This is a genomic window from Bacteroides galacturonicus (assembly GCF_003096855.1).
GTDB classification, from domain to species: Bacteria; Bacillota; Clostridia; order Lachnospirales; family Lachnospiraceae; genus Lachnospira; species Lachnospira rogosae.
This window is the reverse complement of the sequence record NZ_QEOA01000005.1, coordinates 173,015-288,357: the sequence shown is the minus strand read 5'-3', so window position 1 is coordinate 288,357 and position 115,343 is coordinate 173,015. Positions and strand designations below refer to the sequence as shown.

Genomic DNA, 115,343 nt, shown 5'->3' with positions numbered 1-115,343 from the left:
CTGTCTACAGAACAGAAAAAAGAATATGGACAGAAGTTAAATGAGCAGGCATTAGCTGCGGCAGGTTATGTTAGAAAGGAGTAATGGCGTGTTATATGCACAGGCACAAGAGCACTTTGAGAAAGAGCAAAGAGACACGAACTGGATAACATCTTTTGTGGCAGTTCCGTATAATAACCTGTATGACAGATTATTCAGGCTGGCAGAAGAGTATGGAAAGATAAAGGCGGAAGTCTATATAGATAAAACAATAACAGACACTATATATGTAAAAGTAAGCAAAGTATAGATGAATAATAGAAAAAGAGCTGGTACAAGGAATACCGGCTCTTTCTCAAAACACATATAGATAAATCTCATATTTATTATATGTGTAAGTTCACTGAAAGTCAAGCGGGCGCAGGCTCGTCTTTGTAACTTTATAAATATATTAAAGTTAGGACATTTAAGGAGACAGGTATGGCTTACAGAAAAGATGTATGGCACTTCCCTGGCTCTAATGAGTATGAGTACAAATTTATTGGTAATTATGGAGCTAAGGGCGAGAAACGCCATAAAAGACAGAAAGCAACACAGGAGCAGATTAGAAAGCAGAACCAGAGAAATAAAGAAAAGAGAGTAAGAAGATTAATAAAAGCAAACTTTAAGGAGGGAGATCTATGGACAACACTAAAGTATCCGAAGGGAACAAGGAAAAGCATCGACGAAGTAAGGAAAGACCTTAACAGCTTCTTAAGAAGTCTCAGGACAAGATATAAGAGTATTGATGAGATTGTGAAGTATATATACAGAATTGAGGTAGGAGCACTCGGAGGTGTGCATATACATATCCTTATAAACAGGGTTACAGGTGCAGATAAGATTATAACAAAGTGCTGGGAAAGGTTTGGACACGTTAACTATCAGAACATATATGAAACTGGCGGATATGCAGATCTGGCTGAATATATCGTTAAACAGCCGGAAGAAAATACGGAAGAATATGAACAGCTTAATATGTTCAGCGTACAGGAACAGAAAGAACTTGTTAAGTATTCCTGTTCAAGGAATTTGGTACGTCCTGAGCCAGAACGCACTGATTACAGCAGAAGGACGATGAGAAAGATTATAGAAAATGGTCCGGAGCCGACACCAGGATATTTTATAGATCCATTGTCGATAGTAATGGGGACAAACCCTTATACAGGAATGAATTATCTGCATTATACAGAGTACAAGCTATTACGATTACAGGATGACCCATAAGGAGGAGCAATGAGACAGGTAAACATATATACAGCAACAACCTTTAAGGGACTAAATGTACAGAATGGCATTATAGGCTACATATTGGAGCTTGTAACAGACACGGAGCCGATAACACTGGACAGCACAGAACTGCTGCACGATATGAAGCCTAATAGGGCAGAACTAATAGCAGTTATTAAAGCACTACAACGGATGAAAGAAAAATGTGAACTGGTTATATATACAGAGTCTCCTTATGTGGCAAATGCTTTTAATGCTGGCTGGCCAGACAAGTGGAAGCAGAATAATTATAAAACAGCAAAAGGCGGTGATGTGGCAAACGCAGATGAATGGATAAAGCTGGATGAACTGCTTGCAGGACATAAGTATGAATTTCGCCTGCAAGAGGAACATTCATACAGAAACTGGTTAAAAGGACATATAGAAAAAGTAAAGGAGTATGAAGATGTTTGATATATTCGGAGAGTTTAACAGTGCAGAAGAAGTAAACGAAGCGGCAGCAGCACAATTACAGGAAGGTGATACTGATGCAGTTATGACAATAGCAAGAGAAAATGGCATAGATGAAGATGATGCGCAGGACTATATAGATGGAATGGTGGATAAATTATGTTCTCCGCTTATGGCCGCATTTGGAAAAATAGAGGTTGAGACAGAGGAGCTACAGCCTAAAGAGATAATAGAAGACTGGGTTACCTACATAAAAAAGAGGTGTACAGAGTGCGAAGATATGGCTGTGGCGGTAAGAACAAAAGGTAAGAGCATTAAAGGCTGTATAGCGGCACTTCTAAAATGGAGTTTCACCAATTCGTATGATGTAGACAAAAATATAGTAAAACAGGCGGGCATAAGAAATAGCAATGTAAAAATGGGTATCCCCGGAATGGCAACAGCGTACAGGCTTATAGATGAATATTATCTTGGAGGCAGCAGATAGTGAAAAAGCAGAAAATATTAGCATATGAAGGCAGAATACCTGTATCAGATAGAGAACTGACAGCAGCTGTTATTGATATTGATAATAAAAAGCATCTGATAATAGACCTTTATATCGCTAGGACAATAAAGTACAGAATGGCAGTGAATGACAAAGAATATGCACATTTTAATTATGAAAATCAAAAATGGGACTGTATATCAACTTGCTGGAACAGGCCATATTCAGGAGAGTTGAGTAAAGCTAGTATAGACAGAGTGGATAAGCAGTTATTAAAAGAATGGTATGCAAAGGAAATACCTGCTGGCTGGGATAACGAAGATTTAATCTATGCAATAGAGCAGAAAGCATTTGATATTAAAACATCAGAAAGAATGTTAAAAGAAGAAAATGAAAAAGAAAAGTTATTTGCTATTATGCCTCAAAAACCAAAGTTCTTAGATGAAACTATTAACAGGTACATAGAAGCTGGAAATATTATTTATTACAAGCGCAATGGTAGTTATGCAGATTATTATTGCTGTCAGTGTGGAGAAAAATTTACAAGGCGAATAAAAGCCACAGAAGCTTATGCAGGTCCTTCGGTGGATATTGTGCCACGAAGATATCAATCAAAAGAGTGTCCAAAATGCAAAAGAAAAGGGACACTGCTTAACTGGGGGCGTGCAAAGATTACAAAACAGGAATTTGAAGTGCTTTTGTATCAGGTGGCAGAAGATGAAACGCTTGTAATAAGAGCCTACGCAGTAAGAGCAGTACGAAGCCCAGGCAGTGTATTAACTAAAAAGATATGGGAGTATGGCAGGGAGTTCTTAAGAAGAGATTATGAGAGGATATATGACAATAGCTGTAATACAGGAAAATGGTGGAAGAGTAAAAAGCTTGACATATACAGGTCAGGCAAGCTGTGTGAAGTTAATTACAGTGAGGCAGTTGAAAAAAGTGATTTAAGATACATCCCAGCAACAGCATATAAGCTTATAAGTGAGGTAGGTGCAAGAGAGGAAAGGCATATACTGGCCAGATATGATACTCTTACTGCTTATGCACACGCACCGCAGATAGAGCAGTTATACAAAATAGGCCTTATGCAGATATGCAGGAGGTTAGTTTTTGCGAATGGACAAACAAGAGATATTAATAAAAAAGCAAAAACAGCCGCAGGAATTTTAAGAATAACAACTGAACAGTTAAGGTATTTAAGAGAGTCCGAACAGGAACTGCTTGCATTAAGCGTAATTAAAATTATGAATTACAGAAAAATACCATTTACACAGCATAATGCAGAGATTGTTACAAGATTGTATATAGCTGCACCTACGGAAGATAAGCTAAAGCACATTTTAAAGTACCAAAGCCCTGAAAAGCTATTGAACTATCTTAATAAGAATATACCAGAACACGCCATTCTGGCAGATGCTATTACAGAATATGATGATTACTTAAGAGCGAGGGAAGCTAATGGAGATGATCTTAGCAATACAGTGTATTTAAGACCGAGAGAACTTCACAAAACATACATAGAGTTAAGAGAGAAGATGGAACGTGCAAAGAGTGCCAAATACATTAAACAGATGAATGAGAAATATGCAAGGATAAAGGTTAATTCAGCGAAAGTTACAACAAAATATACCTGGCAGCAGTCGGGACTGCTTATAAGACCAGCAAGAGATGCAGGAGAAGTTGTTATGGAAGGACGTATTTTACATCATTGTGTGGGTGATGACCATCAGAGGTATTTAAGCAACTATAACCAGAATAAAGCAATAATACTTGTAATAAGGCACGAAAATGAGCCAGATAAACCATATATTACAGTGGAATATGAAAATAACAAGGTACAGCAGTGGTATGGAATAAGGGATACCAAGCCAGACAAAGAGACAATAGACAGCTTCTTAAAGGCTTATGTAGCTCACATTGCAGGAAAGGCAGGGAAAGCAGGATGAATGAATTAGAAGAAATTAGGAATTATGATGAATATAAGACGGCACTTGATAAGCAGATGAAAGAAACTGCTGAGGGGTTCGTAAGAATTGGCTATCTGTTAAAGCTGGCAAGAGATACAGATATTCTAAAATGGTCTGCATATACTAACGTAATCGAATTTGCCAGGGTGGAGTATGGTCTGGACAAGACAATGGTATCACGTTTTATAAGCATTAATGACAGGTTCTCGGAAAATGGCAACAGTCCAGTGCTTAAGACGTCATATAAAGGTTTTGGGTATGCCAAGCTTGTTATTATGCTCCAGCTTCCGGATGAACTTAATGAGGAGCTTACGCCAGAGTATTCCAAGAGGGAAATACAGACACTTAAAGAGGAACTTGATGAGGAAAAGAAAATAAGTGATCTGGAAGTATATGCTGAGGGCACAGATACCGAAAAGACAGAGCTTGAGCAGATTATATACAAAATATGTGAAGAGAATATAGAGGTATATGAGAGCATATATAATGCAGTTACGCACGAGAAATTAAATGCTGACAACATTGTAGATATATTCGCACCTGCGGGAGATATGATTTATTCAGTTCGAATACAGGGAGCAGGAAGAAAAGCAGTTTCTTTCAAGCAGGGAGAAGATATAGCAGTTGTAAGCCTTAGGACATCAGAGAAGGATACATACAATCCACAGGAAGTATACATTGCCACAATGAACATAGCAGGCAGGAACATAATAAATAGTGAGGCTGATGCCAAGACAGTATGGCAGCAGATATATGCTAAAGAATATCCTAAGAAAAAACCCCTAGTTGCACCGGTGCAACACAGTTCCAAAGCTGATATAAAAAGGTCAGAAAAGAAAACAAAGGTTGTAAAGGCAAAGCAGGAGGAGATACACGATATAGAAAAGACAGTTCCAAAAGCATCTCCTATAGAGACACAGGAGCCTGAAAAGCCGATAAAGACAGAAGCTGAGCCTGTAGATGAGCAGGTTGAAGGACAGAAGAATATTGCAGATTATCCTGATGTTATGCCAGTAGAACGTGTTGAGGGGACAGTTGAGTCTCTCACATCAGAAGCTGATATAAAGAACAATATTGTAACTGCGGCATCAAATATTAAATTCACATTGGAAGCTAACAGTTATATTACAGACAACATTATAGACAGGCTTATAGCATTAGCAGAAAACATAAAGACAGAGCTTGAACAGCTAAAAGGAGGCAGCAGATGAAAGTATATATAAGTTTACCAGTAACAGGAACATCCGACTATAAGGAGAGAGCAGAGGCAATCGAAAAAGTTCTTACAGAGCAGGGACATACAGTAATTAACCCAGTAAAGGTGTGTGAGAACCTTCCCAAGGATACAACACACAAAGAAATTATGAATATATGTATTTCTATGCTTGATATGTGTGATGTGGCAGTATTTGCACCAGGGTGGGAACATTCAACAGGCTGTACGCTTGAGATGTGCAGGGCAATGAATAATAGAATTACAATTGGTTTTGTAGGAGAGTTAGAAGAGAAATGGGAAAATCAAAACAGGCAAGAGCACACGAATTTACAGAAAAAGCAAGAAAGGAAATCTATGCAAGAGACTTCGGCCAGTGTATTTTCTGCATTAAGAAATACAATATGCAGGGTTCAACGTGGTATTCACAGCAAATACTAAGCGTTATGCACTATATACCAAGGTCAGCAGGCGGCTTAGGAATACCGCAGAATGGAGCTATAGGATGTCAGTTTCACCATAATATGTTAGACAATGGAAATCAAGGAAAGAGAAAGGAGATGTTGGAGATATTCAGACAGTATTTGCAGGAGCTTTATACGGAATGGAATGAGGATGAGCTTGTATACAGAAAATGGTAAAAGGGGAGGCGATTCATAATGTTAACATTGCCAATCAAGAAAAAATGGTTTGATATGATTGCTTCAGGTGAGAAGAAAGAAGAATATAGAGAAATAAAAGAATATTATGAAACACGTTTTCAGAATCTTTTTGGTGCGATAACAATATACCCATCAAGTATTTTTAGCGAAAGATATGAGTATGAATTGCTACAAGGCAATGACGTTCCAGAGGAAATAAGACAAGATAGAGTACAAGAGATAATTTTTCGTAATGGATATTCTAAGAATTCTCCTCAGCTTAAATGTAAATGCATATTACGACTAGGAAAGGGTAAAGAAGAATGGGGAGCTGAAAAAGGAAAAGTATATTATATAATTGAAATTTTGGAAAAAGAAAAGTTTGATAAAGAGAGTAGTATGAAACAATGATAGGCCAGTTAAAGTTTGAAGAGTGTATGACATTTAAAGAAAAAATGGAAGCACAAGGGTGGCATAATTGCTATGATGCAGAACCAGATAAGCCAGGAATATATCAGATATACAGACGGAACGGAAGTAAAGGAAAGGCATATTACAAAGGCAATCATATATGGCAGCAGTTAACTAATAATGGCTGGGATTTTACTTGGTGGAGAGAGATGAAAGGAAGTGATTATATTGAAAGAAGTTAAACATTACATATGTGAGATATGTGGAACAGAATACAATGATAAAACCAGAGCACAGCATTGTGAAAAGGGACATTGTAAGCCATTGGAAATAATAAAGGAACGTTATTTAAGTGTAGGTAATAACGCTAAGGGATATCCATTGGAAATAATAGTAAAAATGGCTGATGGTACAGAACAGAAATACAAGAGATAAAAGAAAAATAGAACTATTAACAAATATTTATTCAATACAAAATAATATCACACAAAAAAAGAGAAGCTGATAGCCTAATTCCAATTACCACGCTGTCAGCTTCCTTTCTCAAAAACAGAACATATGTATTGTATCATAGAGATATATATTGTGCAAGAAAATTATAAAAATGAGAAGGGAAGTAAAGAGATATGGCAGCAGATATTAGGGAAGCGTTAATACAGTATTGTGACATAAAACAGGAATATGATTACATAAGAACAAGAAGAGATAAGTTAATAAGAGAGATTGAGAAAATGGAAAAGGAGCAAATGAGTGTAATTGATTCTGTTACAGGTGGGGATGGAGGTATACAGCATTATAAGATAGAGGGATATCCATATCCTGAGTATAGCAGGAAGAGGACATTGCTTATAGCAAGAGAGAGTCAGTTACAAAAGTATGAAATAAAATTATTAAAGATAACAAATGAAGTTGAGGAATTTATAGAAAAAATTGAAAATAGCAGAATAAGAAGAATGATTGAGTATAGATTTCTTGATGATTTAACCTGGATTCAGGTGGCACAGAGAATGGGAAAACATCACACAGAAGAAAGTTGCAGAAAAGCTATAGAGAGATTTTTAAAAGAAATTTGAAGTTTGTCCGATTTGTCCGCTTTTTCTGTGTTAATATATAAACTGGAACAAACAAAGAGAAATGTTGAACCACGGACTAGCATATAGTACGAATAAATTTTCTCAGATAGAGTCAGTAAGAACTGACAATATTACTCCGAATATGAGAACTATCCACCTCTAAAAGGTACTGGCATTAAGTTGTCAGTACCTTTTATTGTGCTTAAGTAAGAGAAAATAAAAAATGTTAATAAATGTTAATAGAAAGGGGGTACATAAGAAATGAAACCAAAGCAGATAAAGTGCCTGGAATTAATGGTTCAGGGCGAATTAACAGACAAAGAAATTGCAGAGGCAATTAACATTTCTCCTAAAACGATATGTGACTGGAAGAAAAATAACGAAGAATTCCGCAACGAATACAACAGAATGATGCGCTCAAGCTTGCAATATGCTGCCCCTAAAGCGTTTAGAAAGCAGGAAAAATTACTAAATTCAAAAAATGAGATGGTTGCATATCTTGCGGCAAAGGATCTAATGGATAGAGCAGGACTTAATCCTATTGAGAGAATAGAAGCAAATGTAAATGACACAGCTAAAAATGAACTCGCAGAGCTATTAGCACAGCGTAAAGCAAGGGGTGAGCCAGATGCTTCTAAGTGATAAGTACTGGGATTACATAGACACACCAGCAAGAGCAGAGTTCTTAGAGGGTTCAACTGCATCCGGAAAGACAACAACAGTAGCTGTTAAGTTCATTATGAATGTAGCTGAATCAGATATGAAGCTGCACGTTATAGCAGGTAATACAACAGGTGTTATTGAGAAGAATATAATAAATGCTGATATGGGATTGTTACAGATATTCCCCAATCTGGAATACTGTGGTAATGGTGATAAGGAGAACAAACTTCCACATATTAAATTCAAAACTGGCAGCAGTACTAAGATAATATATGTTCTCGGTTACGATAATGCCAGCAAGTGGAAGAATGCCTTGGGTTCACAGTTTGGATGTGTGTGGGTAGATGAGTGCAATACAGCTAACATAGACTTCATACGAGAGATATTCGGACGTTCTGAATATTTCGTAGGTACACTTAATCCTGATGCACCTACACTTCCTATATATTCAGAATACATCAATCATGCAAGGCCTATAGATAAGTACAGGGCAGATGTGCCGGAAGAAATATGGAAGGACCTTAACGGTTGTGAGCCTATTAAAGACTGGGTGTACTGGTTCTTTAATATGACAGACAATATATCTATGACACCAGAGAAGATAGAACAGAAAAAAATGAGCTATCCTCCTGGCACTAAGATATATAAAAACAAGATATTAGGATTACGAGGCAAGGCTACAGGTCTTGTCTTTTCTAATTTCTGCAATAGGCATATTATTACTAAAGAGCAGGCTAAGGGATATATCAGACGTGAGGCTGATGTAACACAGGACAAATATTTTACAATATTTACCAGTGGTCTTGATACAGCCTATTCAACTAAAAGTCCAGATACTATTGCTATGTCATTTATGGGAATAACTAACAAGGGCAAGCTGATAGTGCTGGATGAAAAGGTGTATAACAATGCAGAACTTGATATTCCAATAGCTCCGTCTGATACAGTAAGGAATTACATTGACTTCCTGGAGCGTAACAGAAAAGAATGGGGTGGAATGTCAAAGAATGTGTTTGTTGATAATGCGGACCAGGCAACAATAACAGAGTTCGCAAAGTATAAAAGAGAACATATTGACTGCCAGTATATATTTAACAATGCGTATAAGAAAGTAACTATAATAGACAGAATTAACTTACAGCTTGGCTGGATGTCCTTTAATGATAAGAAGGGCAGAGAGCCAAGCTTTTATATTGTCGATACCTGTACGAATTACAAGACTGAATTAGAGGTGTATTCGTGGCTGGAGGATAAGGACTGTGAGCCAGAGGACGGTAACGACCATATGGTAAACAGTGTACAGTATGGCTGGATTCCTTATCGCGACAAGATAGGAATAGAGAATAAGACATAGGAGTGTGAGTGAGGTGAATATATTTACAAGTATGGCAGAAAAGGCAAGAGCAGGAATAAGGACGTGGCTGCGTATACAGCCGGCAATGAATGGAACATTTACATTACAGGAAACGCTTGATTATGAAGGAAATGCTATTAAAAACAGAATATGGTACAGAGGTGAAAGTGAGGAACTTGCACAATTGTATAAACAGTTGGCAGGAGATCGTACAAGATTTTGGTCGGCAACAAGTACAGCGGGGTTAGAGATAAGAAAAATACACGTTGGATTGCCAGCTATGCTGTGTGATATGCTGGCGAGTATAGTTGTTGATGATATGAATTTAATAGACACTGGCAGCAGACAGGAAGAATGGGACAAGATTGCAGAAGAAAATGATTTTATAGAGCTGGTAAAACAGGCAGTTACAGAAGCACTCTATATAGGAGATGGGGCGTTTAAAATATCTTTTGATACAACCTTAAGCCAATATCCAATTATAGAATTTTATCCGGGAGATAAGATAGAAATTATAAGAGACCGTGGCAGGGTAAGAGAAATCATTTTTAAGACAGTGTACCATAGTGGAACAAGGGAATATGTTCTTCTTGAGCATTATGGAATAGGATATGTTAGATATAAGCTTGTAAATGGAGACAGGGAATGTCCTCTGGATACAGTGCCTGAACTTGCAGGGCTTTCAGATGTAGTATGGAATGACAATTTTATGATGGCAGTTCCTATGATGTTTTATAAATCAGCCAGATATGAAGGAAGAGGCAAGAGCATATTTGACGCCAAAATAGATAATTTTGACGCACTAGACGAGGCCTGGTCACAGTGGATGGATGCCTTAAGGAAAAACAGAACAAAGGAATACATTCCAGAAAATATGCTCCCAAGAAATCCATACACAGGAAAGGTGCTAAAGCCCAATGCCTTTGATAATGCTTATATAAGTACAGAGGTAAGTATGAAAGAGGGACAAACTAATAAAATAGACCTAGTACAGGGTAATATTCCCCACGAGAGTTACCTTGCAACATATATAACAGCGTTAGACCTCTGTTTACAAGGTATTATGAGCCCATCAACGCTGGGTATAGATGTTAAGAAGCTGGATAATGCGGAAGCACAGAGAGAAAAGGAAAAAGCAACATTATATAGCAGAAATAACATTGTAGGCCAGTTGCAGAAGGTGCTTCCAAAGCTTGTAGATATAGTATTTAAGGCTATGGATACATTTCATAAGACACCAATTAAGGATATAGATATTGATGTGACATTTGGCGAGTATGCGAATCCTAGTTTTGAGAGCCAGGTTGAGACAGTCAGCAAGGCTAAGCAGGGCGGTATTATGAGCATAGAGGCATCTGTTGATGAGCTGTATGGAGATACCAAGGATGATGAATGGAAGCAGGAAGAGATTGCAAGGCTTAAGGCTGAGCAGGGTATATCTGATATGGAAGAGCCGGCACTTAATATGCAGGCAGATGGCTTCTCAGTGGATGGCACTGATAACAGTTTCACAGGTTTTGATAACAAGTGAGGTAGCTTATGGCACTTAACACAGATTATGACATAGAGAAAGCCTTTCGAGCCATAGAAGATGAGCTGATAGCTTCAATGATACGGAATCTTGAACACCATAGGGCAGAGGAGACTAAAGAGGGATTTAACTGGACACAATGGCAGGTGGAACAGATAAAGGCGTTGGAGAGATATAAGGCTGAAAACAAAAAGAAGTTTAAAAAGTCATTCAGTAATATCAATGATTCAATAGAGGCTATGATATTTGCTGCCAGACAGGCAGGCGGTACAGAGCAAGAACAGAAGATATTAAGAGCAATAAAAAAAGGACTTAAAGCATCTAAAGTGTCACAGGGCACTGAGGGTGCTTTTTTCAAATTAAATACCAGGAAGTTAGATGCACTTATAAAAGCCACAAAGGCAGATTTTATTACAGCTGAACATTCTATGCTAAGAATGTCGGAGGATAAATACCGGCAGATAATATTCAATGCTCAGGTGTATGCGAATACGGGTGCAGGAACATATGAGAAAGCAGTTGATATGGCTACAAGAGATTTTCTTAAAGCTGGTATTAACTGTATTGAATATGCGAATGGCAGCAGGCATACAGTAAAGGATTATGCCAGAATGGCTATTCAGACAGCCAGTAAGCGTGCATATCTAACCGGAGAGGGAGAGATGAGACAGTCCTGGGGAATTAGTACAGTTATTATGAATAAGCGTGCTAATGCCTGTCCTAAGTGCCTTCCATTTGTTGGAAAAGTACTTATAGATGATGTATGGAGTGGCGGTAAGGCATCTGATGGTCCTTATCCGCTTATGTCATCTGCAATAGCTGCGGGGTTGTACCATCCAAATTGCAAAGACGTACATACAACATATTTCCCTGAGCTGGATGAAGAGCCAGACAGTAAGTTTACCAAGGAAGAGTTAGAAAAGGTCAAGGAAGATTACAAGCAGGACCAGAAGCGGCAATATGCAGGCAGGATGGTTGAGCAGTTCGACAGGCTTTCAAAGTATTCCTTAGATCCGGATAACAAGAAGATGTATGCGGCTAGAAAGGAACAGTGGGAGCAAAGTATATTATTTAATGGTAGTTCTGAAAAACATATTGAGGAATTACATAAGAATGATATAATGAATTTATCAGATAAAGAATTACAAGCAGTTACACAATATAAGAGCTTTGAAGCATATATTATAAATGATGTTTTAAGAAATGCAAATGATTTATCAAATTTAAAATCAGAACATAAACAACTTGTAAACAATTTAGATGTAGCACTGTCAAAAATATCAAAATTCAATGGAAATTTAATAAGAACTGTTGATTTTTCTGACAGGAAGGATGAGCAAGATAGAATTAAAGAATTTGTAAGTGAATATGTTGAAGGAACAATAATAACAATTAAACAATACTGGAGTACATCAAAGACAGAAGGATATAATGATTTAGCAAAAATAAAAATTTATATACAAAATACCAAAAATGGGCGAGATATAAGTTCTATTGGCTTAAATGAAAATGAAGTCCTTTATGAGCGAAATAGTAAATTTAAAGTTATTTCAAAAATATTAGTCGGGGAGATTTGGCATATTCTTTTAGAGGAGGCGGATTAAATGAAGTTAACAGCAAGAGAATGGCTTTTACTACCAGAAGCAGAGCAAATGCAAAGAGGAAAAGAACTTTCTCCAGAAGAATGTTTTAAACTTAGGATGGAACTTAGTGAAGTTAATTTTACGGAGGAGGAAAAACAAAAATTAACAAAAGAAGAGCGTGAGAGATTTATAAATCCACCCCAAAAAACTGATGAGGAAATAGAAAAAAATAATAGAACAACATTTAAAGTTTTACAGAACTGGAAAATTTTACCTAAAGATATAACATTTGAAGAATGGATAAAAGCAGGTAAACCTCTTAATTATTAATATAGGTGTATTTATATATCAAGTGACGCACTTGGTATAAATAAATATTAATGTAGGCAAGATAAGTGATTATGCAAAGAAAATGTATTTTGCAAATCGCTATGATGAAGTCGAAGCGGAATATATGACATTAATAAAAAGAAATGGAGGTAAATTATGCCAGTAAAATATCCAGAAGAGATACAGAAACTTATTGATATTTTTGAACCATATATGATTGGGTGTCATCTTGAAAATTCCCCTAAAGAAGCAATAGAAGCTGCTGAGAAATTTTAAAAGTGGGCTTGGGAACAGGAACAGTAGATGAGTAGCCACCAGTCGAGAGATTGGTGGTATTTTTATACCTAATTTTAAGAAAGTGAGGACAAGACAGTATGAAAAAATTATTTATTAGCCAGCCTATGGCAGGTAAAACAGACGAGGAAATAAAAGAAACAAGGAAAAAGGCAATAGAATATGCAGAGCTGCTATTAGGTGAGAAAGTAGAAGTTATAGAGTCTTTTTTTGAAGGAGCACCAGCAGAAGCTAAGCCATTGTGGTTTTTAGGAAAATCAATAGAACTTCTATCACAGGCTGATGTTGTATATTTTGTTAAAGGCTGGGATAAGGCTAGAGGTTGTAAAATAGAACATCAGTGTGCAGTAGCATATGATATTAAGAAAATTGAAGATTAGATTGAATAAACAGCTATAGAGCTGTTATTTTTATACCCAAGTTGCACCGGTGCAACAGAAAGGAAACGTATGTTGAAAAGATATTCACCGCCACCAGAGCCAGTGAAAAAAGAAAAATCACAATCTGAAATATTTATGGAAGATGATGATTTTGTAATGACACAGCTTAAAAGGCATGTATTAATATTACAGAATAGATTAACAATGGGAATGTATCAGGATGATGTAGATATTAAACTATATCATCAGGCTATAATAGATACTTTATATGAAATAGAAAAAAGGAAGAAATAAGCACGCATAGCAATACGCTGTGGGTGCTATTTTTATGCCCAAAAGAAAGGAAGATATGAAATATTTAATTGAATATAGGGGAGAAGTCCTGTCAGGGAAGGCTCCTGACCTCCCCAAGAATAAGCTAAGACGTGGCGAAAGGCTGCGTCTTTTTTGATTGCAGAGGTAGGCTGCAATAATAATTATTTAATAAAATTTATAAAATGGCAGTATTTTTATAATGTATTACATTATGCGTATCTTGCTAGATTTTTATTCATAAAAATTATAATAAAAAAGTATAAACTGACGAGAAATATAGAGAAATACAGCGGTTTACAAGCTTTTAATAAAGTGATAAGGTGAGCATACGATATATCGCAAAATAATTTTAAAAACCTCTTGACTTATGGTCGACCAAAAGTTATAATAAGATTGCAGTTGAGGAATACTTAACGAGTAAAGCAGGCAAGTAGCTGGAAAGGAGAAAAGAATGGAAGACGATATGAATATTGGTGAATTGCTTAAGGAAACAGCAGAAGAAAATCAGACAAGAAAAATTCTTGCAATACTCAATGAATGTAAAGACATTGAAGAAGCTAGAGAAAAAGTAAAAGCCCTGCTTAATAAATAAGCAAGGCTGACAACGAAAAATTCGGGCGGTACTTGCCACCGCTCGATACCAAATAGATAATATCATTTATTTGGTTACAAGGCAAGAGTCAAGAGGTGATTAAAGTAGATAAGAAGAAAATGGGTAGACCCACAGACAATCCTAGAACAGAAAAGATAGGCTTCAGAATGTCAAAAGAAGAAATTGAAGATATACAAGAATGTGCTAATGCATTGAATACTCAAAGAGTTAATGCAGTTGTTGAGGGAATAAAACTACTAAAAGAAAAATTGGGAATTAAATAACAAAAAAGAAGTTCGCCCACCTACCAAGCAAAACGAACTTCTTCAACACACCAATACCAAAGTACTGGTATTAATATTATATCTTACTTTTGGAATTGGTCAACATAATTTTAAAAGGAGATTGATTTAAAAATGAATAAGATAGAGCAGACGATAACAAGCATTGAAGTAGCCGAAATGGTTGGAAAAGAACATAGTAAATTATTAAGGGACATAAGAAATTATGTAGAGCAGTTTAACCAATCCAAGATTGGCTTCGTTGATTTCTTTACAGAAAGTACATACAAGGATAATAAAGGAGAAATAAGACCTTGCTACAATGTAACCAAGAAAGGCTGTGAGTTTATAGCACATAAGCTTACAGGCACAAAGGGAACAGAATTTACAGCAAGATACATCAATCGTTTTCACGATATGGAAGAACATATAAACAACAGCAAGCCACGCACAGCACTTGAACAACTTCAGTTGCAGAGTCGGGCAATTCTTGAAGTTAATGATAAGATTGATGAAGTTAAGCAGGAACTTGAAGACTTCAAGCAGGATATGCCACTTATGAATATAGAATGTGACAGAATAACAACAGCAGTACGCAAGGTTGGAACACGCGCTTTAGGCGGTAAAGACAGCAATGCATATCACGATAAGTCTTTAAGCGGTAAGGTATACACAGATATATACAGAGAGCTGAAGAGACAGTTTCAGGTTACTTCCTACAAGTCAATCAAGCGTAGACAGTGTGATACAGCAATATCCATAATAGAAGGTTATAGGTTGCCTGTGGTTCTGAAAGAACAGATACAGAACACTAACGCACAGATGAATATGGAGGTGTAATATGTCTGCTAAAATTGATTTTGAGAATGCTTTGTATGAACTGGAACAGACAACAGCAACATTAGGATTTGTTCAGACAGCATTTGCAGAGGGCGAATCTCTTATAGATAATGACGAATCTGCAGCAACTATATATATGTTATATTCAAGACAAAGGTCTATAGTGAATAAGCTCAAAGAAGTATTGAATACAATAAAATAAATAATATCATATTGATATCTGGGACGTTCAGCAATGGACGTCCTTTTTATATGCCCAAAACTTAATGGCAATAAACTTTAGGAAAATGCCGACGGGCGGTAAACGGAAAGGAGACAGGTATGAGAAAGACATTACCTATTAATTTACAGTTCTTCGCTGAGGGCGGAGATGGTAACGGCGACCAGAACGCTGGAAACAATAATAACGGACAGGCAGGACAGCAGGGTGGTCAGAATAATCAGCAGGCAGCTGGAATTGACTATGACAAAATACAGAGTATGTTAGACACCGCAACTGCCAAGAAAGAAAATGCTGTGCTTAAAAGCTATTTCCAGCAGCAGGGACTATCCGAGGAGGAAGTAAGCCAGGCTATTGCAACATTTAAGCAGAATAAACAGCAGCAGGTAGAACAGCAGCAGAACGCTAATGCTAATCTTCAGAATGAAGTAACAACAGCACAGAAAGATGCTGAACAGGCTCGTATAGAGCTTGCGGCTACACAGGTAGCAATGACACTTGGTATTAATGCCAAGACAGTACAATACGTGCTTAAGATGGCTGATTTCAGTAAGGCAAAGGGTACAGATGGAAAGATATCAGAGGACAATGTTAAAGCTGCAATTGAACAGGTTCTAAAGGATGTACCTGCACTTAAGCCAAGTACGGAGAATAATGCTGGATTCCAGATTGGCGCAGGGCAGCAGACTAATGGACAGCAGTCTTCTGCAGGTAGCAATGTAAATGTTCCTACAAAGAGATGGAATAGATTCAATTAAGAAAGGTTAAAAAGGTAAAATAATATGCCAAATTTAAATTATGCAGAACAGTGGAGTCCTGAATTATTAGCAATTCTTATTCAGGGCACACTTACATCACCATTTATCACAAACAATGTCAGATGGTTAGATGCAAAGACTTTCCATTTTACACAGATGAGTGTAAGTGGTTATAAGAACCATAAGAGATCAGGTGGATGGAACACAGGAGAATATAACCAGAAAGATGTTCCTTACACAGTAACACATGACAGAGATGTACAGTTTATGGTTGATAAGGCAGATGTTGATGAAACAAATCAGACAGCATCTATTCAGAATATTTCACACATATTTGAACAGACACAGGTAGTACCAGAGACAGATGCATTATTTTTCAGTAAGGTAGCACAGGCTGCACAGAAGACAGAATTATATCATACTGAAACAGCTTCCACAGAATATACATCAGAGAATGTATTTGCTAAGCTTAAGCATATTCTGGCAGCAGGCAAGCTTAGAAGATATAAGGCAAATGGAAGTCTCATTATGTATGTATCTTCTGACATTATGGATAAGCTTGAGGTATCAAAGGAATTTACACGTAAGATTGAAATGACACAGATTGCAGAAGGTGGTCTTGGCATTGAAACACGTGTAACTGATATTGATGGTGTGACACTTATGGAAGTTGTGGATGATGAAAGATTCTATGACAGATTCGATTGGGATGTTGCAGAGGGCGGCTTTGCTCCGCTTAAGTCAAAGTATACCATAACAACTGATACAGATGTGGTAGAAGGAAAGACATACTACACTAAGAGCGACAGCGCTTATACAGTTGTGGCAAAGCCTACAAAGACTAATATAGCCACATATTATGAAAAGACTGTTCAGGGTTCACGCAAGATTAATGTACTTGTCGCATGTGGCCAGACATGTAAGACAGTACCTAAGATTTCATCTATTTATTTCTTCGCACCAGGAGCACATACAGAAGGAGACGGATATCTTTATCAGAATCGTCAGTTAAGTGATACATTTGTATTCCCTAATGGCAAAGATGGTAAGGTTGATTCTGTATTCGTTGATGTAGATCCTGCAGAAGAGATTGCAGAGTAAGCCTATGGTATATGCAAGTAAAGAACAGTACCTGAGCGAGCATAATCTTATCCCGGATGAACAGATAGAACGAAGATTAAAGCAGGCGAGCCGTCATATCGACTCGCTTACTTTTAATCGTATAACATCAAGAGGCTTTGATAATTTGACAGAGTTCCAGCAGGCAATAATTATAGATGTATGTTGTGATATGGCTGATTTTGAGTATGAGAATGAAGACATGATTAATTGTGTCTTGCAGAATTATGCTGTAAATGGAGTATCTATGCAGTTTGGCAGCAGCTGGAATGTGCTTGTACAGAATGGCATTGCTGTAAAACGTGATACATATCAGGTACTTTGTCAGACAGGTTTCTGTTGTTTAAGTCTGGGGGTGTGAGTATGAAATATCCTTGTTTAGTATTAAAGCAGTTCTGTAAAACAGAAGTACATATTGAGATAGAGCAGGAAGGTCAAAACGTATATGGGGAGCAGTTAGACCCTGTGGTATGGGACGGATTATGCAACTATCAAGACAGTGGAAAGACGGTGCTCACAGCAGAACAGAAGCTTATACAGCTTGAGGGCTGTGCCTTAATACCTGGTGATATTGCGCCAGAACTGCCTCTTATTACTAAGGGTGAGATAACGGTGTTTGGCGAAACAAGGCATATATACAAGGGTACAAAATGCCGTAATCCTGATGGAACAGTAAATTATGTGAGATTGGATGTGATGTAATGGCAAAGAATGTTAAATCAACAGTAAAGCTTAATATGCCAGTGTTGAAAAGGCTTACGGCAGCAGCACAGGTGTCGCTGGCACAGACAGCGGAAGCAATACATACGAATGTAGTTCAAAGTCAGGTAATGCCTAGGGATACAGGTACACTGCAAAATGAAAGCACATTTGTATATACACAGGATATTGCCAATGGCAAGGTAGAACTTATATCAAGTACGCCATATGTAAGAAGGTTATATTATCATCCTGAATATAACTTCCATCAATCACCTTGGGTAGATGATAAAGGTAAAAGACACGAAGGCAATGCAAATGCCAAGGGCAGGTGGCTAGATGATTATCTTAAAGATGGTAAGAAAAGAAATTTTGCTCCAGATACATTTGCTAAGTTATACAAGAAAAATGCGGGGTTATGATGTTAGGAATAGGTGATGTAAGAGATTATATAGCAGGTCTTGGCATTGCAGACAATAATAATGTATATTGCGGCAAGCTTGATAATAAAAAAGATAAGAGTATAGGAGTATATAATCTTAACAGACAAAGACCACCACAGACGGCTGTAGGAGGTTTAAATAACAGCTCTTATCGTATTAAGTCTGTAAGTATATTAGTACACTGGAATAAGAGTGTAAGAGATACAGAAGAAACCTCGGAACAGCTCTACAATATGCTTAGAGACACCAACAATAAAATAATCAATGATACAAAGCTTCTATTTACTAAAATGCAGGTTGATGGACCTGTGGATGTAGGGACAGATGATAAAGGTATCTTTGAGAGTGTAATAGAATTAGATATTTATTATGAAAGGTAGGTAAAGGTATGGCACAGAATACTAAATTAGCTGGATATAATGCAGGAGCAACACCTCTTACTGGCGTTAATCCGGTGCATACAATTCAGTTCGGTGTATGCATAACAGGAAGAAAGAGCACAGATACACCGGAAACAGTAGAAACAAAGGTTGTAAAAGATGCAGAGAGCTTAAGCATATCCGTAGATGGAACAATTGAAGAATGGAATCCAATGGATCAGGCAGGCTGGACAAGAAGACTTACAACAGGTAAATCATTGGGTATGACTATGGGTGGTAAGCGTAATTATGGTGATGAAGGTAATGATTATATCGCAAGCCTGGCTTTAAAGACAGGACAGAAATGTAATACCTGGGTTTCAATTATTTTCCCAAACCTTGACCAGCTTCTTATCCCAGCAGTTATAAATGTAACTTCCCTTGGAGGAGACTCAACAAGCATTGATGCACTTGAATGGGAAGCACAGTCAGATGGAAAACCAACATATATTCCATATACAGAATAAAAAAGAAAGAGAGAATTTGAATAATGGCAAAGACAGATTTTAAAGTAATAGACATATCAATGAAGATTACAAACCAGTTACCTATGGTTCGTATTACTGATGACTTAGTGGTAACTGTGAATAACAGAAAGAACACAATTCTTAATGTACAGGCTATGGCTGCTGAGGCTGAAAAGAAGAAAGATAGTGACAACGGAATGGGATTTATAACAAAGGCTCTTGAAATGCTTATTGGCAAAGAGGCAGCAGATAAGATTGAGACTATGGACTTACCGCTTCCTGAATATAAGGAAATGTATAATGCAATAATGGGTGTTGCCACAGGCACATATGGAGAGGAGAATACACCCTCATAGTGAAATATATTATGACATATATGATGACTGGGAATTGATAGAGTCAAGCTTCCTGTCACAGTATGGCATACGATTACGGACGGAAGATGATATGTCTTGGGCGGAATTTTGTTCTTTATTATCTGGAATAATGCCTGAAACACCACTTGGAAGAGTAGTAAGTATAAGGGCAGAGAAAGACATTAAAGTTATCAATAGCTTTACTAAGGAACAGAAAAAGATACATGATGACTGGCTTCTGAAGCGTAATAGGAAAATGGTGGGAACACCACAGTATATAGAATATTGGACACGATTACAACGAGATTTTAAGGCTGCTTACTCAAAGAAGTAGGCAGCTTTTTAATTGTGTCAGAAAGGAGGGCGAATGTCAGATACAGTAGGTCAGATAGCTCTGGAACTTGGAATAGATAGTTCACAGATAGTTAATCAGCTTACAGGAGCTTCCAATAAGGCGGCTAAGCAGGCTACAAGCATATTTAGTGGTTTTGGTAAGAAGATAGCTGCAGGACTAAGTATAGCTGCAGTTACTAAGTTTACGAAAGATTGCATAGAAGTAGGTTCTAATGTAACAGAAGTACAGAATGTCGTAGATACAGCATTTAAGGACTTAAGCTGGCAGGCAGACCAGTGGGCTTCCAATGCTATGACTAACTTTGGCTTATCGGAATTATCGGCTAAGAAGTACATGGGTGTGTTTGGCCAGATGAGTAATGCTATGGGTATTACAGGTAAGGCGGCACTTGATATGGCTGAAAATGTCACAGGATTAACCGGTGATGTTGCATCATTTTACAATCTTAGTACGGATGAAGCATATACAAAGCTGAAATCTATCTGGACTGGTGAGACTGAAACGCTCAAGGACTTGGGTGTGATTATGACTCAGACTAACTTAGACCAGTATGCACTTAATAACGGCTTCAGTAAAACTACAGCCAAGATGACAGAGCAGGAAAAAGTAATGCTGCGTTATCAGTACGTTACAAGTGCTTTGTCCAATGCCACAGGAGATTTTGTTAAGACACAGGATTCCTGGGCGAATCAGACAAGAATACTTACATTAAGGTTTCAGCAGTTAAAGGCTAGTCTTGGTAAAGGCTTCATAGCATTGTTTACACCTATTCTGCGTGGATTTAATAGTCTGCTTGCAGGACTGCAGAAAGTGGCAGATGGATTTGCTAGTTTCGTGCAGATGCTTACAGGTGCCGATATATCATCCTCTATGGGAAGTATAAGTGCTGATATAGCAGGCATAGGAGATGATGCTGGAGGTGCTGCAGATAATGTAAGTGGAATAGGAGATGCAGCTAAGAAGACAGCAAAGGATATTGAGAAGTCGCTTGCAGGCTTTGACCAGATAAATAAGCTGACAGAGCAAACAGATGATAGTTCTGATTCAAGCGGTAGTACAGGTGGAATATCTTCAGGAATCGGAAGCGTTGACCTTGTACCAGATGTGAGTAAAAGTACATCTAATGTTTCAAGTACAATATCTGATATGGCAGATAAAGTCAAGAAAGCATTAGAGCCACTTAAAGCAATATCTTTTGATAATCTGATATCATCACTAGATAATCTTAAGAGAGCCGCACAACCATTAACAGAGAAGTTATTCGCAGGATTGGAATGGGCTTATTACAATATATTTGTTCCTTTGGCTAAGTGGACCATAGAAGATTTGCTTCCGGCATTTCTTGATGTATTAGCAGGTTGTTTAGATGTACTGAATAGTGCATTAGATGCATTAAAGCCTTTGTGGATGTGGGCTTGGGATAATTTCCTTGAGCCTGTGGCAAAGTGGACTGGTGGAGTGATTGTTGATGTTCTGAAAGGATTAGCCTCTGCTTTAGAGGGTATATCTGATTGGATAAAGGATAATCAAGGTCCATTTGATGCAATAGTGATAACAATAGGAGCATTTGCAGCAGTTTGGAAAGCTGTAGATTTAGCAGAATTTCTTATGAATGCTGGCGGTGTTGTTGGAATTATAAATAAAATGAAAGCGGCAATACATGCTTGTACATTAGCAAAAATAGCTGATAAGTTTGAAACAGTTCAGCTTTGTGCTATGTATGCAAAAGATTTTGTTAAAAGCATTATACAATCCATATCAAAGCTTGAAATATATTATACTACTTGGTTTAAGGTAAATATCCTGCAATCGGATACAGTAAAAGGTATTAAGGACTTAGTAACTAATATTAAAGCATCAACTATAGCATTGAAAGATGATATTGTTGAATGGGTAAGGAATACTGCTGAGAAGACTAAGAATAAAGCTGTTGATATAGGCGGAAATATTAAGAACCTGGCTATTGATATGGCAAAGGCAACTAAGGAGTTGGCACTTCAATCAATAGAGTGGGTAAAGAATACTGCAGAGAAAGCAAAAAATAAAGCTGTAGATGTTACCACAGGAATAAAAGATTTTATTGTAAATATGGCATTGGCGACAAAGGAATTAGTTTCTCAGGCCATACAATGGGGAATATCAACGGCATCTAAAGTAGCAGATACAGCAGCCACAGCAGCACATACAGCGGCTACTTGGTTAGCCACAGCAGCTACAACAGCATTTGGTGTTTCTATGTCAGTATTAACAAGTCCTATAACATTAGTTATAGTGGCTTTAGCAGCATTAGGTGTGGCTATATACGAGTTAGTAAAACATTGGGATGTAGTTAAGGATGCAGCAGGAAAATGCTGGGACTGGATTACTGATAAATGGTGTAAAGCAGGTGATTGGTTTAAAGGCATATGGCAGAATATTAAGTCAGCATTTTCTTCATTTGATAACTGGTTACAGAATATTTTTAACATAGATTTTTCAGATAGCTTCGGCTTTATAGGCGATATAATGAATGCTTATTTGCAAAATGTTTCTAATATATTTGGTGACGTAAAGCAGATATTTGGTGGATTGATTGACTTTATTACTGGGGTATTTTCAGGCGATTGGTCTGAAGCTTGGAATGGTATTGTGGATGCCTTTGGTGGAATATTCTCTTTAATTGCAGACATAGCCAAAGGACCTATTAATATGGTAATCGGACTTATAAATGGTATGCTTGACGGATTAGAAAGTGGTATTAACTGGATGGTTCGTAAGGTAAATGGCTTAAGCTTTGATGTGCCTGACTGGGTACCGGTTATAGGTGGTGACCATTTCGGGTTTGATTTGCCGGAAGTTGGGTTTGGCAGTATTCCATATCTTGCAGAAGGTGGATATGTAAAACCAAATACTCCACAGCTTGCAATGATAGGTGATAACAGACACCAGGGCGAAGTTGTAGCTCCAGAGGATAAGCTTATTGATATGGCACAGAAGGCAGCAGCTATGGCATCAAGTGCTGAATTGTTGTCTGAGGCTATAAGCATTCTTAAGCAGATACTTAAAGTGTTGGAAACATTAGATCTTGATATACAGCTTGATGGAAAGAGTCTTAAGAAATATGTAGTTGATAAGATAAATGAACATACAAAACAGACAGGAAAATGTGAGATTATAACTTAACAAGGATGTGATGAATTGATATTACAGTGTGATGGACAGGAGCTACCGGCTCCTGTGTCCATCAAAGTGGATGATGAGATAATATGGTCTTCTTCAACCGGACGTGCACTTGACGGAACAATGTTAGGTGATGTAGTTGCAAAGAAGAAGACATTATCTATTAGTTGGGGAGTGCTGCAGGAAGATGAAATGATACTTATTAAGAGTAAGCTTGTTGCAGGGTTCTTTCCTATAACATTCCACGATGATGGACAGGATATAACAATAACAAGTTACAGAGGCACACTAAGCAAAGACGTAATAGGAGAGTTAGATGATGGCATTTTCTATTATAGAAGTGCAAGTGTGTCAATTATTCAACAATAAGGAGAACTAGAAGATGAAAAAGACATTTACAATTAAACAGATTGACAGAATTTCAGCAGAATTACAGAAGTTACAGAATTCAAAGAAACATTGGCCGGTTAAGGTTAATTATGCAGTTGCTAAAAACCTTAAGGCATTATTGGCAGAATTAGAGGTATATAATGCTGAAAGAACAAGAATATTAAAGGAAAATGCCTTAAAAGATGAAAGTGGAAACGAAGTTATAAAAGATGGTTCATATCAATTTGCAGAAGATAAGGAACAGGAGGTAATTAAAGAAATTAATGATATGTATAACATTGAAACAGAACTTGATGTGCATATGATTAAGCTGGAAGATGTTAATGAGTGCGATTCAGAAGGATATGACGGAACTACATTAGAAGATATTACTGCAATAGAGTTTATGATACAGGAGTAAGTGTATGTATAACAATGTAACGGAAGTTTTTAAAGAAACAATAAGAAGTCCATCGAGGACTTTTGAAGCCAGATTAAGAATTAATGGAAAATGGTATAATTCCCGATTTAAAAAATTGGGCTATGAGACGTCCAGCACAGCAGATGAAGCATTACAGCTAGGGTCGGCGGTATCTGCTAAGATAGAGATTACTCTTAAGAAGATAGATGAATTATTTGAAAACACAGAGATACCAGTAGAGATAGGTTTAAAGCTGCCAAGTGGAAAGTATGAATATATTCCACTTGGCTTTTTTACAGCAGAGCACCCACAAAGCGACCAGACGACAACGACATTTACAGCATATGACAGAATGATGAAGACTACAGGACTATATATATCCAATCTTATATATCCAGCAAGTGCTGCTTCGGTTTTAAGTGAGATAAGTACAAGCTGTGGTGTTCCAGCAGAAGTAAGTGGTCTGGATGGCATAACGATACAGACTAAACCAGTTGGATATACATACAGAGAGGTGATAGGCTATATAGCTTCATTAGCTGGTGGATTTGCATGTGTGGACAGAGCCGGAACTATTGTTATTAAGTGGTATAAAGAATGTGAGTATTCTATAGATAAAACAAGAATTATGTTGTTTGAGCATAATGAAAGCAACTTTCATCTGGACTATGTTAACTGTAATGTGGATAGCCAGACTGAATTAACGCAGGGCGGTGGACAACTGGGAATAACCTTTTCCAACCCATTTATGACGTCAGACAGATTAAGTTATATATATCAGAGCATTAAAGGATTTACTTATAGAGGAGCTTCGTTAAAGACACTTGGAGATATACGCCTGGATCCGTGGGATATCATAACTGTCAAGGATGGTACTGGTGAATATAAAATGCCGGTTATGAATTTGGTACAGGAATATGATGGCGGTATGGCTATGACTGTTACATCTTATGGGAAGACGGAAACTGAGACTGAAACAGATTTTAAAGGTCCGACAACACAGCAGAACGAAAGAATATATTCTGATTTGATATTAGCAAAGGAATTAATAGCAAAGAAGGTTGATGCCGACTGGGTTAAGGCTAATACAGTTACGGCAGAAAAAATCACCGCTGTAAATGCAGAGATAATTGATATAAAGACTAATTATCTAAAAGCCGAGGATGCAGATTTGAAGTATGCTAACATAAAGCTTAGTAATATCGAGGCCGGCTCTATAAAGACAGCAATGATAGACAAAGGCGCGGTTGGTACAGCTCAGATTGCAGACGGAAGCATAACAGATGCAAAGATAGTAGATTTAACTGCTAATAAAATAACAAGTGGAACTATAGATGCCGCTAACATCGAGGTAATCAATCTTAAGGCTGCCAATATCACGGTAGGAACAATTAACGGTAAGCAGATAGCTGAAGGAGCAATAGATACATCCAAGTTTGGAACAGATGTCACAGACTGGATGAATACAACAGACAAAGATATAGAAAATGCAGCACAAAAGGCAGATACAGCTAATACAAATGCGGCTGGTGCATTAAGCACGGCGGAAGCGGCTAAACTTTTATCAGCTGCGGCTTCTAAGACTGCGGAAGGAGCACAGCTTACAGCAGATGGCAAGAATACAATATTTTATCAGACAACAACACCTTCAACGGAGAATAGAAAAACTAATGATATATGGTTTAATACAGCAGATTCTAATAAAATGTATTACTTCGATGGCAAAGGCTGGGTATTACGTCAGTTCGGAACTAATGCCATTGCAAATGCCTCTATCACCAATGCCTTAATAGCAGATGCAACAATACAGAATGCCAAGATTGCCAATATAGATGCAGGAAAGATTACCAGTGGATATATATCTGCTGACAGATTGGCAGCGGGCTCAGTTACAATAGGGAAATTAGATTCCACTACGCAGAATGATATTGCAGGAGCAGTAAAAAGATTTCAAACCACAGTAAATCTGACGGATTCAAAGTATGATACGAATACATATTATCCAGTATTAATAAATTCATCTATACCATATAACGGTTTACATAACTATGAATGTAATGTTCAGCTTAATAGCGGTTCTAAACCTGTATGGTCTACGCATAATCAAGGTTTTACTTGCAATCTTATTTTAAGAGTATTAGCAGGTGGCTGGGGAACAACAGATGCCGCTGGTTATTTGGAGGAGAATAATTATCGTTTTTGTAATAAAATGCCAGCATATGTGGGGCAGGTTCTTCAGCACAGTCAGATTTATTTTATGCTCCGTGGTGGGGCAAAGTATAATCTGTTCACACCTAACAGGAGTAATGGAGTAACAATATATACAACTAAAACAAACATAGCTCATAATACTGGTTATACAGTATATCTTGAACCTACCAAATCGCCAAAGAATGATTATGCAGAAGCTAAAGGTTCTACAATTGCAAGCTGGTGTGACACAAATAATAAAACCCTGATTAACGGCGAAAAGATATATACAGGCAGTGTTACGGCAACACAGATAGCGGCAAATGCAATAACAACAGAAAAGATAGCGGCAAATGCAGTTAATGCATATAAAATAGCAGCAAGTGCTATAACTTCGGCAAAAATAGCAGCAAATGCAATAACAACAGAAAAGATAGTGGCAAGTGCAGTTACAGCCGCGAAGATAGCTTCTAAGACAATAACAGCCAATCAGATAGCTGCCAATTCAATCACAGCGGCTGAGTTAAGTGTATCTACATTATCTGCAATATCAGCAAACTTAGGAACGGTTACAGCTGGAGTGCTTAAAAGTACCAATTATGTTGCTAATAGTACAGGAAGTACATTTAATCTGAATAATGGTTATTTGGAAATAAATAATGGAAGTGTAAATTTAAAAAATTCGGTTGCATCAACAAAAATAAATGCATCTGGTTTTATAACTTCTCAATTTTTAGGGCATACGTTAGACTGCACAGGAACCATTTTTAATGGAGTTACAATATATAAAACAAATAATAAAAGTGACTATAAAATAATGCTTGGTAATGAGGCAGTTTCGATATTTAAAGAAGAATCTGAAATTATTTCAGGAAAAAATGGTGCCAAATATTATAAAGATGGATTTGATTATTATAGAAATAGTAAATTAGTTACAAGAGCAGGATTTGAGGACAATGGCGGCGCTTTCTGGTTAGCTAATAGCCAAGGTGCTAATACAATTGGTTTGATAGGAAGTCAAGGTTTAATCTATGGTAGAAAAATAAGTGCTGATTATGGGATTCCGTTTGTTCAATGGGGAACTAACTGGAATTTTGGTAGTGGATCCTGGAAAGAATATATTATTATATTTCAAAAATCATATGCTGCACCACCATTAATTTCAGTTATGCCTACGACATTATTCTCTAATGAAAATATTTGTTTGACTGAAGTTACAGAAACTTATTTTAAGTATTCGGTGTATGAACCAACAACATCATTTGCATATGGAACCAGATGGATGGCAATAGGTGTTAATAATGGATAAAATCCACAGAAGTGGTAGAAAGAGGTAAAAATGTTAAATGTAAACAAATCTATAACATTAAATGGAACAAGCAGTGTAGAGGAGAATGGTGCAGTTACAGATATTATGTATATGAATGCTACAATCTCCGCCAATGGAGGGTTGTCTATAAATCGTAACATAGCTAATGCCCAGGCATATATAGCAAATAAGGCAACATATACGAAAGATGTAACGGAATTTGAAAATAAATTAAATGAGCTGGTAACAGAATTTAGTAAATAAAGGAGAGTAATAGAGATGATTAGAGCACCCAATAAGTAAAATTAAAGTAAATATATATAAATCAGGAGGAAACAAATGGAAAGAGCGAAAACAATTATAGTGGCAATATGGAGCATAATAATGAGTGCGTTAGGTATACTGGCAATACCAGTTATGTTATTGATAACCTGCAATGTAATAGATTATATAACAGGTCTTATAGCATCTAAATTTAGAAATCAGGAAATAGACAGCTATAAAGGAATAAGAGGCATAGCAAAGAAAATATGTATGTGGCTTTTAGTAGGAGTTGGTGTAATAGTTGACCAGCTCCTTTCTTATTCAGCGGATGTTGTTGGAATAACATTGCCATTTACATTTTTAGTTGCTTGCATAGTGGCAATATGGCTGATTTGCAATGAAATTATATCTATATTAGAAAACATCAATGATATAGGTGTTACACTTCCACCATTTTTACAGCCTATTGTAAGCAATCTTAAGAGTCAGGTGGAAAAGAAAGCAGAATTAGAAAATATTAAAGATAAAAATGAAAGCGAGGAATAGTTATGAAAAGAGGAATAGACATAAGCAGACATCAGGGAAATCTTGATTTTGATTACATTAAGGAGAATTTTGATTTTGTTATAATCCGTTGTGCCTATGGCAGTGACTTAAGCGAGGATGACAGCGAGTGCAGACAGTGTGATTCTATGGCACAGACATATATAGATGAATGCAAGAAGAGAGGTATTCCGTATGGACTTTATCTATATCAGTATGCTGGCAACAATGATGAATCGTTAAGCGAAGCTGCACATATCAGGGAATGGTATAATAAATGTAATCCAACAATGGGATTGTATCTTGATATCGAGGATGCAGACCGATACAAGGCTGAAAATGGCATTGATTATCATTATACACAGGAGCTTGCACTTGTATGGCTTGATGCATTATCAGACATAACTGCAAAGGGTATCTATGCAAGCCATAGTTGGTTAAATGATTATATGAACGTAGATGAACTTATAGAACACGGTGCTCTTATCTGGGAAGCTCATTGGGATGATAATGGTGAGATCTGTGAAGATAAATTTGCTATGTCCCAGGAGACTAGTGACTATTATTTAAACGATGGTACAAGAGTAGATTATGACATTATGCGTGACGAGTTATTTGACAGACTTATACAGGCTAATGAGTATGATCACAGGAATGATAATTTTGATTCAGATGATAATATCAGTGCTGATGAGACAGATACAGAGCATTTACAGTATCAGATAGGAGATTATGTTGAGTATAATGCAATATATGCTTCATCAACATCAGAATCAGGACTTACACCATCACAGGGATTTAATAGTGGAACAATCAAAAGGGTTATTCCTTGGGCGGCCAATCCTTACTTAATCAATGATGGAACAGGTTGGGTCAACGATGGTTGTATTATATCAAGCGACAATTCGAATGTTGAAGGCTGTGATAATACAGATATAAAAGTTGGCGATAAAGTAAGAGTTATTCTTAATGTCGATTATGACACTGACCGAGCATTTAACCTTTACTATGATGAATATGATGTTATTCAGATTAATGGTGATCGAGCAGTAATTGGTATTGGCAATACAGTAACAAGTGCAATAGATGTACATAATATCGAAAGAATATAATGCTATTGTATATTTAAAAACACTATGATAATATACCTATATAAATAAGAAGGGAAACTGTATACCTTATTGAAGTATGGTCCACCATATTGACTGATTATCATAGCCGCCAGAGTAGGGTTCGTCTGTTTTATTTTAATAGGGTATTCAAGTCGTTTTTCATAATTCCACATATCAGCAGCCCTCCATTTCCCAAGGCATTGGAGTTGCTACCCACATCCAGTAATTGTCGTTGGAAATGTGTAATTTATCGAGAGGTCCATAATAATCTGCGTACTGTGTCATATAATCGCAGTATTTATCTTTAATCTGTGCATAATATTCAATTGCTTCAAGGTCATCGGGGTGAGTATCAAGGTAGAGATTGACTTCTGTTAGTACAAATCCCAGTTCATAAATATTCTGCATAAGCCCACGTTTGTCGGCTGTTAAAGCACAGCTGGACTGTCTGGTTGGAGTGAGGGCACTGTTGGAATTGCCGCTGTTGCACAGATTGTTATTGTAATTGCGGTTGTTATTACAGCTATTATTAGAATAGCCATTATTGCAATTCTGCTGGCAATTGCAGGAAGACCTCTGGTTCATAGATGGCTGGTTAGTCATATTATTCATACTCTGCCTCCTGCAAAAGGTTTGGATAATACAGGAAATAAAGTTCCACATTTAAGGGCTTTGCAAGGGTCATACAAATCTCCCCATTTCTGCCACGGTACATAACACATAGCAATCGCCCACGTATTCTGCATTCTCATAATCGAAAAAACTCCATATATTAAACTTATTAGTATTATATGTGGAAAATGACTTGATGCTACTATATGTAATTATATTGAATTTGACATATAATATGAGATTAAATATAATATTTGCATAACCTAACGGTAACAAAAGTGATAATAGAGCTGGATATAATAGAATTCGGCTAATTGTAGATTGATAGAGATACATTAATTGTATGCGGCTATGCTATAGGAGTAATTTCTACTGATTGTAGATTAAAGAGGTTAGGTTGTTAAATAACACGAAAGTGTTATTTTTTTAATTTACAAATAAAATAATTTAACACCTCTTTACAAAAAATACGAAAGGTGTTATTGTAAAAATATAAATGGCACTATTGTAATAATCAGAAATAATATATTTTTAAGCAATTATATATTCATTAATATTTATTAAGAAATCAGAGGAGGTACATCAATGAACAAAGCGGCAGACAATTATACAGGTGGTAATTACGATGAATTTATAGCGTTATCCAAAGTACAGAAGACTTTAAGAAATGAACTAAAGCCAACTCCATTTACAGCAGAACATATCAAGCAGAGGGGAATTATCTCAGAGGATGAATATAGAGCACAACAGAGTCTGGAGTTAAAGAAGATAGCTGATGAATATTATAGGAATTATATTACACACAAGTTAAATGGCATCAATAATCTGGATTTTTATAATTTATTTGATGCAATAGAAGAAAAATATAAGAAGAATGATAAAGACAACAGAGATAAGCTGGATTTGGTGGAAAAATCAAAGCGAGGAGAGATAGCTAAACTGTTATCAGCAGATGATAATTTTAAATCAATGTTTGAAGCCAAATTGATAACAAAGCTTCTTCCTGATTATGTGGAACAGAATTATATCGATGAAGATAAGGAGAAAGCACTTGAAACAATTGCGCTTTTTAAAGGCTTTACTACATATTTTACCGATTATTTTAATATAAGAAAAAATATGTTTAAAGAAAATGGAGGAGCATCATCTATATGCTATAGGATTGTTAATGTTAATGCTTCGATATTTTACGATAATTTGAAGACATTTATGTGTATAAAGGAAAAAGCCGAAACCGAAATTGCGCTAATTGAAGAAGAATTAACAGAGTTGCTTGATAGCTGGAGATTAGAGCATATTTTTTCTGAGGATTATTATAATGAGCTGCTTGCGCAGAAGGGCATAGATTATTACAATCAGATATGTGGGGATGTCAACAAACATATGAATTTGTACTGCCAGCAGAATAAGCTTAAAGCTAATGTATTTAAGATGACGAAGCTTCAAAAACAGATAATGGGTATATCAGAAAAGGCATTTGAAATTCCTCCAATGTATCAGAATGATGAAGAAGTGTATGCTTCATTTAATGAATTTATTAGCAGGCTCGAAGAAGTTAAGCTGACAGACAGGCTTAGAAATATTTTGCAGAACATTAATATATATAATACAGCAAAGATTTATATTAATGCCAGATATTATACAAATGTGTCAACTTATGTATATGGCGGTTGGGGCGTGATAGAGTCAGCTATAGAACGATATTTATGTAATACAATAGCAGGAAAAGGTCAAAGCAAAGTTAAGAAAATAGAAAATGCTAAGAAAGATAATAAATTTATGAGCGTTAAAGAACTGGATAGTATCGTGGCAGAGTATGAGCCAGATTATTTTAATGCTCCATATATTGATGATGACGATAATGCAGTTAAGGCTTTCGGTGGACAGGGTGTGCTTGGCTATTTTAATAAAATGTCGGAGCTGTTAGCAGATGTCAGCCTGTATACAATAGATTATAATTCTGATGACAGTCTTATAGAGAATAAGGAAAGTGCGCTTAGAATAAAAAAACAGCTGGATGATATAATGTCGTTATATCACTGGTTACAGACATTTATTATAGATGAAGTCGTAGAAAAAGATAACGCATTTTATGCTGAGCTGGAAGATATATGCTGTGAATTGGAAAATGTGGTAACACTGTATGACAGAATTCGCAATTATGTTACTAAGAAGCCTTACAGCACACAGAAGTTCAAGCTTAATTTTGCTTCACCAACACTTGCTGCTGGCTGGTCAAGGAGTAAGGAATTTGATAATAATGCAATAATATTGCTTAGGAACAACAAATATTATATAGCGATATTTAATGTGAATAATAAGCCTGATAAACAGATAATAAAAGGTAGTGAAGAGCAGCGATTATCGACAGATTATAAAAAAATGGTATATAATCTCCTGCCTGGTCCTAATAAGATGCTTCCTAAGGTATTTATTAAATCTGATACAGGAAAAAGAGATTATAACCCATCATCATATATATTAGAAGGATATGAGAAGAACAGGCATATCAAATCAAGTGGTAATTTTGATATTAATTACTGCCATGATTTAATAGATTATTATAAAGCGTGTATAAATAAACATCCTGAATGGAAGAATTATGGATTCAAATTCGAGGAAACTACTCAATATAATGATATAGGCCAGTTCTATAAAGATGTTGAGAAGCAAGGATACTCAATTTCGTGGGTATATATAAGTGAAGCAGATATTAACAGGCTTGATGAGGAAGGGAAAATATATCTATTTGAGATATATAATAAAGATTTATCATCGCATAGTACAGGAAAAGACAATCTTCATACAATGTATCTAAAGAACATATTTAGTGAGGATAACCTTAAGAATATCTGCATTGAATTAAATGGTAATGCTGAGCTTTTCTATCGTAAATCGAGTATGAAAAGAAATATAACTCATAAGAAAGATACAGTTCTTGTTAATAAGACGTATATTAATGAAGCTGGAGTAAGGGTATCTTTAACTGATGAGGATTATATAAAAGTTTATAATTATTATAATAATGATTATGTTATTGATGTAGAAAAAGATAAAAAACTTGTTGAAATACTTGAAAGAATCGGACATCGTAAGAACCCAATAGATATTATTAAAGATAAGAGATATACAGAAGATAAATATTTCCTTCATCTTCCAATAACAATTAATTATGGAGTAGATGACGAAAATATTAATGCTAAGATGATTGAATACATAGCTAAGCATAATAATATGAATGTTATTGGAATAGATCGTGGCGAGAGAAATCTTATATACATTTCTGTCATTAATAATAAAGGAAATATTATAGAACAGAAATCATTTAATCTTGTCAATAGTTATGACTATAAGAATAAACTTAAAAATATGGAAAAGACAAGAGATAATGCAAGAAAGAACTGGCAGGAAATAGGTAAGATTAAAGATGTTAAAAGTGGTTATCTGTCAGGCGTTATATCTAAGATAGCAAGAATGGTAATTGATTATAATGCAATAATTGTAATGGAAGATTTAAACAAAGGCTTTAAGAGAGGAAGATTTAAGGTTGAACGTCAGGTGTATCAGAAATTTGAGAATATGCTGATTAGTAAACTTAATTATCTTGTATTTAAAGAGAGAAAAGCTGATGAGAACGGAGGAATATTAAGGGGATATCAGCTTACATATATTCCTAAAAGCATAAAAAATGTTGGAAAGCAGTGCGGCTGTATATTCTATGTGCCAGCGGCTTATACATCAAAGATAGATCCATCCACAGGATTTATTAATATATTTGATTTTAAGAAATATTCAGGCAGTGGCATTAATGCTAAAGTTAAGGATAAAAAAGAATTTCTTATGAGTATGAATTCAATCAGATATATTAATGAAGGTTCAGAAGAATATGAAAAAATCGGACATAGAGAACTGTTTGCGTTTTCTTTTGATTATAATAACTTTAAAACATATAACGTAAGCAGTCCGGTAAATGAATGGACAGCCTACACATATGGGGAAAGAATTAAGAAGTTATATAAAGATGGCAGATGGTTACGTTCAGAAGTATTAAATCTTACAGAGAATTTAATTAAGCTTATGGAACAATACAATATTGAATATAAAGACGGACACGATATAAGGGAAGATATATCGCATATGGATGAAACACGAAATGCTGATTTTATATGCAGTCTGTTTGAAGAATTAAAGTATACAGTTCAGCTAAGAAATAGCAAGAGTGAAGCAGAAGATGAGAATTATGACAGACTTGTATCGCCAATTTTAAATTCGTCTAATGGATTTTACGACTCATCTGATTATATGGAAAATGAGAATAATACCACACATACAATGCCTAAAGACGCAGATGCCAATGGCGCATATTGCATAGCATTAAAAGGTTTGTATGAGATTAACAAGATTAAACAGAACTGGAGTGATGATAAGAAGTTAAAAGAAAGCGAATTGTATATAGGTGTTACTGAATGGCTTGATTATATTCAGAATAGAAGGTTTGAGTAGATGGAAGATTTGATATTAATTTCGAATCTCAATGATTTTATATTTTGTCCGGTTTCCATATATTTTCATAAATTATATGGAAATCAGGACAATTTGACATATCAATCACAGTATCAGATTAATGGTACGAAGGCACACGAGAAAGTAGATAATAAAAAATATTCTACGAGAAAAAGCGTAAAAATGGCATTAGATGTGTATTCAGATGAATATAAGATTGTTGGGAAAATAGATTTGTATGATGAAATTAGTAAGACACTTATAGAACGGAAAAAGTTTGTTAAGAAAATATATGACGGATATATTTTTCAATTATATGCCCAATATTATGCAATGACAGAGATGGGGTATGAGATTAATCATTTAGAAGTAAGAAGTCTTGATGATAATAAAAAATATAAAATTGCACTTCCAGATGATGATGTGGCAATGAAAAATAAATTTAAACAATTAATTAACCAGATGAGGTTATTTGATATGGATAAATTTGAGCAGACTAATAAAGAAAAATGCAGTAAATGCATATATGAACAGGCGTGTGATAAGTCATTAATAAAAGAGGGGATTTATGTTAAGTGCTAATGATTTTAAAAAGAAACAAGTCATTTTTTTAATGACAAACATAGGGGATAAATTATCATTTTCTAACGATAATGTTATAGTAAAAGATAAAGAAGGAAAGATTAAGTTTCAATCAACCTGTTATAGATTGTTTATGTTGTGTGTTGTTGGAAATATATCTATAACGAGTGGCTTGATACAAAGAAGTAAAAAATTTGGATTTTCTATATGTTTAATGAGTACAACGTTTAAAGTATATGATGTTATAGGTGCAAGAATGGAAGGTAACACACTTCTAAGGAAACACCAATATCAATATGATAGTAACGATATAGGCAGGCTTATTGAACAAAACAAAATTAAAAATCAAGCACAGGTATTAAAAAATATAAGAAAAAAGACAGAATACCAAAAAGAAGCAATTGAATTGTTAAATACGATGGTGGTAGAACTTGATAATTCCAAGGAGTATTTGGAAATTATGGGTATTGAAGGAAATGCTGCGAGAGTTTATTTCCCAAGAATATTTGATAATGTACAGTGGAATGGAAGAAAGCCAAGAATTAAAAGCGATTATGTAAATGTTGTGTTAGATATAGGTTATACAATGCTGTTTAATATCGTTGATGCAATGTTGCAGGTGTATGGATTTGATACATATTATGGAGTATTTCATAAGTGTTTCTATATGAGGAAGTCATTAGTGTGCGACATAATGGAGCCGATAAGACCAATTATAGACTATGAAGTGCGAAAAGCTATTAATCTGGGACAGTGTAAAATTGATGATTTTGAAAAGTATAACGAACGCTGGTGTTTAAAATATAAGAATAATCCGCAATATATACAATTTTTAATGCAGGCAATTATGGAATACAAAGATGAAATATTTATGTATATACAGAACTATTATAGATATTTTATGAAAATGAAAAGTGTATCAGAATTTCCACAGTTTAATATATAATCAGATTGGAGGTATTATGGTAATTGTAAGTTATGATATATCAAATGATAAATTAAGGACTAAATTTGCTAAATATCTGTCAAGATTTGGTCATAGACTTCAATATTCTGTATTTGAGATTGACAACAGCGAGAGAATTGTCGATAATATAGTTAATGACTTGAAGAATAAATATGAGAAGTCATTTTCACAAGAAGACAGTGTGATTATATTTAAACTTTCATCAAGCTGTGAAGTGTTAAGGTTCGGGTATGCGAAGAATGATGAAAAAGACTTTATTATAATAAGTTGAAGTATTATTACAAACCTAGGTCTTAATATTAAAAAATAATAAGTTACTTAACAAGATATGTAAATATTGCATAAAAAATAATAAAAATTAGGTTGCTTATAAAAGAATAATTGGTTAATATGACGATAAAAGAGTTTAAGTAACCTAAATAATTTCTACTATTGTAGATTCTATTGGAACAATATCCATTGAAATGTTTAAGTAACCTAAATAATTTCTACTATTGTAGATTTAATAATCCTTTAATAGGTCGTAATTGTTTAAGTAACCTAAATAATTTCTACTATTGTAGATTGTAATATTATATCCCTTAATATAAAAGTTTAAGTAACCTAAATAATTTCTACTATTGTAGATTTTCTCCGTCTAAACCTCTAGTGATTGTTTAAGTAACCTAAATAATTTCTACTATTGTAGATTTGGTATAAGTCAGATAACGTAATTTGTTTAAGTAACCTAAATAATTTCTACTATTGTAGATTTTTGTTATTTTCTCCAAACTCTTTTATGTTTAAGTAACCTAAATAATTTCTACTATTGTAGATACAGGCATTAACAGAACTTGACTTATAGTTTAAGTAACCTAAATAATTTCTACTATTGTAGATACTATGATACGTGACGAAATCCTTCACGTTTAAGTAACCTAAATAATTTCTACTATTGTAGATCCATTTAATTCTATAGATGTAAAACGGTTTAAGTAACCTAAATAATTTCTACTATTGTAGATTCACAATATTCAGACTTGCAAGAAGAGTTTAAGTAACCTAAATAATTTCTACTATTGTAGATGATAAGTGATTTGATATTGTCTGGCATAGTTTAAGTAACCTAAATAATTCCGCATACCCTTAAACACATAAAGACTTTAAATAATCACACCAAAGTATTATCTCCCCAACAATATTGAATATTCTCCCCATTCTTGCTAAAATACCACTACAAGATTAATAGAAAAGGATATCCAATTATGAAAGAAAAGATATATACAGTTCCAGTTAATGATGCGTTTGCGTTTGATAGTGAATGTCCGATTTGTTCAATGTTTGAAAAGCTGGAGAATGATGCGGTTGAGTATGCAATGGGTCCAAGCTATATGGAAGATGACATAAGAGAAAAGACTGATAAAATTGGATTTTGCAGCCGCCACATTAAGAAGATATATGAGCAGAATAACAGACTTGGTTATGCGCTTGTTATGAAGACACATATGGATTATGTCATTAAGCAGATAGAAAGCTATAGTGATGATAAGGGCGTAGGAAAGACATTACTTAAAAAGGGCAAAGAGGCACAGGTGTGCAGTTATATTGATGAGCTTGAAGGAAAATGCTTTGTGTGCGATAAGGTAGAAGATACCATTGAAAGATACATAGATACAGTGTTTTATATGTATAAACACGACAAAGATTTTGTAGAGAAACTTAAAAACTGCAAAGGCTTTTGTACCAGCCACTATGGACTTTTGATGAAAAGGGCGAGCGGCAAGCTTTCGGGAGCACAGTATACAGAATTCACAGAGCTTATCACTAAGCTTTATATAGATAATATGAAGAGAGTAAGAGATGATGTAGCCTGGTTTATTAATAAATTTGACCACAAATATGCCAATGAGCCCTGGAAAAATGCTAAAGACTCACTTGTAAGAGCAACATTAAAAGATACTGGAGTTAATATCCAATAACATAATAATGTGTTATTTTCGGAAGAAGATAAGTTCATTATGGTATAATGAGCACAAAAGTGCTCATCTTAAAAGTTCCTTATGGAACTTTATATGTGCAGAAAAGCTGCACAAGATTTATGGTATGATATATACATTATATTAAGAAATTAATTGATATTAATAAAAGCTGATTACCCTCATTAATAAAAATGGAGATAATCAGCTTTTTGTTGATATATAAATGTAATAATTATTACATTTATATATCAATTAATATGTAAATGTAACAGAATATAACGTGTAATTAACACGATCAATATTCTTATAAGAATAGGATAACTGCTGTCCGGTTCTTGATATTGCCTCTTTAAGATCTGCATTATAAGTTGTAGTGAATTCAATATGTGCAGTTTTATTTTTAACTGTTGAATATATGAGTTTATTTAGCTGGTTGACATTGCTTATTAAAGGTAGTTTTTTGTATCTGCAGTAGGAATATTTTGCACCACATTTTTCATAAGCGGAGTAACGGCTTCTGTCCCAAGTATGGTCGAGTGCCATATCGTCAGCACTGATATTAAAATATGAGTGGTCGATATAATCAGATGATGAGCCAACAGGGTCATCCCACGTTACATCAACGTGATACCAGTGATTATCAAGGTTGACAACATTCCATATGTGCTGCTGTCCGCCAGCCTCTCCTGAAATTGTCGCATTTTCTATTCCAAGCATATCTAACAATGTCTTAAAACATTCAGTATAGCCGCTACATACGGCAATTCCGTTGATTAATGCACTGTAGGCGTTGTAGGAAGAGTCGCCGGTATCAACATAATTGATGTTATCAACGAGATAATCGTGTATGGCAATCTCTTTTTCTATATCAGATTGATTTGGCGAAATAATCTCTTCAAGTATTTTGGTATATTTGTCATAAAGCACAAGCTGGCGTTCATTAAGATTATATGTTGACTCACTTCTGTAAGCTTTAATAATAGCAGAATTGTCCCAACATTCATAAGTTATCCGCACATTGAAACCATTTTTAATGCGCCTGTATTCACATCTTAACTGTTCTATGCCGTTAATTAATGAAAGCCATTTGTTGGCATCAATTAACTCCTCATCAGTAATGAATAATTCGCAGACATTATTATCACTATCCATACTTGCAATTATAGCCTGAACAATCTCCTCAGTTGTATCTGCGGACTGGGAAAATGCAGTCTTAGGTATTGTTATAGCTGAATTGGAAGACATATTAAACGATATTGGAATTGTACAGCCCGTCAATGCGACAGATAAAAGCACAAGTGTGAGTATAACGCAGACACGCTTATGGATAGGCTTATATAAATTTTTCATATATGTTAATAAATCTTTCTATAATAATTTAGGTTTATTACTTTGTTAAATTAAATGTAATTTGGTATTATTACATCATATATTATAATTATATTACATTATAAAATAATACACAACTGCTAGATATATGGATATTTATGGCAGTCTGATGATAAATATACCGTGCATTTTATTTTGTACAGGGAGGAGAATTAATATGAGCGATTATATTATTAACAAACCTGATGATTTTGAATTGAATGAAACACTTGAATGTGGACAGTGCTTCCATTTTAATAAGCTTGATGAAAATGATTATGTCCTTACAGCATTTGGACATATGTTACATATAATACAGACTGAAAAAGAAATTGTATTTTATGATACTGACGAGAAGCTGTATATGGATTTGTGGAGAAATTATTTCGACATAGACAGGAATTATGGTCTTATAAAGGAAAGGCTTTTAAAGAAAGATGATAAGCTTAAGGAAGCAATTGAGGCAATGTCAGGTGTCAGAATTCTTAATCAGGAATTTTTTGAGACACTTATTTCATTTATTATATCGCAGAACAAACAGATACCACATATAAAGAAGATTGTTGCAGATATTTCTGCAAAGTATGGCGATTATGCGGGTGAGGTGAAAGGTGTACCTATGTATACATTTCCTGATGTAAGGAAGTTAGCCAAAGCAGAAGTAGAGGATTTGAAGGAATTAAAGACAGGCTTTAGAGCACCTTACATATATGATGCCGTAAAATGTGTCGGCGAGGGAAAAATTAGCTATGATGAGCTTATTGCACTGGATAGTGAGCAGGGCATTGAGAAAATGTGTCAGATAAAAGGGGTTGGCAACAAGGTCGCAAGCTGTGTAAGCCTTTTTGCATTGGGTAAAAGGGACAGCTTTCCTATTGATGTGTGGATAAAAAGAATAATGGAATATCTGTATTTTGACGGAAATGATACTTCCAAAGATGTTATAGCTGCATTTGCTAAGGAAAGATTTGGCGAGCTTGGCGGATATGCACAGCAGTATCTTTTCTATTATGGAAAGACTGTCAAGATGGGTGTCGCTAATAAGAATAAAAAATAAAAAAAGTATAATCAAAATGTTAAATCATTAATATATTTAGAAATAGCTGTTGACAAATTATTAGCCGGGTGCTATCTTAATTTTATTGAAATTAGCACTCGGTTGAAATGAGTGCTAACAAGCAAAAAACAAATTGCTGCCATATACATTTCAGACAGCGGAATGGAGGATATATATGAAATTAGTACCATTAGGAGACAGAGTTGTAATTAAAGCATTAGTTGCAGAAGAAACTACAAAGTCAGGTATCGTATTACCAGGACAGGCAAAGGAGAAACCATCTCAGGCAGAGGTAGTTGCAGTTGGACCTGGCGGGGTTGTTGATGGCAAGGAAGTTACAATGCAGGTTAAGCCTGGTGATAAGGTAATATATTCTAAGTATGCTGGAACAGAAGTTAAGCTTGATGATGAAGAATACATCGTTGTAAAGCAGAATGATATTCTTGCGGTAATCGAGGACTAATCAGATACAGCCAGTTTACTGGCGTATAGATGAAAAGTGATAGTTAGTTGATATCAGATATATTTTTATTACAGATAATAATGGAGGTAATAGCAATGGCAAAGGAAATTAAATACGGAATTGAAGCAAGAAAAGCTCTTGAAGAGGGTGTTAATAAATTAGCTAATACTGTAAGGGTTACAATCGGACCAAAGGGACGTAACGTAGTTCTTGATAAATCATATGGTGCACCACTTATCACTAACGATGGTGTTACAATCGCTAAGGATATCGAACTTGAAGATGCATTTGAGAATATGGGTGCCCAGCTTGTAAAGGAAGTTGCTACTAAGACTAATGATGTAGCAGGTGATGGTACAACAACAGCTACAGTTCTTGCACAGGCTATGGTTAATGCAGGTATGAAGAACTTAGCAGCAGGTGCTAACCCAATCATCTTAAGAAAAGGTATGAAGAAGGCTACTGATTGTGCAGTTGAAGCTATTGCACATATGAGCGAGAAGGTTACAGGAAAAGACCAGATTGCAAAGGTTGCATCTATCTCAGCTGGTGATGAAGAAGTAGGTCAGATGGTAGCTGATGCTATGGAAAAGGTTTCTAATGATGGTGTTATCACAATCGAAGAATCTAAGACAATGAAGACAGAACTTGATCTTGTAGAAGGTATGCAGTTCGATAGAGGATATATTTCAGCATATATGGCAACGGATATGGATAAGATGGAAGCTAACCTTGATAACCCATATATCCTTATCACAGATAAGAAGATTTCTAATATTCAGGAAATCTTACCAGTTCTTGAACAGATAGTCCAGAGCGGTGCTAAGCTTCTTATCATTGCAGAAGATGTTGAAGGTGAAGCTCTTACGACACTTATCGTTAATAAGTTAAGAGGTACATTCAATGTTGTAGCTGTCAAAGCACCTGGATATGGTGACAGACGTAAGGAAATGCTTAAGGATATCGCTATTCTTACAGGTGGTCAGGTTATTTCAGAAGAACTTGGCCTTGAACTTAAGGATACAACAATGGATATGCTTGGTAGAGCTAAGTCAGTTAAGGTTCAGAAAGAAAATACAGTTATCGTTGACGGCGAAGGTGCTAAGGAAGATATCGAAGCAAGAGTTGCACAGATTCGTGCACAGCTTGAAGAAACAACATCTGACTTTGATAAGGAAAAGTTACAGGAAAGACTTGCTAAGCTTGCAGGCGGCGTAGCTGTTATCAGAGTTGGTGCTGCAACAGAAACAGAGATGAAGGAAGCTAAGCTTCGTATGGAAGATGCCCTTAATGCAACAAGAGCTGCTGTAGAAGAAGGCGTTATCTCAGGTGGTGGTTCTGCTTATATCCACGCTTCTAAGAAGGTTGCTGAACTTGCTGCTACACTCAGTGGTGATGAGAAGACAGGTGCAGAGATTATTCTTAAGGCACTTGAAGCTCCTTTATACCACATTGCTCACAATGCAGGTCTTGAAGGTGCAGTTATCATCAACAAAGTAAGAGAGTCAGAAGTAGGAACAGGTTACGATGCTCTTAATGATGAATATGTTAATATGATTGACGCTGGTATTCTTGACCCAGCTAAGGTTACAAGAAGCGCATTACAGAATGCAACAAGTGTAGCTTCAACACTCCTTACAACAGAGTCAGTTGTAGCTGATATCAAAGAAGATACACCAGCAATGCCAGCAGGAGCTGCCGGTATGGGCGGAATGATGTAATAAGTAATAATTTGCTATACATCAGTAAGTTGATAAAACAAATTTAAGACTTACATTATATTAAAAAAGTCCCTTTGTTTATGTTTTATATTCATAAACAAGGGGACTTTTTGTTGTGTAATGTATAAGCAATATGTTATGCTATCAAGGTTATTAAGTGGATTACAGCAGATTGAGCTGATTCATATATTTCAGGAGAGCTTGGTTTATGTTTTTTAATAGAAGAAAGAATGATGATTTGTCAGAAAAGCTGGTTAAACTGGTTGTTCCGATAGCTATACAGCAGTTTATGTTGGCACTTGTGAGTGCCACAGATGCGGTTATGCTGGGCTTTGTAGACCAGACCTCGTTGTCTGCAGCTTCACTTGCCGGACAGATACAGTTTGTGCTTAATCTGTTTATAGCAGGGATAACAGCAGGCTCAGGAATAATGATTTCACAGTACTGGGGAAAGAAGGACATAAAAGCTATTGAAAAGGTCATGCCGGTGGCTTTATATGCTAATCTGTTGTCAGGTGGCATATTCACTATTCTTGCGTTTCTCATACCTGAGGGACTTATAAGGATATTCACTAACGAACCGGAGCTTATTGCAAGCGGTACACTATATATCAGGGCGGTAGCCTTATCCTATGTGCTGTGTGCAGTATCACAGGTATATCTGATTCTTCTTAAGAATACAGGAAGGGCAGCTCAAAGCTCTGTTATCAGCTCATCAGCAGTTGCAGTTAATATAGTCTGCAATGCTGTCCTTATATTTGGACTACTTGGTATGCCACGTCTTGGCATACGTGGAGCGGCTTATGCAACTGTAATATCAAGAGTGATAGAGCTTGTATGGGCATATATTGCAGTTAACAAAGACAGGATTGCCACTCTGGAGTGGAAAGGAATTATTCATACAGATAAAGCACTTACAAGAGATTTCTGGTATTACACAATGCCTGTGCTATGTGCCTCCTTAGTGTGGGGCATTGCATTTGTATTATACTCAGTTATACTTGGACATATGGGAAGTGATGCTGTTGCAGCGAATTCCATAGCCAGTATAGTAAAGAGTATGGTACAGTGCGTTATAAGGGGCGTTAGTGCCGGGGCAGGAATTATTATAGGTAATCTACTAGGAGCAGGTAAGCTTTATAAAGCCAGGGAATATGGTGGAAGAATTACAAGACTGTCAATAGCGATTGGGATAATAACAGGTCTGCTTCTTATAGTTATAGCTCCGGTTGTATCGCGTGCAGCCCCTATGTCAGATACAGCGAAGGGGTATCTTGGCTTTATGCTGATAGTCCTCGGCATTAATCTGATGGGGCAGTCGGTGAATACAACTGTTCTGGATGGAATATTCTGCGCTGGTGGTGATGCAAAGTTTGATATGAAGGGAAATATTGGTGCAATGTGGTGCTTTGCAGTTCCACTTGGCTTTGTTGCAGCATTTGTATTCAATGCACCAGTCTGGCTTGTATATATCATAATAAGCCTTGATGAGCTTGTAAAGCTCCCGGCAGTATATATACATTATAAGAAGTATATCTGGGTAAGAAATATTACAAGATAAAACATTAGTGAAAAATACCAGGGATAGTTGTTTCTATTTAAAAAAGTCAGGGGGTATGTTATAATACTTCCATATTGGATTTTAATTGTCACGCAGGAGGAATGGTGATGGCTGATATTGATGAGCTTAAAAAGAAACTTGAAGATGGATGGATAAAGGGTGAACCTTATGTATTTGTAAGTTATGCAAGTAAGGATAAAGAGAAGGTTTATGAATTTGTATATGAACTTAGAAAACGTGGAATTAATGTATATATAGATATAGAGCTTCAGGAGAATATTTCTAAGAACTGGTTACAGAATATTAAGGAGCGTTTATATGATGTTGATTGTGTTGCTATGATTTCATTTCTTAGTCTTAACTATTTCCGTAGTTATGCCTGCCTTATAGAACAGCTTGTAACACGTTCAGAGGATTTAAAGATGGAAAAAGGCAGGTATCTTGAGAATTTTTATATTGCATTGGATGATAATATGTCTACAATACAAAAAATGGAAGATGCAGTGTATGATAATACAGTTGCAAAAGAAAGTCAGAGTATGGCAATAAAGATGGTTCCAGAGGAAGTAAATGTCCTTAAAGATGTCATGGAAGATAATATTGCAGTAAAGAGCAAGTTAAAGAAAGATGTCAGGTCAACTATAGATAGTCTGAATACAGCACATAGAGTTGCGATAAGTATGCTTAGTTATATTTTTAAAGAATCAAGCTATAGTATTCAGAAATATGGAACAGCTGGTGATTGTGCACAGTTAATGTATAACAATTTTACTAATGACAAGAATGACAAAATTAATATTGATGTATTAGAAGAACTCAAAAAAAAGTACAACAATGCCTCATCATCTGCCACAACTACATCATCTACAGCAAGTCAGAGCAGTGCTTCTGCACCAGCCGTTAAGAATAATACTACAGAAGTTGACATTGAGAATAATAGAACTTCTGATAATATTCAGAGTACAGAGTATAGCAATGTGGCAAATAATAATGATACAAATAGCGATGAAATAAACAGCAATGATATTATTGGCGATGAAAACAACACAGCAATAGACAGCGTTGCTACAGATGACCTTGCCACATCAACAGACAACATCAACACAACTGATAACAGCAGGACAAGACAGGCTACAAGTACAGGTGATATCAGATTTACGCTTTATGGCAAGGAGTATGAGCTTAATCAGTCAGATATGATGCTTACATTTTTTGCACACGTTCTTAATAAACATCAGGATATTGTGGACGAACTTCCTTCGTATAATGGGATGAACTGCGTATCTGATGTTGATTACAGTCTTCCAGAGAATCGTAAGGCAGATATGCCTACATATTTCAGAAGTTGTGAATTCTTTGAATTCGCTAATGGAAGCCATATATGCGTTGGAACATCATATTCAGTAGTAGACAAGTTAAAGAAAATGGCACTTCTGCTTAATATATGTGGTGAAAGCCCAGAGATATTCAGCTCAGAACAGGTTGAACTTCCAGCGGTAAAGGTCAGAGGTGGTTCTTCTGCTGGCGGCAAGGGAAGTGGAGCACTTGTGAAATTCAGCGTATATGGTAATGAATACGCGCAGAACCAGACAGATATGCTTGGAACAATATGCAGTTCTGTTATAGCTAAGCACCCAGACAAGTTAGAGGAAGCAGCAGATGCTTTATTATGTATTGATGTTAAAGATTATACAGATGTTGCTAAAGAAGACAGACCAGTATATTTCTCATTAATGAACAGATATGAAGTAAATGGTACAGCTTATAGTGTTGGTGGAAGCTTCGGAATGAAAGAAAAGCTTAAAATGATTGCTAAATTACTTATAATGTGCGACGAAAGCAAGGATATAATTGATATAGAAGACTATGAGATACCAGATGTAAAGGTTAAGGCGGCTGCAGGCACTAAGAAGAAAATTAATTACTTTGATTAATTGGAAGTATTACAAGATAGGAGTAGTTTTATGTTTGATGTAGCAGTAGAACAGATAGTAAAGGTAAAACCGCCTAAGACAGCAGTTGTTTATAAGGCATTGCTTATAATAGGTTGTATTGTGGCGGCTACAACCATACCACAGACAAGAACATTTGGAATAATTGTGCTTGCATTATTTGCGGTGATGACATTTTTGGTATTCCAGTATTATAATGCAGAGCTTGAGTATTCGATAGTGGATGATACGCTTACGATTGATAGGATTATGGCAAAATCAGCAAGAAAAAGATGTGGTGTGTATACACTTTCAAGAGCAAAGCTTGTGGCAAGAGCTGATTCGCAGGATGCACTCCGTATGAACCATATGGACGTTAAGACTTATGATTATTCAGTTGGTGCAAGCAACCACGATTCGGTTGTCATATATGCTTATAATGAACATAACGAACTGGTCAGGGTATTTGTATATCCTGATGAACGTATTCTTCACAGCATACAAAATGTTGTTGAAAAAGATGTGTTTAAAGTTATTGACTTTTAAAAAATGCTCTGATACAATTCTAATATTATAAACAAAAGGAATATGATAGAACGTTTATCAGATTTCTCCACACAGAAATGTCCGAATTAAGTATTCGGATTTTTTTGTACCAAGAATTGCGTTATTATGCGCATATAACTTAATTATTTTATTCACAGGAAAGCGAGGACAAAGGAAAATGGGTACAATTATTGGTGAGGGCATTACATTTGACGATGTGTTATTAGTTCCACAGTATTCAGAAGTAACACCTAATATGATCGATTTAACAACTAATCTTACAAAGAATATTAAGCTTAATATTCCTTTGATGAGTGCAGGTATGGACACAGTTACTGAACATAGAATGGCAATCGCTATGGCAAGACAGGGTGGTATAGGTATTATCCACAAGAATATGTCAGTTGAGCAGCAGGCAGAGGAAGTTGATAAGGTAAAAAGATCAGAGAATGGAGTAATTACAGATCCATTTTTCTTACATCCAGATAATACATTACAGGAAGCTAACGAACTTATGGGTAAGTTCAGAATTTCTGGTGTTCCTATCACAGATGATGATAGAAAGCTTGTTGGTATTATTACTAACAGAGATCTTAAATTTGAAGAAGATTTCTCAAGACCAATTAAGGAATGTATGACAAGCGAGAATCTTGTAACAGCTCCAGTTGGAATTACTCTTGAAGAAGCTAAGAAGATCCTTGGCAAGGCAAGAAAAGAAAAGCTTCCAATCGTTGATGATGAATTCAAGTTAAGAGGGCTTATTACAATAAAGGATATTGAGAAGTCTATTAAGTATCCTGCATCTGCACATGATTCACAGGGAAGACTTCTTGCAGGTGCTGCAGTTGGTATTACAGCCAATGTTATGGATAGAGTTCAGGCTCTTGTTGATGCAAGTGTTGACTGTATTGTAATTGATTCAGCACATGGTCACTCTAAGAATATTATTACAACATTAAAGAATATCAAGTCAGCATTCCCTGATTTACAGGTAATCGCTGGTAACATTGCTACAGGTGCAGCTGCTAAGGCACTTTGCGAAGCTGGTGTAGATGCAGTTAAGGTTGGTATAGGACCTGGTTCTATCTGTACAACAAGAGTTGTTGCTGGTATTGGTGTACCTCAGGTAACAGCAGTTATGGATGCTTATGCAGAAGCTAAGAAGTTCGGTATTCCAGTTATCGCTGATGGTGGTATCAAGTTCTCAGGTGATATTGTTAAGGCTATTGCTGCCGGTGGTAGTGTATGTATGCTCGGAAGTCTTCTTGCAGGCTGTGATGAAGCTCCTGGTTCATTTGAGTTATTCCAGGGCAGAAAGTATAAGGTTTATAGAGGTATGGGTTCTATTGCAGCTATGGAGAATGGAAGCAAGGACAGATACTTCCAGACAGGTGCTAAGAAGCTTGTTCCAGAAGGTGTTGAAGGACGTGTTGCATATAAGGGACTTGTTGAAGATACAATATTCCAGCTTATGGGAGGTCTTCGTTCAGGTATGGGTTATTGTGGAGCACCTACAATTCCATTGCTTCAGGAGACAGGTAAGTTTATTAAGATGTCATCTGCTGCATTAAGAGAGAGTCATCCACACGATATTCATATCACTAAGGAAGCCCCTAACTACTCAGTAGAGAACGCTTAATATAAAGCTGTTATTATAAACAGATTAGAATAATAGATATTTAATCAACCCCGGCATTAATTAATTTTAATGCCGGGGTTGTTTGTGCGTCAATTTTAGTGTATTATCTTTGGGATATTAAATGTGAAATATGCACAAGTTGTATATGATAAATGTGGCAAATTGAATAAACTGTCTAAACAATTAAACTGATAAGCATTTATAAGTGAAAATAAAATCCGATAATAAGTGTTTATAAGTGAAAATTGATGTTGCTAATATATGTTTTCTTGATGTATAATAATCTTACAGTAAAATTGTATGAATAATGTATTTATAGAAGGTTATGCACAAGGAGAAGAGGTATGCAGGATAAGATGATTAACAAGTATATTGCTAAGAATCATTCTGGATCTGTATTTACTGACAATGAATTGCAGGTTATCAAGGATGGTAATATAGATGATATGGTTACAACATTTCTTGATATGAATACAGAATATTATAATAAGCAGATGCAGAGTGTTTTGAAGGTATTTACACAGTTTATGAGCACTGAGATTGAACTTGAGAGAATAATATATCAGAAGGAATTTGATGGTAAATTTGTCGGCTGTCAGATTATGGATGGAGATATAGATGTATTCTTAGGGATAGCGGGTGAAGATGCTGACCTTCTTTGTGTTGCATCTACATTTTCCAAGGAAGATATGAATAAGTTTGATGCAGATGCTTATGATGCAATATGCGAACTTATTAATATTATTAATGGTGCATATGCGACTAAGCTCAGTTATGAAGAGATAGAGGTGTCTTTACACCCACCGGTATTTTATCAGGATACACAGATTAAAGCTGATAATGGAATGTATGTAGTTACATTTAATATGAAAGGACATAGATTTAATCTGCTTATGGTTGCGGATGATAAAGTTAAGCTTAATGTATAAAAATATATGTACATAATTAAGGCGTATTACAGAAGCTGAAGTTATTAATAATCATCAGTCAATTATTTGTTAGTTGATGAATTGTTATAGATATATTGCATTTGCAGTTGATTACAGATACTAAATGCTTCTGCACAAGCCGGGTGGTTAATTATAGACATATGGAACGGAGGAATATTATGGCGAAGATTTTGATAGTAGATGATTCTAAGACTTCAAGAAAGTTCTTAAGAAATATGCTTGAACAGGCTGGACACGAGATTGTTGCAGAGGCTGTTAACGGAGCAGAAGGCGTTGAAAAGTTCAGAATATACAGACCGGATATAACAACTATGGACATTACAATGCCGGTTCTTGGCGGAATAGATGCAGTTAAGGATATTATAGAGATAGACCCTGATGCCAAGATTATTATGGTAACAGCGGCAGGACAGAAGGCTAATATGATAGAGGCTCTTAAGAAAGGAGCGGCTGATTTTATACAGAAGCCTTTTGATATGGACGTGATTGTTAATACAATTGAAAAGGTTATGGAAGAATAGATGTACAATTATAGATTACAACTTCAATATGATGGTGGGAGATATGACGGCTGGGTCAGAATGGGCAAGGACTCCAATTCTAACACTATAGAATGTAAGATTAAAGAGATAATTCAGAAGATGACAGGTGAAGATATTGATATATATGTTGGATGCAGGACAGAAAAAGGTGTTCATGCACTTAATCAGACAGCTAATTTCAAGCTTAATGATAAGTACCAGCCTGTAGAGGTTAAGAATTACCTTAACAGATATCTTCCAAGGGATATAGCTGTTAATCGCGTGGAATTAGTAGATGAAAGATTTCATAGCCAGCTTAATGCGAGGGAGAAGACATATGTATACAAGATAGATATGGCTAATGTAGCGAATGTATTTACAAGAAAGTATGCTTATCATACATTTGATATTCCGGATATTAAGGCTATGAAGCAGGCAGCTTTTTATATGATTGGAAAGCATGATTTTAAAGCATTTACTACTGCGAAGAAGAGCAAGTCTACAGTAAGGGATATCAAAGATGTAGAGATAACTACAGATGGAGACAGTTGTGAGATAAGAATAACAGCAGATGATTTCCTTCATAATATGGCAAGATATATGATTGGTATGCTTCTTGATGTAGGAAGCGGACTTAAGAAGGTGGAAGATGTAGAGAATATTATGGCTGGCAAGGATGTTGTTATGTCACTTCCAGCTGAGAGCTATGGACTTTTCCTTGAAAGTGTTTTATACTAAATAGATGATTTTATTAAAGAATCTCGGATTTCGGGATTCTTTTCTTGTTACTTTATAATAATACATTTTATGAAGCAGAATTTAACAGGAATGGAGAATATAATGAAGACCATAATTGAACTTATGACAGATGAATTTAAGAAAGCATTTGCAGAATGTGGATATTCAGAAGAATACGCAAGAATTACTATATCTAACAGACCTGACTTATGCGAATTCCAGTGCAATGGCGCGATGGCAGCAGCTAAGACTTATAAAAAAGCTCCATTTGTAATTGCGGATGAGATAGTTGCAAAGCTTACATCTAATGGTATGTTTGACACAATTGAAAGTGTTAAGCCAGGATTTATCAATATAAAGGTAAGTGCTGGATATCTTTCAGATTATCTTAATAAGATGTCAGAAGATGATAAGTACGGATATGAGAACAGCGAGGAAGCTAAGACTGTAATAGTGGATTATGGTGGAGCTAATGCAGCTAAGCCATTACATGTAGGACATTTAAGATCTGCTGTAATTGGTGAGAGTGTTAAGAGAATTAACAGATATGCAGGCAACAAGACAATAGGTGATGTACACCTTGGAGACTGGGGACTTCAGATGGGCCTTATCATAGAGGAGTTAAGGGACAGAAAGCCTGAACTTCCATATTTTGATGAGGCGTATACAGGAGAGTATCCAAGTGAACCCCCATTTACGATATCAGAGCTTGAACAGATATATCCGGCGGCAAGTGCTAAGTCTAAGGAAGATGAAGAATTCGCTAAGAGAGCACACGAATCCACACTTAAGCTTCAGAGCGGGGACAGAGCATGCACAGCAATATGGAAGCATATTATGAATGTTTCCAAGAAGGATTTAAAGAAGAATTATGATAATCTTAATGTATCATTTGACTTATGGAAGGGTGAAAGTGATGCACAGCCATATATTAAAGATATGGTTGATAAGATGGTTGAAGATGGAATTGCCTATGAAAGCCAGGGAGCTACAGTAGTAGATATTGCAGAGCCAACAGATACTAAGGAACTTCCTCCTTGCATAGTAAGAAAGTCAGACGGTGCGGCACTTTATGCTACATCAGATCTTGCAACTATTGTTGAGAGAGAGAAGTTATATAAGCCGGATACATACATTTATCTCGCTGATAAAAGACAGGAGCTTCATTTTACTCAGGTATTCAGAACAGCTAAGAAGGCTGGAATTGTAAGACCAGATGCAGATATGAGATTTGTTGGTTTTGGTACTATGAATGGAAAGGATGGCAAGCCATTTAAGACACGTTCAGGTGGTGTTATGCGTCTTGAACATCTTATATCTGATATTAATGAAGTTATTCTTAATAAGATTAAAGAGAACCGTTCAATGACGGATGAAGAAGCTGATAATATATCTAAGATTGTGGGTCTTGCTGCACTTAAGTATGGTGATTTATCTAATCAGGCATCTAAAGATTATGTATTTGATGTAGATAGATTTGCTTCATTTGAAGGTAATACAGGTCCTTATATTTTGTATACAATAGTAAGAATAAAGTCTATTCTTGCAAAGTATAAGGAAACAGGCGTAAGTGTTGGTGATCTTACAATACTGCCTTCAAAAGAACAGTCAGAGAAGGCTTTATCACTTGCACTTATTAAGTTCTCAGATGTTATAGATGGAGCATACAAGGATAATGCACCTCACAAGATATGCCAGTATATATATGAGGTTTCTAACTCATTTAACGGATTTTATCATAACACAAAGATTCTTGCAGAAGAGGATAGGAAACAGCAGGAAAGCTATATTGCATTAATCACACTTACTAAAGAGATACTTGAAACTTGTATTGATTTATTAGGTATACAGTGTCCTGACAGAATGTAGAGATTGGAGATATTATATGAAGTTATTATCATTTGCAATTCCATGTTATAATTCAGCAGCATATATGGAAAAATGTATCAAATCATGCCTTGCAGGTGGTGACGATGTAGAGATAATAATTGTTGATGATGGTTCAACAAAAGATGATACATTAAAGATTGCCAAGGAATATGAAGCAAAATATCCTAACATAGTCAAGGCTGTACATCAGGAGAATGGTGGACATGGGCAGGCTGTTAATACAGGTCTTGCCAATGCCACAGGGATGTTCTTTAAGGTTGTAGACAGCGATGACTGGGTTGATGTTAAAAGCTATAAGAAGATATTAACTAAGCTTAAGAACTTTGTTGAGGAAGATGACCTCCCAGATATGCTTATTGCGAATTATGTATATGAAAAGGTTGGTGCTAAGAGAAAGAAAGTCATTCACTATGAGAATGCACTTCCAGTTGACAGAATGTTTGGATGGGATGAGATGGGACATTTCAAGGTAGACCAGTATATTCTTATGCACTCAGTAATATACAGAACACAGCTTATAAAGGAATTCGGTCTGAAGCTTCCTGAGCATACATTTTATGTAGATAATATATTTGTATTTGAGCCATTGCCGGTTGTTCAGAAAATGTACTATATGAATGTTAATTTCTACAGATATTTTATTGGAAGGGAAGACCAGTCAGTTAATGAAACAGTTATGATTTCAAGAATTGACCAGCAGTTAAGAGTTACAAGACGTCTTATAGATTCATATCTTGGCAATAAGCCTGTCAATGAAAGATGCAGAAAGTATATGGTGACATATCTTAGAATTATGATGGAAGTATCATCAATATTTCTGATTATATCAGGCACAGATGAGAACCTTGTTAAGAAAAAGGAACTTTGGAAATATGTTAAGGATTCAGATTCCAAGCTCTATAAAGAGTTAAGATACAGCATACTTGGCAATACAGTTAATCTTCCGGGCAAAGTCGGCAGAGGAATATCTAAGACTGGTTATAAAGTAATGAATAAACTTATTGGATTTAATTAAAATGGCGTGTGCAGAAATGAGGGAATACTATGATATTAGATTTGTTTAAACTTGACGGAAAAGTAGCAGTTGTCACAGGTGCTAACACAGGTCTAGGACAGGGAATGGCAGTAGCTTTAGCTCAGGCAGGAGCTAAGGTTCTTGGCGTTGCAAGACGTTCCTGCGAAGATACTAAGAATAAGATAGAAGCAGATGGCGGCGTGTTCGCAGAGGTTATAGCTGACCTTTCAGATATGGCTTCAATAGATGTAGTTATGAAAGCAGCGATTGATACATATGGCAGAGTGGATATTCTTGTTAATAATGCGGGAATTATTAAAAGACAGGATGCAATTGAATTCACAGAGGAGAATTGGGATTCGGTAATTCAGGTTAATCAGAAAATGGTATTCTTCTTAAGTCAGGCATTTGCCAAGCAGCTTATGAAGCAGGGAGAAGGCGGAAAGATAATTAATGTATGCTCTATGCTTTCATATCAGGGTGGAATAAGAGTTCCATCATACACAGCAAGCAAGAGTGCAATTATAGGCTTAACAAGAGCGTTAGCCAATGAATGGGCAAAGTATAACATTAATGTAAATGGAATTGCACCAGGATATATGGCAACTAATAACACAGCACAGTTAAGAGATGATGCCGACAGAAGCGAAGCTATTCTTGACAGAATTCCAGCAGGCAGATGGGGCACACCACAAGATATGGAAGGTGCAGTAATATACCTTGCATCTAAAGCCTCAGACTACGTCAACGGCTTTACCCTGGCAGTAGACGGCGGCTGGTTGGCAAGATAAAACAAGAGGTTAGACTTATAGGAAAAAGTGTTGATAGAAAGCACAACTTATAAAAACAGGCAGACTTTAACGAAGTTTAGATGTTAAAGCCTGCCTGTTTTCTCATAATTAAACATATTTAATCTGTGTCTACATTTATAAATTTTGTGTAAGCACATCTTCTTTTATATTATAACATAAACAATACGATAACTATTCAGTGTTCGCACAATTTTCCTGATTACATTTTATATTCTGCAATTCAGCCATACCCCAGTTGTGCAGCTTTACTATATTGCAAGCTGGGTGCTTTTGCAGCCGTCGGCATTTAGCGGCTGTATTTTAGCCGCTTACGTGTCCGCTACGGCTACAAGCAGCGAGAGCGTGCCCAGCGGTAATATAGTAAAACTACACAACGTCCGTATGAGCCTAGTACACTATCCTGCACTTATTTCTATCTACATGCTCCATAATAAATCCGCCCACATTCTTCTTGATATTCTCAGGCATATCATTACTATTAAGCATTACAACCATTTGCTTCCCATTAAACAACATATAATATCCATATTTGAAATATACAGTTGTGAATTGTTCCCATTCGTAAGTATATATTAAATTATGGTCTGGGATATCAGCAAGTATCGCGTTATCCATTAATGTTATTGTGCAGGGAGCATCTTCTGATGCATCTCTGTGCTTCAAGTGGTAATTAACGCTTGATTTGAACTGGAATGCAAATATATATATAGGATAGAACCAGCATATTGCATATATAATTAATAAAAATGTGTTGTATCTGCCAGAGGCAAGCATAATTATTGAGATAACGGCAGGAACCCACGAAAGTATAAGTTCGACAGGGTTTCTTAAAAATCTGTTCCAGAATACAATCTTTTTGTAATCATTGCCTGAAGCTTTCAGGGTAGTATTATATTTGTAAATATTATCCATAAATTCTCCTGTTCTTACATAGTAATGTGCTGCAATATTTTAATTAAGTGTTCTGCATACACCAGTTGGAAAACACTTGCAGAATGAGTTTATAAAATCTGCATAAAAATATAATATTCATAATATCACGCATAGTTTAATAAAACAATTAAAAATTGAATTTCATTTCGTATGTAATTTAAAAAATATATAAAAACAGTTCCCAAACTGGTATAAATATTATATAATTAGTCTATGTAAAACATTCCGGAGGCAGGAGTTTTGGGAGAGACTAATAAGAAGTTTGAAGTGTTGTCAGAGTTGATAGAAAGCCTTGAGTCAAGAGATACATTTCAGCATACAGTAGAACTAATATTACATAAGACTATAGCATACATTAATGCTGATTGTATTGCATTGCTTCAGAAGGGTTCAGATGATGAATGGACAGTAATTGCATCTGAGGGTGAATGTATAGAGGAAGCTAAGAAATGCGATGTTATGGCACTGAATGGTGAGAACAGCATAAGCGTTCCTATTAGGATTAATGACATAGATGCTATGCATTTTGTCATATATGATAAGAACAATATAAAGCTATGGTCCGATAATGAGGACAATATGCATTTTATATATGATGTTACAGGTATTATTCAGAGTATTGCCCAGATGAGAGTAACTAATAATTCACTGCTCTCATCATATGAAGTCTTAAAGGATATTCTTAATAACATAGGTTCAGGTATTATTGTATGTGATACTGCTACAGGCAATATTCTGTTTGAGAATAAGGTGGCGGCTGAGTCGAAGGAGATTAAAGATACAATAAAAGAATGTATGCAGGATATTCTTGTACCGGCAGAAGAAGATGTAGAGAAGACCCTTGAAGAATATATTAATAATGCTGAGGGCAATAATATTGATGGATATTATGATTTTTCTGATTATACAAGAGAATACATAAGACCTGTGGAGAAGTATAATGCTGAGTCAGGTCTGTGGTTTGAAGTAAGATTTACCAAGCTTATATGGATAGATGCAAGTGAGGTGATTGTATGTACAGCTTCTGATATAACACAGAAGAAAAAGAATCAGCAGAAGATTGAATTTCAGGCACATAACGATTTCCTTACCGGTCTTTATAATCGTATGAAGTGTGAGTCAGACTTAAAGACTATAATTAACGAAGCTATAAGAGATGGTGTTAAGGGTGCGGTTTTGTTTATCGACCTTGATGATTTCAAGCACATTAATGATGGTCTTGGACACCAGTATGGAGATATTCTTTTACAGCAGATTGCGGCAGGACTTCAGACTATAGTAGGTCTTAGAGGCAGATGTTACAGAATGGGTGGTGACGAATTTGTTGCCATAGTAATGCCTGATATGTTCCTTGAATTAGAGAGAATTGCCAATAAGGTTAAAGAGATATTTAACAAACCGTGGTATCTTATGGAGACAGAATATTTCTGTACTATGAGTATGGGTATTGCGGTATTTCCAGATGATAGCAAAGATGTACACGAGATTATCAGAATGGCTGATATAGCAATGTATGAGTCTAAGAAGAATGGTAAGAATGGATATTCTTTTTATGATGTGTGCAACAAACAGAATTCTGTAAGACGCCTTGATATTGAAAATAATATGCGGCAGGCTGTTGCGACAGGAATTGATGAATTTGTTGTATTCTACCAGCCTGTAGTTGATATTAACACAGAGGAATGTGCATCGTGTGAAGCACTGGTAAGATGGGACAGTAAGTCGCTTGGATTTATGGGTCCGGGTGATTTTATTCCGCTTGCTGAATATCTTGGACTTATAACTTCAATTGGTGATTATGTTCTTGAGGAAGCCTGCAGACAGTGCAGATACTGGAATGAACATGGTATGCCGGATTTCCATATCAATGTTAATCTGTCGGTTGTCCAGCTTCTTCAGAAAGATATAGTAGATACAGTAGCTAAAGTGCTTAAGAAGACAGGAGTTAATCCTAGGAATATCGTGCTGGAGATTACAGAGAGCTTTGCTATTAATGATATGGACAGGGTTCTTAATATAATTAATGGCATAAGGGAATTAGGACCAAAGATAGCTCTTGATGATTTCGGTACAGGATATTCATCACTTAACTACATTAAACAGCTTCCTTTTGATATTATTAAAGTTGACAAGACATTTATTGATGATATAACGGAAGATGAGTATGCACAGGCATTCATTAAGCTTATAGTTGAATTGTCTGCTACTATAGGAACTAAGATAGTTGTAGAAGGTGTTGAGGATAAGAGCCAGTTAGATATATTAAGAGAGCTGGGTGTTGACTTCATACAGGGATACTATTATGGTAAACCTGAACCTGCTTACGAGTTTGAAAGATTAAATTTTAAGGGGAGGATTAATATATGAGAATGTTGATTAAGAACGGAAGAGTTATTGACCCTGCAAGTAACACTGATGACATTAGGGATATTCTTGTTGAAGATGGGGTTATAGCAGAAGTGGCAAAGGATATTGACAAGGCAGCAGATACAGTTATTGATGCTAAGGGCTGTATGGTTATGCCAGGACTTGTGGATTTACATGTACATTTCAGAGAACCAGGCTTTGAACATAAGGAAACAATAAGAACTGGTGCAAGAGCTGCGGCAAGAGGTGGATTTACAACAGTGTGTCCAATGCCTAATACTAAGCCTGCAATTGACAGCGTTGAGATGGTTGAATACATAAAGAATAAGTCAGAAGAAGTAACAGATATTAATATTCTTCCTATAGCAGCTATGACAGCAGGTCAGGACGGAGAGTATATAACTGATTATGAGAGGCTTTATGAGGAAGGAGCTGTAGCAGTAAGCGAGGATGGGAAGTCTGTTATGAATGCTAGAGTAGCAAGACAGGCTATGAGGCTTGCGGCAGAAGTAGGAATACCGGTATTTGCACATTGTGAAGATAAGGATCTTGCAGCAAGGGGAGTTATGAATGCCGGCAATAAAGCAAGAGAACTTGGATTTTACGGAATTATGAATTCTGTAGAAGATATTATGGTGGCAAGAGATTTACTCCTTGCTAAGAATACGGGTGCCAAGCTTCATATATGCCATGTTTCAACAGAGGACAGCGTAAGAATGATAGCGGCAGCCAAGAAAGAAGGTCTTGATGTTACAGCAGAGGTAACGCCACACCATTTAACACTTACAGAAGATGATATTAATGAAGATGATGCTAACTACAAGGTTAATCCGCCATTAAGAACTAATAAGGATAAAGATATGCTTATTAAGGGCCTTAAGGACGGAACAATAGACATAATTGCAACAGACCACGCACCACATCATCTTACAGAGAAAGACAGAGGTTTTGTAGAAGCACCATTTGGAATATCAGGTCTTGAAACAGCTGTTGCTATTATAATGACAGATCTTGTTAAGAAAAATGTTATTACACCTCTTGAGATGGCAGATAAGATGAGTTATACACCTGCTAAGATTATCGGTATAGACAAGGGAACACTTCTTGTTGGCAAGACTGCTGATATTACTATAATTGATCCGGATGCAGAGTATGTTATAGACAGTAAGACATTTGCTTCAAGAGGCAAGAACACTCCATTTAACGGCAAGAAGGTAAGTGGTGAGATTAAGTATACAATAGCTGGTGGTAAGATTGTATATTCTAATATCAACGGAACAGAAGTTATTATTGATAAAGATGTTCCAAAGTTGTAATATAAGATAGATTAATTGATATGTAAGGAGAATATAGATGATTAACAAATTAGTTGACAAAATCGTTAAGACAAATGCACCTGTAGTTGTAGGCTTAGATCCTATGATGAAGTATATTCCAGAGCATGTTCAAAAGGAAGCTTTTGAGCAGTATGGAGAAACTCTTGAAGGTGCGGCAGAAGCTATCTGGCAGTATAATAAGGCAATCATTGATAATATATATGATATTGTACCAGCAGTTAAGCCACAGATTGCTATGTATGAGCAGTTCGGTATTGAAGGACTTAAGGTGTTTAAGAAGACTGTTGATTATTGTCACGAGAAGGATATGGTTGTAATCGGTGATGTTAAGAGAGGCGATATAGGTTCAACATCTGAGGCTTATGCAGTAGCACATCTTGGAAAGGTTAAAGTTGGTTCTAAGCTTTTAACACCATTTGATGAAGATTTTGCAACAGTTAATCCATATCTTGGTTCTGACGGAATTAATCCATTTATTAAGGTATGCAATGAGGAAGACAAAGGTATATTTATCCTTGTAAAGACTTCTAATCCTTCAAGTGGAGAATTTCAGGATCAGCTTATAGACGGCAAGCCATTATATGAGCATGTAGGTGCTAAGGTTAATGAATGGGGAAGCCAGTGTATGGGCGATACTTATAGTAATGTAGGTGCGGTAGTTGGTGCTACATATCCAGAGATGGGTAAGGTATTAAGAAAGGTTATGCCAAAGGCTTATATCCTTGTTCCTGGTTACGGGGCACAGGGTGGCAAGGCTGAAGACCTTACAGCATTCTTTAACCCAGACGGACTTGGCGCGATAGTTAATAGTTCAAGAGGAATTATAGCTGCATATGCTAAAGATGAGTATGCTAAGTTTGGAGCTAAGAATTTCGGTGAAGCTTCAAGACAGGCAGCTCTTGATATGATTGCAGATATTAATGGAGCACTTGGAAAGTAAATAATTATTATAATAAGCGGCAGTACCACTCAGCAACAGACTGGTAATGCCGCTTTTATAAAGAATGGAGATAATATTGAGAACTTTAATTAAGAATGGACATATAATAGATCCGGCAAGACATATGTCATATAAGGCAGATATTCTTGTGGAAAATGGAATAATAAGCGGTATAATACAGGTAAAAGCATTTGATGTGCCTGTATCCGACATAGCTGTAGATGAAGTAATTGATGCAGAAGGTCTTGTGGTAGCACCGGGTCTTATAGATACACACGTTCATTTCAGGGATCCAGGTTTTACTTATAAAGAAGATATTAATACAGGAGCTGCGGCAGCTGCGGCAGGAGGTTTTACAACAGTTCTTTGTATGGCTAATACTAATCCTATAGTAGATAATAAAGAAACGCTGCAGTATGTAATAGATAAGGGAAGAACTACGCCGATAAATGTATATTCAGCTGCGGCAGTATCTAAAGGCTTTAAGGGAGAAGAACTTACTGACTTTACGGAACTTAAGAATGGCGGGGCACTTGTATTTACAGATGATGGTATTCCACTTAAGAGTGAAATGCTTGTAAAGGAAGCTATGCAGAAAGCTAAAGAGCTGGATATGCCGTTAAGTTTTCACGAGGAAAATCCTGCATATATAGAACAACAGGGAATTAATAAAGGCGTTGTATCAGACAAGCTTAATATAGGTGGAGCACCAGCCTGCTCAGAGTATATGATGGTAGCACGGGATTGTATGCTTGCACTTGAAACCAAGGCAACAATATGTATACAGCACATAAGCTCAGCGGTATCAGTAGAGCTTGTAAGGACAGCTAAGAAGTTGGGAGCAGATGTACATGCAGAGTCTACTCCACAGCATTTTTCGCTTACAGAAGACATTGTGCTTGAGAAAGGCACACTTGCAAGAGTTAATCCACCAATAAGAACAGAAGCTGACAGGCTTGCTGTAATTGAAGGCCTTAAGGACGGAACAATAGACATAATTGCAACAGATCACGCACCACATAGCAAGGATGAGAAAGCTAAGGAGTTCAAGGCAGCACCGAGCGGAATGATAGGGCTTGAAACATCACTTGCACTTGGAATTACTAATCTTGTAAAGAAAGGCTATTTAACACTTGAGGAACTGCTCACTAAGATGACAGTTAATCCAGCAAAGCTTTACAAAATGGACAAAGGCTGTATTGAGGCTGGAAAGATAGCTGATTTGGTTATATTTAATCCAGATGAGGAGTGGGAGGTTACAGAGAATTTCGTATCGAAAGCTAGTAATTCACCATTTATCGGACAGAAGCTTTATGGTAAAATAAAATATACTATATGCAATGGAAATGTTGTATACAAGGATTTGAAATAATTAATTAAGAATGGAGAATACATATGTCATACAGAGAAAATGCATTAATAATTAAGACTTCGTGTTTAGCCGAAGGCATATATGAAATGTGGTTAAAGACAGATAAGATGGCAGGAGAGGCTGTACCGGGACAGTTCATATCGGTATATTCTAACGATGGAGCAAGACTTCTTCCAAGACCAATAAGCATATGCAGAATAGATAAAGATAATTTAAGGATTGTATACAGGGTTGCTGGAAAGGGGACAGAGGAGTTCTCTAAGATGAAGGAGGGGGAATATGTTAATATTCAAGGACCTCTTGGCAATGGATATGATATTAAGTCTATTATGGAATATGTAAAGAATGTCACAGGAAATGATTGTGCTGACACAGAGTTAAAGGCAATTCTTTTTGGTGGTGGAATTGGTGTTCCTCCAATGCTTGAGCTTGCTAAGCAGCTCGAATGTAAGAAGCAGGCTGTACTTGGTTACAGAAACTCACAGATGTTTTTAAAAGATGAATTTGAGCAGTTTGCTGATGTATATGTTGCAACAGAGGACGGAAGTGCTGGAACTAAAGGTAATGTATTAGATGCAGTAAGAGAGAATAACTTAACAGCAGATGTAATATTTGCCTGCGGCCCTACACCAATGTTAAGAGCAATAAAGGAATATGCGGTAAGCAATAATATCGCCTGTTTCGTATCCTTAGAGGAAAAAATGGCTTGCGGAATAGGAGCGTGCCTTGCCTGCGTATGTCAGTCAACAGATATTGATGACCATTCAAAGGTTAAGAATAAGAGAGTATGTAAAGAAGGCCCTGTATTCAATGTTAAGGAGGTAGAGTTATAATGGCTAATAGAGTAAATCCAATTAATCCGGCAGACGTTAATATGAAAGTAAATATTGCGGGAGTTGAATTTAATAATCCTGTTACTGTTGCCTCAGGAACATTTGGTTCAGGTATGGAATATTGTGAATATGTAGACCTTAATAAATTAGGTGCGGTCACAACTAAGGGTGTGGCAAATGTACCTTGGCCGGGCAATCCAACACCTAGAATAGCAGAGACTTACGGTGGAATGATTAATGCAATCGGACTTCAAAATCCGGGGCTTGATACATTTGTAAAGAGAGATATTCCATTTCTTAAGCAGTATGATACTAAGATAATAGTAAATGTGTGTGGAAAGACAGAAGAAGATTATGTTGATGCTGTGGAAAAGCTAGGCGAACAGCCAGTTGATATGCTTGAGATTAACATATCCTGCCCTAATGTAAAAGAGGGTGGTATTGCTTTCGGACAGGTTCCAGCTTCAGCAGAGCGTATTACAAAGGCGGTAAAAAAGGTTGCCAGGCAGCCTGTAATTATGAAGTTAAGCCCTAATGTGACAGATATTACAGAGATGGCTAAAGCTGTTGAGGCAGGTGGTGCTGATGCGGTATCCCTTATTAATACATTAACAGGAATGAAGATTGATATTAATAGAAGAACATTTGCTGTTGCCAATAAGACAGGCGGTCTTTCAGGTCCAGCTATAAAGCCTGTTGCAGTAAGAATGGTATATCAGGTTGCCAATGCTGTAGCACTTCCTATTATTGGAATGGGCGGAATTGCCAATGCAGATGATGCACTTGAGTTTATTATGGCAGGTGCAACGATGGTATCAGTTGGTACAGCTAATTTTAATGACCCTCTTACAACAATTAAGGTTGTGGACGGAATAAGAGATTATTGTGCTAAAAATGGAGTAGCAGACATTAACGAGCTTATTGGCTGCGTTAAGTAAAATTATAATTTAACAAAGACTTTACATAGATTTCTCGTAGCAGTGGTATTGCATTTTACATACCACTGCTATTCTTTTATCTGTCGATAAGACATAGACCTTTAAAAGAAAAGTGAGGAAAAAATTTATGAGAAAGATGAATTTTAAGAAAAGCGCAGCTGTAATTCTTAGTACAGTATGTATGGTAACAGCACTTGTTGGCTGTGGAAGCAGCAGTGCAGATAATGGAGCAGATGCAGACTCTAACCTTAGCGGAAGCATAACAGCAGCAGGTTCATCAGCATTAAAGCCACTTGTTGATGATGCGGCAGACCTTTTTAATGAAAAATATCCAGATGTTAACATAACAATCGATGCAGGTGGTTCTGGTGAAGGACTTAAGCAGGTATCAGAGGGAACAGTTAACATTGGTAACTCTGATGTGGAGGCAGCAGAAAAGCTTGATGCAGCTAAGGCAGCAGAACTTGTAGACCATAAGGTATGTGTAGTAACAATGGCACCTATCGTAAACAAGGACGTAACAGCAGGTGGTGTTAAGAACCTTACAAAGGCACAGCTTACAGATATTTTTACAGGAAAGATTACTAACTGGAAAGAAGTTGGTGGTGCTGATGAAGCAATCGTGCTTATCACTCGTCCAGAATCTTCTGGTACAAGAGCAACATTTAAGAAATACGCATTAGATGGTGCAAGCGAAGCTTCTAACAAGTCAATGGAAACAGATGACTCAGGCGTACTTTTACAGAATGTTAAGACAACAAAGGGTGCTATCGGATATGTAGCTTTATCTTACCTTGTAAGCAATCCAGGCGTTGATACAGTATCAATTGATGGTGTTGAACCAACACTTGAGAATACATATGCTGGCAAATACCCAGTATGGACATACGAGCATATGTACACAAAGGGCAACGCAGATGAAGTATCCCAGAAGTTCCTCGACTACATCACATCAGATGAATACGGCAAGAAAATGGAATCATTAGGCTACGGCGTATCATCAAAGATGACAGTAAAAGAACACTAAAAAATAGTTGTTAAAACCCCCTTAATTAAAAAGTAAGATAAAATCTTACAAATCATCAGCAACCAAAATTAACATTAAAAGATTGAAAGAAAATCAATCAAAAACACAAAGAAATAGGTTATCAAATAAGTAACCAGTTTAGGCGAGCAGATTTCCTGCCCGCCTAAACGCATAGAAATTAATAACATATAAAATGAAAATGTAAAAAAGAAATAACAAAGAGCAAATAACGAAGAATAAACAACAAAGAGTAAAGAAGATACATAAAGCTGATAAACAATTCAACGCAGATTAATCGCAACCCAGTTGTGTGGAGTGTTATATTGCAAGCTGGGTACTGTTGAAACCGTCGGCACTTAGCGGCTGTCCTTTAGCCGCTTAGTACCGCTACGGTTTCAAGTAGCGGGAGCGTGCCCAGCGGTAATATAACACTCCGCACAACGTCCGTAGCTATTAATCCCCCCGCCGTTGAATATATAACAGCCACATTTTATATGTTAAGAATGGAGAAAGTATGAATATTAAAAGAGGTATGTTTACCAAAGAGTACCTGTGGCGTACAATCGTCACCCTGTGTGGTCTTTTCGTTATAGTGCTTACTCTTGGAATAGGTGGATTTCTTGTATACAAGGGTTCAGGAACATTCTTAAAATTCAATCATTCAATCGGTGAGTTCCTGTTTTCACCTGACTGGGCACCTATAGACAATATGGAAGGCGGCGGTTCAGTAGGTACACTTATATTTATAGTAGGTTCATTAAGCACCTGTGGTCTTGCACTGTTTATTGCGACACCATTTGCACTTGGTTCAGCTATATTTATGACAGAGATTTCACCTAAATTTGGTGAAAAATTTTACCGCCCTGTAATCCAGATATTTGCAGGAATTCCTTCAGTAGTATATGGCTGGGTCGGACTTACCGTGCTTGTGCCATTTATAAGAGATATGTTTCACAGACAGGTAGGACATTCAATATTAGCGGCAGGTATTGTGCTTGCAATAATGATATTCCCTACAATAACAAGTGTGTCAGCAGATGCAATCAGGTCAGTTCCTAAAGATTACAGAATGGGTGCTTATGGAATGGGCTCAACACGCTGGCAGACAATATATAAAATAGTGCTTCCAGCTTCAGCTTCTGGAATATTCTCAGGCATAATACTTGGTCTTGCGAGAGCGTTTGGTGAGGCATTAGCAGTTGCGATGGTAATAGGACAGACAACAGCACTTCCAGACAGCATATTCTCAACAACCAAATCATTTACAACAGAGATAACAGCCCAGATGGGAAATGCGATGGAAGGCGGAGAAACTAAGACAGCGTTGTGGACACTTGCATTGCTTTTGTTCCTTATATCACTTTTGTTCATATTTTTAATACATTTTCTGTCTGCTAAGCAGTCAGAAGAATCTGGAAATAAAAAGAAGGGTGCAAAGACTAATTAAAATCACCTGTTAAAGTTAATAAAGGGTGAAAATGAATATTTGTGCGCAGAAGCGTGCACAGAAATGGAGATTATATGAATAGGATAAAACGTGCCAAGGCACAGGATAGAGTAATGACAGTTATATTTTACTGTATAGCCGTATTCTTCTTTGTGCTTCTTGCGGCATTTGCCGGATATGTAATTATTAAGGGCTTTGCGGGTGCAAAACTTTCAATGTTCGGCTTTACAAGGCGTGGTGCTATAGGCAACCAGCTTTTTAATACGATATATCTTGTATTCTTGTCATTGCTTATAACAGTACCAATTGGAACATTTGCTGGAATATATCTTGCAAAATATGCCAAGGGAGGACTTATTACAAAGTTCATAAGAATATGTATAGAGACACTTTCGTCACTTCCATCTATTGTTGTTGGTTTATTTGGCTACCTCATCTTTCTTGTAATTATAGGACTGGATAAAAGCCTTATGGCTGGAGCATTGTCCGTATCAATCATAACACTGCCACTTATAACAACAACAACAGAGGATGCCATAAAAGGACTCCCTAAGGGATATTTTGAAGCGGGTATGGGACTTGGTTCAACACGCTGGCAGGCAATATTCCACATATTACTGCCAGCCTGCCTTCCAAGAATTATGACAGGTGTAATACTTGCAGCAGGACGAGGCTTTGGTGAAGCGGCAGTTCTTTTGTATACAACAGGTTCAGGAACTAACATAAGATGGGGCAACTGGAATCTTGCATCATCAACCTGTCCACTTAACCCATTTCGTTCAGCAGAGACATTATCATTGCAGATATGGGATTTACAGGTTAATGGACAAAATCAGGACCTGGCTAACCTTGCATCAGCAGTACTTCTTATACTTGTGCTTGCATTCAGCATAGGAGCTAACGTGTTAAGTAATAAGATAAATAAGAAGAACTCTGGTGAGAAAGCGTAGAAATGAGGATAAGTATGAGTAATATAGATATGAATAAGAATTCTGAAAATGGAAGCAGTAATTATACAGGTGATGATAAATTTGTAATCAAAAATCTTAATCTTCATTATGGGGATTTTCACGCATTAAAAAATATTAATATGAATATTCCTAAAAATCAGATTACAGCATTTATCGGACCATCTGGATGTGGTAAATCTACATTTTTAAAGACACTTAACAGAATGAATGACTTAATTGAGGGTGTTAAGATTGATGGTGAAGTATACCTTGACGGAGCCAATATATTTACAGAGATGGACGACATAACATTAAGACACAGGGTTGGAATGGTATTCCAGCAGCCTAATCCATTTCCTAAAAGCATATATGACAATATAGCTTACGGACCAAGGTTATTTGGAGTGCACAAGAAAGCAGAACTTGATATTATAGTAGAAAAAGCTTTAAAACAGGCTGCTATATGGGACGAGGTGAAGGACAGACTTAAAAAGTCAGCTCTTGGACTTTCAGGTGGACAGCAGCAGAGATTATGTATTGCAAGAACTCTTGCAGTTGAACCTGAGGTTATTCTTATGGATGAGCCGACATCAGCCCTTGACCCAATATCAACTTCAAGAATTGAAGACCTTGCGATTGAGTTAAAGAATGATTATACAATAATAATGGTAACACACAATATGCAGCAGGCGACAAGAATATCAGATAATACAGCCTTCTTCTTGTTAGGAGAGATGATTGAATACGACAAGACAGAGCAGTTATTCTCTATGCCTAAGAACAAGAAGACAGAAGATTATATTACAGGACGTTTTGGCTGATAATTACATATTTTAGTACCTTGTTATTAAAATATTTAAGAAGTATAATAAAGTTAATTAGTTGTAATGTGATTAATTAATATAGATATATAAATGCGAGGTATTTATTATATGGAATACGTTAAATTCGATATGCACTGTCATACAGCCGAGGGTTCAGTAGATGCCAAGGTTGGGATAGATGATTATATCAAGGTACTTAAGAGCAAAGGTTTTAAAGGAATGGTTGTAACAGACCATGACTCATATGGTGGATATGATGCGTATCTTTCATATGGTAAGAAATATGATGATTTCGTGGTATTAAGAGGCATAGAATATGATAGTCTGGAGTTCGGACATTTTATAGTTATTCTTCCACAGGATACACCTAAAGAGGTGTATGAGCTTATGAGATATAAGGGCCTTACTTTAGATAAGCTTATATATATTGTCCATTGTTGTGATGGAATATTAGGACCTGCACATCCTTATGGAGAACCATTTATGAGCTTTGCATCTACTATGTACTGGAATCAGTCAAAGCAGATTGCACATATGGTTCATTTTGATTTCGTAGAAGGTTATAATGCCTGCGAGAGTGATAAAAGCAATAAGTATGCAAGAAAGTTCGCCAAGGGGTGCAGGGTAGCACTTACAGGCGGAAGTGATGCCCATAACAGTAATTGTGTTGGTATGGGATATACACTTATTCCAGATACAATAAAGACAGAGGACGACCTTATAAAATATTATAAAGATGGCAATCATCCTAAGGTTGGTGGAACAAGATATATATATACAACCAAGGACAAGATAGGAAAGCTTAACAAAGTGCTTGTATATTCTTTTTATATGTATAACAAGATTGGAGCGATGTTTAAGTATCCTAAGAGAGCGAAAGCGTTCAGAAGTGCGTTAAGGGCATTAAACAGACGTTTTATAATATATAGAAAAAGATAATCTGTAATGACCAGAGAATTCATCATATTAACTTAATAGAACCTGTCAGCAATATTGAAATAATTGAGTGTTAGACCGTGTGCCAATAGAAGCACAGGAAAAGAGGTTAATATGAGAAATAGATTTGACAGACAGTTAGTACAACTTAATAATGAATTAATCGAAATGGGTGGCATGATTGAGAAGGCTATATCTGATACAGTAAAGGCACTTGTTAATCAGGATATTGAACTTGCTTCAAATGTAATAGAATATGACGAGGAGATTGATCATCAGGAACGTGAGATTGAACAGTTATGTCTTAAGTTATTATTACAGCAGCAGCCGGTTGCAAAGGATTTACGACTTATATCAGCAGCATTAAAGATGATTACAGATATGGAAAGAATAGGGGATCATGCAACTGATATTTCAGAGATTACAATAGAACTTTCTAAAGAATCATATATTAAGAAGCTTGACCATATACAGCAGATGGCTAAAGAAACTATGGTAATGCTAGTCCAGAGTGTTGAAGCATTTGTTAACAAGGATATGGATAAGGCAAGGACGGTTATCGTACACGATGATGTTGTTGATGATTTATTCAACAAGGTAAAGGCTGAGCTTATAGCTATGATTCACGAAGATGTTAATGCAGGTGAGCAGGCATCAGATCTGCTGATGGCTGCTAAATATTTTGAGAGAATAGGGGATCATGCGACTAACATATCAGAATGGGTTATATTCTCTATAACAGGTCAGCACCCAGATGATAAATAATAATCAATAATGGTTATTTAACATTAATTTTACATTTTACATTGAATTTACATAAGGTTCATATAAGTTTCATATAACTGTTTTACACTCCAAAATGTAAACAAAAAGTAAAGTCTATAAGAAATTTTGGAGGAAAAATGGATATATTTGGTGTATTAGCATTACTTGGAGGATTGGCGATATTCCTCTATGGAATGGATTTATTAGGTGAAGGCTTAACGGGAGCATCAGGAGGAAAGTTAGAGAATATACTTGAAAAGCTTACTTCTAACCCGATAAAGGCTGTTCTTTTAGGAGCTGGTGTTACAGCAGTTATACAGTCATCATCAGCGACGACCGTTATGGTTGTAGGTTTTGTTAATTCAGGTATTATGAAGTTAAGACAGGCAATTGGCATTATAATGGGTGCTAACATAGGTACTACCATAACTTCATGGATATTAAGCCTTACTGGTATTGAGAGTGATAATTTCTTTATAAGAATGTTGAAGCCAACATCATTTTCACCAATCCTTGCAGTTATTGGTGTTGTGATGCTTGTATTCCTAAAGAAAGACAAATTTAAAAATCCAGCTAAGATATTTATTGGATTTGCACTTCTTATGTATGGTATGGAAGCTATGAGTTCATCTGTAGAGCCGCTTGCCGAAGTCCCACAGTTTCAGGCTTTATTAACAACATTTAAAAACCCAATACTTGGTATGATTGCAGGACTTGTATTTACAGCAATAATACAGAGTTCATCAGCTTCAGTTGGTATATTACAGGCATTATGTTCTACAGGAATATTAAGCTATTCAACTGTTCTTCCTATAATAATGGGACAGAATATCGGTACTTGTGCAACAGCTATGTTATCAAGTATTGGTGCAAGCAAGAATGGTAAAAGAGCAGCTATAGTTCATCTGTACTTTAATGTTATAGGTACAGTTGTATTTATGACGGTGTTCTATACAGTTAATATGTTTGTACATTTTTCATTTCTGAATGATACAGCTAATGAGATGGGAATTGCGGTAATACATACAACCTTTAATATTATTACAACTGCACTTCTTCTTCCGTTAAGAAATGTGCTTGAGAAGCTCGCATATATGACTATAAGGGTTGATGATGAGGAAAAGGCACTTATGGAAAGACAGAGTGTTAATGAATTTGCACTTTTAGATGACAGATTTCTTGAGTCACCAAGCCTTGCAGTTGAACATTGTAAGACAGTTATAGGCAATATGGCTGATATATCAAGGGAGTCATTATTTACAGCACTTGGACTTATCGGTAATTATGATGAGAATAAGGCATTGTATGTTGGTGAGCTTGAGAGCAGGGTTGATAAATATGAAGATGAGCTTGGTACATATATTATGAAGATAAGTACCAAGATACTTAATAAAGATGACTCAGAGACACTTAATATGATGCTTCACAGCATAGGCGATTTTGAAAGAATATCAGACCACGCCTGTAATCTGTGCGACTCTGCAAGAGAATTGCATAATAAGCAGATGGAATTCTCACCTAAAGCTAAGACGGAGTTAGATATATTATGTTCGGCAGTAAGAGAGGTTGTAGATATATCCTTTGATTCCTTTAAGACTAATAATATTAAAGAAGCAGATAAAGTTGAACCATTAGAAGAACTTATTGATACATTAACAGTTGAGCTTAAAGCTAGACATATAAGAAGATTAAGAGAAGGAAAATGTACTATTGAACTGGGATTTGCACATTCAGATATTCTTAATAATCTTGAGAGAGTGTCAGACCATTGTTCTAATATAGCAGTAGATGTTATCCAGTCAGATAAGGAAAATTTTGATACACACGAATATCTTGATGCAATGAAGAACAGGGATAACCAGCAGTTTGCAAGAGAATATAAAGAATACAAGGAAAAATACAGACTTCCAGAAACTAGAAAATTTGTGTAAAGCGTAGATATCAGCGGATACATTTTGTATAATTTTTTAAAGATAAAATGTATTAATATGCTGAAATCTGTCGCAGAAATCGAGGATATTATGGCATATGTATATGTTGTTGAAGATGATAAAAATATAAGCGAGATTGAAAGCTTTGCTTTAAAGAATGCAGGGCATACAGTTGTTGAGTGTGCAAGCGGCAAAGAATTTCATAAGCTTATGAGAGACAGAATACCAGATATGATACTTCTTGATGTTATGCTTCCAGATGAAGATGGATTAGAGATATTAAGAAAGATAAGACAGACTCCAGAGACAAGAAGAGTTCCTGTTATAATGGTTACAGCTAAGACAACAGAGCTTGATAAAGTTAAAGGACTTGACCTTGGAGCTGATGATTATATAACCAAACCATTTGGAATTATGGAATTAATATCAAGAGTTAAAGCACTTCTTAGAAGGACAGGAAGTTCTGATGAAGAGAAGCTTATAGGAATTGGAAGTCTTTTTATTGATGATGAAAAACGAGTTGCATATGTCGATGATAAACCTGTTGAGCTTACTTATAAAGAGTATGAATTATTAAAATATCTTGCACTTAACCGTGGAATTGTCTTGACAAGGGATAATATAATGGACAGAATATGGAGTACAGATTACGAGGGCGAGTCAAGAACTCTTGATGTTCATATCAAGACATTAAGACATAAGCTTGGTACGGCTGGTAATTATATAAAGACTGTCCGTAATGTAGGATATTTTATGGATGATGAGGCCAAATAATGAAAAAAAGAATTAATCTTTTGTATATGATAATGGCACTTGTTACTATTGTGGCATCTGTATCTATAGCGTGTACTGTGTTCTACAATGTACTAAAGCATGAAGTGCTTGAAGATATGCACAATTACATAGATGTGTTTATTGGTGCAGATGCCTGGGGAATGGTAACAGACCCTGACAATATAGTTGAACAGAAGGTAATTGATAATTACGATGGAAATCTTAGAATAACATTTATTAATTCACAGGGTTATGCGGTAGTCGATACACTTGTTGATATTGATAAAATGGAAAATCATAACGAACGTCCTGAGGTTGTTGCGGCTAGACGGAATGGTTATGGATGTGACATAAGAAGGTCCGTAACACTTAATAAGAATTCTTATTATTATGCAGTTGCACTTGATAATGGATATGTGCTAAGAGTTTCAAGGGAAGTAAGCAGTATGACGAGTATTATGACAAGTATGCTCCCTGTTATAATTGTGTTATGTGTAATTCTCTTTATAATCTGTATGATAAGTTCACATTTTCTGACAAAAAGCATTGTCGAGCCGATTGAGTATCTTGCCAATAATATGGATGCTTCGGAGTCGGTTAAAGTGTATAAGGAGCTTGTTCCATTTGTCACAACTATTAAAAGGCAGCACGAGGATATTATGCGCAATGCCAATATGAGGCAGGAATTCACGGCAAATGTTTCGCACGAATTAAAGACACCGCTGACATCAATATCAGGCTATTCTGAGCTTATTGAAAGTGGTATGGCGGCAGGTGATGATGCCAAGAGATTTGCAGGTGAAATACATAAAAGCTCACAAAGACTTCTCTCGCTTATCAATGATATTATAAGGATATCAGAGCTTGATGCCATATCGACAGAAGAAATATTCGAGACAGTTAATCTGTATGAAACAGCCAGGTCAACGGTGCAGATGCTTGAGATAAGTGCACAGAAGCACAGCATTATTATTGATGTTACAGGAAGTGATGTTAATATTACTGCTGATAAGCAGATGCTTGAGGAGCTTATATATAACCTGTGTGATAATGCGATACGTTACAATAATCCGGGTGGAAAGGTTAAGGTATCTGTGTATACAAGACAGAATAATGGTGTGACTGAAAATGTTCTTGAAGTAGCGGATAACGGTATAGGAATACCTAAGGAACATCAGGACAGGATATTTGAAAGATTTTACAGAGTTGATAAGAGCAGGTCAAAATCTACTGGTGGTACAGGACTTGGGCTTGCGATTGTAAAGCATATAGTAGCCAAACACCATAATGCACATATAGAGCTTGAAAGTGAATTAGGAAAGGGAACTACTATAAGAGTTGTATTTGCTGATAATATGACAGTATAGGCAGTATACTGATTTGATATTAGTAGGTATCAAAGTCGGGGCTTTTGACCCCGGCATCATTATATAATTAAATATACAAATATTGTAGTTAAAGTATGTAAATATTGCAGTTAAATATGTAAATAAAGGTTGACGTTCGCTTATTAATTGATTATCTTATACGAGGTAAGTTAGTTAAGAAATGGAGCGTCAATTTTTATGAGTAAATTATTAGCAGATAAAAAGAAATTATTTGATATTGATAAGGATAATCTGATGTTTCACAATAAAGCACTGTTTGCACTTCTTATACCAATAGTTGTCGAACAGCTGCTTAACTCATTTATGGGTATGGTGGATACTATGATGGTAAGTAACCTTGGAAGCCAGGCAATATCGGGTGTATCGCTTGTTGACTCGGTTAATAACCTTATCGTACAGTTATTTTCTGCTATGGCTACAGGTGCGGCAATTATATGTTCACATTATATAGGAATGAAAGACCGTGAGGGTGCTAATAAGGCGGCAAGACAGGTTGTGCTTACAGTTGCCACAATAGCAGTTGTCATAACAATAGCAGGACTTATATTAAGAAGACCTCTTTTAAGTTTTATATTTGGTAAGGTAGAACCTGAGGTTATGAGCAATGCAGTAACATACTTTCTGTATACAGCGTTAAGTTATCCATTTCTTGCGTTGTTTAGTGCAGGCTCAGCGATATTCAGATCGTGTGGTAATTCAAGATATCCTATGATGGTATCAGTAATCTCTAACGTAATAAATGTATGTGGAAATGCACTTCTTATGTTCGTATTTAATATGGGAGTTGCAGGTGCAGCTATATCAACACTTGTATCAAGAGTGTTCTGTATGGTTGTTATATTTATTGCATTATCCAAGCCAAAGATAGATATAGTAGTATCAGAATATCATAAGATAAGACCTGATTATAAGCTTATAGGCTCGATACTTGCGATAGGTGTTCCGTCAGGAATTGAGAACAGTATGTTCCAGTTCGGTAAGCTTGCAATCCAGTCAACAGTATCAACTATGGGAACAGCGGCTATTGCGGCACAGGCTATGACTAATATATTAGAAAATGTTAATGGTGTCTTTGGAATAGGTGTTGGTATATGCCTTATGACTGTTGTAGGACAGTGTCTTGGAGCAGGAAGAAAAGAAGAAGCCAAGTATTACATAGTCAAATTGTGCGGAATAGCAGAGATAGGAATTATTGTATCTTGTATTATCGTGTATGCACTTGTACGTCCTATAACGATTCTTGGTGGAATGGAGACAGACAGTGCAAGAATGTGTATAGAGATGGTTGGTGCGATAACAATATATAAGCCAATTGCGTGGGTATTCTCATTCGTTCCAGCATACGGAATGAGAGCGGCAGGAGATGTAAAGTTCTCAATGATAACATCAATGACAACTATGTGGTGTTGCAGGGTTGCATTGTGTATTGGTCTTGTTAAGGTATTCAATATGGGACCAATGGCAGTGTGGTATGGTATGTTCGCAGACTGGACAGTAAGAGGAATAGTCTTTGTAAGCAGATACTTTAGCGGTAAGTGGATTAAGAAGGTTATATAGTATATAGCATATGGAATGGGCATTTAATACAATGATAAAATTGTTAAAAGATTAAATGGTAAATTAATAAAGATTAACGGTTAAAATTATATATAATACCGGTTGACAAATGGAAATTCACCTCCTATACTTTAATTAAAGTAACTTATAGACATTAGACCTATTATACGGAGGTGCTGCATATGACTATTCAGGAGATGAAGGATAAGAAGAAAGAGAAAGGGTATACATATGCGCAGATGGCTGAGTTATCGGGAGTACCCTTAGGAACAATACAGAAGATATTTTCTGGTGAAACAGAAAGTCCACGATATGATACGCTTCTGGCACTTGAACAGATTTTTACAGAGCAATCTGTAGTGTGCGAGGCTGCGGCTTCTTATAAGACTGACAGGAATGGAAGTTATACGCTTGATGATTATTATGCCCTTCCAGAGGATCAGAGAGTTGAGTTAATTGATGGATATTTCTATACAATGCTGTCTCCTACATTCGGACATCAGTCAATTGCAGGGGAAATACACCGTCAGATTGCGAATTATATTATGGAGCATAACGGAAGCTGCCGGCCATTTATTGCACCGGTAGATGTACAGCTTGACTGCGATAATAAGACAATGGTTGAGCCAGATGTTGGCATAATATGTGACCCTTCCAAGATTAAGAGATTTGGAATATATGGAGCACCGGATTTTGTTCTTGAAGTAATATCTCCATCTACTAAGAAAAGGGACTATGCCCTTAAGCTGTCAAAGTATATGGAAGCTGGTGTCCGTGAATATTGGATAGTGGATTTCGTGCAGGCGAAGATACTTGTATATTATTTTGAAGGTGACAATTATCCAGTTATATATGGATTTGACAAGCCAGTTCCAGTGAATATCTATGGTGGTGACCTTACTATAGACTTTTCTAATATTGCTAAGTGGCTTGAGGAAGGGATGGAATAAGGAAAGTGCCGATAAAAAGTGCCGATAAAAAGTGCCGATAAAAAGTGCCGATAAAAAAGTGCCGATAAAAAAGTGCCGATAAAAAAGTGCCGATAAAATTCGAGAGAAATAAAAATATAAGCTGTAAGTGCCAAATCATCTTAGCACTTACAGCTTATTGTTATGTATACATTTAATTAATGAACATAATTAATGGACATTAAATGCCTTAATTCCAGGATATACGGCTGAGTCACCGAGTTCTTCTTCAATTCTAAGTAACTGGTTATACTTAGCAACACGTTCTGAATGATAAAGAGGAATATCAAGAGCAATGCTTGCAGCTTTACAGCAGGCGATTGATGCAGCAAGTATTGCATTAGCACCAAGCTTAGATTTATCCTTAGTTCCGTCAGCTTTTATTATAGCAGCATCAACAGCATATATATCAGACGCATCAAGACCTACAAGTGTATCATTGATAATTGTATTAATATTATCAACAGCCTTTGTAACTCCTTTGCCTAAATATCTTGACTTATCACCATCCCTTAACTCAAGAGCCTCAAATTCACCAGTTGAAGCACCAGACGGAGCAGTACCACGACCAACAGTTCATATGGGTGTTTAGATACAGAATTTATTCTGAATAGCACTGATTAAATACCAAATAACACATCTCAATTGAAAGTGTATAGTCATTGTGATACATTTTATTTATAAATAAAGAAATGAGGATTAGTATGAAAACAGTAGAGATAGCAGTATGCGATGATGAACAAGTGCATATAGACAGAATTGTTAAATATATAGAGGTATATTCGGAAGAATCTGAAATAAATATTAATATAACATCATATAATTCAGGAATGGCATTGTTGAAGGATATAGAAAATGATGATTTAAAGTATGATATTATATTTCTTGATGTTGAAATGCCAGAAATTAATGGAGTAGATATAGCAAGGCAGATACGTAAAATTACACAAGATGTAATAATATGTTTTGTGACGAGTTTTGATAAATACGCAATACAAGCTTATGGTGTTGAAGCATTAGCATATGTTGTAAAACCAGTTGCATATGCTGAATTGAAAAGAGTGCTGTCAAGAGCTGTTGTATTGGTGCAATATACATTTGATTATAAGGAAGCAGAGGAACGATACATAGAGGTTCCTGTTTCGAGAAATACCCGAATAGTAGACGTAAGGACTATACAGTATATTGAAAAACGAAGAAATCAATGCGTTTTACATTGTACAGATGCAGAGATAACGTGTTATGAAACATTAAAGAAGATTTGTAGTAAGTTAGATCAAAATATATTTATATATGTGCATCAAGGGTATATAGTCAATTTTGATGCAATAAAAGAAGTTAAAGAAAATGTGGTATGTCTTGGTGATGGCGTTGAAGTGCCACTAAGCAGAAGTCATTATAAAGAAGTTAAGAATAGGCATATGAGTAAAATAAGAAAGCTGCTTGAAGAAAGAAAAATGTAGAGATAACACTATTATTAATTACAGATAATAATTAAATACTATTATCTGTAATTAGGAATAAGTATATCAACAATGAAGGTAGTATCATTGTAGTTAATATCAATTGTGCCACCGTATTTATTAACATTATTCGTAACACTAATAAGACCTAATCCGTGCAAAGGATTAGCCTTAGAGCCAGAAGAAGGTTTGCTGGAGATAAAGCGACCTTCTCTTTTTTTGATTTTTTCGTGGTGATTATTTTCACAATGTATCGCCAGATATGTATCTGCCTGTTTAATAGCAAGATTAATATATCCGTTATCGAGTTTTGAAGCGGCAGTTATAGCATTATCTAATATATTTCCAAGCACTGTTATGAGAGTAAAGTCATTTATATAGATGTTGTTAAAATCTAACTGTGTATCAAAGGCTATTTTATTATCATCACATATGAGCTTTTTAGAGTTAAGAAGTGCTGATATGGTAGATGAAGCGGAAGATATAGTCTGAGTCTGGTTAAGTTCATCAGTTATCTTATGTATGTAATCGTGAATTTGTTTATTTTTACCATCAGCATACAAACTGTCAATAATAAGAAGGTGATTTTTCATATCGTGTCTTAATGTGTGGAGCTGTTGTAATTTATTGTCAATCTGAGAATTATATTCAGATTCCATAGCAGCTTTTTCAATTTGAATTTTATTCATAGCATTTTCTTCAAGAGTAATTGCAATTCTACTATAAGTAGTAAGACAAAATATGATTATTAGTGCGATTAATATAAAAAACATAGGAATAAGCATCTGTGAATTAAGTATTGTTGGTTCAGTGAGAATAGGTGCTATTGATAAAGTGATGATAGTTGCAATTGATATAAAATCATATAGAAATATGTAGGGTTTTGCTGTACTTAATGATTTGATTTTTTTAGTATTAAAATATATACAGGCAATGATATAAGAAATGATAATACCAGAAGTCGAATTATAATGTGTGTAAAGTTGATTTGAAGCAATTTGTAATAAATCTCTAAAAAATAATGCATGCAGTAATATAATTATAAATGTAGAAATATAATCATACATAAAATATTTAATGGCAGTAATGAGGCGTTTGATAAGTGCTCCGTTGCAGCTTACTAAAATATAGGCAAGTATAATAATATTTAATATATATACGAACCAGTTAGGAAAAGTTATTATTGCATAGAATATTCTAAATGTTAAAAAAATAGGTCTGAGTATGTGTTTATAATATGATTTATAACCGTGATTTTTAATAAACAAATCGATAATTAGAAAATCAAAGAAATTCTCAATAATATCAAAGAAAATGTCGTAGTAGTTCATAAATACCCCCAATTTACTCATAAAAACATTATACAAAATGTAAAAAATATGTCAAATTATACCAAATAGCACCGTTTAAATACCAAATAGCACATGTCTATTGCATTGGAAATATAGAAGTGATATGTTTGCTGAGAAAGGAGATGATAAAAATGAACTATATCAGTTTTTTTGTGCCAGTATCAGAAATTGAACAAATGAATATTAGTGGTGGAAGTTCAAAAGGAAAAGAAACCTATTGGAAAAATGTGTATGATGTATTGTTGAATTTATTTGGAATGAAATAAATTCATATATACACAAAGTGCAAAAAAATGAGGAAATATGTGTGAAGAAACAAAGTAAAGTACAAATTCTTATTATAACTATAATGATATTATTGTGCATATTATCAGTAACTTATACATTGATAATATATCATAAAGTTATTATTAGAGATGTGATTTTATTAATCATTTTTTTATTATTAATTATATTCTTATGCAGGAAGAATAATTAATAGAAATATTAATAGTAAGTATCAAATGTAATTTTATTATAAGGAGAAGAATATGTATAAAGGTTTAAATGAAATGAATATGGAAGAATTAATATGTACCGATGGTGGTGGAGTTGGATGGTTAGCTGTAGCAGGTGCTGTAGTGACAATAGGTACCTTGGTTTCGTGGGGATATGAAGTATATGAAGGCTGGAAAGATTATACTAGATAGTAAAAAATAAAAGGGATTAAGATTATGAAGTTTGAAGAGTTAAATGAAAATGAACTTTTTAGGATAAAAGGTGGGGAAGATAATTCGTTGTTTTATCAAATTGGCTGGTGGTTAGCTGAACGATTTAAGTATAGGGATAATATTGGTTCTTCTGGTGGTCACTTTTAGTTGATAGAGTGAATATATTTACAAATTTAATATTAGTTTAAAGAGGTTGTTGTATTAAAAACTTTATATATTGTGTTTGCAGGACCATTTGTTGAAGAAATAATATTTAGAAAGAACATATACACATTTATACAAAATATTGCAGGTGTTAAATGTGCGGTGGTATTCTCGGCATTAATATTTGCCCTTTACCACTGTGATATAGTGATTTTTTTGAATATGGAATTCAGTCAGATATTAGCAGAAATACCTTTATTTTTTATGGGGCTTGGATTGGCATATACGCAGGAAAAGACGGCAGATATAGTGTGTCCTGTGTTAGTTCATATGATAATAAATGTTATTTCGCTGAGCTGAGAATTCATCGAATTAATAGAAATAGATTAGACAGATAAGAAACAGATATAAACTAATATAAAGTTTATATCAGATAAAGGGGAGAAATTTTAATGAAATGTACTAATTGTGGAAGTCAGAAAATGGTTAAAATGGCGCTTATAGCTAACCAGATTTGGAAGGTAAAGGTTGCTGACGAGATTAAGAAAAATAAATATGATAAAAAATCAGAAAAAGGCATAGATGCATATTTATGTGAAGAATGTGGACATATAGACTTATGGTTACAGTCCTATGCACAAAAGAAATAGTTTTTTGAAAATTTAAGCTTGTTGAGAGAGTTCAAATAATTAAAAAGTACATAAAAATACTGAAAGGTGATAGAAAACAGAAAGATTAGGAGGGGAGAATATGAACAAGAAATATTTATTGAATTTTACATTTGTTATCACAATAATAATGCTTATCTACGCAGTGTTGTGCGTTATAGATGGAGTGTCACTATTAAATCCACTTTTGACTTATATTGTGGCATTTATAGTATATGCATTGCCAGTGACTTATATTTCAAGCAGACAGGCAGAATTAATTGGTATGACTTTTAAGAATGAAAGTGGTAAAGAAGAAAGTATTGAACAGATAATATGTGATAAGACCAGAAGAAAATCAGAAATTGAAAACAACGGTGAAAAGATTTATCTTAAAACTAACAGGTATTGCAGGTGGCTCACTAACAGAGTGATAGTGAAGGCAGAGGCTGAAAAAATATATTTGACAATTCCTAGGGAATACGGGAAGTACTTTAAGGAAATAGAGGCTGATAAAACGGAATTAAAAAGTAAAAAGTTCAGCAATATAAATACTATGCTTGTAGTCAGTGTATTAGCAGGTGCTGTATTAGGTGGAATAGCTGGGCTTGCAGGTGCAGCTTTCTATGGAACATTTAATGGATATATTGTGGGAATGAATTTATATCGTGCATATGCAGCATTTGCACTGGTGGGTGCGGCAATAGGACTATACACTCCGGTATAATTGAAATATTCCGAATTCTGTCAAAAAAATCCTATTTATGCAATTTTTTTTCGATAATGCTGCCGAATGAGCAGCATTATTGAGTATGATAAAATTATTTGATTATGCCTTAATCTGAAATTCAAGAATAACTTTATCGTATTTGTATGTTTTTTATATATAAATTTTATTTTAAAAATAAATATATATTAGTTATATATTTATTAGGATCACTATGCTGTGGTGGACCTTCAAGATACACTTCCCTGAAATCTCCAGTATGTGGAATTTTATTTATATCTGCGTATTGAAGCAGATGTGTTCTTGTATGGTCAATATTCTGATAAGAGCCATAATGGCAGGCAGCCAGAGCATTTTTCGAGGTCATAGTAACTATATCATCACCACAGCTGTTGCTATCAACTGTTGCACAGAAAAGTATATCAGATGGATTTTTGTAATTGAATTCTATAAAATACTGTGGCTTTGAAAAGTCAGTTTTATATTTGGTAATGGCTATCATAGCAGTATCTCTTAAAAAGTCAGTTTTTTCCTGAAGATTATCTGATACCTTTCTTCTTGCACAAACAGTTTGTGCTGGAACTGTAATCTGGGATATTTTAATATCAGAAGTAGCTATTCTTTCGTACAGGCTGTTAATATTGTCATTCAGCCGATCTCTAATTGCTTCAAGTCTGTGTACCAGTGAAATAAGGTCTGTTGAGCCTGCAAAATATTCGCGTATTTCAGGAAGTGCTAATCCATAGCTTTGAAACAGACGTATTATGCGTATTTTTGTAATGGTATCAATTGTATAATATCTATTACCATTAATACCATTTTTGACATCAGGAGCAACCAATCCACAGGTTTCATAATTAAGTATTATTTTTCTTGTTATTCCAAGTATTCTACTCACATCGCCTATTGAAAATAAATTATCATTCATATAATTATCTACTCCAATTCGATAAAAATTGACAAAACTATTGCATCGTACATCAGTGTACGGTGTAATATCATTATATAATAAATGTGAGATAAGCTCAAGAGCTGCTGATTGTGAAAATAAGGAGGTAGATGCATATGAGAAAAGTTAACGTGAGTAATAGCTTAAGAAAGTTGTTTAGTATCATTATGGTAAGTATATTTATAATAGCTGCTATGCCGGTAGATTATATTAGAGCCGATGAGCCTGTTCAAGATGGTTCTAAAAACAATCCATATATCGTTACAAGTTTTAAAGAGTTTAAAAATGGTATATTGAAACAAGGATATATAAAACTTGCTAATGATATAGATTTTTCTGAATACATATATATGGAGGTGGATAGTTCATATAGAGGTGGAATAGACCTTAATGGACATATATTGAATTTTGAGAAAAGATATAGCTATAATAGTTATGGAATAGGTTTAAGAAATGAATCCGGCACAGGTGGCGGTTTATTTGAGATAACAGATAGTAATCCATCTGCAGTTCATGAAGGTTATATTAATAGTGAAAATGAATCTTTGACTGGAGGTATTATAACTGGATTCAGGTATGATATGGATAGTTCTGCCGGAGGTGTAACGTGTTGTCTGTCTATTAATAATCTGAATTGTGTTTTGGAGGGAGTAACATTTTATGATAATACCACAGGCGGTGGCGGCTCGTGTATAGATAAGTTTGGAGAAAATGGAACATTAGAAATAAATAAATGTAAATTTTATGATAACAAATCAAATTACTGGGCTTCCTGTGTATGGGTTGGAACATCTCGTTCAGATAATAGAAATGACCAATGTCTGATAACTGATAGTGTATTTAAGGGCAATTATGGAAAATATACTAGTACGGTAGCAACGTCTTCTGAGAATTGTGTAATTAAAAATTGCCTTTTTGAAAATAATGAATGTGATTCAGGTGGAACGGTGAATGTTTCACATTATGGAACGCTTGAAGTGGTAGATACGGATATTACAGGTAATATATGTACAGCAGATGAAGAGGATGATAGTACTACAGCAGGAATTTGTATTGATGCTTGTGGAAAGCTTGTACTTAATGGAAAAGTAAACATTACAGGAAATACATACAATAATAAGGAAAATAATTTGATATTTTATCCTCACGGCATAAAGAGATTTTTGATTGTTCTAGGTGAGCAATTTGATGCGGCTTCAAAGGTAGGGCTCAAAGTAAGGAAGGATGCAATAAATTATGCATATGACGTTATTGAGAACATAGGCGAATTTAAAGAATGCTTTGTGTGTGACCATGAAAATGGTGAATTGTATGTTGAAGATGGTAAGCTGTATTTCAAAAAAAGGCATATCCACAAAAAAAATCTACATAAATCCAGGGTGGAAGCTACCTGTGTTATGCTAGGACATATTGAGTATTATACCTGTACCGGATGTGATAAGCGTTTAGATAAAGATGGACAAGAGATAACAGAAGATATAGAAATACCAGCACTAGGACACGATTTCACAGGTGAATGGACAGTAACTAAGCCAGCAGCCTGTACAGAGAGTGGGGTTAAGGCAAGAAAGTGCAGTCGCTGCAAGGAAACTGAGAAAGAGACAATTCCTGCTACTGGTCACACAGAAGCAGAGGATGCCGCAGTGGCAGCAACCTGTACTACTGCTGGAAAGACAGCAGGAATCCATTGCCTGGTATGTAATACAATAATTAAGGCACAGGAGGAGATTCCAGCCACCGGCCATAGCTTTGGTAAGTGGGAGAAGGTTAAAGCACCAACATGTATGGGTAGAGGAAGCGTAAAGCGTGTATGTGATATCTGCAGATATATAGAGATAAAGGATATAGCTGCAAACGGACACGTATGGAATACTGATTACACAGTAGACAAACAGCCAACCTGCACAGAAACAGGAAGCAAGTCAATCCATTGCAGAAACTGTAGAGAAGTAAAGGATGTTAAGGATATTGAGGCGTTAGGACACAATTTGGGAGACTGGATTATAGACAAGCCTGCAACTGTGGAAGCAGCAGGAAGCAGACATAAGGAATGTGAAACTTGTGGCGCGATTCTTGAAAAAGAAGAAATCAAAAAATTAGAGTTACCAGCATATAAGATTATAGATGGTGCTGAAAGCACATGGACACAGAATACCAATACAGATGGCAGCCTTGTAATCAGAGGAGACGGGGCAATTGCCAAGTTCAAAGAGGTAAGAGTTGATGGTGTAGTTATAGACGTAAAGAACTATACAGTAACAGAAGGTTCAACAATAATTACCTTGAAGACTGAGTATCTTAAAACCTTGCCAGCTGGAAAGCATACATTTGAAATTGCATGGACCGATGGCTCAGCAGCTACTTATTTCACCGTTGCTGGAAGCACAACCGAAGAAGATAATAAGCTGGAAGATAATAAAGTGGAAGATAATACTATCGATGATAAAAAGGCGGAAGATAACAATGTCGAAAACAGTCGGAGTGATGTAGATAGTAATGCATCCTTAAAGACAGGAGATACAACAGACATAAGACTTTGGTTGATACTGCTTATGTCAGCTTTAACAATAATGACAGGATTAACAGTAAAAAGTAAAAGAAACGATTGTGAATAAATCGAAATAGAACTTTATAATAGAACTTTATTATTCTCTTAAGCTAAGATGAATGTAATCCATGCATTTGTAATTATGCAAATGCATGGATTTTTTAGTTTGAAATGATTATAAATATTATAACACAAAACAAACAAATGGTCTGTAATATTTTACAGATTTAAAATAATTTTCACCAAGCAACGCAGAGCCTGTTGATAATGCAAATACACATTGAAACCAATAAAGTTTTATGTTAGAATAGACCCAATATAACAATAACAGTGCGAAGCCGCATATACAGGAGGTTTTAGATACAATGGAAGCATACAAGCAGGAATTTATAGATTTTATGGTTGAGAGTGATGTGTTAAAGTTTGGAGATTTCACATTAAAGAGTGGAAGAAAGTCCCCATTTTTTATGAATGCAGGTGCATATGTAACAGGTACACAGCTTATGCGTCTTGGCGAGTATTATGCTAAGGCAATTCACGAGACATATGGTGATGATTTTGATGTTCTTTTTGGGCCAGCATATAAGGGAATTCCAATCAGCGTAGTTACAGCCGTTGCTTATGCTAAGCTTTATGGTAAGGAAGTGCGTTATTGTTCAGACCGTAAGGAAGAGAAGGACCATGGTGCAGATAAGGGAAGTTTCCTTGGAAGCAAGTTAAAAGATGGCGACAGAGTTATTATGATAGAAGATGTTACAACATCAGGTAAGTCAATGGAAGAGACAGTTCCTAAGGTAAGAGGAGCGGCTGATGTTACAATTATCGGTCTTATGGTATCACTTAACCGTATGGAAGTAGGTCTTGGCGGCAAGGTGAGCGCGTTAGATGAGATTAAGGAAAGATATGGCTTTGAGACAAGTGCAATTGTTTCAATGGCAGACGTTGTAGAACATCTTTATAATAAAGAATGTGAAGGCAGAGTTGTCATTGACGATAAGTTAAAGGCAGCCATAGATACTTATTATGAACAGTATGGGGTGCGTAATTAATTAGTCAGTTTGGTTTATCAAGCCAGCAGGAATGGAGGATTGTTGTGGAAGAAAAATTATATAAAAAAATGAAGTCAGTTGGCGTATCAAATCTTGTGTTTGGAATTGTAACAATCGCTTTTGGTATTGGCGCTGGTGTTATGATGATAGTTAATGGAGCAAGACTTCTTGCACATAAATCAGATATATTATTTTAAATGTATATACTGCCTGATATATTATTGCAATGCTTTAACGGAGTGTTGCAATGGTATGTCAGGCATATTATATTGTGTGGAGAGAGATTATGAATAAGCAGAAGTTTCATAATGTTATGAAATGGATAATTTTTGTTATATATATGTGTCTGCTTATATACGTTGTATTCTTTGCTGAGTCAATGGGAAGGACATCGCAGACAAGACATATATACAATCTGGAACCTTTTAAAGAAATAAAAAGGTTCTGGAAATATATATTAGATAATGATTCACTTGGAAGAATAGCAAGACTTAATATTATAGGAAATGTTGTTGCGTTTATTCCTTTTGGAATATTTCTTCCAGTGCTATCTCACAGAAGAATTAAATTAATAGCAACAACTTTATATTCATTTAGTCTTTCTTTGGCAATAGAGCTTACACAGCTTATAACTATGGTTGGAAGCTGCGATGTAGATGATTTGATATTAAATTGTCTGGGAGGACTGACAGGATACATCATATATGCAGTCTGGTACAAAATTATTAGAAGAGAGGATTAAGCGTGAAATTATTTAATAAATACAAGTTTTCGGATAAAAGGCAGTCGCTTGGTGGAATAATATCTACCATAATGGGTCTGCTTGCATTGGCTTCCTTAATATATGGCGTGTATTTATCCTACAAAGCTGAAGGATATGCAGGTTTAAAGGTAGGAAGTCTTGGACTGTTAAGTCTGTTATTTTCAATAATAGGTTCAGTAATCGGGCTTCTTAGCTTTAAGGAGGATGATAAATTCTATACTTTATCAAAGGTGGGCTCACTGTTATGTGGAATACTCGCAGTATTTATGGCAGCGGTATTCCTTATGGGTATAGTGTAATTGCTAATATATTTTTGTGTAACAATAAAGAATAATATAATAGTTGTGCAGTATTAGAGATTAGTACATTTGTTGTGTGACAATGTAAAATAATAGGATTGTTATATATATAGTAATGGATATTAATATATATATATTTATTATAGAAATGGAGATTAATATGTTTGATGATAATATAGAAGAAAGATATTCGCTTGCAATAGAAAGAATATCAGAGATTAATAAAGATGATGAGCTGTCAGATTATGGTGCTGGCAGTTATGCTGATTATTTTAAAAATGTATCGGCGTTTATACTGCTTATGGATAAGCTCAAGAATGATATAGCTGGCAAAGCATTTGATAACGCTTCATTAGAGGAGCTTGGCGAATATAACAGGGCTTTATATAAAGATGTGACAGGAGAAGCCTATAATACAAGTTATGCTAATCCAAGAGTTAGTGTTAGGTGCTTTGGAGAGCAGTGCGGAAGATTATTCTCAATGGTATATATGGAAATCAGGGGTCTGATTGTATATATGTATGAGCGAAGATTAGCAGATGCAACAGCACTTATTGAGCTGTTTATTGAGCTTTACTGCATAGTTAAGGACTGTGCGGCTGATAATACAGAGGCTGATTATAAGCATCTTAAGGAAGCAGTCTACTGGTATGTAAGTGATTACAGTGATGACCATATTGAATACAGGATAAGGGAACTTATAGACCCATCACTGGATTTTGCTGTAAGAATTATTATGGACAGCGATTTGAATGATTTAAGATATCTGTACAGATATGGGGAATATATTACTGATAATGAAATTAAAATGGCACAGCATTTGAACTCATTATCTGAACAGCAGATAAAAGATATGGCGGCAACATTTACAGAAGGATACCGAAAGGGATTTATTCTTGGCAATAAGCCGTTAGAGAAGAAGCAGACTGTCAATATCAGATACTGCGTAGGCTTTGAAAGACTTGTAAGAGAAGAGATAAAGCAGTTTGAGGCAATGGGGCTTAAGCCTACTATATACAGGGCGGCAGTTAATTCAATTAACAAGCGTATGCATATTAAGATAGGATATTATGGCGCAAGTCCTAATAAACAGATGGAATTTGACCATAGATTTGATAATGCACTATATCTTGACGGAGATTTTGTTGAGAGAAAGCTTGGTGCATTAAAAAATGCGTATGAAAAGCATAAAGAACTTGCCGATGTACACGGCGGTCCTGCTGTTATGGAAGTATTTGGTGAGAAGCCATTTGAGCCAGATGATGCTAAAGAATGTTATCATCTTGATGATAAACAGCAGAAGCTTATAGTCAAATATAATAATGAATCAGGAGCTATAGTTAATTCATATATTAAAGGCGAGGAGAGAAGCTTTACTATAATAGCTTATCCATCACCAGAGGCAGGCGACAAGTTCACTGAGATTTTTGATGAGATTGTCAAGATAAATACTCTTGATTATGACAAGTACAAGGTTGTCCAGCAGAGAATTATAGATGTGCTTGATACAGCAGAGTATGTCAGGGTCAAAGGCTGTAACGGCAATGAAACGGATATGAAAGTATCTATAATGAAGGTTAATGATGGCAGTAAGCAGACAGTATTTGAGAACTGCCTTGCAGATGTTAATATACCGCTTGGTGAAGTATTTACATCGCCAGTCCTTAAGGGAACAGAGGGCGTGCTTAATGTAAGCAAGGTATATCTTAACGACATTAATTTCAAGAACCTTAAGGTGCATTTTAAAGATGGTTTTGTCACGGATTATATGTGTGATAATTATGAGGATGAGAAGCGTTGCAAGGATTTATTTAAAGAAAATGTCCTGTTTAACCACAATACACTTCCAATCGGTGAATTTGCAATAGGAACTAATACTACAGCATATGTGTCAGCGAACAGATATGATATTGTGTATCTACTTCCAATTCTTATTGTTGAGAAAATGGGACCACATTTTGCACTTGGTGATACGTGCTATTCAAGGTCAGAGGATGTTGCAGTGTTCAATCCTGATGGCAAGGAGATAATCTCAAGGGATAATGAGGTGTCTTTATTAAGAAAGAGTGAGCCTGACAAGGCATATTACAATTGTCATACAGATATTACAATTCCATATGATGAAATTGGAAGAATATCAGTTGTAGACTATTCAGGAAAAGAAACAAGCATAATAGAAAATGGAAGATTTGTGCTTTCAGGAACTGATATGCTTAACGAACCATTTGAAGATTAAAACAGACATTTGTTCAATAACACGGTTTATGTTAAATTCCTTGACGATATATCTAAAACAAAGTAAAATATTATAGGTATTGTATTATATTATCTGTTTAATTATCCAGATGGATGATTTATCAGATAATATGAAATGATAAGTGATTTAATATTATTTTAAGATGATAGTTGTATTTCTATCAGAATGGAGGAAGTTAAACATGGCTTTAGTAGGAATAGTTATGGGTAGTGATTCTGATATGCCTGTTATGGCAAAGGCAGCAGACATATTAGACAAGTTAGGTATCTCATATGAGATGACAATTATCTCTGCTCACAGAGAACCAGATGTATTCTTTGAATATGCGAAGACAGCAGAACAGAAAGGATTCAAGGTTATCATTGCAGGAGCAGGAATGGCAGCACATCTGCCAGGAATGTGTGCGGCAATATTCCCTATGCCAGTTATTGGTATTCCAATGCACACAACTTCTTTAGGTGGTAGAGATTCGTTATATTCAATAGTACAGATGCCAACAGGAATTCCTGTTGCAACAGTTGCTATTAATGGTGGTGCTAATGCAGGTATTCTTGCAGCTAAGATTCTTGCGACATCAGATGAACAGCTTCTTGAAAGGCTTAAGAATTATACTAAGGAATTAAAGGAAAGTGTTCAGGCTAAAGATGCAAGACTTCAGGAAGTAGGATACAAGAATTACGCAAAGTAATTAAAATATCAGATTGTCGTTAAATTATAAAATGGTGCTTATAAAGCATACATAGTTATTCGCAGATAAGCTGCGTAAGAATGGAGGATTACAATGGATTACAAGAATGCTGGTGTTGATATCGAAGCAGGTTACAAGTCAGTTGAATTAATGAAAGATGCGGTCAAGTCTACATTCAGACCAGAAGTGTTAGGTGGTATCGGTGGATTTTCAGGTGCATTTTCACTTGAGAAGATTAAGCAGATGGAAGACCCGGTTCTTCTTTCAGGAACAGATGGCTGTGGAACAAAGGTTAAGCTTGCTTTTATTATGGATAAGCACGATACAATCGGTATTGATGCAGTTGCAATGTGTGTTAATGATGTTGTATGTGCAGGTGGAGAACCTCTTTTCTTCCTTGACTATATTGCATGTGGAAAGAACTATCCAGAAAAGATTGCAACAATCGTAGGTGGTGTAGCAGAGGGCTGCCGTCAGTCAGAATGTGCACTTATCGGAGGTGAAACAGCAGAACACCCAGGACTTATGCCAGTAGATGAATATGATGTTGCTGGATTTGCTGTAGGTGTTGTTGATAGAAAAGACCTTATAACAGGTGAGAATATTAAGCCGGGCGATACACTTATCGGTATTGCTTCAAGTGGTGTTCATTCTAATGGATTTTCACTTGTAAGAAGTGTATTCACAATAACAGAAGAGTCACTTAATACATATTACGATTCACTTGGCAAGACACTTGGAGAGGCTTTACTTGCTCCAACTAAGATATATGTTAAGACTATGAAGTCTATTAAGAACGCAGGAGTTCGTGTTAAGGGATGCAGCCATATCACAGGTGGCGGTTTCTATGAGAACATTCCAAGAATGTTACCAGATGGTGTAAGAGCTGTTGTAAAGAAAGACAGCTATGAAGTTCCCCCAATCTTTAAGATGTTACAGACAGATGGCGAGATTGAAGAAGATATGATGTATAACACATTTAATATGGGTATTGGTCTTGTACTTGCAGTAGCCCCTGAGGACGTAGATACAACTATGGAAGCTATTAAAGCTGCTGGTGAGACACCTTATGTTATCGGTAATATTGAAGCAGGTGAGAAGGGAGTAACTTTATGCTAAGAATAGCTGTTATGGTATCTGGAGGTGGAACTAATCTTCAGGCTATAATTGATGGTGTAAAGGACAAGACAATTACTAATACACAGATTGCTGCTGTTATAAGTAATAATGCTAATGCTTATGCTCTTACAAGAGCTAAAGAGAACGGAATACCAGCTTATTGTGTATCACCTAAGGATTATGCTACAAGAGATGAATTTAATAAAGCACTTCTTGAAAAGGTTAATTCGCTTAATGTAGACCTTGTTGTGCTTGCGGGCTTCCTTGTTAAAATTCCAGAAGAAATGGTACACGAATACAGCCATAGAATTATTAATATCCACCCATCACTCATCCCATCTTTTTGCGGTGTAGGCTTTTACGGACTTCACGTTCACGAAGCTGTACTTGCCAAAGGTGTTAAGGTTACAGGTGCAACAGTGCATTATGTAGATGAAGGAATGGATACAGGAGAGATTATATTCCAGAAAGCTGTTGAAGTTAAAGATGGTGACACGCCAGAAATTCTTCAAAAGAGAGTTATGGAACAGGCAGAATGGAAGTTACTGCCTGCCGCTATTAACAAGATAGCTAATGAACATGATAACTAGAAAGACTAGATTATATTGGAGGAAGAACAGATGAAGGTTTTAGTTGTAGGCAGCGGTGGACGTGAGCACGCCATATGCTGGAAGATAAGCCAGAGCCCTAAGGTTGATAAGATATATTGTGCACCTGGTAATGCAGGTATTGCTGAGGTTGCGGAATGTGTTGATATTAAAGCTATGGAATTTGATAAGCTTGTTGCATTTGCTAAGGAAAATGCAATCGACCTTACTGTAATTGGTATGGATGATCCACTTGTTGGCGGTATTGTTGATGCATTTGAGGCAGAAGGTTTAAGGGTATTCGGACCTAGAAAGAATGCAGCTATACTTGAGGGTTCAAAGGCATTTTCTAAGGACCTTATGAAGAAATACAATATACCAACAGCAGCATATGAGACATTTACATCTGCTGATGAAGCTAAGAAGTATCTTGAAACAGCTAAGTATCCTATCGTTCTTAAGGCTGATGGTCTTGCACTTGGAAAGGGCGTTCTTATATGTGAAGACAAGCAGATGGCACTTGACGGTGTAGACGAGCTTATGCTTGACAAGAAGTTCGGTTCAGCAGGTAATACAATTGTAGTAGAAGAATTTATGACAGGACGTGAAGTTTCAGTTCTTTCATTTGTTGACGGTAATACGATAAAGATAATGTCTTCTGCACAGGATCATAAGAGAGCCAAGGACGGAGATCAGGGGCTTAATACAGGTGGTATGGGTAACTTCTCACCATCACCATTTTATACTAAGGAAGTTGATGATTTCTGCAAGGCACACATATATCAGGCAACAGTTGATGCGATGAAGGCAGAGGGAAGACCATTTAAGGGTGTTATATTCTTTGGACTTATGCTTACACCAGAAGGTCCTAAGGTACTTGAATATAATGCAAGATTTGGTGATCCTGAAGCACAGGTTGTTCTTCCAAGAATGGAGAATGATATAATTGATGTATTTGAAGCGTGCATAGACGGAACATTAGATAAGATAGATCTTAAGTTTACTGATAATGCGTGTGTATGCGTAGTTCTTGCATCAGACGGTTACCCACTTGAGTACAAGAAGGGCTTTGAGATAACAGGTATGGAGAATTTCAAGGGTAAAGATTCATACTTTTTATTCCACGCTGGTACTAAGTTCAACGAAGAAGGCAAGGTTGTTACTAATGGTGGACGAGTTCTTGGCGTAACAGCATTAGGTGAGGATTTAAAGAAAGCCCGTGCTAATGCTTATGAAGCGACAGAATGGGTTAATTTTGATAATAAATATATGCGTCACGATATAGGTAAAGCTATAGACGAAGCATAATTGTTAATTGAATGTGTTTAAGTAACTCCCGCCACATATAATGGTGGGAGTTATTGTGTAATAATTGTAATAATGGAGGACAATGGAATGAAGATTACATCTGTAAAAGGTACTAATGATTATCTTCCTAATGAAGTAGAGATAAGAGATTATCTCCAGAATGAAATATTAAAAGTATATGTAGAGAATGGTTTTGAACATATAACAACTCCGGTTATTGAAGATATTGAAAATCTTGATAAGAGTGATGGTGGAGAAAACCTTAATCTTATATTTAAGATTATGAAGAGAGGCGACAAGCTTGACAAGGCACTTGCAAGCGGAGTTACTTCACAGAATGAAAATGTTCTTGCAGATATGGGCTTAAGATATGACCTTACACTTCCTTTAAGCAGATATTTTGCTAATAATAAGGATAAGCTTACACTTCCAATGAAGTGTATACAGATGGACAGAGTGTACAGGGCAGAACGTCCACAGAAGGGCAGATTAAGAGAATTCGTACAGTGTGATATAGATATTATAGGTTCTGACTCAAGAGATTCAGAGGTTGAGCTTATACTTATAACAACTAAGGCACTTAAAGCTATAGGAATGAAGAACTTTAAGGTTAAAGTTAATGACAGACGACTTTTAAGAGCATTTCTTATGGACTGCGGATTTGAAGAAAGCCAGCTTGACAGTGTATGTATAACATTTGATAAGATGGATAAAGTTGGTCTTGAGGGCGTTAAGAAGGAACTTGAGGAGAAGGAATTCGCAGAAGCAGCTATAGCCAAGTTTACAGGATTTCTTGCAAATGTAAGCAATCCACAGGAGATTTCTTTAGAGTCAGTTAAAGATATTCTTGTAGATAAAGCACCAGCAGAAAGCCTCGAATATATTATGAAGTCAGTTAATGAGCTTTGTAATGGTGAGTTCGATGTTGTATTCGACCTTTCATTAGTAAGAGGACAGGGATACTACACAGGAACAGTATTTGAAGTTGAAAGCATTGACTTTAAGGGTGCTATTGCAGGTGGTGGAAGATATGATAACCTTATTGGCAAGTTCTTAGGACAGCAGGTAAGTGCAGTAGGATTTTCTATCGGATTTGAGAGAATATTCTCTATACTTATGGAACACGGAATTGACCTTCCTAATAAGGGCAATAAGATAGCAGTAATGTATGATGAGGGCGAGCTTACAGCAGCTTATAAGCTTGCAGAAAAGTACAGGGCAGAAGGCAAGATATGTTCGCTTTATGTTAAGCCAAAGAAGATGGGCAAGTTCTTAGGAAAGCTTGAAGAAAGAGGTTATGCAGGCTTTATTAATGTGAGTAATGATGACGGGATAAGTTATTTTGAGAACTAATAATTAAAATAGAACTTCGGGTAATCTATGAACAAACTGGATATAGATTACCCGAAGTTTTTACATACGTCTGTATAGAAAGAGTGTTACAGACGGCTGTGTCTGATGTAAAAAGTTTATCTGAAAGACTTAAATGCCTTACGCAGTTAGTTCCTTGCCTTGGCAAGTGCACTGTCTATAGCTGATAACAGCATAGTTGCTGTATATTTACTACCTGCATTGTAGGTGATATTATCTGTTGAGCCGTTGTTGATAACGGCGGTCTTTATCTCATCAAATGAAGAATTAAGCATAGGATACATAGTCTGCACGGACTCTGAAAGATTAACCATTTCGATATTGTTGATATTGTCGGAGTCAACTGTAACCTGAATATCTATAGGAGTACCATTAAGAAGTATTGAGGAAGTGTATACACCTGGTGAATATGTAGGACAAGATGTATTCTTTTTTACTGTGTCAGTGCTGGTGCTTATATTAACACCTGTACTTTTGGCAGCATCTGAACTGCTTCCGCCAAATATAAATATTGCCGCTAATATAATAAGAGCAGCAATTACGCATATCATAATTATCAGTTTCTTAAGTGGAATTACCACAATCCTGGTTGAACCGCTCATATATCCCCCTCATATAACACACATTTATTTTGATAAAATATATGAGCATTCATATATAAATAGAACTTATATATGGTATACTTAAATGAGTTTCATTGAATAAAAATGTGCACGGAAATGAGGATTATTATGTCATTACAACTTATACTTGGAGGATCGGGTGCTGGCAAGTCAACATATTTATATAGTTCAATAATAGAGGAGTCGATTAACAATCCAGACACAGATTATATAATTATCGTGCCAGAGCAGTACACTATGGCAACACAGAAGCGTGTAGTTGAGCTTCACCCACGAAAGGGAATTCTTAATATAGATGTCATAAGCTTTGAAAGGCTTGCTTATAGAGTATTTGAGGAGGTCGGGGCTTCTGACTATCCGGTTCTTGATGATACAGGAAAGAATCTTATAGTAAGAAGAATATTAGAACAGCACAAGAAAGAACTTCGATTCTTTAGTGGTAATATATCCAATACCGGATTTGTGGCTGAGATGAAATCAGTCATATCAGAGATGTTACAGTATGATATAACTGTTGATAAGATAGATGAAATTAATAAAACTGTTGATAATAACAGTCTGCTTGGAATGAAATTAAGTGACATTAATGTTGTTTATAGTGGATTTAGGAATTTTATAAAAGATAATTACATTACATCAGAGGAGATACTTGATCTTCTGTGCAGGAAAGTGCAGGAGTCAGAAAAGCTTAAAGACAGTGTGATAGCACTTGATGGTTTTACTGGCTTTACGCCTGTACAGTACAGGCTTATTGGTCTGCTTCTTGATATATGCACGGATATTAAGGTGGCACTGACTATAGATACAAGTGAGAAGGTTAATGTCAATGAGGGCATTGAGAACCTTTTCTATATGACTAAGGATACAGTGGCACATTTGTATAAGATATGTGATGAACAGCATATTAATATAGAAAATGCTGTGATGATTGATGATGATAATACATCACGTTTTAAGTCGTCAAAGGAGCTTGCATTTCTTGAAAAGAATATATTCAGGGCTGGAAGCAGGCATTATAATGGTGAAGTAAATGATATAGCTTTGTATGCAGGGACAACGCCGAAGGACGAATTGCAGTATATAACAGGAAAGATACTTGAGCTTACACGTCTGTCAGGTTACAGATACAGTGATATAGCGGTTGTTACAGGTGATATTGGTGTGTATGGAAAGCTTGCCGCTAATATATTTTCCCAGAATGAAATACCATTTTTCTTAGACCAGAAACGTCATATAACAGATAACTGCTTAGTGGAAATGATTACCGCAGTACTTGATATTATCGAGAAGAATTATGCCTATGACAGTATGTTCAGATATCTAAGAACAGGATTTACCCAACTTACAAGAGATGAGATAGATATTCTTGATAATTATTGTCTTGCGGTTGGCATAAAGGGCAGGAAGCAGTGGAACAATGAATGGATAAGAAAGTTCAGGACAGGAAGGGAAGATACAGACCTTGGACTTCTTAACAGATTAAGACGCGAAGTCATTACTCCAATAGATGTTCTTCACAAAGATATTAAGGAGGCAGATGGAAATGTAGATGCCATTACCAGGGCTTTATATGAATTCATAGCCGGACTTGATTGTGAAAGGAAGCTGTCATCTATAGATGTGGATAGTGAAGAATATGGACAGATATATAAGAAGATAATAGAACTATTAGATAAGATAGTTGAATTATTAGGCAGTGAGAAGGTTACATTAAAAGAATACAATCATATTATAGCATCTGGATTGGAGGAGATTAAGATAGGACTTATACCTCCGGCTAACGACTGCGTTGTAATAGGTGATATTGAGAGAACAAGACTTGATAATATAAAGGTAATGTTCTTTGCGGGCGTTAATGATGGGTATGTTCCAAAAAAAAGCGACAACAGAAGCGTTCTTTCAGAAACAGACAGGGACAGGCTTAAGGGTATGGACGTATCATTATCAATGTCAGTCAGGGAAAAAGCGTTTATTCAGAGATTTTATTTATACCTTATTATGACAAAGACATCAGAAAAGCTTTATATAACTTATGCACGCAATGGCATGGATATGAAAGCTGTTCTTCCTTCTTACATAATAAGAATGATTAAGAAAATGTTTCCGCTTGTTAAAGAGTACGCAAGAGAGGATACATTTGCAGAACACGCATATATACGAATTCCAAAAGCAGACATTGTATGGAGCGAGGGTAATCTTAATAAAGTGCTTGCAGAGGGAATTGCACTTGAATTATATGGAAGGGAGCTTACAGGAAGCGTAACATCATTTGAACAGTTCGCTTCGTGCCAGTTCGCATATTTCTGCCAGTATGGACTTGGGCTTAAAGAGAGGGAAGAATATCAGTTTGCGGTTAATGACTTTGGTACAATTCTTCACGCTGTAATTGAAGATGTGTCAAAAAATATAAAGCAGAACAATAAATCCTTCGTGCTTTTAAGTGATGAGGAAAGAAGCCAGATGGTATCAGAGAGTATCAATGCAATAGCTGAGAATTATGGCAATACGATACTTAAGGACTCAAGCCGTAATGAGTATCTTATACAGAGAATGAAGAATTACGCTGACAGGACACTGTGGGCAATTGGAAAGCAGCTTGCTGACGGAATATTCAGGCCAGATGCATTTGAGAAGGGATTTCTTACACAGATAGAAGAACTTCCGCACGATGTACTATTTTATATGAAGGGCAAGATAGACCGTATAGATGTGTGCGAGGATGACGAAAATTTATATGTCAAAGTCGTGGATTACAAGACAGGACAGTCAGATTTTAATCTTTTAAAGACATATTATGGCTTGAAAATCCAGCTCCTTACATATATGAGGGAAGCAATGATATATGAAAAGAAGAAATATGGTGACAAGAATATAATTCCAGCAGGGCTTTTATATTATAATATTCAGGACCCGATAGTTGAGGCGAAGAAAGATGATGACGAGGTCGAGGCACTTATAAGAAAAGAATTAAGAATGAAAGGCGTTGTTAATTCTAATAAGAATATTATAAGTATGATGGATTCAACAGAGGGTTCATCTGTTAATATTCCTGTCAGTTATAATAAATCTGGTGAGCTTGATATGCGATACAGCAGGGTTATGACAACTGATGAGTTCGATAAGCTTGGTGAATATGTTGATAAAGAAAATGTCAATAACGCAGGAAAGATACTTAATGGAAGCATTAATATCAATCCGTATATTAAGGGTAATGAGAACAGTTGTACTTATTGTCAGTATAACAGTGTGTGTGGATTTAGCACAGATATGCCGGGTACAAGTTATCGAAGACTTTCCAATTTAAGCAAAGAAGATATATGGAAATTAATAGATGAGAATAACAGCGGTGAAGCGTACAGCAGTAGTAAAGAGCATAATAGTACAGAAAAGTATAACGATAGTGAAGAATATAACAAAGAAACTGACAGTAATTCAGAGGTGTAATGATGGCAAAGAAATGGACTGATGAACAGCTTAAGGCAATAGATACTAAGAACAGGAATATACTTGTGTCAGCCGCCGCAGGTTCAGGAAAGACAGCGGTTCTTGTTGAACGAATTATCAATATGATTACAGGTGAGAACAGCACAGATATAGACAGACTTGTTGTTGTTACATTTACCAAGGCCGCCGCGGCAGAGATGAAAGCAAGAATAAGAAACAGGCTTGATGATATGCTTGACAATAATGAGGCAGATACCAATCTTTTAAAGCAGATTGCACTTATTAACAATGCACATATAACAACAATAGATAGTTTCTGTCTGTGGATAATAAAAAATCATTTTTCAGAGATTGAATTAGACCCCGGTTTCAGGGCGGCAGATAATGGAGAGATTACACTTCTTGAGAATGATGTAATGCAGGAGCTTCTTGAGGACTATTATACAGAGGCAGATGAGGATTTTATTAATCTTGTAGAGGCTTATGGAACAGGACGTAATGACCAGAATATAGAAGAACTTATTAAGAAAATATATAATCTTGCACGAAGCAATCCATGGCCTTCTGAATGGTATAAGGAAACGCTTGATATGTATGAAGCACCAGATAATTCTAACAACAGGGCGATAGCTGACCTGTATGAAAGCATTATCAATTCGCTGAGTGATTACTGCCGCAAATATGAATATATGATTGAACTTTGCCAGCACGTAGACGGTCCGGTGTCATATCTTGATGCAATCAATTCAGATTATATGAATATCAAAAGAATACTTGAAGCACCAGACTTTGATGACCTTTCGGTAAGAATAAGAAAGACGGTATTTGACAGATTAAGCAATAAGAAAATGCCTGATGCGAGGGAAGATTTAAAAGAATATGTCAAGAATGAAAGAAATAATTTCAAGAAATATATTAATTCCCTTATCAGTGGTGTGTTCACAGCAGATATTGATACATTAATTGAAGATGTGAAAGCTAATGCACCAATGATTGCTATGATGGTAAAGCTTTCTAATGATTTTGCACAAAGAATGTCAGAACAGAAAAAAGACCGTGGAATAATAGATTTTAATGATATGGAACATCTTGCACTTGATATTCTTGTAAAGAATAATGCTGGTATTATTGAGTATACCAGGACAGCAGATGAACTTGCAGAGAGCTTTGATGAGATATTAATAGACGAGTATCAGGATTCCAACCAGTTACAGGAAGAAATACTTACTGCTGTATCAAGGCAGAGAATGTCCGATTATTTCAATAATGTATATATGGTTGGAGATGTTAAGCAGAGTATATATAAGTTCAGACTTGCGTGTCCTGAGTTATTTATGAGCAAGTATGATAATTATTCATCGCAGAATGATAACTGCAAAGATACAGCACAGTATAATGACTGCGAAGATACATTATTTGGCGGTGGTGAGCAGAATATAAGTTCTTGTAAGATAGAATTACAGAAGAATTTCCGAAGCAGAAGTAATGTTCTTGATAGTACCAATGATGTGTTCTTCCGTGTTATGAATAAGAATTTCTGCGGCATACAGTATGATGATAGGCAGCAGCTTAACTGTGGGTTAGATTATCCAGCGTGTGAGGATAAAAGAAACTTCGGGCAGGACAGTGAGAAAAGCACAGATATTGTGCTTGTTGATATGTCAGGTGATGAGGACGGTGATGGAATAAGGGCAGAGGCAAGATATGCTGCATTAAGAATAAGAGAACTTATGTCAGAAGATAATGCTTATTACGTGTATGATGCTGACCTTGAAGATTACAGGAGAATAAAATATGGTGATATTGTTATTCTCACAAGAACGCTTACAGGCTGGGCAGATGTGCTTGTCAATGAACTGCTTGACTGCGGAGTGCCGGCTATGGCAGATACTGCACAGCAGTATTTTAAATTAAGGGAGATAAAGGTCCTTATAAGCCTGCTTACCTGCATAGACAATCCATTGCAGGATATACCTATGGCTTCTGTGCTTCTGTCATACTTTGGAGGTTTTACGGAAGATGAATTATGCAAGATAAGAATATCAGGAAAGAAATATTCACAGAAGTTTCTTATCAGGCAGATGGGGAGCATAGCAGAGAATGAGGACGAGGATTGCGATTATAAGAAATGCAGTGCATTTATTGATAAGCTTAATGCCTTAAGAGATAAATCCAGAATAATGACTATCTATGATTTGCTGTGGGAGATTGTATACAACACAGGTTATTATGATTACGCAGGAACTATGCCGGCAGGAGCTAAAAGACAATCTAATATAGATGTGCTTCTTGACAGGGCATCTTCATTTGAGGGAACAAGCTACAGCGGACTTTTTAATTTCTTAAGATATATAGAAAGATTGCAGAAATACGACATAGATATAACCGACTCACAGGGTATGGGAGATAACGGCGACTCTGTAAGGGTAATGAGCATACATAAGAGCAAAGGTCTTGAGTTTCCGGTTGTAATTGTAGCCGGACTTAACAAGCAGATTAATAAAATGGATGCAAGAAGCAGGATTGTTATTGATAAAGAGCTTGGCATAGGTGCTGATTATGTTAATCTTGACCGCAAGACCAAGACATCTACTATTATAAAAGGGGCGATTGCAAGAAAGATTGTAAGAGATGGAATATCCGAGGAAGAAAGAGTTCTGTATGTTGCAATGACACGAGCAAGGGAAAAGCTTATTATGATGGGAAATGTCACTGACACAGACAAGGCAATGACAGGCTGGAATTCAATTGCTGATGAGATTAGAATGTCTGGAATATATTCTTATGCTGACTGCGAGAAGATAGACAAGTTCGCAGATATGGTAATTCCAGTTGTGCTTACTGGAAAGGAATACAATAAAGGCGAATTCAACATAAAGCTTATTGGCGTGGAAGAAATTAATTCTTTATTGAACAAATCGGACATTGACCAGACCGGAAGCCAAGCAACAGATGAAAGTCAGGTAGGCGAAAAAACAGCCTATGGAACTTCGCCTTTAAAGGAGCTTCCGCCATATATTAAAGACCCTGATGCAGACAGAAAAGTAAAAGTAACTGTCAGTGAGTTAAAGAAAATGCAGAATGAAGCAGATTACGAGCAAAATGCTTTTGCGGCAGACAGTATCAAAAAGGCTGCGGGCATTATGGAGGCAGAAAGAATTAAAGAAGCGGCTGGCGGTGTTAAAGAAGCAGACGGCGGGGCAGAATCTGAAGCTGCAGACGAATATATTCCAACAGTTCCTAAGTTTATAAGCAGTGAAGAAAAAGAGCTTGTAAGTAATGAACGTGGAACGGCATACCACAGGGTTATGGAATGTCTGAATTATTCAAAAGCTGGAAGCACTGAGGATATAAAGAATGAAATTGACAGAATGGTAAGAGAAGAAAAGCTGTCATTAAAACAAGCTGAATGCATAAAGCTTAAGGATATAGATACATTTGCAGGATCATCAATAGGTGAAAGAATTAAGCGTGCATATGCTTACGGCGGGGTGAAAAGGGAACAGCCATTTGTATTTGAATATGACAGACAGCTTGTACAGGGGGTCATTGACCTGTATTTTATTGAGGACGGACAGCTTGTTATAGTTGATTATAAGACTGACCGGGTGTTAAGAGGCAGGGCAGGAGAGGACGAGCTTAGAAGAAGATATTCTATCCAGCTTGATTACTATGCTATGGCACTGTCACAGATAACAGGCTTAAAGGTTAAAGAAAAAGTAATATATTCCTTTGCACTGGGAAGAAGCTTAACTGTAGAGTAATTATCTGGAATAGGTAATAGAATAAACTGAGTAGTTTATAAAATAGTCCGGCACTAAGTAGTTGAATTAAATTGATGGATACTATATACTAGATTAGTTAAAGTGTAAAATGATTTAAGAAATGGAGAAATTATGTCAGATATTACAAGTGAAATTAAGAAAAGAAGGACATTTGCAATCATATCCCACCCGGATGCTGGTAAGACAACACTTACTGAGAAGTTCTTGTTATATGGTGGTGCTATTAATCTTGCTGGTTCTGTAAAGGGTAAGAAGACAGCGAAACACGCAGTATCAGACTGGATGGAGATTGAGAAGGAAAGAGGTATCTCTGTAACATCTTCAGTACTTCAGTTTAATTATGATGGATATTGCATTAATATTCTTGATACACCTGGACACGAAGATTTCTCAGAGGATACTTATAGAACTCTTATGGCTGCTGACTCAGCCGTAATGGTTATAGATGCTTCAAAGGGTGTTGAGAAACAGACTATTAAGCTTTTTAAAGTATGTGTTATGAGACATATTCCGATCTTTACATTTATTAATAAAATGGATAGAGAAGCCAACGACCCATTCGAGCTTCTTGATGAGATAGAAAATGTACTTGGAATTGCTACTTGTCCTATCAACTGGCCTATAGGCTGTGGTAAGGCATTTAAGGGTGTATATGACAGAAAGCAGAAAGAGGTATCACTCTTTAAGGCGGCAATGAATGGACAGAAGGAAGTAGATACTAAGAATATATCAATAGATGATGATGAGCTTAAGGCAGAGATTGGTGATGATTACTGGGCTAAGCTTGAAGAAGATGTAGAACTCTTAGATGGTGCAAGTGCAGAATTTGATCTTGCCAAGGTTCAGGCAGGAGATTTAACACCTGTATTCTTTGGTTCAGCACTTACTAACTTTGGTGTAGAGACATTTTTACAGCATTTCCTTGATATGACTACATCACCACTTCCACGTAATTCGTCAGTAGGTCTTATAGACCCATTTAAGGAAGATTTCTCTGCTTTTGTATTTAAGATACAGGCTAATATGAATAAGGCACATAGAGATAGAATTGCATTTATGCGTATATGTTCAGGAAAGTTCACTGCCGGTATGGAAGCTAACCACGTTCAGGGTGGCAAGAAGATAAGGCTTTCACAGCCACAGCAGATGATGGCACAGGAAAGACACATTGTAGAAGAAGCTTATGCAGGAGATATAATAGGTGTATTCGATCCGGGTATATTCTCAATAGGTGATACTATATGTACTTCTAATAAGAAGTTCCAGTTTGATGGAATTCCTACATTCGCACCGGAACATTTTGCAAGAGTAAGGCAGATTGATACAATGAAGCGTAAGCAGTTCATTAAGGGAATAAGCCAGATTGCACAGGAAGGTGCTATTCAGATATTTCAGGAATATAACACTGGAATGGAAGAAATTATTGTCGGCGTTGTCGGTGTACTTCAGTTTGAAGTTCTTGAATACAGACTTAAGAATGAGTACAATGTAGATATAAAGTTAGAGCCGCTTCCATATGAACATATCAGATGGATTGAAAATCCAGAAGAAGTTGATGTGAACAGAATTGTCGGTACTTCTGATATGAAAAAGATTAAAGACCTTAAGGGCAATCCGTTATTGGTATTTGCTAACAGCTGGTCAGTTAATATGGTGCTTGAACGTAATGAGGGACTTAAGTTATCTGAGTTTGGAAAGAACAACTAAATTGCAGATTTAATAAGGAACAAGGTGATTAGATGAACGTAAGCTACAGAGAGATTATAAAAAAAGCAGTAGCCATAGTACTTATGGCAGTCATTCTTGTATGTATGGTGACAGGATTTTCGTATACATTTACCGCTAAAGCAGATGATACAATTATTGCTACAGGTTATGTTAATTATGATGTAACAAGCCTTAGAATAAGGACAGCACCTGTTAATGGAAGTGTAATTACTAAAGTAGATGGTGGATTTAAGTTCGATATATACGAAGAAGTGAATACGAGTGCGACATATAAGTGGTACAGCATAGGTTTTTATCTCAATGGTGAATACACAAGAGGATATATAACATCAGAGTATACTACCAGGGAAGCAAAGTCAGATTATACACCAGATAATAATTTTGAAGATTATCTTGAGGCACAGAATTTCCCGGCTTCCTACAGGGAAAGCTTAAGGCAGCTTCACAGTGCATATCCATTATGGGTATTTGTAGCAGACCATAATGGAAGGGACTGGGATACTATGGTTAATGCCCAGAATGTATTAGGACGAAGCCTTATATACAGTTCGGCAGATGCTTCGTGGAAGTCTACGGCTGATGGCTGTTATGACTGGAATACAGGTGAGTATACAGAGCTTGACAGTGGTGGCTGGGTTCAGGCATCTGAGGGACTTGTGAAATATGCACTTGACCCAAGAAACTTTCTTGATGATACATACATATTTATGTTTGAAAGTCTTTCTTATGACTCATCAGTACATAATATAGACGGTGTGCGCAATATTATAAGCGGAACATTTATGGAGAATTCAAGCCACAATCTTGACGGCTATGACTATGCTTCACTGCTTATGTATGCAGGTGAAGTATCCAAGGTAAGCCCATATCACCTTGCAACAAGAATTATTCAGGAACAGGGTGCAGACGGACGAGGCAACCAGATATCTGGAAATGTAAGCGGATACGAGGGCTATTATAATTATTACAGCCAGAACGCTTATGCAAGCGGCGGTCTGTCAGCAGTCCAGAATGGTTTGAAATATGCCAGACAGACCGACAGCTCTAATATGAGGCCTTGGAATTCGCGTTACAGGGCTGTTGTAGGTGGTGCTGTCAATCTTGGAAAATGGTACATTAACAAGGGTCAGGATACTATATATTATGAGAAGTTTGATGTTAAGAACTTCTCACACCAGTATATGACTAATGTGCTTGCACCAAGGTCAGAAGCGACAAGGGCTAAGAAGGCATATAGTTCATACACGCTTAATAATACAACATTTAAGTTTAACATTCCGGTATATGATAATATGCCATCGTCAAGATGTATAATACCAGATGGCAACCAGAGTGCGAATAACAGGCTTAGTTCATTATCAGTAGATGGTTATACATTAACTCCTACATTTTCATCTGATAATACTGATTACAGTCTTATTGTAGAAAATGATGTTACAAGTGTTAATGTATCGGCAGGCCTTATAGATGGCAATGCAACAGTAAGCGGACGTGGAAGCCACAGCTTAAGCGTTGGCAATAATGTAATCAATATTACTGTAACGGCTGAAAATGGTGACATAAAGACATATGTAATCAATATAACAAGAAAGTCTGCACAATCTGGTGGTAATACAGATGGTTTTAAGACAGATTATAATGTCGATTCATCAAAGAAGATAATGACTAAGATAGGTGTCGGAAGTCAGGCATCAAGTGTTCTTGATAATGTAGCATACAGCAATGGCTGTTATGGAAAAATATTAAAGAATGACGGAAGCGAGAGAGGCGACACAGTAGTTACTGGTGATAAGTTAGTTGTATACAAGGCAGACGGAAGTGTATATGATGAATATTCTATAGTTATATATGGAGATGTTAATGGTGACGGAGTTATAGATTTATATGATTTCGTTGCTATTAAGAGAGCAGTTCTTGGAATTGGACAGCCACAGGGCAGTTATAAAGAGGCTGCGGATATTAACAGGGACGGAGTTATAGATTTGTATGATTTCGTTGCTATTAAAAGACACATATTAAATATAGGATATATCCAGCAGTAGTGACTGCAAGAAGAGAGGACATATATGAATAAGGTTAAAAAGATAATTTCAGCACTGCTTATTATATGTATGTGTGCTGTAATGGCTTTTGTGAATAAGACAGATATATTAGCGGCAGGAACAGCAAGAGTATCAATTGGTTCAGCAAGTGGTACGGTAGGCGATACAGTATCCATAGATGTGTCAATCAGTGCATCGAGCGGAATAGGCGGAGCTACAATATATGTATCCTATGACCCATCAATATTAGCATTAAGCGGAAGCTCAAGTAATTCGGGAACTGCGATGGTCAGCTTTATGGACGAAAGTACAGCAAGCAGCCAGTCAAAGACAATAACATTTAAGATTATCGGAGCTGGTACTTCAAGCCTTAATGTTATAGGTGATTCCAAGGTTATTGATATAGATATGCAGGCGTGCAGTATATCCAAATCGTCAGGTTCAGTTACAGCTTCTGCACCAGCTTCATATTCATCAGATAATACATTAAGTTCATTACAGATAAGTCCTGGTGTGTTATCTCCAGCATTTTCACCAGATGTAACTACTTATACAACATCTGTTGGTGCTGACTGTGCAAGCCTTACAGTAAGTGCAGTTCCTAATGATTCAAAGGCAACTGTAAGCGTATCTGGCAAGAGAATGGATCCAGGATTTAACACAACAACAATTACTGTAACAGCAGAAAATGGCAGTAAAAGAACTTATACAATAAAGACAACCAAGGAAACTAATTCAGCTTCTAATGAAAATAATCAGGCAACAGGTTCGGACTCATCTAATGGATCAACAGACAATAATAATGATATTCCTGATGTGCAGGATCCTAACAGTGAAGCAATACAAGAGCCGAATATTACAGTAGATAATGCTGAATATAAGATTGTATCTGCTAATGATGAACACCCACTTCCAGATGGCTATACTCCAACAGAGTATGATTATAATGGAACAAAGGTATCAGCAGGTGTTGGAATTGATACAGGAGTAACAATTGTCTATCTTGAAAGTACAGATGGCAAAGGTGAGAGCGGTTATTATGTATACGATTCGGTGAGAAAGACATTTTCACAATTCGTAGAAGTAAGCCAGCCACAATTTACATACTGCATACTTGCCATAGATGAAGCTTCTATGGAACTTCCAGAAGGCTATGATGTTGGAAGAACAGTAATCAATGGCAAAGAAGTCGATGCCCTTCTTGACAGAACAGGCAACTACGCATTATTCTACGGCGTAAGCTCTACAGGAGAAACAGGCTGGTTCAGATACAATGTCAATGATGGCACAATACAAGGCTACGCCGGTTACAATATGGCAGATGAACAGGTAATCAACACCAACACAAAGACAGCTGACAGTGATAAGGCATTTAATACAGTCAGCAGTTATATATTCGTTATATTAGCAGTCCTTGCTGTTGTAATAATAGCATTAATAGTTGTAGTTATAGCCTTAAGCATTAAGCTTTCAAAGAGCAAAAAAGCCTTCGTAGGAGCAATGGACGGCTACGAAGACGAAGATATAGACGAGGAAGACTTAGACGATATGGAACTTGAAGATGATGAAGAAGATATCTTATATGATGACTTAGAAGAAGATATAGATGAAGAAGTATCTGATGATGCCGTCCCATATCAGTCATCAACCACAAAAGATCTCCCCGAAGAATACAATGAGTCTGAAGAACTGGAACTAGAAGAAATAGACGATAAATAATAAATATCTATCGTCCACCATAAACAGACAGCAAATAGTTAAATCATAATCAGATAATAAATAGGTGACAATAACCACAACAGTCTGACAATAGAGCCTCAATCCCCAGTCCCCGCTTTACTGGCTTGTCCAGTAACAGGGGACATCCCCTTTTCGTAAATCTATTGTCCGGCTGTTTTTTTACGCAAAAATCCCCCATCTCTATTTCATTCCTAATCCACTGAAATATATTTTAAAGCTATCCAAATATAATATATTGACAAATATATTTTACTATGCTATAAAATCTACTTAATAAATAAAACAAAATATACCAATGGGTGAAAGACAGCCAGCGATGCTAAAGCTGATAGAAGCATAAGAAGACGCTGGGGAGCCGCCGGTCCTTAGCTGGCAGTTCCAACTGGCAGCTTAGTACCGCTGCGAGCGACACGCAGTGCAAACGTGTCTTTGTTGCTTCTATTCGCTTTAACAACGCGTCCGGGGTCCGTCTATCTTCCACCCCCATCAATTTAAAGAAGGAGATGTACAAGAATGATATCTAAATTACACCAACTAAATTTACACGACAAAATAAAATACATTTACGCTACTGTAATTAAATTTATGATTTTATCAGGAATCGTAAGCATAATTGGTTTATCTCTTCTGGATATAAGATTTAATTCTTATGTAAAAGGGGCTCAGAAAGCAAATAATGCTGCTAAAGAAAGTATTATAGATATTAGTTCTGCTGCCCGCAATATAAGAGAGATGGCATTAAATGACGACAGTTCAACTTATGAGAATTATAAGAATAATGTTAAGACAGTTCTTACAGACTCCCAGACACAGCTTGATATTATAAAGAATACCAATATAATAGATGATGATTTGTATAACCAGTATGTTAAAGCACTTAATGAATGGGGCAATATCGGTTACGATATAATTAACCAGATTGAAAAGGGCGACCTTGCAAGTGCCAAGAATAAAATCCACACAGTATGTACACCTGCACTTAACAATCTTATGAGTATTGCGGATAAAATGGAGGATGAAACCAACAAAGAGGCGGATCAGGCAATATTGTTAAGTAATGTTGTGGCAGTCATAGGCGGTGTGGCTATTGTGTTATTTATTGTAATAGCGAGCCTTATATCAAAGAAAATAGGTGCTAAGATTACAGAGATGATAATAGAACCATTAAGGGATATAGACAATGTAGCTAAAGACCTTGCTAATGGTAACCTGCACAGTGAGCTTACATACCATTCAGATGATGAATTAGGAACATTAGCCCACAGTCTGCGTAAGTCAATAAGAACATTAAGTTCATATGTTGATGATATTAAAAGGTCAATGCAGGAATTCTCACATGGTAACTTTGATGTTAAGCCAGAAGTTGAGTGGAAGGGTGATTTTGAGGAAATATTACATGCATTTATGAGCTTTGAAGCAAGTATGGCAGATCTTGTAAAGCATCTTCAAAGAGTAGCTGACCAGGTGGCAGAAGGTTCAGAACAGATAGCATCAAGTTCAACAGAGCTTGCAGAAGGAGCGACTAATCAGGCGGCTTCAGTTGAGGAGCTTACAGCTTCCCTTGCAAGTGTGTCAGAAAGAGTTGCACAGAATTCACAGAATGCAAGAGAAATAAGTGGCAAAGTAAATGAACTAGGAACACAGCTTGATGAAAGTAACGGCAAAATGGGTGAGATGGTCACATCAATGGGTGAAATAGAAAAAGCTTCCAAAGAAATCAGCAAGATAATAGAAACTATCAACCAGATAGCTTCACAGACTAATCTTCTGGCACTCAATGCTTCTATAGAGGCAGCAAGAGCTGGCGATGCAGGAAAAGGTTTTGCGGTAGTTGCAGATCAGGTATCAGCACTTGCGGCACAGAGTGCAGAAGCTGCCAAGGAGTCAGCTTCATTAATAGATACATCTGTTGCGGCAGTTGAGAAAGGTATGGTTATTGCCAATGACACAGCTTCCCAGCTTGGTGTGGTTGTGGATAATTCAAGGCATATAGTTGATGAAGTTAATAACATTGCAGATGTTCTTAATACTCAGACAGAGACAATTAAGCAGGTTGATGACGGCATTGAAGATATCAATGATGTAGTACAGACTAATTCTGCCACATCACAGGAGTGTGCCGCTGCAAGTCAGGATATGAGTACACAGGCAGACACATTAAGGGGACTTATTGCAACACTTAAAATAGCACATTTTAAAAAAAATAATAATAAATAATAAATAAAAGGCAGTAAAAGCATAAGTAACAGAGTAAAATATATTCTCTATACATAGTAGATATGTAATGAGAATATATATTAAAAGCTTTTACTGCTTTTTGTTGTAAGAATATATGTTCTGATTTATAATGAATTAAAAAAAGTATAACATTACTAGACAGGTTATGGACAGAACATTGAACAATATATTATATGAAACATCGGAATATGAAGATTACGAGGCATTTGTTAATGCTAAAGATAAGATAATTGGCAAGGCACATAATAACAAAGGGATAGGGACATTGTCAGAAAAGACACTTCACGCTGTCCTTAAGCTGTATTATGAGCCTGATGAGGACAAGCACGAGGTCGCTATGAGCGGTTATTATGCTGATATATATAATGACAAAGGAATAATAGAGATACAGACACGCCAGCTTAATAAACTGAGGGATAAGCTTTCGGTATTTCTACAAGATTACCACGTTACTGTGGTGTATCCGCTTCCATTTAACAAGTGGTTAAGCTGGGTTAATCCTGATAATGGAGAGGTTCAGGGCAGGAGAAAGTCGCCAAGACATTTTACGGAATATGATGCATTTTACGAGTTATATAAGATAAAAAGCTATCTGAAAAATCCTAATCTTTCAATCAATCTTGTGCTTATGGATATGGAAGAATATAAGCTTCTTAACGGCTGGAGTTATGATAAGAAAAGAGGTTCAACAAGATATGACAGAGTACCGGTTGGGATAAGAAGAATAGTAAAGTTTGACAGGATAGAGGATTATATGCAGTTAGTTCCAGCGGATTTGAAGGAAGATTTTACGGTGAAAGACTTTGCCATGGCGGCTGGGGTCAGTGTTGAAGCGTCAAGATATACGCTTAATATTCTTAATTATCTTGAGATAGTAAAGCGTACTGGCAGAGTAAAGAATGGGTATGTCTATAACGTCACAGAAGAATTTTAATATAATGAGCGCAAAAAATACGCAGAAATATGATATATAAGGAGGCACAGATATGTATGTAATTAAAGATAATACATTTAATATATCAGTAAGAAATCTGGTTGAATTTATGTGCCTTGGTGGGGATATTGATAACAGGGATACAGGTGTTGCTGATGTTAAGGTTATGCAGGAGGGTGCGAGGCTTCACAGGAAAATCCAGCACTCTATGGGTTCTAATTACAGGGCAGAGGTGCTTCTTAGGAATAAAGAGGAGCTGACATCAGAGGGTGGAATTGAATACGAGCTTAGAATAGAGGGCAGGGCAGACGGAATAATAGCTGACATTGAGGAAGATGAGGATGGCAATAAGCTGCCGATAGGTGAGGTTACAATTGATGAGATTAAGACTATGCAGTCAGATGTAGGAAAGCTTAAAGAGCCGGTGTATGTGCATAAGGCACAGGCTATGGTGTACGCTTATATATATTTAACAAGGTATAATCTGGAGAGCATTAATGTACAGCTTACTTACTGTAATACAGAAACTGAGAAAATAGTAAGATTTAAAGAGCAATATGACAGTGAGTCAATTATAAAATGGTACAGAGAACTTGTAGCTGGCTTTAAAAAGTGGATGGATTATGTATTTGATGAAAGGGCAGAAAGGAATGCTTCAATTCAGAAACTGCATTTTCCATTTGAGTACCGTGAGGGGCAGAAGAAGCTGGTTGCGAGTGTATACCACACGGTAAAAGAACAGAAGGTGTTATATATACAGGCACCGACAGGAGTAGGAAAGACTATATCAACAGTATATCCAGCCGTGCAGTCGTGCAGTAATGGCTTAACTGACAAGATATTCTATCTTACCTCCAAGACAATAACGAGAACGGTAGCCGAGGAAACATATGCGATACTAAGAGATGCAGGACTGCATTTTCGCACAGTGACACTGACGGCGAAGGATAAAATATGTCATCTTGATGAGCACAACTGTAATCCAGAGGTGTGCGAGTATGCAAGGGGGCATTTTGACAGGATAAATGAAGCTGTTTACGATATAATCACTAATGAAGCGGTAATTAACAGGGATACGATATTGCAGTATTCAGTGAAGCATAAGGTGTGTCCGTATGAAATGTCGCTTGATGTTTCATACTGGTGTGATGGAATAATATGCGATTACAATTATGCTTTTGATCCAGATTCTTCATTAAAAAGATATTTTGGTGATGGCGGCAAAGGCAATTATGTATTTCTTGTAGATGAGGCACATAATCTTGTTGACAGGGCAAGGGAGATGTATAGTGCAACGCTTGTCAAGGAAGATTTTCTTGCCTGCAAAAGAGTAGTTAAGGATATGGACAAAAGGCTGGCTTCATACCTTGAAAAATGCAACAAATATCTTCTTGAATTAAAGAGAGCCTGTGATAAAGAATATATAATAATAGATGATTACTGTGGCACATTTTTAGCTAATCTGCAATCGTGTTATTCGTATATGCAGAAGTTCTTGGATAAGAATAAAGGAAAGCCGGTGTGCGATGAGATAATAGAATTCTTCTTTAAGATAAGACATTTTATTAATATGTATGACTGCATAGATGAGAAGTATGTTATATATGCTGAGCATATCGATGACGGTGACTTTGCACTTCATCTGTACTGTGTTGACCCGTCAGGACAGTTATCGCAGAGATTAAGTCAGGGAATATCGACAATAATGTTCTCGGCGACACTTCTTCCAGTGAATTATTTTAAGGAAATGCTTTCAGGAAATGCAGATGACTATGCTGTGTATGCACATTCGCCGTTTGATACTGATAATAAGAGAGTGCTTATTGGACGTGATGTTACAAGCAGGTATACGAGGCGTAATTATAATGAGTACACCAAGATTGCAGGTTATATCCACACACTTACGCAGTCGAAGCAAGGCAAATATATGATATTCTTTCCTTCTTACAGCTATATGAGAGAGGTGTATGATATATATATACAAAAATATGCCTGCAATGTTATAGATCTGCACGATGTTGAGGATGGAAGCTACATTTATCATCTCTCTGAGGGAGAAAATGTATTGATACAGGATAATAATATGACGGAAGCCGATAAAGAGAATTTCTTGTCAGTATTTATGGATAATACAAGTGGAAATGTCACGGGCTTTTGTGTGCTTGGCGGTATATTTTCTGAGGGAATTGACCTAAGGGATAAGTCACTTATAGGGGCGTGTATTGTAGGAACAGGCATACCTATGATATGCAGACAGCGTAATATATTAAGAAATTATTTTGACAGTATAGGTAAGAATGGCTATCAGTATGCGTATGTATTTCCGGGAATGAACAAGGTGCTGCAGGCGGCTGGAAGAGTTATAAGAACTGCAGATGACAAGGGTATAATACTTCTGTTAGATGACCGTTTTATGACACAGGAATACCAGATGCAGTATCCAAGGGAATGGGATAAAGTGTATCCTGTAGATATTAATAATACAGGAAAATGTATTGAGGATTTCTGGAGATTATAAGGCATATGGGGAATTATGAGGGAATTTGTCAATTGTGGTGAGATTTGGCAAGTAATATGTTGAGAAATTGTCAGACATATGCTATTATTCTAGTATAAATACGGACTGTGACAATTAATTATATGATTATTTATATTGGAGAGAACTATGGGAGAGAATGAAATCAGGAATTTAGCGGATTCCCATGCGGGAATAGATGAATGGAAGAAAGCTGGATTTAACGAACTTCAGGTGCTTGAGATTACTAAAGGTAATGATAATGGCGTTGATATTTCTATATATGCCAGTCCCGAATATAATTCAAGGCAGATGAAGGTTATAAGAATGGCACTTGAGGAAGGAATTGATGTAAGTGCTATGGCAGATCCGGAGTATAATTATATGCAGATGGAGCAGATTAAAGAAGGTATAAAAGAGGGTATTGATTTATCGCTTATATGCAATCCGAAGTACGATTATTCTGTTATGAGAGAGATTCGTCTTGCATTAAAGTACAGATTTGATCTTACAAGATATGCAAAGCTTGGATATTCTGGTGAGGTGTTAAGACAGATAAGACTGGCTAAGAGAGATGATGTTGATTTAACATTTTTCGTTGATGAGAATTTCGATGCACACCAGCTTAACGAGATTAGAATAGGCTTGTTAAAATGTGTAGATGTATCGAAGTATATGCTTCATGAATATACAGCAGACCAGATGAAACAGTTAAGGTTAGGACTTGAGGCTGGAATAGATATTACCAAGTATAATATGATAGGTTTCTCCTCAGGACAGATGGAACAGATAAGGTTAGGAGAAGAAGAAGGGATAGATGTAAGTCCATATGCAGATCCATTTATCAATGCTGTCCAGATGAAAGAGATGAGAGAACAGATTGAGAATGATGGCAAGGTTCAGGAAGAGCCACAGCTTAATGAACTTCAAAGTCAGGAGATACTGCTTGGACTTCAGAGTGGTGTAGATGTAAGCGTATACGCCGATGCAAGATATACTTGCAGACAGATGGAGCAGATAAGAATAATGCTTGAGAGGGGTCTTGATCCTTCGGAATTATTAGTACATAAAGACCAGTAATTAAGGACATACATATAAGGGGAATTCGATTATAAAGATGACATAAGACAATGTGCTATGGTTGATTGGAGGAGTCAGAATTGAATGATGTACTTAGAGAACAGATACAGTTAAATACCAAAGAAGTAGTTGTCAATGTTGATAATGATCATATGAAAGCAAGTATAGTCCTTAATGGCATAGGCAGTGATGAAGCTTATACATACGAGGAGATTGCAGACAAGCTTTCACAGGCAGGTGTGCGTACAGGAATTAATGAAGCGAGAATACGCGAAGTTATTCTTAATAAGCTGTACGATATTGAAATCGTGGTAGCAGAAGGCAAAAGTGCAGTTAACGGTACTGATGGTTATTACAACTTCTTCTTTGATTCAGAGTATGAAAGAGATAATAAGCCTACATTAAGAGAAGATGGTTCTGTTGATTATTTTAATGTAAAGCTTTTTGAGAAGGTTAATAAAGATGATAAGCTTGCAGAGTATATAGAACCTACCAAGGGTGAATTTGGATATGATATATTTGGAAAGCTTTTAGTTCCAAAGCCAGGAAGACCAGGACCTAAGTTAAGAGGCAAGGGCTTTACAGTGTCAGAGGACGGCAAGTCTTATTATGCCCAGTTAAGCGGTAAAGTAGAATATCGTAACTACGACCTTAATGTAAGTAATGTATATAATGTCAGCGGTGATGTTGATGTTGGAACAGGAAGCATAGATTTTAATGGTGACGTAGAGATTAACGGAAGTGTCAGAGGCAGTGTCAAGATACACGCTATGGGTAATATATACATAGGTGGATATGTTGAAGATGCAGATATATGGTCAGGACAGGATATCATTATACAGGATGGTGTTAATGCAGGTGAGAACGGAAGAATTGAAGCTATGGGCAATATATCAGCAAGGTTTTTCGAGAATGCACATATTATAAGCCATAGTGATATAAAGTGTGATTATATGCTTAATACAACAGCTTTGGCATATGGCGGAATATATCTTGAGGGCAAGAGAGGTTCTGTAATAGGCGGAGATGTCACAGGCGTAAGGGGCATATGTATTAAAGCTTGTGGAAGTGAGTCTTATTCTAAGACTGTATTAAGAGTTGGTGTAACTAAGGAGATAAGCAGTGAATATGCCAAGGTGCTTATGGTGCTTAAGGATATAGATACGCAGATAGACAGATTTAATCAGGCTTTACAGAAGCTTGATATATTAAAGAAGGCAGGTTCTGATAAGTTTGATGAAACACTTAACAGA

The 115,343-nt window shown here is 36.2% G+C and carries 110 protein-coding genes, 2 pseudogenes and 1 CRISPR repeat array (2 of these 113 running past the window's edge); of the genes and pseudogenes, 103 read left to right on the top strand and 9 right to left on the bottom strand.

Going from position 1 to position 115,343, the window contains the following annotated elements; translation table 11 throughout:
* From C7390_RS13695 to C7390_RS07970, 40 genes are all read left to right on the top strand, one after another.
* Positions 1-84, top strand: the 3' portion of a protein-coding gene (locus C7390_RS13695; protein ID WP_318295617.1) for a hypothetical protein. 54 nt of this gene lie to the left of the window's left edge; only the last 84 of its 138 coding nucleotides appear in the window; its start codon lies off the left edge, out of view; its stop codon occupies positions 82-84.
* On the top strand, positions 68-289 hold the full coding sequence (locus C7390_RS08160) for a hypothetical protein (protein WP_116443951.1): 222 nt from the start codon (positions 68-70) through the stop codon (positions 287-289). Before C7390_RS13695 ends, C7390_RS08160 begins: the two co-directional genes overlap by 17 nt.
* 170 nt (positions 290-459) lie before the next feature.
* Positions 460-1,245 carry a rolling circle replication-associated protein gene (locus C7390_RS08155; RefSeq protein WP_116443950.1) on the top strand — a complete coding sequence of 262 codons (786 nt, stop codon included), beginning with the start codon at positions 460-462 and terminating at the stop codon, positions 1,243-1,245.
* A 9-nt stretch (positions 1,246-1,254) separates the two neighbouring features.
* The gene (locus tag C7390_RS08150; protein WP_116443949.1) at positions 1,255-1,701 is read left to right on the top strand and encodes an RNase H family protein; all 447 of its coding nucleotides are present in this window, start codon (positions 1,255-1,257) and stop codon (positions 1,699-1,701) included.
* A complete protein-coding gene (locus tag C7390_RS08145; RefSeq protein ID WP_116443948.1) occupies positions 1,694-2,185 on the top strand; it encodes a hypothetical protein in 492 nt (163 codons plus the stop codon). Before C7390_RS08150 ends, C7390_RS08145 begins: the two co-directional genes overlap by 8 nt.
* Positions 2,185-4,134 carry a PcfJ domain-containing protein gene (locus C7390_RS08140; protein WP_116443947.1) on the top strand — a complete coding sequence of 650 codons (1,950 nt, stop codon included), beginning with the start codon at positions 2,185-2,187 and terminating at the stop codon, positions 4,132-4,134. Before C7390_RS08145 ends, C7390_RS08140 begins: the two co-directional genes overlap by 1 nt.
* Entirely contained in the window at positions 4,131-5,366 is a 1,236-nt protein-coding gene (locus C7390_RS08135; RefSeq protein ID WP_116443946.1) for a hypothetical protein, read from the top strand. Before C7390_RS08140 ends, C7390_RS08135 begins: the two co-directional genes overlap by 4 nt.
* Positions 5,363-5,809 carry a DUF4406 domain-containing protein gene (locus C7390_RS08130; protein WP_116443945.1) on the top strand — a complete coding sequence of 149 codons (447 nt, stop codon included), beginning with the start codon at positions 5,363-5,365 and terminating at the stop codon, positions 5,807-5,809. Before C7390_RS08135 ends, C7390_RS08130 begins: the two co-directional genes overlap by 4 nt.
* A complete protein-coding gene (locus C7390_RS08125; RefSeq protein WP_318295638.1) occupies positions 5,773-6,009 on the top strand; it encodes a hypothetical protein in 237 nt (78 codons plus the stop codon). Before C7390_RS08130 ends, C7390_RS08125 begins: the two co-directional genes overlap by 37 nt.
* A gap of 18 nt (positions 6,010-6,027) precedes the next feature.
* Entirely contained in the window at positions 6,028-6,420 is a 393-nt protein-coding gene (locus C7390_RS08120) for an ASCH domain-containing protein (protein ID WP_116443943.1), read from the top strand.
* The gene (locus C7390_RS08115) at positions 6,417-6,662 is read left to right on the top strand and encodes a hypothetical protein (RefSeq protein WP_116443942.1); all 246 of its coding nucleotides are present in this window, start codon (positions 6,417-6,419) and stop codon (positions 6,660-6,662) included. Before C7390_RS08120 ends, C7390_RS08115 begins: the two co-directional genes overlap by 4 nt.
* Entirely contained in the window at positions 6,649-6,855 is a 207-nt protein-coding gene (locus C7390_RS08110; protein WP_116443941.1) for a hypothetical protein, read from the top strand. The genes C7390_RS08115 and C7390_RS08110 overlap by 14 nt, the downstream gene beginning before the upstream one ends.
* 191 nt (positions 6,856-7,046) lie before the next feature.
* Entirely contained in the window at positions 7,047-7,493 is a 447-nt protein-coding gene (locus tag C7390_RS08105) for a hypothetical protein (RefSeq protein WP_116443940.1), read from the top strand.
* Between the two features lie 261 nt (positions 7,494-7,754).
* Positions 7,755-8,135, top strand: a complete 381-nt coding sequence (locus tag C7390_RS08100; protein ID WP_116443939.1) for a phBC6A51 family helix-turn-helix protein — start codon at positions 7,755-7,757, stop codon at positions 8,133-8,135.
* A complete protein-coding gene (locus C7390_RS08095; RefSeq protein WP_116443938.1) occupies positions 8,122-9,510 on the top strand; it encodes a terminase large subunit domain-containing protein in 1,389 nt (462 codons plus the stop codon). Before C7390_RS08100 ends, C7390_RS08095 begins: the two co-directional genes overlap by 14 nt.
* 13 nt (positions 9,511-9,523) lie before the next feature.
* Complete coding sequence (locus tag C7390_RS08090) at positions 9,524-11,041, top strand: phage portal protein (RefSeq protein WP_318295616.1); 1,518 nt, start codon at positions 9,524-9,526, stop codon at positions 11,039-11,041.
* A gap of 8 nt (positions 11,042-11,049) precedes the next feature.
* A complete protein-coding gene (locus tag C7390_RS08085) occupies positions 11,050-12,645 on the top strand; it encodes a phage minor capsid protein (protein ID WP_116443937.1) in 1,596 nt (531 codons plus the stop codon).
* A complete protein-coding gene (locus C7390_RS08080; protein WP_116443936.1) occupies positions 12,646-12,954 on the top strand; it encodes a hypothetical protein in 309 nt (102 codons plus the stop codon).
* A gap of 374 nt (positions 12,955-13,328) precedes the next feature.
* On the top strand, positions 13,329-13,628 hold the full coding sequence (locus tag C7390_RS08075; RefSeq protein WP_116443935.1) for a DUF4406 domain-containing protein: 300 nt from the start codon (positions 13,329-13,331) through the stop codon (positions 13,626-13,628).
* A gap of 69 nt (positions 13,629-13,697) precedes the next feature.
* Complete coding sequence (locus tag C7390_RS08070; RefSeq protein WP_116443934.1) at positions 13,698-13,922, top strand: hypothetical protein; 225 nt, start codon at positions 13,698-13,700, stop codon at positions 13,920-13,922.
* A 472-nt stretch (positions 13,923-14,394) separates the two neighbouring features.
* Positions 14,395-14,535 (top strand): protein phosphatase, encoded by a 141-nt coding sequence (locus C7390_RS08065; RefSeq protein ID WP_116443933.1) that lies wholly within the window; start codon positions 14,395-14,397, stop codon positions 14,533-14,535.
* 95 nt (positions 14,536-14,630) lie between these two features.
* A complete protein-coding gene (locus C7390_RS08060; protein WP_116443932.1) occupies positions 14,631-14,819 on the top strand; it encodes a CopG family transcriptional regulator in 189 nt (62 codons plus the stop codon).
* A gap of 132 nt (positions 14,820-14,951) precedes the next feature.
* Positions 14,952-15,656, top strand: coding sequence for a Rha family transcriptional regulator (locus tag C7390_RS08055; RefSeq protein WP_116443931.1), 705 nt, complete (start codon positions 14,952-14,954; stop codon positions 15,654-15,656).
* A 1-nt stretch (position 15,657) separates the two neighbouring features.
* Positions 15,658-15,858, top strand: a complete 201-nt coding sequence (locus C7390_RS08050) for a hypothetical protein (RefSeq protein ID WP_116443930.1) — start codon at positions 15,658-15,660, stop codon at positions 15,856-15,858.
* A 119-nt stretch (positions 15,859-15,977) separates the two neighbouring features.
* Positions 15,978-16,634, top strand: a complete 657-nt coding sequence (locus C7390_RS08045) for a hypothetical protein (protein WP_116443929.1) — start codon at positions 15,978-15,980, stop codon at positions 16,632-16,634.
* Between the two features lie 24 nt (positions 16,635-16,658).
* Positions 16,659-17,735 carry a hypothetical protein gene (locus tag C7390_RS13690; protein WP_318295615.1) on the top strand — a complete coding sequence of 359 codons (1,077 nt, stop codon included), beginning with the start codon at positions 16,659-16,661 and terminating at the stop codon, positions 17,733-17,735.
* Between the two features lie 4 nt (positions 17,736-17,739).
* On the top strand, positions 17,740-18,114 hold the full coding sequence (locus tag C7390_RS08035; RefSeq protein ID WP_116444022.1) for a head-tail connector protein: 375 nt from the start codon (positions 17,740-17,742) through the stop codon (positions 18,112-18,114).
* Between the two features lie 2 nt (positions 18,115-18,116).
* Complete coding sequence (locus C7390_RS08030; RefSeq protein ID WP_116443928.1) at positions 18,117-18,455, top strand: hypothetical protein; 339 nt, start codon at positions 18,117-18,119, stop codon at positions 18,453-18,455.
* Positions 18,455-18,874: a hypothetical protein gene (locus tag C7390_RS08025; RefSeq protein WP_116443927.1), complete on the top strand. Its 420-nt coding sequence runs from the start codon at positions 18,455-18,457 to the stop codon at positions 18,872-18,874. The genes C7390_RS08030 and C7390_RS08025 overlap by 1 nt, the downstream gene beginning before the upstream one ends.
* Entirely contained in the window at positions 18,871-19,275 is a 405-nt protein-coding gene (locus C7390_RS08020; RefSeq protein WP_318295614.1) for a phage tail terminator protein, read from the top strand. The genes C7390_RS08025 and C7390_RS08020 overlap by 4 nt, the downstream gene beginning before the upstream one ends.
* 8 nt (positions 19,276-19,283) lie before the next feature.
* On the top strand, positions 19,284-19,781 hold the full coding sequence (locus C7390_RS08015; protein WP_116443925.1) for a phage tail tube protein: 498 nt from the start codon (positions 19,284-19,286) through the stop codon (positions 19,779-19,781).
* Between the two features lie 23 nt (positions 19,782-19,804).
* Positions 19,805-20,137, top strand: coding sequence for a hypothetical protein (locus C7390_RS08010; protein WP_116443924.1), 333 nt, complete (start codon positions 19,805-19,807; stop codon positions 20,135-20,137).
* Complete coding sequence (locus C7390_RS08005; RefSeq protein WP_318295613.1) at positions 20,112-20,471, top strand: Gp15 family bacteriophage protein; 360 nt, start codon at positions 20,112-20,114, stop codon at positions 20,469-20,471. Before C7390_RS08010 ends, C7390_RS08005 begins: the two co-directional genes overlap by 26 nt.
* Positions 20,472-20,504: 33 nt before the next feature.
* Positions 20,505-23,654 carry a phage tail protein gene (locus tag C7390_RS08000; RefSeq protein WP_116443923.1) on the top strand — a complete coding sequence of 1,050 codons (3,150 nt, stop codon included), beginning with the start codon at positions 20,505-20,507 and terminating at the stop codon, positions 23,652-23,654.
* 15 nt (positions 23,655-23,669) lie between these two features.
* Complete coding sequence (locus C7390_RS07995) at positions 23,670-24,020, top strand: hypothetical protein (protein ID WP_116443922.1); 351 nt, start codon at positions 23,670-23,672, stop codon at positions 24,018-24,020.
* Between the two features lie 13 nt (positions 24,021-24,033).
* Positions 24,034-24,441 carry a hypothetical protein gene (locus tag C7390_RS07990; RefSeq protein ID WP_116443921.1) on the top strand — a complete coding sequence of 136 codons (408 nt, stop codon included), beginning with the start codon at positions 24,034-24,036 and terminating at the stop codon, positions 24,439-24,441.
* 4 nt (positions 24,442-24,445) lie between these two features.
* On the top strand, positions 24,446-27,940 hold the full coding sequence (locus tag C7390_RS07985; RefSeq protein WP_116443920.1) for a hypothetical protein: 3,495 nt from the start codon (positions 24,446-24,448) through the stop codon (positions 27,938-27,940).
* Between the two features lie 30 nt (positions 27,941-27,970).
* Positions 27,971-28,204 carry a hypothetical protein gene (locus C7390_RS07980; protein ID WP_116443919.1) on the top strand — a complete coding sequence of 78 codons (234 nt, stop codon included), beginning with the start codon at positions 27,971-27,973 and terminating at the stop codon, positions 28,202-28,204.
* 75 nt (positions 28,205-28,279) lie between these two features.
* Positions 28,280-28,750 (top strand): phage holin family protein, encoded by a 471-nt coding sequence (locus C7390_RS07975; RefSeq protein ID WP_116443918.1) that lies wholly within the window; start codon positions 28,280-28,282, stop codon positions 28,748-28,750.
* Positions 28,751-28,752: 2 nt separating this feature from the next.
* Positions 28,753-29,859 (top strand): GH25 family lysozyme, encoded by a 1,107-nt coding sequence (locus C7390_RS07970; protein ID WP_116443917.1) that lies wholly within the window; start codon positions 28,753-28,755, stop codon positions 29,857-29,859.
* A 174-nt stretch (positions 29,860-30,033) separates the two neighbouring features.
* Here the strand turns inward: C7390_RS07970 and C7390_RS07960 are convergent, their stop codons facing one another.
* Together C7390_RS07960 and C7390_RS07955 are read right to left on the bottom strand one after the other, a co-directional pair.
* Complete coding sequence (locus C7390_RS07960) at positions 30,034-30,471, bottom strand: spore coat protein CotJB (protein ID WP_022501479.1); 438 nt, start codon at positions 30,469-30,471, stop codon at positions 30,034-30,036.
* Positions 30,468-30,611, bottom strand: coding sequence for a spore coat associated protein CotJA (locus C7390_RS07955; protein ID WP_116443915.1), 144 nt, complete (start codon positions 30,609-30,611; stop codon positions 30,468-30,470). Before C7390_RS07955 ends, C7390_RS07960 begins: the two co-directional genes overlap by 4 nt.
* 445 nt (positions 30,612-31,056) lie before the next feature.
* Here C7390_RS07955 and cas12a point away from each other — a divergent pair, with 445 nt between their 5' ends.
* The 5 genes from cas12a to C7390_RS07930 all read left to right on the top strand — a co-directional run bounded on the left by cas12a (position 31,057) and on the right by C7390_RS07930 (position 38,481).
* Complete coding sequence (gene cas12a / locus C7390_RS07950) at positions 31,057-34,974, top strand: type V CRISPR-associated protein Cas12a/Cpf1 (protein WP_116443914.1); 3,918 nt, start codon at positions 31,057-31,059, stop codon at positions 34,972-34,974.
* Complete coding sequence (gene cas4, locus C7390_RS07945; protein WP_022501476.1) at positions 34,975-35,556, top strand: type V CRISPR-associated protein Cas4; 582 nt, start codon at positions 34,975-34,977, stop codon at positions 35,554-35,556. It abuts the gene before it with no gap.
* Positions 35,543-36,502 carry a type V CRISPR-associated endonuclease Cas1 gene (gene cas1 / locus C7390_RS07940; RefSeq protein ID WP_022501475.1) on the top strand — a complete coding sequence of 320 codons (960 nt, stop codon included), beginning with the start codon at positions 35,543-35,545 and terminating at the stop codon, positions 36,500-36,502. Before cas4 ends, cas1 begins: the two co-directional genes overlap by 14 nt.
* A 16-nt stretch (positions 36,503-36,518) precedes the next feature.
* Complete coding sequence (cas2, locus tag C7390_RS07935) at positions 36,519-36,794, top strand: CRISPR-associated endonuclease Cas2 (protein ID WP_022501474.1); 276 nt, start codon at positions 36,519-36,521, stop codon at positions 36,792-36,794.
* A gap of 133 nt (positions 36,795-36,927) precedes the next feature.
* A CRISPR array of direct repeats spans positions 36,928-37,589; the repeat unit is 36 nt; unit sequence GTTTAAGTAACCTAAATAATTTCTACTATTGTAGAT.
* A gap of 178 nt (positions 37,590-37,767) precedes the next feature.
* On the top strand, positions 37,768-38,481 hold the full coding sequence (locus C7390_RS07930; protein WP_116443913.1) for a DUF6062 family protein: 714 nt from the start codon (positions 37,768-37,770) through the stop codon (positions 38,479-38,481).
* Between the two features lie 252 nt (positions 38,482-38,733).
* Here C7390_RS07930 and C7390_RS07925 read toward each other — a convergent pair whose 3' ends face one another.
* A complete protein-coding gene (locus C7390_RS07925; RefSeq protein ID WP_055306758.1) occupies positions 38,734-39,831 on the bottom strand; it encodes a transglutaminase domain-containing protein in 1,098 nt (365 codons plus the stop codon).
* Positions 39,832-40,027: 196 nt separating this feature from the next.
* Here C7390_RS07925 and C7390_RS07920 point away from each other — a divergent pair, with 196 nt between their 5' ends.
* The 13 genes from C7390_RS07920 to kduD all read left to right on the top strand — a co-directional run bounded on the left by C7390_RS07920 (position 40,028) and on the right by kduD (position 54,672).
* Positions 40,028-40,906, top strand: coding sequence for a DNA-3-methyladenine glycosylase family protein (locus tag C7390_RS07920; RefSeq protein WP_055176353.1), 879 nt, complete (start codon positions 40,028-40,030; stop codon positions 40,904-40,906).
* A gap of 175 nt (positions 40,907-41,081) precedes the next feature.
* Positions 41,082-41,369, top strand: coding sequence for a co-chaperone GroES (locus C7390_RS07915; protein WP_022207095.1), 288 nt, complete (start codon positions 41,082-41,084; stop codon positions 41,367-41,369).
* A 95-nt stretch (positions 41,370-41,464) separates the two neighbouring features.
* Positions 41,465-43,090: a chaperonin GroEL gene (gene groL / locus C7390_RS07910; protein ID WP_022501568.1), complete on the top strand. Its 1,626-nt coding sequence runs from the start codon at positions 41,465-41,467 to the stop codon at positions 43,088-43,090.
* A 208-nt stretch (positions 43,091-43,298) separates the two neighbouring features.
* Positions 43,299-44,651: an MATE family efflux transporter gene (locus C7390_RS07905; protein ID WP_055306757.1), complete on the top strand. Its 1,353-nt coding sequence runs from the start codon at positions 43,299-43,301 to the stop codon at positions 44,649-44,651.
* A gap of 107 nt (positions 44,652-44,758) precedes the next feature.
* On the top strand, positions 44,759-46,585 hold the full coding sequence (locus C7390_RS07900; RefSeq protein WP_055306756.1) for a toll/interleukin-1 receptor domain-containing protein: 1,827 nt from the start codon (positions 44,759-44,761) through the stop codon (positions 46,583-46,585).
* Positions 46,586-46,615: 30 nt separating this feature from the next.
* Positions 46,616-47,128: a hypothetical protein gene (locus tag C7390_RS07895; RefSeq protein WP_055176345.1), complete on the top strand. Its 513-nt coding sequence runs from the start codon at positions 46,616-46,618 to the stop codon at positions 47,126-47,128.
* Positions 47,129-47,306: 178 nt separating this feature from the next.
* Entirely contained in the window at positions 47,307-48,767 is a 1,461-nt protein-coding gene (gene guaB / locus C7390_RS07890; RefSeq protein ID WP_022501564.1) for an IMP dehydrogenase, read from the top strand.
* 344 nt (positions 48,768-49,111) lie between these two features.
* Positions 49,112-49,696: a chemotaxis protein CheX gene (locus C7390_RS07885; protein ID WP_116443912.1), complete on the top strand. Its 585-nt coding sequence runs from the start codon at positions 49,112-49,114 to the stop codon at positions 49,694-49,696.
* Between the two features lie 179 nt (positions 49,697-49,875).
* Complete coding sequence (locus C7390_RS07880; RefSeq protein WP_022501562.1) at positions 49,876-50,238, top strand: response regulator; 363 nt, start codon at positions 49,876-49,878, stop codon at positions 50,236-50,238.
* Positions 50,239-50,976, top strand: coding sequence for a tRNA pseudouridine(38-40) synthase TruA (truA, locus tag C7390_RS07875; RefSeq protein WP_055176342.1), 738 nt, complete (start codon positions 50,239-50,241; stop codon positions 50,974-50,976).
* Positions 50,977-51,078: 102 nt separating this feature from the next.
* Entirely contained in the window at positions 51,079-52,845 is a 1,767-nt protein-coding gene (gene argS / locus C7390_RS07870; protein ID WP_116443911.1) for an arginine--tRNA ligase, read from the top strand.
* A 16-nt stretch (positions 52,846-52,861) separates the two neighbouring features.
* Complete coding sequence (locus C7390_RS07865) at positions 52,862-53,881, top strand: glycosyltransferase (protein WP_055306755.1); 1,020 nt, start codon at positions 52,862-52,864, stop codon at positions 53,879-53,881.
* Between the two features lie 29 nt (positions 53,882-53,910).
* Entirely contained in the window at positions 53,911-54,672 is a 762-nt protein-coding gene (gene kduD, locus C7390_RS07860; RefSeq protein WP_090140282.1) for a 2-dehydro-3-deoxy-D-gluconate 5-dehydrogenase KduD, read from the top strand.
* Positions 54,673-55,080: 408 nt separating this feature from the next.
* Here kduD and C7390_RS07855 read toward each other — a convergent pair whose 3' ends face one another.
* Positions 55,081-55,605, bottom strand: a complete 525-nt coding sequence (locus C7390_RS07855) for a hypothetical protein (RefSeq protein ID WP_022501557.1) — start codon at positions 55,603-55,605, stop codon at positions 55,081-55,083.
* A 261-nt stretch (positions 55,606-55,866) separates the two neighbouring features.
* Between C7390_RS07855 and C7390_RS07850 the strand changes: the two genes are divergently transcribed.
* The 17 genes from C7390_RS07850 to C7390_RS07770 all read left to right on the top strand — a co-directional run bounded on the left by C7390_RS07850 (position 55,867) and on the right by C7390_RS07770 (position 75,962).
* Entirely contained in the window at positions 55,867-57,993 is a 2,127-nt protein-coding gene (locus C7390_RS07850) for a putative bifunctional diguanylate cyclase/phosphodiesterase (protein WP_318295612.1), read from the top strand.
* Positions 57,990-59,309 carry a dihydroorotase gene (locus tag C7390_RS07845; protein WP_022501555.1) on the top strand — a complete coding sequence of 440 codons (1,320 nt, stop codon included), beginning with the start codon at positions 57,990-57,992 and terminating at the stop codon, positions 59,307-59,309. Before C7390_RS07850 ends, C7390_RS07845 begins: the two co-directional genes overlap by 4 nt.
* Before the next feature lie 37 nt (positions 59,310-59,346).
* Positions 59,347-60,270, top strand: coding sequence for an orotidine-5'-phosphate decarboxylase (pyrF, locus tag C7390_RS07840; protein WP_055176331.1), 924 nt, complete (start codon positions 59,347-59,349; stop codon positions 60,268-60,270).
* 76 nt (positions 60,271-60,346) lie between these two features.
* Positions 60,347-61,642: a dihydroorotase gene (locus C7390_RS07835; RefSeq protein WP_278320138.1), complete on the top strand. Its 1,296-nt coding sequence runs from the start codon at positions 60,347-60,349 to the stop codon at positions 61,640-61,642.
* 23 nt (positions 61,643-61,665) lie between these two features.
* Entirely contained in the window at positions 61,666-62,475 is an 810-nt protein-coding gene (locus C7390_RS07830; RefSeq protein WP_022501552.1) for a dihydroorotate dehydrogenase electron transfer subunit, read from the top strand.
* Positions 62,475-63,413, top strand: coding sequence for a dihydroorotate dehydrogenase (locus C7390_RS07825; RefSeq protein WP_022501551.1), 939 nt, complete (start codon positions 62,475-62,477; stop codon positions 63,411-63,413). The genes C7390_RS07830 and C7390_RS07825 overlap by 1 nt, the downstream gene beginning before the upstream one ends.
* 127 nt (positions 63,414-63,540) lie before the next feature.
* Positions 63,541-64,440, top strand: coding sequence for a phosphate ABC transporter substrate-binding protein (locus C7390_RS07820; RefSeq protein WP_318255831.1), 900 nt, complete (start codon positions 63,541-63,543; stop codon positions 64,438-64,440).
* 514 nt (positions 64,441-64,954) lie between these two features.
* A complete protein-coding gene (gene pstC, locus C7390_RS07815) occupies positions 64,955-65,887 on the top strand; it encodes a phosphate ABC transporter permease subunit PstC (protein WP_116443910.1) in 933 nt (310 codons plus the stop codon).
* Between the two features lie 74 nt (positions 65,888-65,961).
* Positions 65,962-66,837: a phosphate ABC transporter permease PstA gene (gene pstA, locus C7390_RS07810; RefSeq protein ID WP_022501548.1), complete on the top strand. Its 876-nt coding sequence runs from the start codon at positions 65,962-65,964 to the stop codon at positions 66,835-66,837.
* Positions 66,838-66,866: 29 nt separating this feature from the next.
* Complete coding sequence (pstB, locus tag C7390_RS07805; protein WP_055306810.1) at positions 66,867-67,658, top strand: phosphate ABC transporter ATP-binding protein PstB; 792 nt, start codon at positions 66,867-66,869, stop codon at positions 67,656-67,658.
* A gap of 111 nt (positions 67,659-67,769) precedes the next feature.
* The gene (locus C7390_RS07800) at positions 67,770-68,600 is read left to right on the top strand and encodes a PHP domain-containing protein (RefSeq protein WP_070101489.1); all 831 of its coding nucleotides are present in this window, start codon (positions 67,770-67,772) and stop codon (positions 68,598-68,600) included.
* A gap of 111 nt (positions 68,601-68,711) precedes the next feature.
* Entirely contained in the window at positions 68,712-69,362 is a 651-nt protein-coding gene (phoU, locus tag C7390_RS07795) for a phosphate signaling complex protein PhoU (protein WP_055176319.1), read from the top strand.
* A 137-nt stretch (positions 69,363-69,499) separates the two neighbouring features.
* Complete coding sequence (locus C7390_RS07790; protein ID WP_116443909.1) at positions 69,500-71,293, top strand: Na/Pi cotransporter family protein; 1,794 nt, start codon at positions 69,500-69,502, stop codon at positions 71,291-71,293.
* 90 nt (positions 71,294-71,383) lie between these two features.
* Positions 71,384-72,067: a response regulator transcription factor gene (locus C7390_RS07785; RefSeq protein ID WP_022501543.1), complete on the top strand. Its 684-nt coding sequence runs from the start codon at positions 71,384-71,386 to the stop codon at positions 72,065-72,067.
* Complete coding sequence (locus C7390_RS07780; protein ID WP_022501542.1) at positions 72,067-73,434, top strand: sensor histidine kinase; 1,368 nt, start codon at positions 72,067-72,069, stop codon at positions 73,432-73,434. Before C7390_RS07785 ends, C7390_RS07780 begins: the two co-directional genes overlap by 1 nt.
* Positions 73,435-73,632: 198 nt before the next feature.
* Positions 73,633-75,012, top strand: coding sequence for an MATE family efflux transporter (locus C7390_RS07775; protein WP_116443908.1), 1,380 nt, complete (start codon positions 73,633-73,635; stop codon positions 75,010-75,012).
* A gap of 182 nt (positions 75,013-75,194) precedes the next feature.
* Positions 75,195-75,962, top strand: a complete 768-nt coding sequence (locus tag C7390_RS07770) for a Uma2 family endonuclease (protein ID WP_116443907.1) — start codon at positions 75,195-75,197, stop codon at positions 75,960-75,962.
* 189 nt (positions 75,963-76,151) lie between these two features.
* Here the strand turns inward: C7390_RS07770 and C7390_RS13900 are convergent, their stop codons facing one another.
* A complete protein-coding gene (locus tag C7390_RS13900; RefSeq protein WP_456362884.1) occupies positions 76,152-76,265 on the bottom strand; it encodes a hypothetical protein in 114 nt (37 codons plus the stop codon).
* A pseudogene (eno, locus tag C7390_RS07765) lies at positions 76,254-76,553 on the bottom strand (phosphopyruvate hydratase); the annotation flags it as partial. The pseudogene eno and the gene C7390_RS13900, both read right to left, overlap by 12 nt.
* Positions 76,554-76,684: 131 nt before the next feature.
* Here eno and C7390_RS07760 point away from each other — a divergent pair.
* A complete protein-coding gene (locus tag C7390_RS07760; protein ID WP_022501538.1) occupies positions 76,685-77,443 on the top strand; it encodes a LytR/AlgR family response regulator transcription factor in 759 nt (252 codons plus the stop codon).
* A 41-nt stretch (positions 77,444-77,484) separates the two neighbouring features.
* Here C7390_RS07760 and C7390_RS13685 read toward each other — a convergent pair whose 3' ends face one another.
* Positions 77,485-78,132: a GHKL domain-containing protein gene (locus C7390_RS13685; RefSeq protein WP_318295611.1), complete on the bottom strand. Its 648-nt coding sequence runs from the start codon at positions 78,130-78,132 to the stop codon at positions 77,485-77,487.
* Positions 78,133-78,926: 794 nt separating this feature from the next.
* Between C7390_RS13685 and C7390_RS13680 the strand changes: the two genes are divergently transcribed.
* The 6 genes and pseudogenes from C7390_RS13680 (at position 78,927) to C7390_RS07735 (ending at position 81,023) form a co-directional block, all read left to right on the top strand.
* Positions 78,927-79,061: a hypothetical protein gene (locus C7390_RS13680; RefSeq protein WP_318295610.1), complete on the top strand. Its 135-nt coding sequence runs from the start codon at positions 78,927-78,929 to the stop codon at positions 79,059-79,061.
* A 264-nt stretch (positions 79,062-79,325) separates the two neighbouring features.
* Positions 79,326-79,484, top strand: coding sequence for a hypothetical protein (locus C7390_RS13675; RefSeq protein ID WP_318295609.1), 159 nt, complete (start codon positions 79,326-79,328; stop codon positions 79,482-79,484).
* Positions 79,485-79,508: 24 nt separating this feature from the next.
* Entirely contained in the window at positions 79,509-79,652 is a 144-nt protein-coding gene (locus C7390_RS07750; RefSeq protein ID WP_116443905.1) for a bacteriocin, read from the top strand.
* A gap of 63 nt (positions 79,653-79,715) precedes the next feature.
* Positions 79,716-80,009 (top strand): annotated as a pseudogene (locus C7390_RS13895) (CPBP family intramembrane glutamic endopeptidase); the annotation flags it as partial.
* A gap of 92 nt (positions 80,010-80,101) precedes the next feature.
* Positions 80,102-80,299, top strand: a complete 198-nt coding sequence (locus C7390_RS07740; protein ID WP_116443903.1) for a hypothetical protein — start codon at positions 80,102-80,104, stop codon at positions 80,297-80,299.
* A gap of 100 nt (positions 80,300-80,399) precedes the next feature.
* Positions 80,400-81,023, top strand: a complete 624-nt coding sequence (locus C7390_RS07735; protein ID WP_116443902.1) for a hypothetical protein — start codon at positions 80,400-80,402, stop codon at positions 81,021-81,023.
* Positions 81,024-81,189: 166 nt separating this feature from the next.
* Here C7390_RS07735 and C7390_RS07730 read toward each other — a convergent pair whose 3' ends face one another.
* Positions 81,190-81,951: a MerR family transcriptional regulator gene (locus tag C7390_RS07730; RefSeq protein WP_116443901.1), complete on the bottom strand. Its 762-nt coding sequence runs from the start codon at positions 81,949-81,951 to the stop codon at positions 81,190-81,192.
* Between the two features lie 137 nt (positions 81,952-82,088).
* On the opposite strand from C7390_RS07730, the gene C7390_RS07725 reads away from it, so the two are divergent.
* The 11 genes from C7390_RS07725 (at position 82,089) to hisS (ending at position 93,943) form a co-directional block, all read left to right on the top strand.
* Positions 82,089-84,587, top strand: coding sequence for a hypothetical protein (locus C7390_RS07725; RefSeq protein WP_318295608.1), 2,499 nt, complete (start codon positions 82,089-82,091; stop codon positions 84,585-84,587).
* A gap of 298 nt (positions 84,588-84,885) precedes the next feature.
* Positions 84,886-85,569 carry an orotate phosphoribosyltransferase gene (pyrE, locus tag C7390_RS07720; protein ID WP_022502335.1) on the top strand — a complete coding sequence of 228 codons (684 nt, stop codon included), beginning with the start codon at positions 84,886-84,888 and terminating at the stop codon, positions 85,567-85,569.
* 44 nt (positions 85,570-85,613) lie between these two features.
* A complete protein-coding gene (locus tag C7390_RS13670) occupies positions 85,614-85,766 on the top strand; it encodes a hypothetical protein (RefSeq protein WP_022502334.1) in 153 nt (50 codons plus the stop codon).
* A gap of 89 nt (positions 85,767-85,855) precedes the next feature.
* A complete protein-coding gene (locus C7390_RS07715) occupies positions 85,856-86,311 on the top strand; it encodes a VanZ family protein (protein WP_070101494.1) in 456 nt (151 codons plus the stop codon).
* Between the two features lie 2 nt (positions 86,312-86,313).
* Positions 86,314-86,631, top strand: coding sequence for a DUF6142 family protein (locus C7390_RS07710; RefSeq protein WP_022502332.1), 318 nt, complete (start codon positions 86,314-86,316; stop codon positions 86,629-86,631).
* Positions 86,632-86,791: 160 nt separating this feature from the next.
* A complete protein-coding gene (locus C7390_RS07705; protein ID WP_022502331.1) occupies positions 86,792-88,867 on the top strand; it encodes an aminopeptidase in 2,076 nt (691 codons plus the stop codon).
* A gap of 202 nt (positions 88,868-89,069) precedes the next feature.
* Positions 89,070-89,576 carry a 5-(carboxyamino)imidazole ribonucleotide mutase gene (gene purE, locus C7390_RS07700; protein ID WP_022502330.1) on the top strand — a complete coding sequence of 169 codons (507 nt, stop codon included), beginning with the start codon at positions 89,070-89,072 and terminating at the stop codon, positions 89,574-89,576.
* Positions 89,577-89,669: 93 nt separating this feature from the next.
* A complete protein-coding gene (purM, locus tag C7390_RS07695) occupies positions 89,670-90,695 on the top strand; it encodes a phosphoribosylformylglycinamidine cyclo-ligase (RefSeq protein ID WP_022502329.1) in 1,026 nt (341 codons plus the stop codon).
* Positions 90,689-91,285 carry a phosphoribosylglycinamide formyltransferase gene (gene purN, locus C7390_RS07690; protein ID WP_116443899.1) on the top strand — a complete coding sequence of 199 codons (597 nt, stop codon included), beginning with the start codon at positions 90,689-90,691 and terminating at the stop codon, positions 91,283-91,285. Before purM ends, purN begins: the two co-directional genes overlap by 7 nt.
* A gap of 30 nt (positions 91,286-91,315) precedes the next feature.
* Positions 91,316-92,590 (top strand): phosphoribosylamine--glycine ligase, encoded by a 1,275-nt coding sequence (purD, locus tag C7390_RS07685; RefSeq protein WP_055176277.1) that lies wholly within the window; start codon positions 91,316-91,318, stop codon positions 92,588-92,590.
* An 87-nt stretch (positions 92,591-92,677) separates the two neighbouring features.
* Complete coding sequence (hisS, locus tag C7390_RS07680; protein ID WP_055176272.1) at positions 92,678-93,943, top strand: histidine--tRNA ligase; 1,266 nt, start codon at positions 92,678-92,680, stop codon at positions 93,941-93,943.
* Positions 93,944-94,089: 146 nt separating this feature from the next.
* On the opposite strand, the gene C7390_RS07675 is transcribed toward hisS, so the two are convergent.
* Positions 94,090-94,563, bottom strand: coding sequence for a hypothetical protein (locus tag C7390_RS07675; RefSeq protein ID WP_116443898.1), 474 nt, complete (start codon positions 94,561-94,563; stop codon positions 94,090-94,092).
* Positions 94,564-94,692: 129 nt separating this feature from the next.
* Here C7390_RS07675 and C7390_RS07670 point away from each other — a divergent pair, with 129 nt between their 5' ends.
* The 10 genes from C7390_RS07670 to C7390_RS07625 all read left to right on the top strand — a co-directional run.
* Positions 94,693-98,028, top strand: coding sequence for a PD-(D/E)XK nuclease family protein (locus tag C7390_RS07670; protein ID WP_318295607.1), 3,336 nt, complete (start codon positions 94,693-94,695; stop codon positions 98,026-98,028).
* 2 nt (positions 98,029-98,030) lie between these two features.
* Positions 98,031-101,792 carry a UvrD-helicase domain-containing protein gene (locus C7390_RS07665; protein ID WP_318295606.1) on the top strand — a complete coding sequence of 1,254 codons (3,762 nt, stop codon included), beginning with the start codon at positions 98,031-98,033 and terminating at the stop codon, positions 101,790-101,792.
* A gap of 132 nt (positions 101,793-101,924) precedes the next feature.
* Positions 101,925-103,520: a peptide chain release factor 3 gene (locus tag C7390_RS07660; RefSeq protein ID WP_022502322.1), complete on the top strand. Its 1,596-nt coding sequence runs from the start codon at positions 101,925-101,927 to the stop codon at positions 103,518-103,520.
* Positions 103,521-103,552: 32 nt separating this feature from the next.
* Positions 103,553-105,583, top strand: coding sequence for a dockerin type I domain-containing protein (locus C7390_RS07655; RefSeq protein ID WP_055176257.1), 2,031 nt, complete (start codon positions 103,553-103,555; stop codon positions 105,581-105,583).
* Between the two features lie 24 nt (positions 105,584-105,607).
* Positions 105,608-107,302, top strand: coding sequence for a cadherin-like beta sandwich domain-containing protein (locus C7390_RS07650; RefSeq protein ID WP_055176254.1), 1,695 nt, complete (start codon positions 105,608-105,610; stop codon positions 107,300-107,302).
* Between the two features lie 534 nt (positions 107,303-107,836).
* A complete protein-coding gene (locus tag C7390_RS07645; protein ID WP_116443895.1) occupies positions 107,837-109,540 on the top strand; it encodes a methyl-accepting chemotaxis protein in 1,704 nt (567 codons plus the stop codon).
* A gap of 178 nt (positions 109,541-109,718) precedes the next feature.
* Positions 109,719-110,495: a hypothetical protein gene (locus C7390_RS07640; protein ID WP_318255836.1), complete on the top strand. Its 777-nt coding sequence runs from the start codon at positions 109,719-109,721 to the stop codon at positions 110,493-110,495.
* Positions 110,496-110,547: 52 nt separating this feature from the next.
* Entirely contained in the window at positions 110,548-113,013 is a 2,466-nt protein-coding gene (locus tag C7390_RS07635) for an ATP-dependent DNA helicase (RefSeq protein ID WP_318295605.1), read from the top strand.
* Between the two features lie 147 nt (positions 113,014-113,160).
* On the top strand, positions 113,161-114,090 hold the full coding sequence (locus tag C7390_RS07630; protein ID WP_116443894.1) for a hypothetical protein: 930 nt from the start codon (positions 113,161-113,163) through the stop codon (positions 114,088-114,090).
* 80 nt (positions 114,091-114,170) lie between these two features.
* Positions 114,171-115,343 carry the 5' portion of a DUF342 domain-containing protein gene (locus C7390_RS07625; RefSeq protein ID WP_055176243.1) on the top strand. It continues 243 nt past the right edge of the window, so 1,173 of the gene's 1,416 nt are visible here — the first part of the coding sequence; the start codon lies at positions 114,171-114,173; its stop codon lies beyond the right edge, outside the window.

Coding starts and splice junctions, on each gene's coding strand:
- C7390_RS07845 (WP_022501555.1), top strand. CDS start 57,990: ATGAGAATGTTGATTAAGAACGGAAGAGTTATTGACCCTGCAAGTAAC.
- cas4 (WP_022501476.1), top strand. CDS start 34,975: ATGGAAGATTTGATATTAATTTCGAATCTCAATGATTTTATATTTTGT.
- C7390_RS13690 (WP_318295615.1), top strand. CDS start 16,659: ATGCCAAATTTAAATTATGCAGAACAGTGGAGTCCTGAATTATTAGCA.
- C7390_RS08155 (WP_116443950.1), top strand. CDS start 460: ATGGCTTACAGAAAAGATGTATGGCACTTCCCTGGCTCTAATGAGTAT.
- C7390_RS08125 (WP_318295638.1), top strand. CDS start 5,773: ATGCAGGGTTCAACGTGGTATTCACAGCAAATACTAAGCGTTATGCAC.
- C7390_RS08015 (WP_116443925.1), top strand. CDS start 19,284: ATGGCACAGAATACTAAATTAGCTGGATATAATGCAGGAGCAACACCT.
- C7390_RS08065 (WP_116443933.1), top strand. CDS start 14,395: ATGGAAGACGATATGAATATTGGTGAATTGCTTAAGGAAACAGCAGAA.
- C7390_RS07825 (WP_022501551.1), top strand. CDS start 62,475: ATGGCTAATAGAGTAAATCCAATTAATCCGGCAGACGTTAATATGAAA.
- C7390_RS08085 (WP_116443937.1), top strand. CDS start 11,050: ATGGCACTTAACACAGATTATGACATAGAGAAAGCCTTTCGAGCCATA.
- C7390_RS07760 (WP_022501538.1), top strand. CDS start 76,685: ATGAAAACAGTAGAGATAGCAGTATGCGATGATGAACAAGTGCATATA.
- C7390_RS07740 (WP_116443903.1), top strand. CDS start 80,102: ATGAAATGTACTAATTGTGGAAGTCAGAAAATGGTTAAAATGGCGCTT.
- cas1 (WP_022501475.1), top strand. CDS start 35,543: ATGTTAAGTGCTAATGATTTTAAAAAGAAACAAGTCATTTTTTTAATG.
- C7390_RS07920 (WP_055176353.1), top strand. CDS start 40,028: ATGAGCGATTATATTATTAACAAACCTGATGATTTTGAATTGAATGAA.
- C7390_RS07830 (WP_022501552.1), top strand. CDS start 61,666: ATGTCATACAGAGAAAATGCATTAATAATTAAGACTTCGTGTTTAGCC.
- argS (WP_116443911.1), top strand. CDS start 51,079: ATGAAGACCATAATTGAACTTATGACAGATGAATTTAAGAAAGCATTT.
- C7390_RS07970 (WP_116443917.1), top strand. CDS start 28,753: ATGAAAAGAGGAATAGACATAAGCAGACATCAGGGAAATCTTGATTTT.
- C7390_RS08120 (WP_116443943.1), top strand. CDS start 6,028: ATGTTAACATTGCCAATCAAGAAAAAATGGTTTGATATGATTGCTTCA.
- pyrF (WP_055176331.1), top strand. CDS start 59,347: ATGATTAACAAATTAGTTGACAAAATCGTTAAGACAAATGCACCTGTA.
- C7390_RS13680 (WP_318295610.1), top strand. CDS start 78,927: ATGAACTATATCAGTTTTTTTGTGCCAGTATCAGAAATTGAACAAATG.
- C7390_RS08020 (WP_318295614.1), top strand. CDS start 18,871: ATGATGTTAGGAATAGGTGATGTAAGAGATTATATAGCAGGTCTTGGC.
- cas12a (WP_116443914.1), top strand. CDS start 31,057: ATGAACAAAGCGGCAGACAATTATACAGGTGGTAATTACGATGAATTT.
- C7390_RS07630 (WP_116443894.1), top strand. CDS start 113,161: ATGGGAGAGAATGAAATCAGGAATTTAGCGGATTCCCATGCGGGAATA.
- guaB (WP_022501564.1), top strand. CDS start 47,307: ATGGGTACAATTATTGGTGAGGGCATTACATTTGACGATGTGTTATTA.
- C7390_RS07800 (WP_070101489.1), top strand. CDS start 67,770: ATGGAATACGTTAAATTCGATATGCACTGTCATACAGCCGAGGGTTCA.
- C7390_RS08070 (WP_116443934.1), top strand. CDS start 13,698: ATGTTGAAAAGATATTCACCGCCACCAGAGCCAGTGAAAAAAGAAAAA.
- C7390_RS07985 (WP_116443920.1), top strand. CDS start 24,446: ATGTATAACAATGTAACGGAAGTTTTTAAAGAAACAATAAGAAGTCCA.
- C7390_RS07735 (WP_116443902.1), top strand. CDS start 80,400: ATGAACAAGAAATATTTATTGAATTTTACATTTGTTATCACAATAATA.
- C7390_RS08000 (WP_116443923.1), top strand. CDS start 20,505: ATGTCAGATACAGTAGGTCAGATAGCTCTGGAACTTGGAATAGATAGT.
- C7390_RS07705 (WP_022502331.1), top strand. CDS start 86,792: ATGTTTGATGATAATATAGAAGAAAGATATTCGCTTGCAATAGAAAGA.
- hisS (WP_055176272.1), top strand. CDS start 92,678: ATGAAGATTACATCTGTAAAAGGTACTAATGATTATCTTCCTAATGAA.
- C7390_RS07675 (WP_116443898.1), bottom strand. CDS start 94,563: ATGAGCGGTTCAACCAGGATTGTGGTAATTCCACTTAAGAAACTGATA.
- C7390_RS07955 (WP_116443915.1), bottom strand. CDS start 30,611: ATGAGAATGCAGAATACGTGGGCGATTGCTATGTGTTATGTACCGTGG.
- C7390_RS08130 (WP_116443945.1), top strand. CDS start 5,363: ATGAAAGTATATATAAGTTTACCAGTAACAGGAACATCCGACTATAAG.
- C7390_RS08035 (WP_116444022.1), top strand. CDS start 17,740: ATGGTATATGCAAGTAAAGAACAGTACCTGAGCGAGCATAATCTTATC.
- C7390_RS13685 (WP_318295611.1), bottom strand. CDS start 78,132: ATGAATAAAATTCAAATTGAAAAAGCTGCTATGGAATCTGAATATAAT.
- kduD (WP_090140282.1), top strand. CDS start 53,911: ATGATATTAGATTTGTTTAAACTTGACGGAAAAGTAGCAGTTGTCACA.
- C7390_RS07790 (WP_116443909.1), top strand. CDS start 69,500: ATGGATATATTTGGTGTATTAGCATTACTTGGAGGATTGGCGATATTC.
- C7390_RS07770 (WP_116443907.1), top strand. CDS start 75,195: ATGACTATTCAGGAGATGAAGGATAAGAAGAAAGAGAAAGGGTATACA.
- purN (WP_116443899.1), top strand. CDS start 90,689: ATGCTAAGAATAGCTGTTATGGTATCTGGAGGTGGAACTAATCTTCAG.
- C7390_RS08030 (WP_116443928.1), top strand. CDS start 18,117: ATGAAATATCCTTGTTTAGTATTAAAGCAGTTCTGTAAAACAGAAGTA.
- C7390_RS07655 (WP_055176257.1), top strand. CDS start 103,553: ATGAACGTAAGCTACAGAGAGATTATAAAAAAAGCAGTAGCCATAGTA.
- C7390_RS07975 (WP_116443918.1), top strand. CDS start 28,280: ATGGAAAGAGCGAAAACAATTATAGTGGCAATATGGAGCATAATAATG.
- pstA (WP_022501548.1), top strand. CDS start 65,962: ATGAATAGGATAAAACGTGCCAAGGCACAGGATAGAGTAATGACAGTT.
- C7390_RS08010 (WP_116443924.1), top strand. CDS start 19,805: ATGGCAAAGACAGATTTTAAAGTAATAGACATATCAATGAAGATTACA.
- pstC (WP_116443910.1), top strand. CDS start 64,955: ATGAATATTAAAAGAGGTATGTTTACCAAAGAGTACCTGTGGCGTACA.
- C7390_RS07780 (WP_022501542.1), top strand. CDS start 72,067: ATGAAAAAAAGAATTAATCTTTTGTATATGATAATGGCACTTGTTACT.
- purM (WP_022502329.1), top strand. CDS start 89,670: ATGGATTACAAGAATGCTGGTGTTGATATCGAAGCAGGTTACAAGTCA.
- C7390_RS07880 (WP_022501562.1), top strand. CDS start 49,876: ATGGCGAAGATTTTGATAGTAGATGATTCTAAGACTTCAAGAAAGTTC.
- purD (WP_055176277.1), top strand. CDS start 91,316: ATGAAGGTTTTAGTTGTAGGCAGCGGTGGACGTGAGCACGCCATATGC.
- C7390_RS07925 (WP_055306758.1), bottom strand. CDS start 39,831: ATGAAAAATTTATATAAGCCTATCCATAAGCGTGTCTGCGTTATACTC.
- C7390_RS08050 (WP_116443930.1), top strand. CDS start 15,658: ATGTCTGCTAAAATTGATTTTGAGAATGCTTTGTATGAACTGGAACAG.
- C7390_RS07885 (WP_116443912.1), top strand. CDS start 49,112: ATGCAGGATAAGATGATTAACAAGTATATTGCTAAGAATCATTCTGGA.
- C7390_RS07895 (WP_055176345.1), top strand. CDS start 46,616: ATGTTTGATGTAGCAGTAGAACAGATAGTAAAGGTAAAACCGCCTAAG.
- C7390_RS08075 (WP_116443935.1), top strand. CDS start 13,329: ATGAAAAAATTATTTATTAGCCAGCCTATGGCAGGTAAAACAGACGAG.
- C7390_RS07820 (WP_318255831.1), top strand. CDS start 63,541: ATGAGAAAGATGAATTTTAAGAAAAGCGCAGCTGTAATTCTTAGTACA.
- C7390_RS08025 (WP_116443927.1), top strand. CDS start 18,455: ATGGCAAAGAATGTTAAATCAACAGTAAAGCTTAATATGCCAGTGTTG.
- C7390_RS07645 (WP_116443895.1), top strand. CDS start 107,837: ATGATATCTAAATTACACCAACTAAATTTACACGACAAAATAAAATAC.
- C7390_RS07900 (WP_055306756.1), top strand. CDS start 44,759: ATGGCTGATATTGATGAGCTTAAAAAGAAACTTGAAGATGGATGGATA.
- C7390_RS07905 (WP_055306757.1), top strand. CDS start 43,299: ATGTTTTTTAATAGAAGAAAGAATGATGATTTGTCAGAAAAGCTGGTT.
- C7390_RS08045 (WP_116443929.1), top strand. CDS start 15,978: ATGAGAAAGACATTACCTATTAATTTACAGTTCTTCGCTGAGGGCGGA.
- C7390_RS08150 (WP_116443949.1), top strand. CDS start 1,255: ATGAGACAGGTAAACATATATACAGCAACAACCTTTAAGGGACTAAAT.
- cas2 (WP_022501474.1), top strand. CDS start 36,519: ATGGTAATTGTAAGTTATGATATATCAAATGATAAATTAAGGACTAAA.
- pyrE (WP_022502335.1), top strand. CDS start 84,886: ATGGAAGCATACAAGCAGGAATTTATAGATTTTATGGTTGAGAGTGAT.
- C7390_RS07635 (WP_318295605.1), top strand. CDS start 110,548: ATGTATGTAATTAAAGATAATACATTTAATATATCAGTAAGAAATCTG.
- C7390_RS07980 (WP_116443919.1), top strand. CDS start 27,971: ATGTTAAATGTAAACAAATCTATAACATTAAATGGAACAAGCAGTGTA.
- C7390_RS07930 (WP_116443913.1), top strand. CDS start 37,768: ATGAAAGAAAAGATATATACAGTTCCAGTTAATGATGCGTTTGCGTTT.
- C7390_RS07785 (WP_022501543.1), top strand. CDS start 71,384: ATGGCATATGTATATGTTGTTGAAGATGATAAAAATATAAGCGAGATT.
- C7390_RS07650 (WP_055176254.1), top strand. CDS start 105,608: ATGAATAAGGTTAAAAAGATAATTTCAGCACTGCTTATTATATGTATG.
- C7390_RS07660 (WP_022502322.1), top strand. CDS start 101,925: ATGTCAGATATTACAAGTGAAATTAAGAAAAGAAGGACATTTGCAATC.
- C7390_RS13675 (WP_318295609.1), top strand. CDS start 79,326: ATGTATAAAGGTTTAAATGAAATGAATATGGAAGAATTAATATGTACC.
- C7390_RS07855 (WP_022501557.1), bottom strand. CDS start 55,605: ATGGATAATATTTACAAATATAATACTACCCTGAAAGCTTCAGGCAAT.
- C7390_RS07665 (WP_318295606.1), top strand. CDS start 98,031: ATGGCAAAGAAATGGACTGATGAACAGCTTAAGGCAATAGATACTAAG.
- C7390_RS08135 (WP_116443946.1), top strand. CDS start 4,131: ATGAATGAATTAGAAGAAATTAGGAATTATGATGAATATAAGACGGCA.
- C7390_RS07990 (WP_116443921.1), top strand. CDS start 24,034: ATGAAAAAGACATTTACAATTAAACAGATTGACAGAATTTCAGCAGAA.
- C7390_RS08105 (WP_116443940.1), top strand. CDS start 7,047: ATGGCAGCAGATATTAGGGAAGCGTTAATACAGTATTGTGACATAAAA.
- C7390_RS08145 (WP_116443948.1), top strand. CDS start 1,694: ATGTTTGATATATTCGGAGAGTTTAACAGTGCAGAAGAAGTAAACGAA.
- groL (WP_022501568.1), top strand. CDS start 41,465: ATGGCAAAGGAAATTAAATACGGAATTGAAGCAAGAAAAGCTCTTGAA.
- C7390_RS07730 (WP_116443901.1), bottom strand. CDS start 81,951: ATGAATGATAATTTATTTTCAATAGGCGATGTGAGTAGAATACTTGGA.
- C7390_RS07725 (WP_318295608.1), top strand. CDS start 82,089: ATGAGAAAAGTTAACGTGAGTAATAGCTTAAGAAAGTTGTTTAGTATC.
- truA (WP_055176342.1), top strand. CDS start 50,239: ATGTACAATTATAGATTACAACTTCAATATGATGGTGGGAGATATGAC.
- C7390_RS08005 (WP_318295613.1), top strand. CDS start 20,112: ATGGAGAGGAGAATACACCCTCATAGTGAAATATATTATGACATATAT.
- C7390_RS07915 (WP_022207095.1), top strand. CDS start 41,082: ATGAAATTAGTACCATTAGGAGACAGAGTTGTAATTAAAGCATTAGTT.
- C7390_RS07750 (WP_116443905.1), top strand. CDS start 79,509: ATGAAGTTTGAAGAGTTAAATGAAAATGAACTTTTTAGGATAAAAGGT.
- C7390_RS07715 (WP_070101494.1), top strand. CDS start 85,856: ATGAATAAGCAGAAGTTTCATAATGTTATGAAATGGATAATTTTTGTT.
- purE (WP_022502330.1), top strand. CDS start 89,070: ATGGCTTTAGTAGGAATAGTTATGGGTAGTGATTCTGATATGCCTGTT.
- C7390_RS08080 (WP_116443936.1), top strand. CDS start 12,646: ATGAAGTTAACAGCAAGAGAATGGCTTTTACTACCAGAAGCAGAGCAA.
- C7390_RS07670 (WP_318295607.1), top strand. CDS start 94,693: ATGTCATTACAACTTATACTTGGAGGATCGGGTGCTGGCAAGTCAACA.
- pstB (WP_055306810.1), top strand. CDS start 66,867: ATGAATAAGAATTCTGAAAATGGAAGCAGTAATTATACAGGTGATGAT.
- C7390_RS08055 (WP_116443931.1), top strand. CDS start 14,952: ATGAATAAGATAGAGCAGACGATAACAAGCATTGAAGTAGCCGAAATG.
- C7390_RS08100 (WP_116443939.1), top strand. CDS start 7,755: ATGAAACCAAAGCAGATAAAGTGCCTGGAATTAATGGTTCAGGGCGAA.
- C7390_RS08095 (WP_116443938.1), top strand. CDS start 8,122: ATGCTTCTAAGTGATAAGTACTGGGATTACATAGACACACCAGCAAGA.
- C7390_RS08115 (WP_116443942.1), top strand. CDS start 6,417: ATGATAGGCCAGTTAAAGTTTGAAGAGTGTATGACATTTAAAGAAAAA.
- phoU (WP_055176319.1), top strand. CDS start 68,712: ATGAGAAATAGATTTGACAGACAGTTAGTACAACTTAATAATGAATTA.
- C7390_RS07775 (WP_116443908.1), top strand. CDS start 73,633: ATGAGTAAATTATTAGCAGATAAAAAGAAATTATTTGATATTGATAAG.
- C7390_RS08160 (WP_116443951.1), top strand. CDS start 68: ATGTTAGAAAGGAGTAATGGCGTGTTATATGCACAGGCACAAGAGCAC.
- C7390_RS07865 (WP_055306755.1), top strand. CDS start 52,862: ATGAAGTTATTATCATTTGCAATTCCATGTTATAATTCAGCAGCATAT.
- C7390_RS07960 (WP_022501479.1), bottom strand. CDS start 30,471: ATGAATAATATGACTAACCAGCCATCTATGAACCAGAGGTCTTCCTGC.